Source organism: Pseudoxanthomonas sp., from assembly GCF_035999195.1.
Classification (GTDB): domain Bacteria; phylum Pseudomonadota; class Gammaproteobacteria; order Xanthomonadales; family Xanthomonadaceae; genus Pseudoxanthomonas_A.
On the sequence record NZ_DASYGY010000004.1, the window covers coordinates 56,275 to 168,163 of the forward strand.

Sequence of the window (111,889 nt, forward strand, 5' to 3'; positions counted from 1 at the left end):
CCAGACCACTACCGTGCATGCATCACCTCGCGGCGATAGTATGCGGGCGAGCGGGGCGAAGGTCGCGCGGGCGCGTCAGGTCATTCGCCGCTGGCGGTCACGCGGCACTGCAGGGTGACCGCCACGCTGGCGCGGCCGGCGAGGCGTGGCAGGGAGACGCCGCCAGGCGAGGCGAGCGCCGCCGCGGTCAGCGCCGCCGGCGCGGGGCACTGCGCATCGCCGCTGACCGAGCACACCGGTGCCGGCAGGCCGGCGTCGGTGCAGTCGAGTCCTGCCGACAGCGGGTCGCGCAGGATCGCGCCTTCCACCAACGAGCCGGCGGTCAGGTTGCTGGCGGTCAGGGTGAACGCCACCAGGCCGCCGCTCTCCACGCTCGCGGGCGTGGCCGCCTTGAGGATGGACAGGTCGACATCGCGCGCGTTGGCGAACGTGCAGGTGATGTCCGACTCGAAGCGCATGCGGTCGCCGGGAATCGTCAGCGCGCCTCCGGACAGCGTGCCGAAACTGCCCGTATTGCCGTTGCGGGCGGCGTTGGCGTCGGTGCATTGCGCGCCGGTCAGCCGCCACCCGGTCGGCACCGGTTCGCTCAGCGTCACCGGGCTCGTGCCCACGCCGGCCCCGGTGATGCCTGCCTGGTAATAGAAGCGGGGCGAGGCTTCGGCTGTGCCGATCGCCGTGGTCGTCACGGTGACGGTGCCAGGCGTGGCGCCGGGCCAGGTCGACAAGCCGCCGGTGGTGAAGCCGAAGCTCCCGGTACCGACGGTGGTGACCTTGGCGATGCGTACGCACGAGGGGATCGAGACCAGGCGGATGGCGATGAAGTCGCCACTCAATATGCCCGTGGCCGTCAGCGACACCGAACTGACCAGCGCCGTGCTGTCGCCGCGGAGGAAGACGGACTGCCTGAGCGTGGCGGGCGCGGCGAGGTCGCGCGGGGCCATGCTGACCTGTCCGGTCGCGGGGTTGTAGAGCGCGCGCGTGGCGGTTCCCAACGCATGCCCGACGAAATCCGACGGCGCGGCTCCGCCGGTCGTCTCCAAAGTGATCCGTGGGTCGTACGGAGGCAGTGTCGTGCTGGTGCCGTTACCAAGATCCTCGATCGCCAAGCCCAGCCGATGTGCGGGCATCGGAACGGAGAAGGTGATGACCAAGCGCGTGAGCGTGTTCGAGTTGGTCAACAGCCAGCGCGTCGCCGACGGTGGCGTGGGATAGGCACGCCCACCGTCGTCCACGAACGTCACCGTTCCGCTGGTAGTGGCATCGTAGGTCATGTTCGACAGCGTGGCGCTGGCGGTGACGCCGCCACCGGCCGGACCGAAGTCGAACGTGCCCGCGCCGCCATGCTGTTCCAGCCGGCAGGACGACGCCTGCGCCCACGCGTCGGTGGGTACCAGCAGGCTCGCGAAGGCGATCATGCACGCGGCGATGGCGGCTGCAGATACGTTGCGTGTTCGCATCACACGCTCCCCCCGTGCGGCAGGAAAATTCCGGTGTGCTGCGTTCTTCGCCATCTGTCAGGTTCCGTCCATCCCTTGTCGGGCCGGTGCATGCGCGTCCAGTCGTCTGCGCCGTCGTTATCGTACGGTGGATCGCGTGGTCAACAGAAGCTGTCACGAGCCGAAGATCGTATACGCCGCTGGCGTGAGGATCGATGTGGAAGCGCGATTACAGTAGTTCGCGCGCGGTGCGCACCGCGAGCGTGGCCGCTGCGCCGGCGAACAGGCGCGTCATCCATCGCGCCATGTATTCGTGAGGTCAGTACGAGATGGATCGGCACGTCATCGCATGAAAGCGCCGCATCGTCGTGCGTGTAGTTCTTCTACGAACATCGACGGATGTCGATCATCATGATCTGTCCTTCGCGCACTGCCGAACATCCGCCACCACGCGTGGTGATGATCACCCTTGCGTCATCTCATCCGATGGGAGTCGCGTACGGCCAGCCCAAATCCATCCGGTCCCGGCATCAAGACGCCGCCAATCAGGCGGGCATCGGTCGCACGCCGAGGTGCTGGAGCCACGGCCCGGAGATCGCCGCAGTCAACCGGGGCGCCGGTGGCGTGGCCCGGGCACGCCGTGCAGGCGTCACCGGGTGGGGATAGTATGCGGCGGCCGGCACGCTCCGCACCTGCAGGCACGCAGCGAGGACTGGAAGGGTGTTCCCGCCAGGAACGCCGTCATATCCGACGTACACGACTCAAGGAGAAGGCAATGCGCATGTGGATGGCTCTCGGGTTGCTGCTGGTGTCGACGTGGGTGCAGGCGGGCGGTGTGGGCGCCGTGCGCAAGCAGGTCGAAATGAGCATGCTGGTGAAGGGTGAGATCAGCGTGGACGCGTCGGGAAAGGTCGTCGACCTGCGCATCGACCGGCCGGAACAGCTGCCGGCGGGCGTGGTGTCCTTCGTGCAGGCGCAGGTGCCCACCTGGGCCTTCGAGCCGGTCACCGTCGACGGCAGCGCCGTGGGCGTGCGCAACCGCATGCGCCTGCTGGCGGTCGCCAAGAAGGACGACGCCGGCGGCTACGAACTGCGCCTGCAGGCGGTCAGCTTCCATCCGCTCGAACGGAATGCCGGCTTCGACGTCGTCAAGGACAGCATGCCGCCGCCGCGCTATCCCGTATCGCTCGCACGGGCCGGCGCCTCCGGCAGTGTCTTCCTGCTGTTGCGGGTGGGTCGCGACGGCAAAGTGCAGGAGGCGTTCGCCGAGCAGGTCAACCTGCGTTCGCTGGCCACCGAGAACGTGATGCAGAAGGTGCGCGACGGGTTCGCGCAGTCGGCGGTGAGCGCGGCACGGCGCTGGACGTTCACGCCGCCGACGCAGGGTCCGCTGGCCTCGGCCGACTACTGGACCGTGCGCACGACCGTGGACTATCTGCTCGACCTGGACACCTTCCAGTACGGCAAGTGGGTGGCCTATGTGCCCGGCCCGCGGCAGACCGCCGACTGGGTCGACCAGGAGCTGGCGAAGCAATCGCCCGAGACGCTGGTGGGTGGCGAAACCTACGCGCTGACGGAAGGGGAGCTCCGCCTGCTGACGCCGCTCGGCAGCGGTTCGTGACCGCGCCCGGCATATCCCCGGAAAGCAAAACGCCCCGCGATGCGGGGCGTTCTTTACTGTTCCGCTTGCGGATCAGCGCTTCATCGAGCTGAAGAACTCGTCGTTGGACTTGGTGTTCTTCATCTTGTCCAGCAGGAACTCCATCGCCGCGATCTCGTCCATCGGATGCAGCAGCTTGCGCAGGATCCAGATCTTCTGCAGCAGCTCCGGCTCGATCAGCAGGTCCTCGCGGCGCGTGCCCGAACGGTTGATGTCGATGGCCGGGTAGACGCGCTTCTCGGTGATGCGGCGGTTGAGGTGCACTTCGCTGTTGCCGGTGCCCTTGAACTCTTCGTAGATCACCTCGTCCATCTTGCTGCCGGTCTCGACCAGCGCGGTGGCGATGATGGTCAGCGAGCCGCCTTCCTCGACGTTGCGCGCGGCGCCGAAGAAGCGCTTCGGGCGGTGCAGGGCGTTGGCGTCCACGCCGCCGGTCAGCACCTTGCCGGAGCTGGGCACGACGTTGTTGTAGGCGCGGGCCAGGCGGGTGATCGAGTCCAGCATGATCACCACGTCCTTCTTGTGCTCGACCAGGCGCTTGGCGCGCTCGATCACCATTTCGGCGACCTGCACGTGGCGCGCGGCGGGTTCGTCGAACGTCGAGCTGACCACTTCGCCGCGCACGGTGCGCTGCATTTCGGTCACTTCTTCCGGACGCTCGTCCACCAGCAGCACGATCAGGTGCACGTCCGGGTGGTTGGTCGTGATGGCGGTGGCGATCTGCTGCATCATGATCGTCTTGCCCGCCTTGGGCGGCGACACGATCAGCGCGCGCTGGCCCTTGCCCTGCGGCGCCATCAGGTCGAGGATGCGGCCGGCGATGTCTTCCGACGACCCGTTGCCGCGCTCCAGGGTGAAACGACGGCGCGGGAACAGCGGCGTCAGGTTCTCGAACAGCACCTTGTTCTTCGACGCTTCCAGCGGCTCGCCGTTGATGGTGTCGATGGTCGACAGCGCGAAGTAGCGCTCGCCGTCCTTCGGCCAGCGGATGCGGCCGGCCAGGTGGTCGCCGGTGCGCAGGTTGAAGCGGCGGATCTGGCTGGGGCTGATGTAGACATCGTCCGGACCGGCCAGGTAGCTGGCCTCGGCCGCGCGCAGGAAGCCGAAGCCGTCCGGCAGGATTTCCAGCACGCCGTCGGCGGCGACGCCCTCACCGTGGCGGGTCAGCACCTTCAGCAGCGCGAAGATCACGTCCTGCTTGCGCGCGCGGGCCACGCCTTCCTGGATGTTCAGCTGCTCAGCGATGTCCAGCAGCCTGGGCGCGGGCATGCGCTTGAGGTCGCCCAGCGAATACTGGGGGAAGCCCTCCGGCACGTTCGGCATCGCGCGCGGCACGAACTGCTCCTGGCCGCCGCCGTTGCCGTCCTGCGGCATGCCGTCGTTGCCCTGGCGGTCGCGGTTGCGCTCGCGGCGGTTGCGGAAGCGGTCGCGGCGGTTGTTGTTGAAGCGGTTGCCGTCGCGCTGGTCGTTGCCGCGGTCGCCGCCGTCCTGTTGGCCGCCCTGTCCCTGCGGGGCCGGGGAGGATTCGCCACCGCCCTCGTGGGACGGCGCGGGGGGAGCGGAAGGCGCGGACTGGGCCGGGGCGCGTTCGGCCGAGACGGGCGGCAGCGGGAGCTGCGGCGCCATCTCGGGCGCACGCTCGGCCGGCGCTGCGGCGGTGTCGGCGGTGGGCGTCTTGGGGGCGCGGGGCTTGCGCACGCGCTTCTCGGCGGGAGCGCCGGTTTCGTTGCTGCTGTCGGACAAGTTGCGAATCCTCGCTAGGTGGCGAGCGCCGGCGTTGCGGCGGCGGGGTGAAGTGAAGAGTGGGTATTCAGATGGGTGCGGCGCATCCCCTGCGCCGGATTTCGGAGCCGACACTATCACCGGCTCCGGGGTAGCGGCAAGCTGCCGGCCTGCCGCGGTTCAAGCGGATTCAGGCTGCGCGCCCGCCTCGGCGGCGCGCAGCGGGCGGATCAGGCGGCCTGGGTCCCCAGGGCCTTGTCGATCATCTGGGTCAGCTGGCCCTTGCCGACGGCGCCGATCTGGGTGGCCTGGATCTGGCCGTCCTTGAACAGCAGCAGCATCGGGATGGAACGCACGTGGTACTTGATGGCGGTGGCGCGGTTCTCGTCCACGTTCACCTTGGCGACCTTCAGCTTGCCGCCGTAGGTCTCGGCCAGTTCGTCCAGGACCGGCGAAATCATCTTGCACGGGCCGCACCATTCGGCCCAGAAGTCCACCAGCACCGGCTCGCCGGACTGCAGTACGGCAGCGTCGAAATCGGCATCGCCGACGTGGGTCACTTTGTCGCTCACGGGGATCTCCTGCGGGGTCCGCGGACGGGCGCGGACGGGTTCGGGCCGGGACGGCCACCACGATTGGGGTAAACTGGGGCGTTCCGCGACCTTTATCAAGGGTTTCCAGGTGGTCGCGCAACCCGGCACAGGGGGCGCAGTGTGCGACGCCGGTCAGGCCGTTGCAAGCACACCCACCGCATTCATACGAGACGCGCGCGGAACACAGCGACGCAAAGAAGAAGGCATGAGCGACAAACCGTTAACCGATATCACGTTCTCCTCGTTCGACCTGCATCCGGCGCTGCTCGCCGGCCTGGAAGGCGCAGGTTTCTCCCGTTGCACGCCGATCCAGGCGATGACGCTGCCGGTGGCCCTGAAGGGCGGCGACGTCGCCGGCCAGGCGCAGACCGGCACCGGCAAGACGCTGGCCTTCCTGGTCGCGGTGATGAACCGCCTGTTGACCCGCCCGGCGCTGGCCGACCGCAAGCCGGAGGATCCGCGCGCGCTGATCCTGGCGCCGACCCGCGAACTGGCCATCCAGATCCACAAGGACGCGGTGAAGTTCGGCGCCGACCTCGGCCTGCGCTTCGCGCTGGTGTACGGCGGCGTGGACTACGACAAGCAGCGTGAACTGCTGCAGCAGGGCGTGGACGTCATCATCGCCACGCCGGGCCGCCTGATCGACTACGTCAAGCAGCACAAGGTGGTCAGCCTGCACGCCTGCGAGATGTGCGTGCTGGACGAAGCCGACCGCATGTTCGACCTCGGCTTCATCAAGGACATCCGCTTCCTGCTGCGCCGCATGCCCGAGCGCACCACGCGGCAGACGCTGCTGTTCTCGGCCACGCTGTCGCACCGCGTGCTGGAACTGGCGTACGAACACATGAACGAGCCGGAGAAGCTCGTCGTCGAGACCGAGTTCATCACCGCGGCCAAGGTGCGGCAGAAGCTGTACTACCCGGCCGACGAAGAGAAGATCCCGCTGCTGATCGGCCTGCTGTCGCGCAGCGAAGGCGCGCGCACGATGGTGTTCGTCAACACCAAGGCGTTCGTCGAGCGCGTGGCGCGCGCGCTGGAGCGGGCCGGCTACCGCGTGGGCGTGCTGTCCGGCGATGTGCCGCAGAAGAAGCGCGAGTCCTTGCTGAAGAAGTTCCAGGCCGGCCAGCTGGAACTGCTGGTGGCGACCGACGTGGCCGCGCGTGGCCTGCACATCGACGGCGTGTCGCACGTGTTCAACTTCGACCTGCCGTTCGATGCCGAGGACTACGTGCACCGCATCGGCCGTACCGCGCGCCTGGGCGCCGAGGGCGACGCGATCAGCTTCGCCTGCGAGCGCTATGCGATGTCGCTGCCGGACATCGAGGCCTACATCGAGCAGAAGATCCCGTCCGAGCCGGTCACTGCCGAACTGCTGACGGCGCTGCCGCGTCCTGAGCGTCCCAAGCCGGCCGCCGGCGAGGGCGACGGCGAAGAGGAGAGCGTCAGCCAGATCTTCCGCGAAGCGCGCGAGCAGAAGGCCGCCGACGAGGAGCGTCGTGGCGGTGGTCGCAAGCCGGGTGGCTCCGGCGGCGCGGGTCGCCGCGAGGGTGCTGGCCGCCGCGAGGGCGGTCGTCGCGAAGGCCCGCGTTCGGCCGACGGCAAGCCGCGTCCGCCGCGCGCGCCGCGTCCGGAAGGCGAAGCGGCCAGGCCGCAGGTAACGCGCCCGACGAACGAAGAAGTCCGTGCCGACGCGGTCGCGTTGCCGGAAGGCGAACGCAAGCCGCCGCGCAAGCGTCGTCGCCGTCGCCACGGCAAGCCGATCGAAGGCGCGGAGGCGGCGATCGCGAATGCGGCACCGGCCGCCGCCAAGCCGGCACCCGCGCCGACGCCGGCCGACGACAATACGGGCTTCCTGACCCGACTGGGTCGCAAGATCCGCTCGCTGGTGTCGGGCGGCTGATCCGGGCTGCCATGCCTCCGCGAAGAAGCCGGGCATGTCCCGGCTTTTTCTTTGCGGCGAGCATGACCGCGTCTCGCGCGCTCCGGCATAATCGACGCACATGAGCGTCCTCCGATTCGAAAACGTCAGCAAGCAGTACCCCGGCGGCCACGCGGCGCTGGAGGACGTCAGCTTCGAGGTGGCCGAGGGCGAGATGCTGTTCGTCACCGGGCATTCCGGTGCCGGCAAGAGCACGCTGCTGAAGCTGATCCACCTGAGCGAGCGGCCCAGCCGCGGCGCGGTGGTGTTCGGCGGCAGGAATCTGCTGAAGGTGCGCGGCGGTCGCATCCCGCTGCATCGTCGCGAGGTGGGCGCGGTCTATCAGGACCATCGCCTGCTGACCGACCGCACGGTGATGGAAAACGTCTCGCTGCCGCTGATCCTGCGCGGCGACCGTCGCAACGACATCGGCAAGCGCGTGCGCGAAGTGCTGGCGCGCCTGGGGTTGGGCCATCGCGAGAAGGCGCTGCCCACGCAACTGTCCGCCGGTGAACAGCAGCGCGTCGGCATCGCGCGCGCCATCGTCGCCGAGCCGCGCCTGCTGGTGGCCGACGAGCCCACCGGCAACCTCGATCCCACGCTGGCGGCGGAGATAATGTCGCTGTTCGCGTCCATGCCCGAGCGCGGCACCAGCGTGCTGGTGGTCAGCCACGACCTGTCGCTGCTCAAGCGCATGAAGAAGCGCGTGCTGATCCTCGACCACGGCAGGCTGGTCGACGACATCTCGCCGGCGGACCTGGCCGAATGAGCGACGCGAAGAACAGCCGCGCGCAGGCGCGCTCCGGGTTCGGCATCTGGCTGGACCAGCATCTCTACAGTTTCGTGTCCAGCCTGGGTCGCACCGTGCGCCGCCCCTGGGCCACGCTGCTGACGATCGGCGTGATGGCGGTCGCGTTCGTGCTGCCGCTGGGCCTGTGGCTGGCGCTGCAGAACGTCGGCCATTTCGCCGGCGATGTGCAGCAGTCGCGCGAGATCGACCTGTTCCTCACGCCGGACACCCCGGTAGCGCGTGCGCAGGCGCTGGCCGAGTCGCTGCGCGGCCGCGACGATGTCGCCCGCGTCGAACTGCGCACGCCCGAACAGGGCCTGGCGGAATTCCGCGAGCGCAGTGGCCTGGCCGGGTCGCTGGACCTGCTGGACGGCAATCCGCTGCCCGCATTGCTGGTGGTGGTCCCCGAAGGCGACGATGCACGCCTGGTGGCGGCGCTCGAGGCGCTGCCGGAGACCGACCTGCTGCAGCACGATGCAGCCTGGCGCGAGCGGCTCGCCGGCTGGATGGGCTTCGGCAAGCGCCTGGTCTGGGTGCTCGCCGCGCTGTTCGGACTCGGTGCGCTGCTGGTGGTCGGCAATACCGTGCGGCTGGACATCCAGTCGCGGCGCGAGGAAATCGGCGTGCTGCAGTTGCTCGGCGCCAGCGATGGCTTCATCCGCCGTCCGTTCGTCTATCTGGGTGCGTGGTACGGCCTGGCGGCGGGCGCGCTGGCGCTGGGGCTGCTGACGCTGGCGGCGCTGGCGCTGCAGGAGCCGCTGGCGGCGCTGGCGCGCAGCTATGGCAGTCCGTTCGTGCTGGCCGGGCTGGATCCGGCCGGTGCGACGGTCGTCGTCGTGGCGGCTACGGCGATCGGCTGGCTGGGCGCATGGCTGGTGACCGGCCACTTCTTGCGTCAGACTCGCCCGACCGCCACCTGACCCCCTGCGCATCTTCATGGCCCAAGAGCTCCGGCATCTGATCAGCGACGCGCCCCGCGTGATGGTGGTGGACGGGTCCAAGCTGGTGCGCAAGCTGATCGCCGATGTGCTGCAGCGCGATCTGCCCGGCGTGCAGGTGATCGGCTGCGCCAGCATCGCCGAAGCGCGCGAGGCGCTGGCGGCCGGCGAGGTGCATCTGGTCACCACCGCGCTGGCACTGCCCGACGGCGACGGCATGGAGATCGCGCGCAGCGTGCGCGAGGCGGCGGGCCAGGCCTACGTACCGGTCATCGTGGTGTCCGGCGACGCGCAACAGCACCTGGAAGAGCGCCGCTTCACCGAATACGTCACCGACTATTTCGACAAGGCGCTGGGCCACGAGGCCCTGGCGACCTTCATCCGCGGCTACGTGCAGCCCGAGCCGGTGACCGGCGCCACCATCCTCTATATCGAGGACAGCCGCGTCGTGGCCGAAACCACCAAGCGCATGCTGGAGCGGCAGTCGCTCAACGTGGTGCACGTGCTGCGCGCGGAGGATGCGTTCGCGCTGCTCACCGCCGAATCGCTGGGCCTGTCCACGCACAAGTTCGACCTGGTGCTGACGGACGTGATCCTGAAGGGCGAACTGAGCGGGCGCGACATCGTGCAGCGCATCCGGGTGGATTTCGCCTACGGCAAGCGACGCCTGCCGATCCTGGTGATGACCGGCGACAGCAACCGCGACAACCAGGCCGAACTGCTGCAGGCCGGCGCCAACGACCTGGTGCTCAAGCCGATCGCCGAGCGGCTGCTGGTGACCAAGGTGCTGTTCCAGCTGCGCTTGGCGCGCATGGACGAATCGCGCAGCCTGGTCTGAGCCGCACGCCGCACCCATGACCGACGAGGACCGCATCAAGCTCGAGCCTTCGTGGAAGGCGCATGTCGGCGACTGGCTGCAGCGGCCGGACATGCGCGAGCTGTCGGCGTTCCTGCGCCAGCGCAAGGCGGCCGGTGCGCGCATCTACCCGCCGGGGCCGCAGATCTTCGCCGCGTTCGATGCCACCCCGTTCGACGAGGTGAAAGTCGTGATCCTGGGGCAGGATCCGTACCACGGCCCGGGCCAGGCGCACGGCCTGTGTTTCTCCGTGCTGCCCGGCGTGCCGGTGCCGCCGTCGCTGCTCAACATCTACAAGGAAATCAACGCCGACCTCGGCATCGCGCCGCCGGACCACGGCTGCCTGCTGCCGTGGGCGCGGCAGGGCGTGCTGCTGCTCAATGCCGTGCTGACGGTCGAGGAGGGCCGTGCGGGCGCGCACCAGGGCAAGGGCTGGGAAGGGTTCACCGACCATGCCATCGAAACGCTGGCGCGCGAACGCGAGGATCTGGTGTTCCTGTTGTGGGGCAGCTACGCACAGGCCAAGGGCAAGGTGATCGACACGCGGCGCCACCGTGTGCTGCGTGCGCCGCATCCGTCGCCGCTGTCGGCGCATCGCGGCTTCCTGGGCTGCGGGCATTTCAGTGCGACCAACCAGTACCTCGTCCAGCGCGGCAAGGCGCCCATCGACTGGCGGCTGCCGCCGAGGGAAAAGCTGGTCCTGTAGCGTGCGCCATGCGCACGACCCGGGATCCATCCGTTTGGGGTGTTGTGGGAGCGACGTAAGTCGCGATGAAGCTTTACCGGTAGATCATCGCGACTTGCTTCGCTCCCACAGCCGAGGATCCCGGGTCCGGCGTCAGCGCGTACGGCGACGCTTCTGCGGCGGTGAGACGGGCGGGGGCGGGGTGACCGGGATGTTCCGGATCTCGGCCTGCAGCTCTTCCAGCATCGGCACCATCTTCTGCTGCACGGCGCTCATGATGTTCTGCATCAGGGCCGGATTCTTGTCGAGCATGCGCTGGCCGGCGGCGCTTTCGTAGAACTTGCTGATCGCGCGCACGTCCTCGCGGCTGTAGGTCTTCTTGTAGACCTCCAGGTAGACCGGCCGCATCTGTTCCCACGACAACGCCTTGCGGATGATCTCCTGGGTCTTGGCCTGGATGCGGGCGACTTCGGCCTTCTGTTCCTCGGTCATTTCCTGGCCGGCGAAATGCTTGTCGAACTCCTGCTGCTGCACGGCCTCCATCTGCGGGATCATGCCTGCCAGCAGGCTCTCGGCGCGCGACGCCTTCAGCAGGCGGTCGATGTCGGCATCGGACGGTTCGGCCGCGAAGGCGGTGCCGGCGCAGGCCAGCGCGACGATGACGAGGAGAAGGCGGGAAAGCCGGCGGGCTGCGGTCAGCGAAGAGGCAATCATGCAGTGCGGGTGGCGTGGAGCGGGGGCACAGGGTGCCTGCCGGGGAGTAAATCAGACGTTAACTGGCGCCCATCCTGCAGCGCTACGCTACGAACCGTCGCCCATCCTGACTACAATCCGCGGCATGGGGAGCCCCGCACTCGAGATCACGCCGACGCTGGCGATTCCGGACGACGAACTGGTCGAGCGCTTCGTGCGCGCGAGCGGCGCGGGCGGCCAGAACGTCAACAAGGTGGCCACGGCGGTGGAGCTGCGCTTCGACGTGGCGGGTTCGCCGTCGCTGCCGGAGCCGCTGCGCGAGCGTCTGCTGACCAGGCGCGACCGCCGCCTGACCGACGACGGCGTGCTGGTGATCGACGCGCAGCGCTTCCGTACCCAGGACCGCAACCGCCAGGACGCGCGCGAGCGCCTGGCCGCGCTGATCGCCGCGGCGCTGGTGGTGCCGAAGAAACGCATCGCCACCAAGCCATCGCGCGCGGCCAAGGCGCGCCGGCTGGACGCCAAGCGCGGACGCAGCGAGGTCAAGCGCGGGCGGTCGCAGAAGAACCAATGGGAGTAACCGCTTGAGCCACGACATCGTCCCGCGCATCCCGCCGAACATGCCGCAGGTGCCGCCCAACCGCTTCACCCGCTGGATGGGCCGCACGTTCCTGCGCATGTTCGGCTGGAAGATCGTCGGCACGCTGCCGGACCTGCCCAAGCTGGTGATGATCGTGGCGCCGCATTCGTCCAACTGGGACGGTATCTGGGGCATGGCGGCGAAGATCGCGATGGGCTTTCAGGTGCGCGTGCTGGGCAAGGCGCAGCTGTTCTGGTGGCCGCTGTCGCCGCTGCTGCGCAAGCTGGGCGTGGTGCCGGTGGACCGCAGTTCGCCGCAGGGCACGGTGGAGCAGGCCGTGCGCATGCTGCGGCAGTCCGAGAAGATGTGGTTCGCGCTGACGCCGGAAGGCACGCGCAAGCGCGTGGACAGGTGGAAGGGCGGTTTCCTGAAGATCGCCCACCAGGCGCAGGTGCCCATCCTGATGGCGTACTTCCACTATCCGGAGAAGATCATCGGCATCGGCGACGTGTACTACCCGACCGGCGACATGGACACCGACATGCGCGCGATCCGTGAGTGGTATCAGCCTTGGCAGGGGAAGAATCGCGGGACGGTGTGATGCGTATCGCCCGTTGGCGCATCCTGTGCCTGCTGCCATGTCTGGCGGCTTGCGGTGCGCATACGCCCGGTGCGGATAAGATGGAGCGCGAAGCGCAGGCAAGGCATCCCGGTTGCGTGCTGGTCGATGCGGGGCCGGGTGAGGGCGACTCCGACGCTGTTTACATGATCTTGGACATGCGGTGCGCCGGCGACGCGATGCGGCGGTTCGAGGCGCTCTATAAGCGCAGCGGCGACCGATGGATCTACCGGTCTGAATCGGAGGTCGATCCCGCATTTCCCAACGATGCGCCGTAAACGAGAAGGCCCGCCTTTCGGCGGGCCTTCTTGCGATCAAGTGCGTTGCGGAACTTACAGCTTCTCGCCCCCCAGCTTCCAGGTGACCTGCAGGTAGTAGCTGCGGCCCATGGAGTCGAACCAGGACGTGTCGTAGTACGGATAGTTGGACCACGTCGCGTCGCGCGGCGGCATCTTGTCCAGCAGATTGTTGACGGTCAGCGACAGTCGCAGGTGGTCGGTGACGTCGTAACGCGCGCCGGCATTGAAGCGCCAGGTGGCACCGGTCCATGCGTCGTTGGCGTAGTTGGCGACCTTGCCCAGGTAATTGCCGAACAGGCTGGCGCCCCAGGCATCGCGGTCCCAGCTCATGCCCAGGTTGCCCTTGTGCCGCGGCAGCGTGGTGGCGCTGAAGCTGACGTCCAGCATGTCCTCTTCCGGGTCGCCGGGATACTGCTGCCGCGTGTGCTCGTCGGCCCACGTGTAGCTGCCGGTGAAGCGGAAGTCGCCGGCACGCTCGGTCTGCAGCCGGTAATTGGCGGTCAGGTCGATGCCCGAGGTTTCCTCGTTGGCGATGTTGATCGGGCTGAAGCGCACGCTGGTGATGAAGCCGTCGGCGTCGCGCACCACGCGCGCCAGCGCGTCCACGCAGGTCGGCGAGCCGATGTCGACGCTGGCGCCGCTGTCGGTGACGCCGAGGCGGCAGTCGGCTTCGGCGATGCGCAGCAGTTCGCGGTCCTGGGTCTGGACCTGGTTCATCACCCGGATCCGGTAGTAGTCCACGGCCAGGTCGAGGTGGGGGCTGGGCGACCACACGAAGCCCACGGAGGCCGACCGGCTGGTCTCCACGTCCAGGTCCATGTTGCCGTTGTAGACGTCGAACGTCGCACCGTCCCAGCTGCCGTCGTCGTAGCATTCGTCGTTGCTGAAACCGGGCTCTTCGGTACGGCACTGGTAGTAGTCGGTCGCGAAGCGCGTGCGGTAGTAGTCGTCGCCGGCGAACAGGTAGTGCATGTCCGGGGCGCGGAAGCCGGTGCCGTACGAGCCGCGCACCAGCAGCGTATCGACCGGACGCCATTCCAGGCCCGCGCTGTAGGTGAACTTGCCGGGGTTCTTGTCGCCGTAGCGGTAGCGGTCGTAGCGGCCGGCCAGGCTGGCTTCGAGCGTGGAGGCTACCGGCAGGCGCAGCTCGGCGGCAGCGCCCCAGCGGTTGCGGTCGCCGCTGCCGTTGCCGTAGCGCGGGCCGTAGTACGCGTCCTCGGTCAGCGCCAGCGGATCGGGATTGATGCGGTAGGACTGGCGGCCGTATTCGATCGCGGCGGCGAATCCCGCATCGCCGGCCGGCAGCGAGAACAGGCTGGCGTTGTCCAGGGTGACGCTGACGTTGTCGTTCTTCGCCTCGGGGTGCCAGGTGGACATCGCGCCGATCGAAGCGAACTCGGCGGTCGTCAGTGGACGGAACAGGCGCGCCGGGTCGGCGTCGTAGATGGCGTAGCCGTCGTCGTCGTAGCCGAGCAGCGGGCCGAGGAAAAGTTCGTTGGCCGCTGCCGCACGGATACGGGGCATCTCCACGTCGGCCTTGTACTGGGAATGGTTGTAGGCCGCTTCCCAGTTCCAGCCATCGCCGAAGCCGCCGGTGAAGCCGGTGGTCACCGCCAGCGTCTTCTGGGTGGTGGTGTTCATGCGGTTGCGCAGGCCGCCGGTCTCCTCCGGCGTGAACTGGCGCGACCAGATTTCGTAGCGCTCGGTGGCGGCGTTGTAGAAGACCTTGTTGCGGTAGTTGTTGGTCGACGCCGGGTCGTGGAACTCCCAGCCCATGTGGTCGCTGGCGGCGAGATTGCCGTTGGTGCCGGTGAGCAGCTTGACGGTCTGGTGGCCCGCCTGCACGTCGGCGAACCACGACAGTGTGTCGTTGATGCGGAACTCGAAGGCGCCATACGCCGTGATGCCGCGTCGTTCGTTCTGGATGGTGCGGTAGGCGATGGCGCGATCGCTGCCGCAATAGGTGCCGTAATCGGGGTCCTCCGCCAGCACGGTGGTGCCCTCGTTCAGGCCGGCCATGCCGACGCAGTCGTCGGTCGGCGCGACGTTGAGGTCGTTGTCCCAGTCGTAGAGCTGGGCGGTCATGCGCGGCAGGCGGCGTTCGTCGGTGGGCGCGTCGAACGTGGAGTCCTGGTTGCGGCGCTCGAACCCCCACAGCGGGCGCTTGTCCAGCAGCTCCACGCCGACGATGCCGCTGAAGTCGCCGCGCTCGAAGCCGGTGGTCAGGGTCAGCTTGTGCGATTCGCCGCCGCCGCGCTCGGTGTCGCCGTAGCGGTAGTCGAGGATCGTGCCGTCGGTGGACTTCTTCAGGATGAAGTTGATCACGCCCGCCATCGCGTCCGATCCGTAGACCGCCGAGGCGCTGCCGGTCAGCACTTCGATGCGGTCGATCATGCCGAGCGGAATGTTGCCGATGTCGGTGAAGTTGCTGCGGCCGTTGAGCGGCAGCGGGAAGTCGGCGATGCGGCGGCCGTTGATCAGCACCAGCGTGTGGTTCGGTCCCAGCCCGCGCAGGTCCACCGCCTGCGCACCCGGCGTGGACTGGGCGTTGGTGGTGTTCTGCTGGCCGTAGACGCTGCCGCTGTTCTGGCTCAGCGAGCGCAGCACGTCGGGAACCGAGGTCAGGCCGGCGGCCTGGATCTGCTCCGCCGTCACCACGGTGATCGGTGCCGGGCCCTCGATCTCCGCGCGCTTGATGCGTGAACCGGTGACCTGCAGCGTCTCCATCTGCGTCACGGGCTCTTCGGCCTGCGCGGCACCGCCGCCGGGAGGCGCCTCCTGGGGCGCGGGACGCGGCGCCGGTGCGCGACGGGGAGCGGCGTCGGCCTGCACGATCAGTACGGCGCCGGACGCATCGCGCCGGGCCTGGAAGCCGCTGCCCTGCAGCAGGCGGTCCAGTGCCTGGTCGGTGGACGTTGCGCCCTGCACGCCGCTGGTGCGGCGGCCCTTCAACTGGTCGGCGCGGTAGACCAGCTGCGTGCCGGACTGCTTGGCCAGCGTGTTGAGCGCCGTGGTCAGTTCGCCCGCAGGCAGGTCGATGCGGCCCGGGGCCGCCTGGGCCTGCGCGGCCAGCGCCGCACTACAGGCCATGCTCAACAGCAGGACGCGCACTGGATACCGCATCGACTTCTCCCCGGGGGCGCTCGGAATGGCGCCTGTCGGCTATCAGGACGAACGAACCGCACAAATCCCCCCATGACCTTCGTCGTGGCGTGCGCGGCCTAGCGTGTATGCAGGACGATGCGGTCCGCGTGCCGCTCGGCGCGCACCGGGAATCCCTGTTCCAGCAGGTGGGCGAAGCCCTCGGCGTTGGACCAGCGGAAGTTGCCGCCTACCCGCAGGTCGGCGACGGCGTCGTCGCCCAGCTCCAGCTTGCGGGTGTTGAAGCGGTTGAACTCGGCGGCAGCCGCGGCCAGCGAGGTATCGTCGAAGGTGAGGAAGCCGTCGCGCCATTCCAGGTACCGTTCCGCTTCCGCCACCGGCAGCGAACGCACCAGCACGCCGTTGCGGCCGGCCGTCGCCACGCTGCCGGCGGGCAGCAGCGACACCGGCTGTGCGCGACCATCGGTAGCCGTGCGGCTCTCCAGCCGCACCTTGCCCTCGGTGACCACCACGCGGATCGCGTCCGGATCGCGGCGCACGGAGAAGCGCGTGCCGACCGCCTGCACGCGACGGCCTTCGGTTTCCACCACGAACGGGCGACGCGGGTCGTGGGCGACATCGAAGAAGGCTTCGCCCCGCGTCAGCGCCACATGCCGCTCGCCACGACTGATGCGCACCTCCAGATGGCTGTCGCTGCTCAACGTGGCCGTGGAGCCGTCGGGCAGGGTCACCGTCTGGATCTGGCCGACCGTGCTGGCATACACCGCCTGCTCGCGGCCGGTCAGTTGCCAGCCGCCCCATGCCAGCGAGCCGAGCGCCAGCAGCGCGAGCGTCGCCGCCAGGCCCTGCGGCCAGCGACGGCGGCGGTGGCTGCCGCGCTCGCGCGGCGCGAAGGTGATGCCGCGAAGGTCCGGTCGTACGTCGGCAGGCAGGTCCTCTGTCCCGGCCATCGGCATGCGGCGCGCCGGCAGCGCGCCGGTCGGCACGCCCGCGCCGAGCGCCTGCAACCGGCCGGCTTCCGCCCACGCGGACTGCAGGCGCAGGAAGGCGACCTTGTGCCGCGCGGATTCGGCCAGCCAGGCATCGAGTGCCTGCTGCTCCTGCGCGGTCCAGTCGTCCGCATCGCGGCGGGCCAGCCAGTCGGCGGCCCGTGCTTCAATCTGTCTGCTGTCGGCCATGCGCCTCGTCCTCGTCCATGACGGGCCGGGCACCTCGCCCGTCCAGCGCAGGCACGGCGTCGCCGCCGTACAGGTGGTCGGCGATCAGGCGCATCCCTTTGGCCAAATGCTTTTCCACGGTCTTCTCGCTGATGCCCAGTCGGCAGGCGACGTCCTTCTGCGGCAGTTCCTCCACGCGCCGCAGCCACACCACCTCGCGGCAACGGTCGGGGAGCCGGTCCAGGGCCTCGACCACGCGCTTGAGCGCCTGGCGGGTCCCGGTCCACCGCTCGGGCGACACCTCGTCGATCAGGTAGACGTTCGAGGACTCGAAATCACCCACTGGTTCGATCGACACCACCCGGCTGCGGCGCAGGCGGTCGGTCATCAGGTGGCGCGCGGTGGCGAACAGGAACGCCTTGGGCGTGTCCGGGCGCGTGCGCGACGCCGCTTCGTATACGCGTGCGTAGACCTCCTGGCGCAGGTCGTGCCACTCGTCCCGGTGCGGCCACGCGCGCTGCAGGAACAGCGCCAGCGCGCGTTCGTGGACGAGGACTTCGCGGACGAACCAGTCGTCGAGTTCGGTGGGCATGGCCGCACTCTATCCCAAGCGACGCGCCGATCCGCATGGGGGAAGCGGGCCGCCCCTTCGTCTCCACCATGCATCGGTGCGTGGCATCCTGCCGCGACCCTCGACCCTGGGAGTACGGCATGGTGTCTGTCTTCGGCCTGTTGCGGCGCGGCGCGGTCTGCGTGGTGGCGCTCGCGTTGTCATTGCCGGCGTTCGCCGCCAGACCCGCGCACTACGTACTCGGCGACACGGCGGCGAAGACGCCCGGACCGGTGCAGCCCGGCCTGCTGCTGATGGGCGGGGGCGACCGCAACTTCGACGCGTTGCGCTGGTTCATGAAGAAGGCGGGCAACGGCCACATCGTGGTGCTGCGCGCGTCGCAGGCCGGCGAGATCGGCGAGGAATTCTTCAACGAGGTCGGCGGCATCGTGTCGGTCGAGACCTGGGTGTTCAGCGACCGCGAAAGTGCAAGCGATCCTGCGGTGCTGCGCAGCCTGAAGCGCGCCGACGGCATCTTCCTGGCCGGCGGCGACCAGTCGCGCTACGTGCGCTACTGGCGCGGCACGCCGGTCGGCGCGGCGCTCGATGCGCATGTCGCGGCGGGCAAGCCGCTCGGCGGCACCAGCGCCGGCCTGGCGATGCAGGGCGAATACCTGTACGGCGCGATGGACGGCGGCAGCCAGATCAGCCCGCGCGCGCTGGCCGACCCGCTCGGTCCGGACAACACCATCGAAACGGATTTCCTCAGGCTGCCGCTGCTCAAGGGCGTGATCACCGATACGCACTTCAGCGAACGCAACCGGCTGGGTCGCCTGATCGCCTTCGTCGCCAAGGCGGAGTCGATGGCACGTCGTCCGCTGATCGGCCTGGGGGTGGATGAAGACGCCGCCGTCGCCGTGGAAGCCGATGGCCGCGCGCGTGTCTACGCGACCGCGCCTGGCGCCGGTGCGACGGTGGTGAAGGGCGGCTTCGTGCAGGCGCAGGTGGAAGACGAGCCGATGCACCTCGAGCGCGTGGATACCGTGATCGCCGGCGCCGAATCAGTGCTGCACCTGCCCAGCGGCCGGGTCGAGAAGCCCGCGGCCGAGCGCCGTTATGCGGTGCGAGACGGGGTGCTGGTGGCGCTGGATTCGCCGCTGCTGGTGATCCATGGCGGTGCGGGCGTCGAACGCGCCGACATGACGCCGGCCGAAGAAGACGCGGCGCGCAAGGCGCTGGAAGCCGCGCTGCGTGCCGGCCATGCGCAGCTCGCCGCCGGCAAGCCGGCGCTGGATGCCGTGACCGCCGCGATCACCGTGCTGGAAGACGCGCCGTCGTTCAACGCCGGTCGCGGTGCGGTATTCACCCACGACGGCAGGAACGAACTCGACGCTTCGATCATGGACGGCACGACCGGCAAGGCCGGCGCCGTGGCCGGCGTGCACCGGGTCAGGAACCCGATCACGCTGGCGCGCGCAGTGATGGAGAAGTCGCGCCACGTGATGATGGTCGGCGGCGGCGCGGAGGCGTTCGCGAAGGAACAGGGCGTTGCGCTCGTGGACCCGTCGTACTTCCGCACCGAGAAGCGCTGGCAGCAGCTGCAGAAGGCGCTGCAGGAAGAGAAGCGGGCGCAGGCGAACAACACGCCGCTGGACCTGCCGGGCAAGGCGTACTTCGGCACGGTCGGCGCGCTGGCGCTCGATACGAAGGGGGCGCTGGCCGCGGGCACCTCGACCGGAGGCATGACCAACAAGCGCTACGGCCGCGTCGGCGACGCACCCATCATCGGCGCGGGCACCTGGGCCGACGACCGCTGCGCGGTGTCCGGCACCGGCTGGGGCGAGTACTACATCCGCGCCGCCGCCGCGCACGAGATCTGCGCGCGCGTGCGCCTGTCGGGGCAGGGCATCGCGCGCGCCGCCGACAGCGTGATCAACCGCGACATCCCCAGGGTCGGCGGCGACGGCGGTGCCATCGCCCTCGGCGCCGACGGCAGCATGGCGTTCCCGTTCAATACCGAAGGCATGTACCGCGGCTGGATCGGCGCCGACGGCGTGCCGCACGTGGCGATCTACAAGGACGATCCGCTGCCTGTGAGGTGAGGAAGGATGGCGGTATGCTCCCCCGGTCGACAACGGGGAGCAGGCGGCATGAAGCGACTTGTGGGGATGGGGTTGTTGTCCGTGGCGTTCGGCGCCGTGGCGGGGGACAAGGCGGACGAGCCGATCAGGTTTTACGCCAGTGCGCGGGTGGTGCTGGATGCGCAAGGCGTGCCGCAGCAGGTGCAGGCGAACGAGAGGCTCTCGCCTGCCGTGCGCGCGGCGGTCGAGCAGCGCGTGATGCAGTGGCGCTTCGAGCCGGCGACCGTCGGGGGTGTCGCCAAGCCGGGTGTGACGCACGTGTTCCTGGACGCCTGTGCCATGCCCGCACCCGACGGCGGCATGACGCTGGCGATGGACTATCGCTCCAACGGGCCGGGCCTTGCCGGCGGCGCGACCCTGGTGGCGCCACCGCTATATCCCGTGGGTGCGGCGCGCAACGGACAGGAAGGCAGCTTCAATGTGTTCATGCGCATCGGTCCGGATGGTCGCGCCTCGATCGAGCGCATCGAGCCGACGTCCGGCAAGGTGAAGCCGTTTGAGAAGACGCTGCGCGAGTGGGTAGGCGCGATGCGTTATGTGCCCGAGGTGGTGGATGCCACGCCCATCGCGACGCAGATGTCGATGCTGGTGGACTTCGAGCTGGGTGGCGGCAACCTGCGGCAGGCGGCAAAGGAGCGACTTGAAAAAGACCGGCAGTCGGCGCAGTGCCAGGCGGCGGCCGGCGAGGGTGCCGATCCGAACCGCCCCGTCGTACTCGACTCCCCCTTCAAGCCGATCACGACCGGCTGAGGACGTGCGCCGTGATGCCTGGAGATGCTCGATGAAAGCTTGGACGCTGTGGATTCTGCTGCTGTGCACCGGACCGGTCTGTGCGGCAGACAAGAACGATCCCGTCCTGTTTCCCGCGACCGCGCGGGTCGAACTGGATGCCGAAGGGGTTCCGCGCGGCGTGCAGGCCAGCAGCCGGCTGCCCGTGCCGGTCCGCGAGGCGATCGAGCGGCGCGTGGCGCAATGGCGCTTCGAACCGGCGCGCGTCGACGGGGTGGCCAAGCCCGGCATCACCCACGTCCGGCTGCAGGCCTGCGCGATTCCCAGGCCCGATGGCAGCCTGCACATCGGTATGGACTACCAGGGCAACGGACCGGGCTATGCGAACGATGCCCTGCGATTGCCGCGGCTGCCTTACCCGCCGGCAGCGGCCCGCGCCGGATCGCAGGCCGATATCGACCTCCACCTGCTCATCGGGGAGGATGGTCTGGTCACCCTGCAGTCGATGAAGGCCACGCGCGGCTCCGTGAAGGAGTTCAAGGCCATGCTGGAAGCGTGGGTGGCGGCGATGCGGTATGTGCCGGAAGAGGTCGATGGTCGCCCCATCGCCACCCAGCTGCGCATTCCGGTCGAGTTCTTCATGTCGGAGCGCTCCCGCCGGCGCGAGCACCAGGTTGCTGCGGCCAAGACCCCCGAATGCATCGCGGCCGCCGGTCAGTCGGATGCGCCGGTGGACCCGGTGGTGCTGGATTCCCCCTTCAAACCCCTCCAGACCGGCTGATCGCCGGGGCGCGGCGGGCTGCCGCTGCGGTGATGCGGCCCGCCCCGTTGGGTCGGTCGGCAGTGTGACCCCTGGCGCAAATGTGACTTCTGTAAGTTAAGATACGGCTCACATTTGCGGTCGGCCCCTCCTTGCCTGGAAGGCGTCCTGGGTCGGCTTGCCAACAGGGGGCAAGCGGTATTGGTCCGTTGTCGGGATGGACCTGGGGAGCGCCTCTTCCACAGAAGCGTCAGGGGATCCGTTCGTCGATGTCGTACCGCGCTATCGAGGCCTTGCGTGCGCAGGGCGCACGTTCCACACGTCTGTCGTTTTCCCCGGTTTCCCAGCCCGCCAGTGTCTTCCGTGGCCGGCAACGCCGTGCCGCGCAGGCCGGCCTGCTGCTTGTCGGCGTGCTGGCGGCAGGGTCGGCATGGGCACTGATCACCGGCACGTGGACCACCAGCGGGTCCACGTCGGCCACCACCACGGTCAACGGCATCACGGTCACCTGGACGGGCAACTCCGACCAGAACTACGCCAACGGCGCCTTCAATACGTCGACCACCGGTGGCTGGTGGACCGAGCCCTACGGCGGCACCGTTCCCGGTGGTGCGTCGCTGGTGATGCTGCACGACAGCGGTACGCGCAACTACACCGTGACCTTCAGCAAGCCGGTCGACAACCCGGTGCTGCACATCGACCGCCTGGGTGGCGCCATCGGCAGCGATCCGAACAGTTCGCGCTGGACGTTGGGCGCGACCAGCGCGACCGGCGGCGCGGTCACGCTGACCGAGCTGAGCGGCAACCCGCAGTTCGTACTGAGCGGCAGCACCTTCTTCCGTCAGACCGGCGCCACCTTCTCCGGCGATGCGGATGGCGAGTGCCGGACCGGCACCACGGGTTCGGTCGCGCGCGGCACCGCCTGCGGCTCGGTGCGGTTCAACGGCACCGGCATCACCAGCCTGACCTTCAGCGTGGCCCAGTCCGGCCCCACGGGCGGCGACGAACTGGAGCTGCGCTGGAGCTTCCCGGGCTCCAACGTCATCGTGCGCAAGCAGTCCGCGGGCGGCACCGGCACGTTCGGCATCACCGCCGGCAACGCGCTGTCGCAGAGCTTCAACCTGACCACCACGGCGCAGAACACGCCGGTGTCGTCCGCCACGTACCCGATCACCAATCACGCCGCCGCGATCACGCTGACCGAGACCACGGTGCCGGCGGGCTATGTGCTGACGGCCGGCACCTGTACCGACCAGAGCAATGCCAGCGTGCCCGCGACGATCAGCACGGGCACGCGCCAGCTGACCATCGCCGCCGGCGCGTACCGCGCCAACCAGACCATCACCTGCACCCTGACCAACAGCGCGACCGCGACGCTGGCGCTGGCCAAGCGGTGGGTGGATGCGGCGATCAACGACACCGCGACGCTCTCGGGCACGGGCGGTGCCAACAACGCCTCGCTGTCGTCCACCGCCAACAGTGCGTCGGAAACCGATACCGGCACCGCCGTGCAGGTCGTGCCGGGCAACGTCATCACGCTGTCGGAGACGCTGGGTGCCGGCAATGCACGGAGCTACACCGCCGACGCATGGTCGTGCAGCGGCGGCAGCCTCAGCGGCAACACGCTGACGCTGACCGCCGCCCATGCCGGGCAGGCCATCGTGTGCACGGTCACCAACCGGGCGCGCGTGGCCGACGTGTCGATGGTGAAGTCGACCACCGCGGGCGCTGCGCCCAGCGGACAGGTGCGGAACTTCACCGTGGTCGTCTCGAATGCGGGTCCTGCCGCCGCCGACGGCGCCGTGGTCAGCGACACGCCGGGCGCGGGCCTGACCTGCCCCGTGTCCGGCAGCCCGATCACCTGTGCCGCCAGTGGCGGCGCCACCTGTCCGGGCGCGGCGGCATTGCCGACCCTCGTCGGCGGCGGTGTCGCCGTTCCCACGCTGCCCGTGGGCGGCGCGGTGACGTTCACCGTGCCCTGCCGGGTGACCGCGAGCGGGTTCTGACCCGCCGGCGCGCTTCCCAAGCGCGTCGGGAGTCTCCATGATGCGGCTCCGTTCCACGCCGCCTGCCTGACGCAATGAGTCGTACCGCCTGGCTGTGGGTGGTCGTGGTGCTGACCACCATCGCCCTGGCCGCCACCTTCCTGGTCACGCCGCGCTTTCCCGTTCCCGTGCCCGAGGCCGGTCCGCCCGCCACGGCGTTCGGCTGGAGCGGGCAGCTGTCCCTGGTCGCCGGCGACGGCGTGCGCGGCACGCGGGACGGTGCCGGCCCGCAGGCCCGCTTCGACGATCCCTGGGGCATCGTCGTGATGGAAGACGGTACGCGCTATGTCGCCGACGCCGGCGACAGCAACCGTATCCGCCGCATCACCCGCGATGGCGTGGTGTCGACCCTGGCCGGCGGCCGCGAAGGGTTCATCGAGGGTACGGGCGCGGCAGCGGCGTTCCACACGCCGTCGGCGCTGGCCCGCGACGCCGCGGGCAATCTCTACGTCGCCGACACCGGCAACCACGCGATCCGCAGGATCACCCCGGACGGCGTGGTGACCACGGTGGCCGGCACCGGCGCGCCGGGGTTCCGTGACGGTCCTGCGTTGCAGGCGCAGTTCAACGGCCCGATCGGCGTGGCGGTGGACGGCGGCGGGCGCCTCTACGTGGCCGACACCTACAACGACCGCATCCGCCTGATCGACCGCGATGGCAGCGTCACCACGCTGGCCGGCGGCGATACGCCGGGCTTCGTCGACGGTTCCGGTACCGAGGCCCGCTTCGACACGCCGACCGGCATCGCCGTCGATGCCACCGGCGTGGTCTGGATCGCCGACCTGCGCAACGATGCGATCCGCCGCATCGGCCGGCGGGGCGGGGTCAGCACGCTGCCGATGCAGCCCGACCTGCCGACGCAGGCCGGACCGCGGCGTCCGCTGTCGCTGGCGCTGACGCACGACGGCCATCTCTATGTCGGCGAGCTGTTCAGCGGTCGCGTGATGCAGGTGATGCGCGATGGTCGCTGGCATGCGCTGGCCGGCCACGTGCCGGGACAGCGCCTGTCGCGGACGGCGGGCCTGGCGGTCGATGCGGCCGGGCAGCTGCACGCCACCGACGCGGGCAGCCATCGCGTGCATCGCATCGCGCCGCTGGCCGCCGGCGCCCTGCCGGCACCGGCGATCATCGGTCCGTCGGCGGACGATCCGTTGCCGCAGACCGCAGGCCGGTGGCCGCTGGCACCGCAGGACGGCTGGCACGAAGTCGTCGGCACGCTCGGCGAAGTGCGCGGCGACTACCGCGGCGAGAGTCGGCACCATCTGCATGGCGGTCTGGACATCCGCGGCGATGTCGGCGCCACCGTGCTCGCCATCGCCGACGGCAAGGTCAGCAGTCCGTCCGCCGCCTGGAACTTCGACGGCCTCAGCGAAGGCCTGGGACTGGGTGCGCTGGACTACATCCACATGCGCGTCGGCCGCACGCCGCGCGGCGAGCTGCTGGATCCCGTGCGCTTCCAGCTGCTGCATGATCTCAGCGGCGATCCCGGCCGCATCCGCGTGCGCCGCGGGACGCGCTTCGCCGCCGGCGATGCACTGGGGACGGTCAACCGCATGGCGCACGTACACCTGTCGATCGGACCGGCAGGCTACGAACGCAACGCCATCGCGCTCGGTTTCACCGGCTTCACCGATGCGTATCCTCCGCGCATCGACGAGGTCGCCCTGTACGACACGCTGGACCAGCCCATCGACCAGCGGCAGGACGGCCGCGTGCTGGTACCGCGCGACCTGCAGGGCGTGCGCATCGTGGTGGATGCCTGGGACCAGGTGGACCGCAACCTGCCGCGGCGCCGGCTCGGGCTGCATGCGCTGGGCTACCAGCTGTTGCACGACGACGGCACGCCGGTCGCCGGCTTCGAGACGCCGCGGATGACCCTCGATTTCCAGCGCTTGCCCGCCGACGAGGCCGTGCAGGTCGCCTACGCGCCCGGCAGCGGCATCACCGTGCATGGCAGCGCGGTGACGCGCTTCAAGTACAGCGTGACCAACACGGTCCGCGATGGCCTGTGGGCCGAAGGCAGCTGGCAGGTCGGCGCGATGCCGCCCGGCGACTACACGCTGCGGATCACGGCGCGCGACTACGCCGGCAACGAAGCCCAGGCGCGCCGCGACCTGAAACTGCGCTTGCAGTAGGGCGGGCCACGGCCCGCCATTTCCCTGCGCCGATCCTGTCGATCCGCGACCTGTCCGTTCGTCGTCTTCCCGAAAGCGGCCGGAACGCCCGTCCGCATGACAGGAGACTGCAATGCGCGTCATGGTCATCGTGAAAGCCAATACCGATACGGAGGCGGGGCGGATGCCCAGCACCGAACAGCTGACGGCGATGGGCGAGTTCAACGAAGCGCTGGTGAAGGCCGGCATCCTGCTGGCCGGCGAAGGCCTGCATCCCACATCGCGCGGCGCACGCGTGCGTTTCGAAGGCAGGCAGCGCACCGTCATCGACGGACCCTTCGGCGAGACGAAGGAACTGGTGGCCGGGTTCTGGCTGTGGCAGGTGCGCAATCTCGACGAGGCCATCGAATGGATCAAACGCGCGCCGTTCGACGGAGGGGAAGAAGTCGAACTGCGCCCGGTCTTCGAGGCCGACGACTTCGGCGATGCGCTCACCCCGGAATTGCGCGAGCAGGAAGCGCGTCTGGCCGCACAGATCCCTGCCTCCAGCGAGCGTTGAGGGTCACGCCATGAGTACGCAGATCTTCGTCAACCTGCCCGTGCGCGACCTGCCGGCCTCGCGCGCCTTCTTCGATGCGCTGGGCTACCGCGCCAACCTGAAGTTCACCAACGACGATGCGGCCTGCATCGTCATCAGCGACAGCATCCACGTGATGCTGCTGGTGGAGCCGTTCTTCCAGGGATTCACGCGCAAGACCCTCTGCGATGCGCGCACGCACACCGAGGTGATCCTCTGTCTGTCGGCCGACCGCCGCAGCGCCGTCGACTACATGGTGGACAAGGCGCTGGCCGCCGGCGGCAGCGAGCCGATGGAGGCCAAGGACTACGGTTTCATGTACCAGCGCAGCTTCCAGGACCTCGATGGGCATCTGTGGGAAGTGGTGTACATGGATGAGGGCGGGATGCCGGCGGAGTGAGTGGCCGCCGTGCCTCGCGCCGTGTTTTGCGGTCACCTGCGAGCGTTAGCTCCCGTCCGATCGCGGTCCCTCCTGCCGCGCGCCACCGGACGCCGGCCACCGGGGCCGGCGCGCTGATGCATCGGGAGATCCGCGATGCAGGTCGTGATCGCGTGCGCTTGTCCATCGCCATGCCGCTGCGTTCTAATCCGGGCGGGGATACGCGATGCCAGGGAGGCATCCATGGGGTGGCAAATACGGAGTGCGGGCATCCTGCTGGGATGCCTGCTGGCGCCGCTGGCGCATGCGCAGGTGGACCTGGAGCCGCTCCTCAAGAAGGACGTGCTGCAGACGCTGAAGATCTCGCCCACCGGCGAGTACTACGCGATGACGGTGCCGCTGGAGGACCAGACCATCCTGGCGGTGGTGCGGCGCGCCGACCAGCAGGTGACCTCGAAGATCACCGCCGGCAGCGACAGCGTCGTCAGCAATGTCTGGTGGGTCAGCGACGACCGCGTGGTGGTGTCGGTGGCGAAGAAATTCGGCTCGCGCGACCAGCCCTATCCGACCGGAGAGCTGTACGCCACCAATGCCGACGGTACCCATCGGCGGCAGATCTTCGCGCGCTACGGGCTGGACGCCACGCAGGTGCAGCCGCGCGCGGCCTACCTGATCGACACGCTGCCCGACGACCCGCGCAAGGTGCTGGTGGGCATGTACGCACTGGACACGTCGACGCCCAGCACGCGGGTGGAGCGGCTGGATGTGTTCAACGGCAGCATGGACACGGTGGCCACGGCGCCGGTGCGCCGCGCCAGCTTCACGGTCGACGCCGCCCGCCGCGTGCGCCTCGCGATCGGCGCGGGCGACGACAACGTCCGCAAGCTCTACCACCGCGCCGACGACCGGTCGTCCTGGACGCTGGTCAACGACGAGGCGAAGACCGGCTTCGTGGAGTGGCCGCTGGGCCTGTCGGCCGATGGACGGATCGCCTACCTGCAGGCGGAGCAGGCGGACGGGCCGGACGCCATCGTCGCGCTGGATACCGTGACCGGCACGCGCACTCGGGTGCTGCGCGATCCGGTGGTCGATCCGTACGACATCATCTACGCCGATGACGGACAGACGCCGGTGGGCAGCTTCTTCATGCACGACAAGCTGCGCACCGCATTCTTCGACGACACGTCGCCCACCGCACGCCTGTACCGCAAGCTGGAGCGGTCCTTCCCCGGTTCCTCCATCGCCATCACCTCGGGCACGCGCGACGGTCGGCTGAAAGTGGTGCAGGCCTGGAGCGACACCAGTCCGGGCGATTTCTTCCTGTTCGACACCACCACCAATACCGCCGACCTCATCTTCAGCCGGCGCAGCTGGCTGGATCCGAAGGTGCTGGCGCCGAGCGAGCCGGTCACCCTGCGCGCCCGCGATGGGCTGACGCTGCATGGCTACCTCACGCGGCCACGCGATGGACGCGATGCGCCGCTGCCGCTGGTGGTGATGCCGCACGGCGGGCCGTTCGGCGTGTTCGACCGCTGGGAGGTCGATGACGAGGCGGAGATGCTGGCACGCGCGGGCTATGCCGTGCTTCGCGTGAATTACCGGGGATCGGGCAACTACGGCCGCGCCTTCAAGCAGGCCGGGGCACGGCAGTGGGGCCGGACCATGCAGGACGATCTCACCGACGCCACGCGCTGGGCGATCGAACAGAAGATCGCCGATCCCGCGCGCATCTGCCTGTATGGCGCCAGCTACGGTGCCTATGCGTCGCTGATGGGCGTGGCCAGGGAGCCGGAGCTGTACCGCTGCGCCGCCGGCTACGTGGGCGTGTACGACCTGGCGCTGATGCACAAGCAGGATTCGCGCGAGAGCCGGTCCAGCCGCAACTGGATGGAGGACTGGATCAGCGACGACCGCGCCAGCCTGGCGGACGTGTCGCCCACCGCGCTGGCGCAACGTATCCGTGCGCCCGTGTTCCTGGCCGCGGGCGGCAAGGACGAGATCGCCCCGCAGGCGCACAGCGAGCGCATGGAGAAGGCGTTGAAGGCGGCCGGCGTGCCGGTGGAGACGCTATACGTGCGCACCGAGGGCCACGGTTTCTACAGCGAAGCCAACCGGCGCACGTACTACACCCGCCTGCTGGATTTCCTGTCGCGTCACCTCGGCGGCGCGAAGGCGAAGTAGCTCAGGCGCCGACGCGCCGGCGTACTTCGTCGAAGTCACGCACCGGCCGCACTTCGATGCTGCCGGTGCCGACCCAGGGGAATCCCTGTGCGATCTTCACTGCCTCGTCCAGGCTGTCGGCCTCGATCAGGTTGTAACCGCCCAGGATTTCCTTGGTCTCGGCGAACGGGCCATCGACCACGCGGGTCTTGCCGTCGCGCACGCGCACGGTGCGTGCGGTGCTGCCGTGTTCCAGCTGCTGCGATTCGATCAGCGTGCCCTGCGCCTTCAGTTCGTCGGCATGGGTGATGCAGCCGTGCATCATCCGGTCGAACGCGCCCTCGGGCAGCGCTTCCAGCAACGCGTCATCCGTGTAGATCATCAACAGGAACTTCATGCGCCCTCCCGGCGTGCGGTGCAGGCCGGGATTGTGCCACGCGATGATGTCCAGTCCCCGTGTCGGGGCTTGATCGCGCTCACTCGCCGGCGGGCGAGCGGTACCAGGCTTCGACGGTGCCCTTGATCTTCATCGTCATCGGATTGCCGCGACGGTCCTTCGACTTGCCCACCGGCACGCGCACCCAGCCCTCGCTGATGCAGTACTCCTCCACGTTGTCACGCTCCACGCCGTTGAAGCGGATGCCCACGCCGCGGTCCATCACCTCGGCGTCATGGAACGGGCTGCGCGGATCGGAGGCCAGGCGGTCGGGAGGCGTGTCGGACATGGGAAGACGTCGTGCTGGGATCAGGAACGCAAGGATACCCGAAGCCCGCCGTTCACCAGGCCACGCGGTTGCGGCTGCAGGCGAGGGTGGCCTGCAGGGTCAGCCGGCCGCGTCGCGGATCGGCGCTCAGCGGTGTCGCCTCGGTGATGGCGGGTGCATGGAAGGCATCGCCCTCGTGGATCAGCAGGCGGTTCCATCGCGGCGGCACGGTCAGCACATGGGTGAAGCTGGCGCTGGAGGCCTGCGGATACCCGGCAGCGAGCGCGTAACGCAGGGCGAAGGCTTCGGACGACAGCGTCCCGGCATCGTGTTCCACCTGCTCGACCTGCTGCGGCGAGACGCGCGGCAGGAAAAAATGCGTGCCGCCCAGCGTCGGATCGCGGAACAGGAACAGCTCCGCCACCGCCATGCACTGGCCGGGCGCCGGCGCGCGCAGGCGGCGCGGGAGCCAGTGCGTCGGCGCAAGCTGCGCAGCGGGCGACGTCGGCAACGACAGGCGGCTTGCGCTGCGCAGGACACGTCGCGTGCCCAGCGCGTGGCGTGCGTGATCGCGGATCACGTCGTGCAGCAGCTCGGTGAACTCCTCCGGCATGCGCAGCTGCACGCCGGGAAAGACACTGGGAGGCGCCGGCTGGAAGTCCTCGCGATAGGCGTCGGCGAAGGCCGGTAGCCGCTCCGGTGCCAGCAGCGCGTCGTCGATGACGATGCACGCACGGCCGTGGCCGATCGGCAGCGACTGGACCACGGGACGCGGATTGAACATGGCGCGGCCTCCCCGGCAGGCCGGCTCGCGGGCCGGCGCCGCCACGATAGACCTTGCGTGCGATGGAGACAAAAAAGAACGCCGGGACGGCCCACCACGACCGCCCCGGCGTGTGCTGCCGTCGAGGAATTACGGCATCAGCACCTTGTCGACCACGTGGATCACGCCGTTGCTGCCCTTCAGGTCGGCCGTTGTGACCTTGGCCACGTTGCCCTTGGCGTCGGTCACGGTCACGCCGCCATCGACGACCTGCGCCTTCAGCTCGCCGCCCTGCACGGTCTTCAGCGTGGCGGTGCCGCCGCTGGCCTGGATCTGCTGGGTGAGCGTGGCGGCGTCGACGTTGCCCGGCACCACGTGGTAGGTGAGGACGGACGTCAGGTCCGCCTTGCTTTCCGGCTTCAGCAGCGTGTCCACGGTGCCGGCCGGCAGCGCGTCGAACGCCGCGTTGGTCGGTGCGAACACGGTGAACGGACCGGCGCCCTTCAGCGTGTCCACCAGGCCGGCCGCCTGCACGGCAGCGACCAGCGTGCTGTGGTCGGGCGAACCGATCGCGATATCCACCACATCGCTCTGTTCGGCGGCCGGCATGGCGGCGTCGGCCGGGGCGGGATCGCTGGCTTCGGCGACGGGCGCCGGTGCGGCGCCGGCATCGGCTTCGGCGGTCTTGGGCGAGCAGGCTGCGGCCGTGACGACGGCGAGCAGGGCGACGGAAAGGACGGTGCGGTTCATGGATGTCTCCTGGGTGGGTAGGGATGTCGTTGTTGCGCTTGCGGAGACATCTACGCCCGCGCCCCACCCGCGGATGCATCACGTGGCCTTAATATTCAGCGAACCTTGACATCGGCAACCGCCCCTCCCGCCCCGCCACGCGACCACACCCCATGACGCTGCCCGACCACGAATTCGATCCCGACGACAACTTCCGCCACGCCTTCGACGATGAAGACGACATGGACCTGGACGACACCGAGGCACTGGTCTGGAACCTGCTGGTGCTGATCAATCCCGGCGACGAAGAGACCGCGCTGCGGCAGTTCGCCGCGTACCGCGACGCCGGCGGCGACGAAGGCATCGAGCCGGACCAGGTGCTGTGGACGCTGAAGGACGCCATCGACTGGACCTCCGGTTTCTACGTGGACTGGAAGGACACCGAATCCTTCATCGACTGCATCAACCAGCTGGCCGCGCGCTACGCCATCGAGATCGACTGGGGCGGCGACACCAGCGACGAGGAGTTCCTCGACGGCACCGACGTACCCGCGTTGATGGCCATCGCCTACGACCGCCTGCGCGAGCACGGCTATACCCTGTGGAACTGGAACACCGACGGCGACGCATATGCCGGCTGGATGGCGCTGCGCCGCGATGACGAAGGCATGCAGCAACTGGCCGCCGTGATGGGCGTGGAGATCCGGCCGGGCAGCGACGCCTTCTGATCGCGCTCCTGCGACGGGGCGCGCTAGACTCGCCCGGTCCCCCGCTCGCGAGTCCGCCCGTCATGCGTGTGCTGCTGGCCTGTCTTGCCTGCCTGATGCTGCTGGTCGGTGCCCGCGCCCATGCGCAGGATGTCGCCACGCTGCTGTCGCCCTCCAAGCCGAAGGCGCCGGAGGCCATCGCACTGGCCGACATCCCCGGACGCGCCGATGCCGACGAGCGCTATGCCGAGGAAGTGTCGCTGCGCGCCGCGCGTGCCGATCCGCTGGGCAGGCTGGTGCCACGGCTGGACGCCATCGAGAAGTCGGTGGCGGACAAGAACGGCCTGTTCGCCTACGGCGAGCTGCGCACGTTGCCGGTACTGCGGCTTGAAAGCATGGAGCGGCACTGGAAGTTCGACGCGCGCCAGTACGCGCGCTGGCGTGCCGACATGCAGGGCCTGGTCGCGCCCTATGCGCAGGATGCCGCCGAGCTGGCGCTGCGGCGCGCCGACTGGGAGCTGACGCGGCAGGGCATGTCGCCCGACAGTACGCCCGCCGCCCTGCGGTCGCGCGTGGACGGCGTCGCCGCGCGACTGCAGCAGGCCGAGCAGGCGCTGTCGTCGCCGCTGGCCGAACAGATCGGCCTGGGGCGCCGCGCCAACCTGCTGGCCGCGCGCATCCAGGCCGGCCAGCAGGCGGTAGGCGATGCCATCGCCTACACCGACCGGCGCCTGTTCCGGAGGGATGCGCCGCCGCTGTGGAGCGTCGACGACGCCGGCGCGCTGCGCCAGGACGTGGCCGCCAGCCTGGGCCGCGAAGTGGAGTCGGAAAACCGCTTCGTGGCGCAGTACGCCGCTGCCGACTTGGGCAACCAGCGCCTGCTGTACGGACTGCAGTTGCTGCTGCTGCCCTGCCTGCTGTGGGTGGCATGGCGCCATCGGCGTCGCGGGCTGGACCCCACCTCGCCTTCGGCGACCGATGCCGAGCTGCGCGTCATCCGGCGCCCGTTCTCCACCTGGGTGCTGCTGTCGATGATCGGCGTGCTGGTGTTCGAACCCAACGCGCCGTTGTTCGTGCACCAGCTGGCGATGCTGGTCGCGCTTGTGCCGGTGCTGCGCCTGATGCCGCAGCAGGGACGCCGTCTGCTCGGTCCATGGCCGTATCTGGCCACCGCGTTCTACCTGCTGCAGCGCCTGGCCGTGCTGCTGATGGCCAGCGCCTACCTCTATCGCCTCTACTACCTGACGCTCGCCATGCTAGCGCTGGCGGCGACGGGCTGGCTGCTGTGGCGTTCGCGCGGCGAGCGCTTCGCCGGTGTGGCGGGCCGGGCCGGACGGCTGGTGCACGGGCTGGCCTGGGTCGCCGTGGCGATGCTGTTGGCGTCCATCGCGGCCAACGTGCTGGGCAACGTGTCGCTGGCGGAAATGCTGACGACCGGCATCATCGAGAGCGGCTACTTCGCCCTGGTGCTGTATGCCGCCGTCACCGTGCTGGACACCCTGCTGCGCCGGCTGGGTGCGCGCAGGGAGGTCAGGCGCCTGTGGCTGATGCGCCGCCACGGCGGCAACCTGCTGGACACGCTGTCGACGTGGGCGAGGGTGGCGGCCGTGGTGGGCTGGGTCGTCTACACGATGATCCGCTTCCGCCTTTTCCGTCCGGTCTACGACACCGGCAAGGCGATCGTCACGCACCGGTTCGAGTACGGCGAGCTGTCCATCAGCCTGGGCCACGTGCTGGTGTTCTGCATCGGCGTGGTGGTGGCGGTCTGGATCGCGCGCACCTTGCGCGCACTGCTGCGCGAGGAAGTGTTGCCGCGCCTGTCGCTGCCGCGCGGCGTGGACAACAGCGTCGCCTCGCTCAGCTATTACGTGCTGCTGTTGCTGGGCCTGCTGGCGGCGTTGTCGGCGGCGGGCTTCAAGATCGGGCAGCTGGCCTTCATGTTCGGTGCGCTCGGCGTGGGCATCGGCCTGGGCCTGCAGGATGTGGTGAAGAATTTCGTCTCCGGCCTGATCCTGATGTTCGAGCGCCCGGTCAAGCCCGGCGACGCCGTCGACATCAGCGGCACCGCCGGACGGATACGCGCCATCGGCATGCGTGCGACCACGGTACGCACGTTCGAGGGCGCCGACGTGGTGGTCCCCAACGGCCTGCTGCTGTCGGACAAGGTGACCAACTGGACGCTGGTGGACCAGAACCGCCGCGTCGACGTGGATCTGGGCGTGGCCTACGGATCCGACGTCACCCGAGTGATGCAACTCTTGCAGGAAACCACGCGCAGCACGCCCGGCATCGCCGACGATCCGGCGCCTGCCGTGCTGTTCACCGGCTTCGGGGCCAGCTCGCTGGATTTCGCCATCCGCGCCTGGACCCAGCGTTTCGACGAATGGTCGACGATCCGCAGCGACCTGATGCAGCGGCTGCATGCCGCGCTGGTCGGGTCCGGCATCGAGATCCCGTTCCCGCAGCAGGACCTGCATGTGCGCTCGGTGTCCGAGGATCTGCTGCACTCCCTGCGCCGTCCGCCGGCGGCGGACAGGGAGGCCAGCGAAGATGGCCGCTGATGCCGGCAGCGTGCTGCGCACGCTGGGCACGTTCGACCTGGCGGCCATGCGCGGCCTGCTGCGCATGTTCGGGCGCGCGTTCGACGACATGGCGACCTACACGCAGTCGCCGCCGGACGATGCCTACCTCGCCGGCCTGCTGGCCCGCGATACGTTCATCGCGGTGGCGGCGTTCGACGGCGACACCGTGGTCGGCGGCCTGGCGGCGTACGTGCTGCCGAAGTTCGAGCAGGCGCGCAGCGAGGTGTACCTGTACGACCTGGCGGTAGCGGAAACGCACCGGCGTCGCGGCATCGCTACGGCGCTGATCGCCGAGCTCCGTCGGGTCGCGGCGACGCGCGGGGCGTGGGTCGTGTTCGTGCAGGCGGATTACGGCGACGACCCTGCGGTGGCGCTGTACACGCGCCTGGGCACGCGCGAGGACGTGATGCACTTCGATATCGAGGTGGAGTGAGCCGCGGCGATGTCGAAACCGGGTTCCGCCGATCGTCGAAGGCAGGAACGTCCCGGGAGTATGCAATGAAACCGTTCTTCGATGTCCAGCGTATCGACCATGTCGTGCTGCGCGTGCGCGACCTGGATTGTAGCGTCCGCTTCTATGGCGACGTGCTCGGCTGTCCGGTGGAAAGACGCCGCGAGCATCTCGGACTGGTCCATCTGCGCGCAGGCACCTCGATGATCGACCTGGTCTGCATCGACGGGACGCTCGGCGAGCGCGGTGGCGCGGCGGCCGGGCGCGAAGGGCGCAACCTCGACCATCTCTGCCTGCGCATCGAGCCGTTCGACGAAGCGGCGCTGGTCGCGCATCTGGCCCGCTTCGGCGTCTCGCCTGCCGGTCCTGCCGAGATCAACTTCGGTGCGGAAGGCGATGGCCTGTCGCTGTACTTCAACGACCCCGACGGCAACACGATCGAGCTGAAGGGCGCGTCGCGCCCGGGGTGATTCGCGTGCTGCGACGTGGGGTCAGGGAGAGGCACTGGCCTGCGGTTCGGGCGGCGCGGGCGCCTGCGCAAGGGCGGCCGTGTCCACCGGCGCATCCGGCATCGCGATGTCGGCATCCGGCAGCGGCGCACCCGGCGCCAGCAGCTTGCCTTCTCCCTGCAGCGCCTCCTCGGCCGCCTTCGTCATCACCACGATGCTGATGCGGCGGTTGATCGGATTCTGCGGATTCTGCTTGTCGAACAGCACGGACGAGGACAGGCCGACCACGCGCGACACCTTGTCCTCGTGCATGCCGCCGGCCACCAGCGCGCGGCGCGCGGCATTGGCGCGCTCGGCGCTGAGTTCCCAGTTGGTGTAGCCGCGGTTGGATGCGTACTGGGTGGTGTCGGTGTGGCCGGTGATGCTGATGTGGTTGGGCACCTGGTTCACGAAACCGGCCAGCTCGGCCAGGATCGCCTGCGTGTACGGCTTCAGCACCGTGCCGCCCAGGTCGAACATCGGCCGGTTCTGCTGGTCGACGATCTGGATGCGCAGGCCTTCTGGCGTCAGGTCGAGCAGCAGCTGGTCCTTGAACGGCTCCAGTGCCTGGCTCTTGCCGATCGCTTCCTCCAGTGCCTGCATCAGCGATTCCAGACGCTGCTTCTCCTGCGCCTTCTGCTGCTCCTCCGACGCCTGCTGCGCGTCGCCGGGCGGCTTGGCGAAGGGGTTGTCGCTTTCGCCCTTGGGCATGTCCATGGTGCCGCCGAGCTTGATCATCGACGTGCTGGCGCCACCCGGGCCGGCCGGGCCGGGCGCGGGCGAGAAGCTCTTGCCGCTGAGCGGACTGGGATTGCGGAAGTATTCCGAGATCGCCGCGCGTTCCTTGTTGGTGGTGGCGCCCATCAGCCACATCACCAGGAAGAACGCCATCATCGCGGTGACGAAGTCGGCGTAGGCGACCTTCCACGAGCCGCCGTGATGGCCGCCGCCGGCGACCTTCTTGACCCGGCGGACGATGATGGTGGGGCGCTGCTCGCTCATCGCCGTGGCTTACTTGTTGGCCTTGAGGTGCGCTTCGAACTCGGCGAACGGCGGGCGCACATCGGAGGGCAGCGTCTTGCGGGCGAACTCCAGCGCCACGGCCGGGTTGTAGCCGCGCAGGCAGGCGAGCAGGGCGGTCTTCACCGACTCGTACATGCGGCTGTCCTGTTCCACCTGGGCCTCGATGGCGGCGGCCAGCGGCGAGACGAAGCCATAGGCCAGCAGGATGCCGAGGAACGTGCCGACCAGCGCGGCGGCGACGTGCGCGCCGACCGCGGCGATGTCGCCGCCGATCGAGCCCATCGTCACGATGATGCCGAGCACCGCGGCGACGATGCCGAAGCCGGGCAGGCCGTCGGAGACTTTCTGCAACGCGTGCGCGGGCGCCATCGCTTCGTGGTGGTGCTTCTCCAGTTCGAGTTCGAGCAGCGGTTCCAGTTCGTGCGGCTCGATGTTGCTGCCCACCATCAGGCGCAGGCACTCGGTGAGGAAGTCGAGCAGGTGGTGGTCGGCCAGGATCTTGGGGTACTTCTGGAACAGCGGGCTGTTGGTCGGATTCTCGATGTGCTCTTCCAGCGACATGAAGCCGTCGCGGCGCGCCTTGTTGAGCATCTCGTGGATCAGCGTCAGCACGTCCAGGTAGTCGGACGACTTGTACTTGGCGCCCTTGAACACGGACAGCGTGGCGGCGATCGTGCTCTTCACCACCTTGGTCGGATTGCTGGCCATGAACGCGCCCAGCGCGGCGCCGCCGATGATGACCAGCTCGAACGGCTGCCACAGCGCGCCGAGCTTGCCGTGCGATCCGAGATAGCCGCCGATCACGCTCAGGGTGACGATGATGAAGCCGACGATGATGAGCATGGCGACGCGGCCGCAGGGTGGGGTCACCCAAGGATCGGCCCGCCTCCCGGTTTCTTGAGCCGCGACCGTTCGTCGGTGCCGGATCGGGAATGACCTTCGGCAGGGTTGACTACAGCTGTCGCCACGGGCATTTTGACGACAACTGTAGTCATCAGGTGACGCCATGTCCGGCAAGGCCCGCAAGTCCATCGGCGACCAGGAACTGGCGCTGCTGCAGCATCTGTCCGCCCACGGCGAAGCCAGCGTCGGCGAGGTCGCCGCCGCGTTCGGAGAACCCCGCGGCCTGGCCCGTTCCACCGTGCTGACGATGATGGAGCGGCTGCGCACCAAGGCCTACCTGCGCCGCCGCCAGGTGGACGGCGTGTACCGCTACGCGCCGGTCGCGCAGTCGGACGACGTGATGCGCAGCGCGGTGGGCAGCTTCGTCGAAAAGACGCTGCAGGGCTCGCTGTCGCCGTTCGTGGCGTGGATGTCGCAGCGCACCGAGGTCAGCGACGACGAACTGGCCGAACTGGAGGCGCTGGTCGCCACCCTTCAGTCGAAGCGGAAGGAGGGCTGAGATGGACCTCATCGCACTCGCCGATGCCGCGATCGCCCGACTGCTCGCGGTCGGCCTGCAGTCGCTGATTCTCGCCGCCCTTGTGTGGGCGCTGTGCCGTTACCTGCCGCGCCTGGATGCGCGCACCCGCGCCTGGCTGTGGTGGCTGGTGGCCACGCAGATGGTGGTCGGCCTGGTCTGGCATGCGCCGGTGGCATTGCCGCTGCTGCCGGCCGAACCGGTCGCCGCGCCGGTCGTGCTGGCAGTGGCCGCGGACGCGTCGGCTTCGTCCACGCCGGCGATGTCGGTGGTGCCGGCGGCGACGGCGCAGGCCGAGGGAATCGACACGCGGGTGCTGCTGCTCGCGGCCTGGCTCGCCGGCATCGCGGTGATGCTGGCGAACACGCTGCGCCATGCGTGGCGGCTGCGCGGGCAGATCGCACGCGCGCAGCCTTGTCGCGACCGCCGCGTCCTGGCTGTGTACGGCACCCTGGTACGCCGGCTCGGCATTGCGGCCGCTCCCGCCCTGCGCGTCAGCGACGAGATCGACTCGCCGATGCTGGCGCGGCCATGGCGGCCGGTCCTGCTGCTGCCTGCCGACCGTGTCGGCGCGATGAGCGACGACGACCTGCAGATGGCGCTGCACCACGAACTCGCGCACCTGCAGCGCCGGGACCTGTGGTGGGCCTGGATGCCGGCGCTCGCGCAGCACCTGTTCTTCTTCCATCCGGTCGCGCACCTGGCGGCGCGCGAGTACGCCTTCGCCCGCGAGGTCGCCTGCGACGCTGCGGTACTGCAGGACGAGCAGCACGCCGCCCACGACTACGGACGCCTGCTGGTGAAGCTGGGCGTTTCCACCGCGCCATCGCCTGCACTGGCGGGCGCCTCTCCCACGTTCCGCATCCTCAAGAGGAGACTGCTCATGCTGCAGCACACCGCTTCGCCCCTGCGCACCGGCGCGCTGGCCCTGACCCTCGGCATCGTGCTGCTGGGCGTGGTGCCGTACCGCGTGATCGCCAGCAGCACACCGAAGGCGGCGCCGGCGCCGATGGCCCCGATCGTGGCTGCGCCGGTCGCGGCATCCACCGTCGCGCCGCACGCCGAGCCTGTCGTCGCACCGTCGCCACGCGCCGCACCCCGCCCGATCGTGGTCGCTGATGCGCGCGACATGCCCGCGCCCCCTGCACCGCCGGCACCGCCTCCCGCGCCCACCATCGTCCCGCCGCCTGCACCCGCGCCCCCTGCCGCACCGTCCCCGATGCGCGGCACGTGGAGCATCGGCGGCGCGCACAATGGCGACGCCTATGTGCTGATCGACGACGATCGGGTGACGATGGCGGGGCACAGCGACGACATCCGTATCGCCAGGGCGTTGCAGCAGGGCAAGACGCCGGTGCTCTGGCTGCGCCAGGACGGCAGGGAATACATCGTGCGCGACCCCGCCACCGTCAGGCAGGTGAAGGCGGCGCACGCGCCGGTGGAAGCGCTGGGTGCGGAGCAGGGCAAGCTCGGCGAACGGCAGGGCGCGCTCGGCGAACGCCAGGGCGCGCTGGGCGTGAAGCAGGGCGAGCTGGGCATGAAGATGGCCGCCATCGGCGTCGAACGGGCCAGCGCCTCGCTGCGGCGCGACGACGCCCGGGACGCAGCCAGGGAACGCCGCATGAACGCGCTGCAGGACGAACAGGAAGCCCTGGCCCGGCAGCAGGAAGTGCTCGCCCGCCAGCAGGAACCGCTCGCGCGTCAGCAGGAAGCGTTGGCGCGCAAGCAGGTGGCCGCGACCGACCAGCTGCAGCGCGATGTCGACCGCTTGCTGGACGAAGCGATCCGCAGCGGCAAGGCCCAGCGCCTCTGATCGGTGCCGTAGAGCGGAGCTTGCTCCGCTGCCTTCCGATCCGATCACCGGATCTTCAAAGGCCACGGAGCCGAGCAAGCTCGGCTCTACGCCATCACGGCGCTGTCGTTGCACCGCTCCACTGCGAACGCGCGACGCGGATGATCGCGCGAACCTGTTCGCGGTCGCGATGGCGTGAAATGGCGACGGCGCCCAGCCGCAACGCCTCATCGCGCAAGGCTTCGGTCACGTCGTAGTGCGCGCCGCTGCGCTTGTCCTGGAATGCGCGGCGCGGCATCCCGAGTCGCGCGGCCATCCCATGCAGTTCGTCGAGCGTGTCGGCCATCAGGTGCGCCCAGCGCTGACCGCGCCACAGCGTCACCGGATCGTCCACGTACACGCTCATCGCGGCGTGGTGGGCTTCGGTGGCCGCACCATGCGGTCCATCAGGTGTTCCAGCGTGGCGGGCAGGTCGCCGCAGCGGCCCATGTGCACCGGCGAGGTCTGGATGATGGAACTGCGCTTGGCCGTCAGCCAGTGGAAGCGCGCACGCGGCGGCAGCAGGCCGATCGGCGCGGCGGCGTCGCCGCCGCGGCAGATCGCCGGGATGGTGTCCAGGTGGCGGCGCAGCGAGTCGAGGTCCAGTGTGGGATCGAGCGCGAGCAGGCGCGCCTCGTCCAGTTCGATGCGCGCTTCCAGGAAGCCGGCCCGTTCGCACGACAGGATGATGCCGACATTGACGAATTCCTCGCGCTCCACGCGCGGGACCACGCGGATCACTGCGTAGTCGTAGGTGTCATGCGCGCGCACGGATCGTCTCCTGCACGAACGCGCTGCGCTGCGCTACACGCTGCGTCAGGTAGCTCACGTACGCGGCGCGCTGTGTCCGCGGATCGCCGAAGGCATCGGGCCCCTCCAGCCACGCATCGGGCACCTCGTCGACGATGCCGGCGATCACATCGTCGGACAGGCGCGACGCCAGTTCCGCATCGACGTCGGCAATCCCTGATGCCCAGCGCAGCAATACGTGGTCGCGGATCAGCGGGAACGGCTTGCCCGCACCGGAGGTGTCGCCATCCCAGCCGTGATGGAAGTACAGCGCCGCGCCGTGATCGATCAGGTGCAGGCGGCGGTGCCACATCAGCAGGTTGGTATTGCGCGCCGTGCGATCGACATTGCTGATGAAGGCGTCGAACCAGACGATGCGCGAGGCGAGATCGGCATCGGGCTGTTCGGCGACCGGGTCGAAATTGACCGCGCCCGGCAGGTAGTCCATCGCCAGGTTGAGACCGGCGCTGGCCTTGATCAGGTCCTGGATCTCGGGGTCGCCCTCGGTGCGGGCGAGGTCGGCATCCAGCTCCATCAGCGCCAGGTCGGGCATCGGCAGGTCCAAGGCCCTGGCGAGTCCGCCGCAGATCAGTTCGGCGACCAGCGCCTTCGGTCCCTGGCCGGCGCCGCGGAACTTGAGGACATACAGGCCCTCGTCGTCGGCCTCGACCACAGCAGGCATCGAACCGCCTTCCCGCAGCGGGGTGACGTAACGGGTGGCGGTGCGGAGCGGGAGCGTCATCAGGCCGTCAGGATACCGCGCCCGGGATGCCTGCTCAGGTGGAGCGCGACACGCCCATGCGCCGCAACGCCAGGTAGACCGCGACGCTCGACGCCATGCCCAGCAGCAGGGCGAAGGCCAGGCCATGCGGGCTGTGGGCGAACGGCAGTCCCGGCAGGTTCATGCCGAACACGCCGGCCACCAGACTGGGCGGCAGCAGCAGGGCGGTGACCATCGACAGCACGTAGAGGTGGCGGTTGGTGCGTTCGGCCAGCTTCGCCGCGACCTCGTCCTGCAGCAGGCGCGCGCGTTCCTGCAGCGTGGCGACATCGCCATCCAGATCGTCGAAGCGCTGGGTCAGGCGCGAGACCGCGGGCAGCAGTTCGTGCCCGGTATCGGCCGGATGCCGCTGCTCGAACTGCTTCAGTACGCGCCGCATCGCGGTAAGCGGACGGTGCAGGCGTACGGTCTGGTGGCGCAACTGCGCGAGATCGCGCCGCTCCTCGCCGATGCTGTCGGCCAGCACGCGGTCCTCGATGCGGTCCAGCCGCACCGACAGGCCGTCGCTGCTGCGCTCGACCGTATCGGCGAAACGTCCGGCGATCAGTTCGAGCAGCCGTAGCGGCGAATCCGCGACTGCGTCCTTGCAGACCGAACGGCGCGCCGCTTCCACCGACCGCAATGCGTGACGCCGCGCGGTGACCAGCAGCGTCGGCGTCAGCGCGAAATGCAGCCAGCCGATCCCGTCGTCGCCGCGCAGCTGGCCTTCCGCGGCGAGGTCGACGCCGCGCTGGTGGGTCCAGTCGACGAACACGCCGTGCACGGCTTCGTCTTCGAGCTGCAGATTGACGTGCGAATCCGGCGCCAGCAGCGTGGCGCATGCGTCCTCGGGCAAGGGGAGCTTCGCCGCTACCTGCGCGCTGCGGGCGTCGCTGAGGTCCAGATGCAACCAGTGCCAGCGATCTCCGGCGGCCTGCAGGGTGTCGAGGCCGCACTGTCCGGCCTCCAGTACGCGGGCGCGGCCATCCGCGTCGAACCGGTACAGCCACAGCGCGCCGGGCAGCCCGGAGAACGGCGAGGAGCGCGCTTCGGAAGGGACGGGGGCCATGTTGCAGCCGTGCGACGGTGAAGTGACGGTCAGGCTACCGCCGTCATGTGCCCGTCCCGTGACAGGCGCCGCCGTCGGCTACCCGGCCGGTTGCGCTTCCGCACCGCCGCGCTGCAGCGGATCGGGCAGGGCCTCGCCATTGGGCGTGAACGCCAGCGACACCGAATTCAGGCAGTGGCGTTCGCCGGTCGGCGGCGGGCCGTCGGGGAACACATGGCCCAGGTGCGACTGGCAGCGCGCGCAGACGATCTCGGTGCGGACCATGCCGTAGCTGGTGTCGCGGATGCGGCCGACATGCGCTTCGTCCACCGGCTGGAAGAAGCTCGGCCAGCCGGTGCCCGAATCGAACTTGGCGCTGGAGCGGAACAGCGGCAGCCCGCACAGGCGGCAGGTGTAGACGCCGTCCTGCTTGTTGTCGAGGAAGACGCCACAGAACGGCGCTTCGGTGCCGTGCTGCAGCAGCACGCGGCGCTCTTCCTCGCTCAGTCCCGCGATCAGGGTCTCGCGCTGCGCGTCGGTCGGCGGGGTGAGGTCGAAGGCGGTCATGGCAGGGCTCCGTGGGGGACGCACCGGATATGGTGCCGCGCAACCGGGCATGCAAGGCTGGACTATGATCCGCGCTCACGTCTGCCCGAGACACGGATGCGCCCGATCCTGCCCTTCATCGCCCTGCTGCTGGTCGCGCCCGTGGCCTCGACGCAGTCGCTGCCCGCGCCCGCATCGGCGGCCTGCGTCGATGCGCGCCAGCTCGTCGAACTGAGGCAGGCCTCGTCCCGTCAGCTGGCGGGCCTGGACCGCAGCGGCCAGCGCGTCCGCATCGACCTGGGCGACGACTGTCCGGGCAGCGCAGGCGCCAGCGCGCAGCTGCTCGCCCGCGGCGGGCGCGTCTGCGGTGCCGAGGGCGAGGCGGTGCGCATCGGCACGGCCACCTGCCCGATCGTCGCCGTGACGGCCGTCAGTGCGCGCGACTACGCCGGCCTTGCGCGCGCCGCCGCCGCGCTCGCCGACGACACCGCCACCACGCTGGAGACGGTCGAAGTGCGCGGGGAGCGCCGTCGCGGTTTCGGCGGCTCATCCAGCTACTGCTTCGACACGCGCTACCTCCGCTCATGGTCCGAGGACGGCAGGGGCATGCTGGTGGAGGTTTCGCCTGCGCGGTCCGGCGGCCATCGCTACTACCGCGTCGAGTTGCCGCAGAGTTGTCCCGATCTCGATGCCGCGCCTGCCATCAGCTTCCGTTCCGGCGTGGGCATCAGCCTGATCTGCGGCAATCCGGGCGATCGGGTGGTCGCCGACGGCACCGGCGACAGCGTGTCGTTCGACGCGTCGTCGCCGTACCCGGTCAGCGACGACGTGCGCGCCTCGCGCTTCCGCGCCGGCATGCGCTTCCAGTGCACCGTGTCGGCGGTCTATCCGCACGAATCCGAAGACGGAAACGGACAGGCCCCGCGTTGAGCGGGGCCTGCCTGTCGCGATCCTGCGCGGACATCAGCGCGTCGAGGTGAGCGCCGCGCCGCTGCGGAACTCCTTGCGCAGCCAGTCGTCGATCAGCCGCTTCTCGTAGCGCAGCGCATCGTTGTTGTTGATCTGCGTGCCCATCAGGAAGGCGTGGTCGACCAGTTTGCGCTCGCCTTCGGCCACCACCTGGCCGTCCGCGCCCTTCAGCGTGAAGCTGAGCGTCATGCGCGGCGGGTACAGATCCTTGACCACTCGGATGTCGTTCATGCCGATCCGCACCGTCGGCTCGTAACGGCCGGCACGGTCGATGTCGGTGATGGTCAAGTCCAGGGTCTGCCCTCGCGCGAGGCGCTGGCCGGCCTCGTCGCGCAGGTAGGTCGCCAGTTGGGTGACCCAGGTGCCGCGTTCGGCTTCCCAGCGGTTGCCGCTGTACTTGATCTCGCTGAACTGCGCGGGATCGGTCCAGCTGACGCTGACCGCGCCGCCATCGGCGGGCACGCTGCGCGGCAGGTTCGGATCGGTGACGGTTTTGGGAGCTGCGGTGGCGCCGGCGGCGAACGCCAGCGCGACGACGGCGGAGAACAGCAGGGCAGGCGCCTTCATGACGGAACCTCCGTGGGAGTCACACGAAGTGTGCGCCCGCCGGTGGGGTGAGACAACACGGCGGCGCGCCACGCGCCGCATGGCGTTCAGTCGCGGTTTCCAGGCCATTCAGAGGTTGCGCAGACGCTCCACGTCGCGCACCGGCGGCGCACCGAACATGCGGCTGTATTCGCGGCTGAACTGCGACGGGCTTTCATAGCCCACGCGGTGCCCGGCACTCGCCGCGTCCAGCACTTCGCTGAGCATCAGCCGGCGCGCTTCCTGCAGGCGCAGCTGCTTCTGGTACTGCAGCGGGCTCATCGCGGTGACCGCCTTGAAGTGGTGGTGCAGCGCCGACGTGCTCATGTGCACCTCGCGGGCGATATGGTCGATGCGCAGCGGCTTGGCGTAATGCTGGCGCAGCCAGTGGATCGCCTTGGCCACGCGCTGGCCCTGGCTGTCGGCGATGCCGATGTGGCGCAGCATCGCGCCCTGCGGGCTGCACAGCACGCGGTAGAGGATCTCGCGTTCGATCAGCGGCGCGAGCAGGGGGATGTCGCGCGGTGTGTCGAGCAGTTTCACCAGCCGGATCGCGGCCTCCAGCAGTTCCACACTGCTGGGCGCCAGGCACAGGCCGCGCGAGGGTGGCGGCAGCGGGGCGTCCGCGGATTCGGCCTGGGTGACCAGTTCGGCGATGGTGGACGCCGAGAGTTTCAGGATCAGGCACAGGTACGGCGCATCCGCGGAGGCCTGGGTCACCTGTGCGGTGACCGGCAGGTCGACCGAGGCCACCACGAAGCGGCTCGCGTCGTAGTCGTATACCTCGTCGGCGAGGATCGCGCGCTTGGCGCCCTGCACGATCAGGCACAGGGCCGCCTCCTGCACGCCGCGCATCGGCAATGGCATCGGCGCGCTGAGGCGCGAGAACTGCAGCGACGGGATGGCGGTCGTGTGCAGGCCGTCGCTGCGGGCGGATCGTTCAATCAGGCCGGCCAGTTCGCGGAGGCAGCCGTCGTGGGCGGGCGTGGTGTCTGCCATGGGGAAGCCTTGGGGGACAGGGGGTGGGGATGGGGCGAGTCTACGCACGGTGCCGGCGGATGGAACCGCTCGCCTCGAGCCTGCGCAGGATCAGGCAAGCATCGTGGAGAAACCGGATATCGACGCGGCGGTCGCGGCGCCCAGACTGCGCACCGTCCCGGCGCACCCGCGCCGTGCTTCCCCCAACGAGGTGTCCCATGTCCGGAATCCAAGGAAAAGTCATCGCCATCACCGGTGCCAGCAGCGGCATCGGCGAAGCCACCGCCCGCGAACTCGCCCGCCGTGGCGCAACGGTCGTGCTGGGTGCGCGCCGTACCGACCGGCTGGAGAGGCTGGTCGCCGGGATCGAAGCCGCCGGCGGCACGGCCCGCCAGCGCGCGCTCGACGTCACCCGTGCCGACGACGTGCAGGCTTTCGTCGCGTTCGCGCAGGCCGAATTCGGCCGGCTCGACGTCATCGTCAACAATGCCGGCGTGATGCCGCTGTCGCCGCTGGCCGCGCTGAAGATCGACGAATGGAACCAGATGATCGACGTCAACATCCGCGGCGTCCTGCACGGCATCGCCGCTGCGCTGCCGGTGATGCAGGCGCAGGGCGGCGGCCAGATCATCAACGTCGCGTCCACCGCCGGCCATCGCGTGTGGCCCAGCGCGGCGGTGTACTGCGCCACCAAGCACGCGGTGCTGGCCATCTCCGAAGGCCTGCGCCAGGAGCATGACGATCTCCGCGTCACCGTGGTGTCGCCGGGCGTGACCACCAGCGAACTGGCCGAGACCACCAGCGATGCCGGCATCAAGGCGTGGCTGGAGGATTTCCGCCAGGTCGCGATTCCCGCCGAGGCCATCGCGCGGGCCATCGCCTATGCGGTGGAACAGCCCGACGACGTGGATGTCAGCGAAGTCATCGTGCGCCCGGCCGCAAGCGCGAACTGAGCGTTCCATCGCAAGGGGTTGCCGTTGCGGCGACGGGGGAGTGCAATGGCGCACTCCCCCGTTCCAGCAGGCATTCCCCATGGACTATCGTTATCTCGGTGCATCCGGTTTCCGCGTCCCCGTGCTGTCCTTCGGCACCGGCACCTTCGGCGGCCAGGGCGCGCTGTTCAGCGCCTGGGGCAGCACCGACGTGGCCGAGGCGCGCCGCCTGGTCGACATCTGCCTCGATGCCGGCCTGACCATGTTCGACAGCGCCGACATCTATTCGAAAGGCGCCGCCGAAGAGATCCTCGGGCAGGCCATCAAGGGACGCGCACGCGATTCGCTGCTGATTTCCACCAAGGCCACGTTCCGCTTCGGCGACGGCGAGAACCAGGTCGGCTCGTCGCGCCACCATCTGATCAATGCGGTCGATGGCGCGCTCAAGCGCCTCGGCACCGACTACATCGACCTGTTCCAGCTGCACGGCTTCGATGCGCGCCCGCCGGTGGAGGAAGTGCTGTCCACGCTCGACACGCTGGTGAAGGCGGGCAAGATCCGCTACCTCGGCGTGTCCAACTTTTCCGGCTGGCACCTGATGAAGTCGCTCGCGGCCGCCGACCGCCACGGCTGGACGCGCTACGTCGCGCACCAGGCGTACTACTCGCTGGTCGGTCGCGACTACGAGTGGGAGCTGATGCCGCTAGCCGCCGACCAGGGCGTGGGTGCCGTGGTGTGGAGCCCGCTGGGCTGGGGTCGCCTGACCGGCAAGATCCGTCGCGGGCAGCCGCTGCCCGAGACCAGCCGCCTGCAGTCGCAGGCCGCCAACGACGCCGGACCGCAGGTCGATCTCGACTACCTGTACGACGTGGTCGATGCGCTGGACGAAGTCGCGCAGGAGACCGGCAAGTCGATCCCGCAGGTCGCGCTGAACTGGCTGCTGCTGCGCCCCACCGTCAGTACCGTGGTGATCGGCGCGCGCAACGAGGAACAGCTGAAGCAGAACCTCGGCGCGGTCGGCTGGAACCTCACCCCGGAGCAGGTGGCGAAGCTGGACAAGGCCAGCCAGCGCCCGAAGCCGTATCCCTACTGGCACCAGGCCGGCTTCGCCTACCGCAATCCGACGCCGGTCTGATCGCGCCGCGCAACGGAATCCCTGCAGGAGCGACGTAAGTCGCGACCGCGCCGGTACCCCGTGCAGAAACAAGAACGCAGCAGCGCGCCCGAACAGAAAACCATCGGCTTTCCGTGGGCGGCCAGGTGCGCGGTCGCGACTTACGTCGCTCCTACAGGGTGGGCTTGCTACATTCGCTCTCTCTTCATTCGACTTCCGGATCCCCCATGCGCCTGTGCGTCCTCGCTGCCGTCCTGTCCGTCGCCTGCGCGCCTGCGTTCGCGGCCACCACCTACGTCAAGGCGGGGCGCCTGCTGGATGTCGAATCCGGTCGCCTGCTGACCGATCAGGCCATCGTCATCGAGGATGCGCGCATCACCGCCATCGGTCCGGCCGCGGACACGCCGGTGCCGGCGGGCGCGACGGTGCACGATCTCTCGGGCAAGACCGTGCTGCCCGGCCTGATGGACGCGCACGTACATCTCCATGGCGATGCCGATCTGCAGGGCTATCGCCGCCTGGCGATCTCGCTGCCGGCCGCCGCCATCAAGGGCGCCAAGAACGCGCGCACCACGCTGCTGGCCGGCTTCACCACCGTGCGCGTGCCCGGCTCGCCCGGTTACGCCGACGTGGCGCTGCGCGATGCGATCGCGAACGGTGAGGTCGACGGCCCGCGCATCCTTGCCGGTGGCGTGTCCATCGGCATCACCGGCGGCCACTGCAGCGACAACAACCTGCTGCCGGCCGAGTACAAGGCGGTCGGCGAGGGCGTCGCCGATGGCCCGTGGGCCGCGCGGCAGAAGGTGCGGCAGAACGTCAAGTTCGGCGCCGACTTCATCAAGACCTGTTCCACCGGCGGCGTGCTGTCCAAGGGCACCGAAGTCGGTGCGCCGCAGTACTCGCTGGAGGAACTGAAGGCGCTGGTCGACGAGGCGCACGCGCTGGGGCGCAAGGTCGCCTCGCACGCGCACGGCGCCACCGGCATCCGCAACGCGCTGCTGGCCGGCGTGGATTCCATCGAGCATGCCAGCTTCATCGACGATGAAGGCATCGCGCTGGCGAAGAAGCACGGCACGGTGCTGGTGATGGACATCTACAACACCGAGTACATCCTCGGCGAAGGCGAGAAGGCCGGCTTCCTGCCGGAATCGCTGGAGAAGGAGCGCCGCGTCGGCGCCACCCAACGCGAGAATTTCCGCAAGGCGCACCAGGCCGGCGTCGTCATGGGCTTCGGCACCGACGCTGGCGTGTATCCGCACGGGCTCAATGCGCGCCAGTTCTCGCGCATGGTCCAGTTCGGCATGACGCCGCTGCAGGCGATCCGCTCGGCCACCGTGGTCAATGCGCGGCTGTTCGGCATCGACAAGGAGGTGGGCGTGCTGAAGCCGGGCTACTCAGCCGACCTGATCGCCGTCGACGGCGATCCGCTGCAGGACGTGGCGGTGCTGGAAAACGTCGGCTTCGTGATGAAGCAGGGTCGCGTCTACAAGAACACCGGCAACGACTGAGGCGCCGCGCATGTCCAAGCCCGTGAAGATCGATTTCGTCTCCGACGTCGCCTGCCCTTGGTGTGCCATCGGACTGGCCGCGCTGGAGCGCGCGATGGCGGCTGTCGGTGATGACCTGCAGGTCGAACTGCATTTCCAGCCGTTCGAGCTGAATCCCGACATGGGGCCGGAGGGCGAGTCCATCGCCGACCACCTCGCGAAGAAGTACGGCCTGACCGCCGATCAACTTGCGCAGAACGGCGAAGCGCTCCGCCAGCGCGGCGAAGCCCTCGGCGTGCGCATCGACCTGCAGAAGCGCGACCGCATCTACAACACCTTCGATGCGCACCGCCTGCTGCACTGGGCAGGCGAGCTCGGCGCCGCGCAGCAGCTCGCGCTCAAGCGCGCCCTGCTGCAGGCCTACCACGGCGAAGGCCGCAACGTGTCCGATCGCGACACCCTGGTCGACGTCGCCGCGTCCACCGGCCTGGATGCCGCCGAAGCACGGCGCGTCCTGGAGGCGGACACCTACGCCGCGCAGGTCCGCGAGCGCGAGCATTTCTACCAGCAGCGTGGCATCCGCGCGGTGCCGTCGGTGATCCTCAACGACCGCCACCTGGTGCAGGGCGGGCAGCCGCCCGAGGTGTTCGAGCAGGCCCTGCGGCAGCTGGCCGGCATCAGCGGCTGACGCGGGTGTAGTGCGTTTCCACCGCGCGCATTTCCTCGCCCTGCGGGGTGATGTTGAACATGGTGATGACCAGGGTGTCCGGATCGGGTTGTTCCAGCCTCGTCCGCCAACCCCAGCGCGGGCCGCCCTGTCCGTCGCCGTAGCTGCCGAGCATGTCGGGGTGGGGCGCGCCGCCTCCGCTGCCGGTCGAGAACATGATGCTGGTGCCGGTGCCGAAACTTTCCACCCACGCCGATTCCCAGTTCCCGTCGTCCAGGTGGTAGCCGTAGATCACGACGCCTTCGATGGGGTTGTCGTTGAAGCGGGTTTCGTATTCGTGGATCAGGAAGCGCCCGCCCAGCGCACTGCGGATGCGCCCGCGTTGGGGTGCCTCGCCGGCCAGTGCGTCCGGGGTGAACCACAACCGGAAGCTGCCTTCCCAGTCGCCGGCCATCTGTGCGAGCTGCCGGTGCCGGCCTTCCGCCAGCGATGCCTCGAATGCCTGCTTGCCCATGGCCAGCGCCTCCGCACGTGGAGTGCGCATCATGCCATCGGGGAGACGCGCGGACCGCTCGGCGGCGCCCGCGCGCCGTGCCGGCGCGGCTCAGCCGTGGCGGGCCAGCAGCACCGACTCGTTGCTGGGCATTTCCACGACCACGGCGGTCGGGATGCCATGGTGCTGGTGCAGGGTGGCGGCGAGCAGCTTGGCGCTTTCGCGCGCATCGCCGAGGTTGTCGAACCAGTTGCGGCCGTACTGGCCTTCGTAGAGCTGCCAGCCTTTGTCGTTGGCGGCGATGGTGAACAGCAGGCGGGGCATGACGGACTCCAGTCAACACGCCGGGCAGGGAACCGGCGTGCGCACTGTGCGCGAATGTGCCAGCTATCACATTCGGCGGACACCCCGCGTCCGCGTAGGAAAAATCCTACCGGGCGGCCGGCCGTTGCCGGCGTCAGCGCAGCAGGGGTTCCAGCGAGGTCCAGACATGGTCGCGCAGCTTCGGTTGCACGCCGGCGACGGGGTGCAGGTTGTCGGCCTGGTAGGCCGAGCGGTCCAGTGCGATCGGTTCCAGCAGGAACGGCAGCAGGGCGGTCTTGTACTGGCTGGCCAGCGCGCGGTAGTTCTGCTCGAAGCCGCGCGTGTAGTCGGGTCCGTAGTTCGGCGGCATGCGCATGCCGACCAGCAGCACCTTCGCCCTGGTCGCCTGGGCCGCCTTGATCATCTTCTCTAGGTTGGCACGGGTCTGCGCCAGCGGCAGGCCGCGCAGGCCATCGTTGGCGCCGAGCGCGATGACGACGACGGCGGGCCTGTGCCGTTGCAGCTCCGCCGCCATGCGTGCCGCGCCGCCTGCGGTGGTCTCGCCGCTGATGCTGGCGTTGACGATGCGCCAACCCGGCTTGGTCTTGCCGATGCGGTCCCCGGTCAGCGCCACCCAGCCCTGCGCCGGCGCCAGGCCGTAGGCGGCGGACAGCGAATCGCCCATCACCAGCACCGTGCGCGTGCCCGTTGCCGGTGCAGCCGAGGCCGTCTGCGCTGCGACGGGCCGTGCCGACCATGCGACGAGCAGCAGCACCGACAGGCCCAGAACCCATTGCATGCGGGCGCGCAGGGCCCCATACCTGTTCAAATTAAGAAACATTTAATCCGTGCTCCCGATGATTCACGAAACGACCGACGAGACGATCATGGCCGACGCCAGCAGACTCCCCCCTGAAGCTCCCGCCCCCGTGCGCCATGCCGTGCTCGACGTGCAGGGCCTGGGCAAGCATGTCCCGCTGCCCGACGGCGACCTGACGATACTCGACGACATCGGCTTCCGCATCGAACACGGCGACACCGTGGCCATCGTCGGTGCGTCGGGCTCCGGCAAGAGCACGCTGCTGTCGTTGCTCGCCGGCCTGGACGTGCCCAGCACGGGCACGGTGACGCTGGACGGTGAGCGGCTCTCCGGGATGGACGAGGACGGCCGTGCGCGCGTGCGCGGCGAGAAGGTCGGCTTCGTGTTCCAGAGTTTCCAGCTGCTGCCGTCGCTGACGGCGCTGGAGAACGTCATGCTGCCGCTCGAACTGCGCGGCGACGCCGATGCGGAAGGTCCGGCGCGGCAGATCCTGGAGAAGGTCGGGCTGGGCCAGCGCCTGGGCCACTATCCGCGGCAGCTGTCGGGCGGCGAGCAGCAACGCGTGGCGCTGGCGCGCGCCTTCGTCACGCGGCCATCGCTGCTGTTCGCCGACGAGCCCACCGGCAATCTCGACACGCACACCGGCCAGGCGATCATCGAACTGCTGTTCGCCTTGAATGCGGACGCGGGCACCACGCTGGTCCTGGTCACCCACGACGACCATCTCGCTGCGCGCTGCCGGCGCCTGATCCGGCTGGACGCCGGCCGCCTGCAGGGCGCGACCGCATGAAGACGCTGGCGCTGGCCTGGCGCCAACTGCGGCGCGACCTCGCCGCGGGCGATGTGCGCATCCTGTTCGCCGCGCTGGTGCTGGCGGTCGTCGCGGTCACGGCGGTCGGCTTCGTCACCGACCGCGCCGAACGCGCGCTGGCGATCGAAGCGAACCGTCTGCTCGGCGGCGACGTGGTCGTGCGCGGCGATGCGCCGCCGACCGACGCACTGCGCACGCTGGCGCAAGCCCCCGGCCTGCGCGTGACCGAAACGCAGGAACTGCAGAGCATGATCCGCGCCGGCGACTCACTGTCGCTGGGCGATCTGCGTGCGCTGGGCGAAGGGTTTCCCCTGCGCGGCAGCTTCCGCGTGGTCGACCGGCCAGGCGGCGCCGAGCGCGATGCGGGCGGCATCCCCGCACCGGGCACGCTCTGGATCAGCCAGGCGGGCGCGGAGACGCTGGGCGCCAAGCCCGGCGACGAGATCGGCATCGGCACGCGCACGCTGACACTGGCGGCGCTGGTGACGCAGGAACCGGATGCCGCGCTCGACTACTTCAACGTCGCACCGAAAGTCTTCCTCAACCTCGCCGACCTGCCTTCAACCGGACTGGTGCAGGAAGGCAGTCGCCTGCGCTACCGGCTGGTGGTCGCCGGCGACGCCGCTGCGGTCGAGACGTTCACCGCCGCAGTGAAGCCGCAGCTCGCGCGTGGCCAGCGCATGGAAACGATCCAGGATGCGCGCCCGGAAGTGCGCTCCGCACTGGATCGTGCCAGCCGCTTCCTCGGCCTGGCCGCGCTGGTCTCCGTCGTGCTGGCGGCGGTCGCGGTGGCGATGGCGGCGCGCCGGCACAGCGAACGGCATCTGTCCGGCACCGCGGTGATGCGCTGCCTCGGCGCGCAGCAGCGTACGCTGGTCGGCATCCATGTGGGCGAACTGGTGCTGCTGGGGCTGGCGGCCTGCACGGTCGGCGTGCTGATCGCCTTCGGCCTGCAGTGGGGCATCGGCAGCTGGCTGCAGCAGTCGCTGAAGATCGACATCCCGCCGGCGGGCCTGATGCCTGCATTGCAGGGGTACGGCGTGGGCATGATCGTGCTGCTCGCCTTCGGTGCGCCGCCGGTGCTGGCGCTGCGTCGCGTGCCCGCGCTCCGCGTGCTGCGTCGCGACCTGGACCGCACCGAGCCGAGCGCCTGGCTGGTGGCGTTGACCGGCTTCGTCGGCCTCGGCGCGCTGCTGTGGTGGAAGGCGGGTTCGCCGACGCTGGGCACGGCGATGCTGGTCGGCATCGTCGGCACGCTCGCCGTGCTTGCGCTGCTGGCATGGCTGTTGATCGTGCTGGTGCGCCGTGTCCGCTCGCGCCTGCGCGGCAGCCTGCGTTACGGCCTGGCCAACGTCAGTCGCCGCGCGGGCACGTCGATCGCCCAGGTATCGGCGCTCGGCCTCGGCCTGATGGCGCTGCTGCTGCTGACCTTCGTGCGCACCGACCTGCTCGACCGCTGGCAGCTGGCGCTGTCGGCGAATGCGCCCAACCGCTTCATCATCAACGTGCAGCCGGACCAGGTGGAGCCGGTGAAGGGTTTCATGCAGGCACGCGGCCTGTCGGCAGTCGACCTGTATCCGATGATCCGCGGCCGCCTGGTGGAGCACAACGGCAAGCCCACCAGCGGCGCCGACTACGCGGGTACCGACGAGCGCGCGCAACGGCGTGCCGATCGCGAGTTCAACCTGTCGATGGCGGCGACGCTGCGCGACGACAACAAGGTGACGGCCGGCGCGTTCTGGACCGGGCGTACGCCGGCATCGCCGGAGCTGTCGGTGGAGGAGGAGTTCGCCGAAGACCTGGGCTGGAAGCTCGGCGACGAGGTCGCGTTCGACATCGCCGGCCAGCGCTTCGAGGGCCGCATCACCAGCCTGCGCAGCGTCGACTGGGAGAGTTTCCGGCCGAACTTCTTCGTGGTCGCATCGCCGGGTGCGCTCGATGGCTACTCGGCCAGCTACATCACCGCCGTCAGCGTGCCAGCGGGCGACAGCGCCTTCACCCGCGACCTGGTCAACCAGTATCCCAACCTGTCGGTGATCGATGTGGAAGCGGTGCTCAACCAGGTGCGCAGCACGGCGGAGCAGGTCTCCCAGGTGGTGCAGGTGGTGTTCTGGTTCTCGCTGGCGGCCGGCCTGCTGGTACTGATGGCCGCGGTGAGTGCGAGCCAGGACGAGCGCTTGCTGGAAGGCGGCGTGATGCGCGTGCTCGGCGGCAGCCGTCGCCAGCTGCGCTTGGCGCAGGCGTCCGAGTTCGCGGCCATCGGGCTGCTGTCGGGCCTGGTCGCGGCGATCGCCGCGTCGGTGCTCTCCGGCGTGGTCGCCACGCAGGTATTCGACCTGCCGTGGAAGGCCAACTGGCAGCTGGCGGCCATCGGCGGTGGCCTCGGCATGCTGGCCGCACTCGGTACCGGTCTGTTCGCCACCCGCAAGGTGCTGGACGCGCCGCCGTCGGTGACGCTGCGCGAGCTGCAGGGCTGATGCTTCTTGCTGATGTGGGAGCGACGTAAGTCGCGATGAGGCTTTACCGGTACCCGTTCGCGACTTACGTCGCTCCCACACAAGCAATGGCAGCTTTAAAAAAAAGGGGCGAGCCGAAGCTCACCCCTTGATGCACACCACCTGGCGCAGCGTGTGGACGATCTCCACCAGGTCGGACTGCGCGGCCATGACCGCGTCGATGTCCTTGTAGGCGGCCGGCGACTCGTCGATCACGCCGGCATCCTTGCGGCATTCGACGTGCGCCGTGGCCTCGCGGTGCTGCGACAGCGTGATCTGCTGGCGCGCGGCGGTACGGCTCATCACGCGGCCTGCCCCGTGGCTGCAGCTGTGGAAGCTGTCCGCGTTGCCCTTGCCGCGCACGATGAAGCTCTTCGCGCCCATGCTGCCGGGGATGATCCCCAGTTCGCCTGCGCGCGCGCTCACCGCGCCCTTGCGCGTCACCAGCAGGTCCACGCCGCCGTGCGTTTCCTTCTGCACGTAGTTGTGGTGGCAGTTCACCGCCATCTTCTCCAGCTGGAACTTCGGCAGGCGGTGGCGCATCTCCGCCAGTACGCGCGACATCATCGCTTCGCGGTTCTCGCGGGCGTAGTCCTGAGCCCACGACACCGCTTCCACGTAGTCGTCGAACAGGGGCTCGCCTTCCATGAAGAAGGCCAGGTCCTTGTCCGGCAGGTGGAAGCCCAGCACACGGTGCGCCAGTTGCTCGCGCGCCCGCTCGATGAAGTAGTTGCCGATCAGGTTGCCGGTGCCGCGCGACCCGCTGTGCAGCATCACCCACACGGCATCGCTTTCGTCGAGGCAGAGCTCGATGAAGTGGTTGCCGCCGCCCAGTGTGCCGATCTGGCGATCCAGCTTGTCGGTACGGATCCTGCGGTGCTTCTCCTTGATCACGTCGAGTCGCTCGGCCAGCCCCGACTGCGCGATGCGCGTGCCGATGCTGTCCGGCAGCTTCCAGTGCTCGCCGCCACGGCCGTTGCCGACCGGCACGCTGCGCTCGATGCCCGAGCGCAGTTGCGCCAGGCTGTCGGGCAGGTCCTTCGCGCGCAGCGTGGTGCGCACCGCGGCCATGCCGCAGCCGATGTCCACGCCGACCGCCGCCGGGATGATCGCGCCGCGGGTCGGGATGACCGAACCCACCGTCGCACCCTTGCCCAGGTGCACGTCGGGCATCACCGCGACCCACGGCCCGACGAACGGGATGGAGGCGATGTTTTGCAGCTGCTCGTGGGCCTGCTGTTCCAGCGGCACGCCGCGCACCCAGCCCTTGATCGGCGTGGTGCTGCCCTCGGCGTGCAGCAGTTCGAATCGGGATTGCATGTTCATGTGTTCACTCCATTGAAAGGATGAAGCCCCTTCCCCCGCAAGCGGGGAAGGTCGGGATGGGGGCGAACGGCACCGCAGCGCCGTATCGCGCCAGAGGTTGGGCCGCGTTCCCGCGCTCTCCATGCGCTGACGCGTGCCATGCTCCGGCGTGCCCCCACCCCAGCCCTCCCCCGTGAACGGGGGAGGGGGCAGGTTCCTGCTACTTCAACGTCACCAGCTGCTTCAGCACGCCATCCAGGCCGCCGAACACGGTGAGCTTGTCGATCTTCTCGGTGACCTTCTCCAGGGCCTCGAGCTCCTTCAGGCGCATCAGCACCGGCGACTCGTCGATCAGCTTCGCGGTGTTGAGCAGGGAACGCGTGGCGTTCGCCTCCTCGCGGCGGCGGATCACGTTGGCTTGCGCCGTCTTCTCCGCCTGCACCACCCCGTTGAGGATCTCCTTCATCTCGCCCGGCAGGATCACGTCCTTCACGCCCACGCCCAGCACCTCGACGCCGAAGCCGGTCAACTGGCCGCGCACGTAGGCGAAGATGTCGGCGTCCAGCGAGGCCTTGTCGCCCAGCAGTTCGTCCAGCGTCCTGGCCGCGACCGCCTTGCGCAGGCCGTACTGCAGCTCGCGGTAGACGAAGTCGCCGACCTTCGCGACCTTGGTGCGCGCGGCCACCACGTCGGTGACGCGTGTGCTGGCGGCCAGGTTCACGCGCAGGCTGACCTTGTCGCGGGTCAGCAGCTCCTGGCCCGACACTTCGATCGTCTGCACGCGCAGGTCGACGATGTCCACGACCACGTTCTTCTGGAAATTCCAGAAGGCGTAGGAACCCGCGGACAACGTGCGCTCGAGCTTGCCGTCGATGAACACCAGGCCGGCGAACTCCGCCGGCACATCGGCCACCACGGCCAGCTTCGACAACGTGCCCAACTGGCGCAGGCGACGCGCGACGGCACCCTCGACGTCCAGCGAGGCCAGCGTCACCGCCTGCACCTCGACCTTCACCAGGCCGATCCAGTACAGGCGCCGCGTGCCGGGCGGCAGCACGTCTTCCAGCTTGCCGTTCTTCAGCACCAGGCCGACCTTGTCCACGCCGATGTCGGCATGCACGAAGACCTCGCCCAGGCGTTCGCCCAGGCCCGCGATCAGCGCGTCGACGTCATGGCCGGAATACTCCGGCGATGCGATGTTGAAGGTGCGCACCTCGGTCCGACCCATCGGGTCGAACCAGCGGTACACGCCGGGTGCGAGCACGCGCTCGAACCGAAGGTTGCGATACACCAGGCCGCGCTCGCCGTCACCGATCACGACCCTCTTGGTCCAGAACATGGCGTTGTTCTCCTTGTTGGCTCTGGTGGTTCGATCCGGATCCAACGGATCGCCGCGGTGGATCGAGTCCCGCGACGAACGGTGCCCATCGCGATGCGCGATCGGCGGAAGAAGGTGGAAACGCCCCTGGACGAGGGCGGTGCGGGCGACCGGCGCTGTCGGCGGACGCATCGCAGCGAGGGCGCAGTCCATGGACTGCGTCGAACGCTGCGCGCGTCCGCGTCGAGGGCGCGGTGCCGGCACCATCCCCGCTGCGATGCATCGTCTTCCTGCATTCCTTCGCGGAAAGGCGTTGCGCCGCACGGGGCGTTTCCTGGGGGGACTTTCGTCCCGGTGTCATGACGTGACAGGTCATGTGCCCTTGCAGGCGTTGGAGCGGGAATCGAACCCGCGACAGTCGGATTAACCGTCCGATGCTCTAACCATCTGAGCTATCCAGTGGTGGACGAACCGGATTCGAACCGGTGGCCAACGGCATGCGCCGCTGCTCTCCCACGCTGAGCTATCGTCCGCTCGAGGAACACCGTCTCCCACGCTTCGGCATACGCCACGGCAGCGCCGCGCGCACCGGACGGGATACAAACCCGTGCCGCTGTCGCGTGTTCGATCGATGCTCCGCATTGCCGGCGGTCGCCCACCGGCAATCCGTTCGGGCGCCATGCGCCCTTGTCGGCGTTCTCTCCACGTGCAGCCCGCATCGGGGCATCACGACGCAGCGCACATGCGCCAGTCGCAGCCGCGCCCCTGCATCGGGGCGCGCACGCGCGCTACCCGGATGCCCCAGGGCGGAAAAGGATTTCCGTGGTGGAAAGAGACGAACCTGTTCGATGCATGCGCATCCTCCGCGAACGCTGAAAACAAAACGCCCCCGGGACTTGCGACCCGAGGGCGTTCGCGTTCCTCGGGAGATCGGGGTGGCCGATCTCCCAGGGAGTCAGCCGGATGTCAGAAGTCCAGGTGCCGTGCGCGTTCGGTACCGCGCAGGTCGCTGCCGTTCGCACGCAGCGCCAGGCCGCAGCGTGATGGCTGCAGGGCGGGCTTGCTGTCGAAGGAATAGGCGGGCTTCATGGGAAGAATTCGATTGCTGAAAAAACGGCCATGTGGCCGACGGGCGCGGACGATACGCCGCTTGTTTGCGGAGCGCAACACTTTTTTGATCTTATTTTCGATGGCCGACCGATGGCGTCGGAAAGAAGCACCAGCGGCTGCCGCTAGAATGACGCACCCCGTCCTTCGCGCCTCGCACCGTGGCCTCCATATTCTCCGATCCCGCGCTCGACGCGCTGATGCTGCCCTTTGCGCAGGGCCAACTCGCCTGGCCCGAAGGTCGGGTCCTGTTCCTGCGCGCGCGCGATGGCGCCGCGTTGCGCCAGTTCCCGCTGCCGCAGCTGGTATGCGAACAGAGTTTCCGCCCCGATGCCGAACTGCTGGAACGCGCGGGACTGCGCGTGGTGGCCGACGCGGCCGATGACGGTGCGCGCTATCCGCTGGTGCTGGTGTTGCCGCCGCGCCAGCGCGAAGAAGCGCGCGCGTTGCTCGCGCGCGCCGTGCAACTGGCGGCGCCCGACGGCGTCGTCGTCGCCGCGATGACCAACAACGAGGGCGCCAAATCGGGCGAAGCCGACCTGAAGCAACTCGCGGGCCTGGCCGGCACGCTGACCAAGTTCCATTGCCGCACGTTCTGGACGCGCAGGCGCGCGGACAGCATCGACGACGCGTTGCTCGCGCAATGGTCGGCGCTGGACGCGCCACGCCGGATCGAGAGTGGCCGCTACCTCAGCCGTCCGGGCGTGTTCGCCTGGAACCGGATCGATCCGGCTTCCGCGCTGCTGGTCGAATGCCTGCCGACGGATATCGCCGGACACGGCGCCGACCTGGGCGCGGGATGGGGATTCCTGTCGCTGTCGCTGCTGGCGCGCAATCCCGCCATCGCCGCGCTCGATCTCTACGAAGCCGAGGCACGCGCGTTGTCGCTGGCCAAGGCGAACCTCGCGGATGCCGGTGCGAGCGCAACGCTCGATTTCCACTGGCACGACGTCACCGCGGGATTGCCCCAGCGCTACGACTTCATCGTCAGCAACCCCCCTTTCCACACGCAGAGCCGTGCGGACCGTCCGGACATCGGCCAGCGCTTCATCACGGCCGCAGCCGCCGCGCTCAAGCCGGGCGGGCGCCTGTGGCTGGTGGCCAACCGCCACCTGCCGTACGAGCAGACCTTGAACGACCGCTTCGGCGAGGTGCGCGTGGCCGGCGAACGCGACGGTTTCAAGGTCATCGCGGCAACCAGGGCGAGGCGGTGAGCGCATGAAGATCGTCAAGCACATCGCCAACCTGGGCTATGGCAGCCGCAAGCAGGTGCAGTGGATGTTCCGCGAAGGACGCATCACCGACGCTGCGGGCGAGGTGCTGTATGCCGACGACCCGGTCGATCACGACAACATCCGGGTCGACGGCGAACCGCTCGATCCCGCACCGGGCCTGGCGATCATGCTGCACAAGCCGGTCGGCTATACGTGTTCGACCAAGGACACCGGCCGCATCGTCTACGACCTGTTCCCGCCGCGGTTCCGCGAGCGCTCACCGGTGCTGTCCACGGTCGGACGACTCGACCGCGAGACCAGCGGCCTGCTGCTGCTCACCGACGACGGCGGCCTGCTGCACCGGATCATCTCGCCCAAGGCCAACCTGCCCAAGGTCTACGACGCCACGCTGGCCGAAAACCTGCGCGGCGACGAAGGCGCGCTCTTCGCCAGCGGCACGCTGATGCTGGAATCGGAACAGACGCCGCTGGCACCGGCGCAGCTGCACGTGATCGATCCGCGGCATGCGCAGCTGACGCTCACCGAGGGCCGGTACCACCAGGTACGCCGCATGTTCGCCGCCGTCGGCAATCACGTGCAGGCATTGCACCGCAGCGGCGTAGGCGGGCTGACGCTGGACGGGTTGCCGGAAGGCCAGTGGCGCATCCTCAATGCGGATGACCTGCGCCGGCTGTTCGAGTTCGCCGCATGAGTGCAGGGGGCCTGCCGTTCACCCCTGCGGCGGTGATCTTCGACATGGACGGGCTGATGCTCGACAGCGAGCGCGCCATCATCGCGTGCCTGGCCGATGCGGCGCGCGAGTGCGGCCACGACCTGCCCGAGCTGCTGTGGCTGTCGATGGTCGGCCACAGCGAAGCCGTCTGCCGTCACCTGCTGGACGAGGCCGTGGGCGAAGCCGAGCGGGAACGGATACTGCAACGCTCGCACGCCCTCTACGACGCGGTGGTCGAGGCGGGTATGCCGCACCGGCCGGGCATCGTCGAGATGCTGGATTTTCTGCAGGCGAAGCGCATTCCGCGCGCGGTGGCCACATCGACGCGCCGTCCGCTCGCAATGAGGAAGCTGGAGGCCGCCGGCCTGCTACCCCGCTTCGATGCGGTCTGCACCAGCAGCGACGTCGAGCATCCCAAGCCCGCGCCGGACATCTACCTGCTGGCCGCAGCGTCGCTGGGCGTCGACCCGGCGCAGTGCCTGGTACTGGAGGATTCGCCGACCGGCGTGCGTGCCGCGCTGGCGGCCGGCATGCATCCCATCCAGATCCCGGACCTGCTGGAGCCCGATGACGGCGTCCGCGCGCTCGGCCACATGATCCTGCCGTCGCTGGATGATGCGCGCAGGTTGCTGGAGCGGCGCTTGGCGGGGGAGCTGCTGTAGGAGCGACGTCAGTCGCGACCGCACGGCAAAATCCGACCCGTTTTCCTGCCATCTCCCGATATCGCTCCGGAGATGGAGGACACCATGCTCGCAGGCATGGATCAATTCGCACCTCACCGTCCTGCGCAGGGTCATGCCGGTCTCCGCCGTGGACGCAGGTCGATTGCCGGGCATGTCTACCTGGTGACCTTCGTCACCCGTAATCGACGGCCGTTGTTCTCCGATCCGGTTATGGCTCACGACATGGCGCGCGCGATCACGGACAAGCGGCTTTGGTATCGCTCGCGCCTGATGGCCTGGGTGCTGATGCCGGACCATTGGCATGGACTGATCGAACTGGGAGCGATGGAGACCCTTCCCGTCTGTATCCAGCGGTTGAAAGCCAATACCTCCCGATCTTTCCGGGTCGGTCGCCAGCATGACGGTGTCTGGGCTCCCGGCTTCCATGATCGGGCGATGCGGTGCAGCGACGATCTCAGGGTCGCAGCGCGCTATGTGATTGCCAATCCTCTGCGTGCAGGATTGGTCGATGCGATAGGAAAGTATCCGTACTGGGATGCCGTCTGGCTCGGGAACGAGTGACTTGCGGACCGATCCTGCGCGCTGATGGGGTTCGGTCGCGACTTACGTCGCTCCTACCGAAAGCACAGAGCCTCGTCACTCCGCGAACAGCTTCGCCCAGCCCGCATGCCCCAGTGCATCCAGCGTCTTCACGTTGCGCTCGACGATGATGTCGGGGTCCGGGAAGGCTTCCACCGCACGGTCGATGCTGGCTTCGCGCAGCAGGTGCAGGGTGGGGTAGGGCGAGCGGTTGGTGTAGTTGCCGATGTCGTCCGGCATGGTGCCGGCGAACTGATAGTCCGGATGGAAGCTGGCGACCTGGATGACGCCCTGCAGGTCGAGCGCCTCGACCGCCGCATCGGCGTTGTCCAGGAAGTCGTTGTAGTCCAGGAAATCCGTCAGCACGTCCGGATGCACGATCAGCGTGGTGTCGACCTGCTCGGGGTCGGTATCGCGCAGCAGCACCAGTTCTTCCGCCAGTTCCTCGAGCAGGGCTTCCGGCGTGCTGGCATCGCTCAGCACGAAACGCACCTGCTGCTTCACGTACACCGCCTTGGCGAACGGGCACAGGTTCAGCCCGATCACCGCGCGTTCCACCCAACGTCGGGTGGCGTCGAGGGGATCGGGTGCGTCGCCGGTCGTGGCGGGCGACTCAGTCACGGAAGTTGTCGAACTGCAGCGGCAGCTCGAAGTCCGTCTTCTTCAGCAGCGCGATGACGTCCTGCAGATCGTCGCGTTTCTTGCCGGTGACGCGCAGCTTGTCGCCGTTGATCTGCGCTTCGACCTTCAGCTTGGCGTCCTTGATGGTGCTGACGATCTTCTTCGCCAGCTTCTGCTCGATGCCCTGCTTGACGGTGATCTTCTGGCGCGCGCCGGCCAGGTTGGTTTCCACGTCGCCGAATTCCAGGCAGCGGGCGTCGATCTGACGAGCGATCAGGCGCCCGCGCAGGATGTCGGTCATCTGCTTGAGCTGAAAATCGCTGGGCGCGGACTGGGTGATCATTTTCTCTTCCAACACGAATTTGGCGTCCACGCCCTTGAAGTCAAAACGGGTGGAGAGTTCGCGGTTGGCCTGGTCCACGGCGTTGGTGAGCTCGTGGACGTTGACTTCGGAGACGACGTCGAAGGAGGGCATGGGGGATTCCTGTAGCGGGACGCGGAATTCTAGCGTGCGTCGGCAAACGGTACCGTCCTGGCCGATGAGGTCGCACGCGAATCGCGCCGCCGCCCGGCGAGTCGGCGTACGCCCTCGCAGACCAGCAGCGGGACGATCCAGCTGCACCAGAGCAGTGTCGCGATCAAGGTCGGCGACGGCATCAGCCCGCTCGCGATGGTGGCGGGCAGCGACAGGCGGAAGATGACCGGGGCCAGCGTCACCGCGTAGTTCCGCGTCATCCATCGCTGGTGCCGGTCGACCGCGCCGCGGCGGATCGCGAGCAGGCCGGTCAATGCGGTGCAGAGCCAGGCCAGCGCGGTGGCGGCGAACGCCAGGCGGATCGCGAACGGCGCCGGCGAGGTGGCGATCAGTCCCGTCGCGCCCGTCGCCGCCACCAGCATGCCGACCAGGTAGACGCGGCCAGACAGGCGATGCAGCCGCGGATTGCGCCGGCGCCACCGGGTCAGGAACTGCACGGCCCCGAGCAGGACGGTGGTGAGGCCGCCGGCGAGATGCAGCCACAGCCAGCCGCGCCGGGTCATGAACATGCCATAGGCCGGTGAGTCGAGATGGCGGTACTTGTCGTACGCGGCGAGCAGGAACTCGAGGCTGACGAATCCGAGCAGCAGCCACAGGCCGGCCCAGGCCAGGCGCAGGACGAGACGGGAGCGCGGCGAGGCGTCGGTACGCGGAGCGATCCCTGTCATCGGCCTGCCTGCGAGGGTGGGTGCGTGCAGGGTAGCGCAGGCGCGCGCAACGCGGTCGGCCAAGGCGATAATGGTGCATGTCCGCTTCCCGCCCCTCGCTCGCCTCGGCCGTCCTGTTGATGCTGGCGGCCGTGCTGATGTTCGCCCTGATGGATGCGGGACTGAAGCTGCTGTCGTCGCACTACCCGCCGCTGCAGGTGGCGGCGTTGCGTGGGCTCTCCTCGCTGCCGCTGGTGACGCTGTGGGTGCTGGCGACGGTGCCGGCGCGGTCGCTGCTGCGCGTCTACTGGCCGCTGCATCTGCTGCGCGGCGCGTTGGGCATCGCGATGATGGCGGGGTTCGTCTACGGCCTGCGGACCATGCCGCTGTCGACGGCGTATGCGATCACCTTCGTCGCACCGCTTCTGGTCACGGCGATGGCGGGTCCGCTACTCAAGGAGCGCGTGGGGCCGGCGCGCTGGGTGGCGATCTTCATCGGCCTGGCCGGTGTGCTGGTGATCCTCCGCCCGACCGGCGAGGGCATGTTGACCGGCGGTGGACTGGCGATCCTGATCGCGGCGATCTGCTACGCGATGGGCGCGGTCACCGTGCGCATGCTGGCGCAGCGCGACAGCACGCAGGCGATGGTGTTCTGGTTCGTGGTGCTGCTTTCGCTGGGGGCGTGGCTGCTGGCATTACCGGCGTGGAAACCGCTGCAACCGGCGCATGGGTGGATCATCGCCGGCGTCGGCGTGTCCGGTTCGCTGGCGCAGGTGGCGTTGACCGAAGCCTTCCGTCGCGGCGAGGCGTCGCTGATCGCCCCGCTGGAATACACCGCGCTGGTCTGGGGCGTGCTGCTGGACGTGGCGTTGTGGTCGGTGCTGCCCGATGGCGTCACCTGGATCGGGGCCGGCATCATCGTGGCGAGCGGGTTGTATCTGCTGCGCCGCGAGAAGGTGCATGTGGAAGCCGAGCACCCCTGACACGCGTTGCGGCATGATGCACGCATGCCCATCGTCCTCGTGCTGCTGTTCGTCTTCCTCTTGCTCGCCCTGTGGGTCGTGCTGCTGCCGCTGTCGCTGTGGCAGCGTTACCGCTACGGACGCTCGCGGCGCATGGCGCGCGGCTGGCTGCTGGCCTTCAATGCATGGAGCCTGTTGGTCTCGGTCGCGCTGTTCGGCGTGGTCAGTGCGTTCGGCCTGATCTGGTGGCCGGACAGTCTGGTGGGGGCGGGAGTCGGCCTGCTCGCGGGTGGCGTCCTCGGCCTGATTGGGGTATGGCTGACGCGTTGGGAAGTCGCGCCGCAGGGCGTGTTCTACCAGCCCAATGCGTGGCTGGCGCTGCTGCTGGTGGCCATCGTCGCCGGCCGCATCGTGCTGGGCGGCGTGCAGATGGTGCAGTACTGGCGCACGGACAGCGTGCCGGCGACGCATGCCTTGCTGAGTGGCCACGGCAGCCTGCTGGCGGTGGCGGGGCTGTTGCTGGGCTACTACCTGGTCTACGCGTGGTGCGTGAAGTGGCGCGTGGCGCGGCTGGAGCGGCTGCGCGGCGTGCGTTGACGCCAGGATTGCCGAGGCCGGGTCACGCAGAGGAGCACGCTCCGCTCTGCCAAGAGAAAGGCGGCGGGCCCGGAGGCCCGCCGCCGTATCGACGCGTCGGAGCGATGGATCAGAAGCGCGCGCCGATACCCACACCCACGACCCACGGGTCGATCGTCAGTTCTTCACCGGTGCCCTGGCCGGCCACGCGCACGCCGGCGTCGCCCTTCATGTAGCGCACGTCGGTGCGTGCGAACCAGGTTTCGTTGATGTTGAAGTCCACGCCGGCGGTGGCGATGGCGCCCTTGGCGGTCTCCAGTCCCACGTGCGCACCGTCGCCGCCGATGCTCTCGTTGCTGAAGTTGGACTCGTAGTAGCCCAGGCCCAGGAACGGACGCATCACCTGGTCGGGCGTACCGAAGTGGTACTGGCCGCTCAGCGCGATCGGCTGCTGGTCGACCGTGCCGATCTTGCCGGCGCCATCGGCCTTGACTCGATGGTTGAACTTGTCGGCCGCGCCCCACAGCTCGACCGCGATGTTGGGGGTGGCGTACCAGCTGGCGCTGATCACGGGCGCGACATCACCATCGATTTTCAGGCCGGGCGCCGGATCGCGGTCGGGCTTGAGGATGGCGGCGCCACCGACGACGGCGAAGCGCTTGTCGTACGTCGAGGACGCGCTGTCGGTGGTGGCATCCTGTGCGAACGCCGCCGGGGCAGCGATGAGGGAAGCAAGGGCAATCGTGAGGGTACGAAGCGACTTCATGGGGGTGTCTCCTGTTTTGTTTTCTTATGTCCCCGAAGACGACGCGATGCGTCGTGGCCTTCAGGGCGAGCGCACCGTAACCATCCGTGCATGAACGCCTGCCACGTCGCGACGTGAACCGATCACAAACCGCGCGGAATATCGCGGGTGATGTCCGCGCATTTCACTGCACGTGCATGTCGCTGACTGGACTGGATGCGTGATGCGCGCGATGGCAGGCCAGGCAGCGCCCTGCAGGCGCACGTCGCCCTGGGTGCGAGGGTCCACGACATCGGCCGCGTGGTTGCGCTAATCTCGGCGCGACGAGGAGCGATGCCCATGGCCAGCAGCAAGGCGAAGACGGTCGACGATTACCTGGCGGAGCTGCCCGAAGAACGGCGCGTGGTGATGTCGGCGGTACGCGATCTGGTCAACCGGCACCTGCCTGCCGGCTACGCCGAGACGATGAACTGGGGGATGGTCTGCTGGGAGATCCCGTTGTCCCGGTATCCCACCACCTACAACAAGCAGCCACTGTCCTATGTGGCGCTGGCGGCGCAGAAGCAGTACTACGCGCTGTACCTGACCACGTGCCATGAGAACTCCGCGCAGGACGTGGTGCTGCGCAACGCCTACGCGGACGCCGGCAAGCGGCTGGACATGGGCAAGAGCTGCCTGCGGTTCAAGGCGCTGGACGACCTGCTGCCGGAGGTCATCGGTGGCGTCATCGCATCCACACCGGTGGACGCGTACATCGCACACTACGAAGCCAGCCGCGCAAGGAAATGAGCCGCATGCCCCCTGCCAAGCGCAAGCCGCGGGCGCGCGCCGACCTGCCGACGCCCGGCGGACACCTGACCATGGCGGACCTGGCGAAGGTGGCCGGCGTCTCGGCGATCACCGTGTCGCGCGCGCTGCGCGACAGCCCGCTGGTCAATGCGGAGACGCGCGAACGCGTCCGCCAGGTCGCGCAGCAGTACGGGTATTCGTTCAATGTCAGCGCGCGCAACCTCAAGCTCCGTCGCAGCATGACGGTGGCGGTGGTGGTGGAGATGAAGCCCACGGTGGAACGGCAGATGTCCGGGCCGTACCCGCTCGACCTGCTCGGCGGCATCACCCAGGAACTGACATCCACCGGCTACAGCGTGCTGCTCACGTCGCTGCAGGGCGGTTCGCTGCCCAACGTGCAGGCGGCCGACGGCGTGATCCTGCTCGGCCAGGGCGCGCACGAGGACGCCATGCACGAAGTGCAGCGCTGGGGACGGCCGATGGTCGTCTGGGGTGCGGTGAGCCGTCACGAGTCGCAGGTGGTCGTCGGCAGCGACAATCGGCGTGGCGGCGCGCTGGCGGCGGAGCGCTTCATCGCGCTCGGTCGGCGGCGGCCGGCCTTCCTCGGCGATCCGGCGCATGGCGAGTTCGCGGAGCGGCTGGAAGGCTTCGGCGACGCGCTCGCCCGCCATGGCATCACGCCGTTGACGCCGACCGTCGCGAGTTTCACCGTCGGTGCCGGTGCGGACGCGGTGCATGCGCTGCTGGAAACCCACCCGCAGGTCGATGCGCTGTTCGCCGCCAGCGACCTGCTGGCCATCGGCGCGATCCGCGCGCTGATCGAGCGCGGCCGCCGCGTACCGGAGGACGTGTCGGTGATCGGTTACGACGACACGCCGCTCGGCGCCACCTACGTGCCACCGCTCACGTCGGTGCACCAGAACTTCATCGACGCCGGCGTGCTGCTGGCGCGCAAGGTCCGCGCCCTGATCGAGGGCGATGCGGCGGCGTCCGAGACCCTGCCGACCCACCTGGTCGTCCGCACCACCTGAGCGCAGCGCACTGCTGCATTGCAGCGGCTACCCGGTAGACATCCGGGCGCGCCGACGCGGGCCTTTTCTCGCCTAACGCATTGAATAAAAAGAGTTCTGTCCACCGCGCTGCCCGCGCCAAGGCCGCGGTGCAGGACGTCGGAGACCGCTTTGACATCGATAACTTGACATCGATAACAACGGCTTTTAGCGTGCCCCCGCCCGTGGTGCCACCACGGGCGGCAAGAGATGAGCACGAGGATGTCGGTGGAACAGCAGCAAGCGCAGACAACGGAGCAGGACACGGCGCGGGGCGAGGGCCGGTCCGATCCCTGGCGGCTCACCCAGCGGGCCTTCGATGCCGGACGTGCGGCGCGCGACGAGACCCTGTTCGCGCTGGCCAACGGCACCCTCGGCGTGCGCGGCGCGCTGGAGGAAGACGACAGCGCCAGCGACGGCACCTTCCTGTCCAGCGTGTTCGAGCAGAACCCGATCCACTACCACGAGCGTTTCCCCGGCTTCACCCGCAGCACCGACACGCGCGTGCCGGTGGCCGAGGGCAAGCACCTCCGCCTGCAGCTGGGCGACGTTCCGCTGCGGTTGGCGGAGGCGGAATGGCTGGACTTCGAACGCACCCTGGATCTGGAAGCCGGCATGCTGCACCGGCGCCTGCGGCTGAAGACGCCGCAGGGCCACACGCTGCAGATCACCGCGCAGCGTGTGGTGCCGCTGGCCGAGCGCGCGCTGCTGGCGATCCGCTTCGAGGTGGCCTCCGTCGATTACGCGGGGCCGCTGACGGTGGTGTCGTCCATCGAGACCGGCCGGCAGGCGGTCGAGCAGGGCGATGATCCGCGCATCGGCGTGCATGGCGGCAAGGATCTGCTGGTCGCGGACGAGCACGCCGATGCCGACCACGCGCGGCTGACCCAGCGCACCCATCACAGCGGCGTGGCGCTGGTCTGCGCACAGGGGCACCTCATGTCGCCGGCGTTGGCCTTCGACGGTGCGGCGGTGGAACCGGGACGCGTCGAGCAGCGCTTCGTCGCGACGCTGGCACCCGGCGCGTCGGTGACGATCGAGAAGTTCGTCGCCTACGACGATGGCAACGGCGCGGCGGCCGACCGCGTGGATGCCGTGCTCGCGCGCGCGTCGCGCGACGGTTTCGACGGCATCGCCACCGCGCAGGCCGCCTCGATGCAGGCGTTCTGGCAGCGCGCCGGCCTGTCGGTGGACGGCGATCCGACGGCGGCACTGGCGCTGCGCTTCAATCTGTTCCACCTGCTGCAGTCGGCGGGCCGCGACGGCATCACCGGCACGGCCGCCAAGGGCATCACCGGCGAGGGCTACGAAGGCCACTGCTTCTGGGACACGGAAGCCTTCGTGCTGCCGGTGATGGCGTTCACCGCGCCGGACGTGGCGCGCGCCATGCTGATGTACCGCTACCGCACCCTGGATGGCGCACGCGACACCGCGCGCGCGATGAACCACCCGTGCGGCGCGCTGTATCCGTGGCGCACCATCGCCGGCCGCGAATGTTCCGCGCACTATCCCAGCGGCTCGGCGGCGTACCACATCAACGCCGCCATCGCGTACGGGATCGGGCTTTATCTCGACGCCAGCGATGATCTCGACTTCCTCAGCGAGGCTGGCGCCGAGATTCTTTTCGAGACCGCGCGCATCTGGCCGCAGGCAGGCCACTTCAATCCGCGCCTCGGCGGCGCGTTCTGCATCCACGAAGTGACCGGTCCGGACGAATACACCACGCTGGTCAACAACAACTGGTACACCAACCGCATGGCGCAGCGGCACCTGCAGCGCGCGGTGGACGCGTGGCACCGGCTGTCGGCCGATCGTCCCGACGCCCTGCGGGCGCTGGCCGCGCGCATCGGGCTGGACGCCGCAGAAGTCGCCCTGTGGCAGCGCGCCGCCGATGCCATGCACCTGCCGGTCGACGAGGCGCTGGGCATCCATCCTCAGGACGACGACTTCCTCGGCAAGCCGCGCTGGCCGTTCCCGAAACGCGAGGGCGCGCACCGCCCGCTGCTGCTCGACTACCACCCGCTCACGCTGTACCGCCACCAGGTCTGCAAGCAGGCTGACGTGGTGATGGCGATGGTGCTGGCCGGCGACGGAATCGACCCGGGAACGAAACGGCGCGATTTCGATTACTACGAAGCGGTCACCACCCACGACTCCACGCTGTCTGCGCCGGTGTTCGGCATCCTCGCCAGCGAAGTGGGGCAGGACGAGAAGGCGTGGCAGTACTTCGACGCCAGCCTGCGCGTGGACCTGGACGACCTGCACGGCAACACCGACCACGGCGTGCACATGGCAGCGATGGCGGGCAGCTGGCTGGGCCTGGTACAGGGCTTCGGCGGCCTGCGCGTGGTGCGCGGCCGGCTGCAGTTCGCGCCGACGCTGCCGCGGGCGTGGAAGGGATACGGGTTCAACCTGCGCTGGCGCGGCTGCGTGTTGCGGGTGGACGTGGAGGCGCGCGGCGTGCGCTACCGGCTGGATGAGGGCGATGCGCTGGCGTTCGGCCACGCCGGCAGCGACGTGCACCTGACGCGGGGCCGCGAGGCCGTGCTGCCGCTGGCCGTGCCGGCGCCGCCCAAGGCGATGTTCCCGCGTGCGTGCGACGCACTGATCTTCGACCTGGACGGTGTGCTGACCGACACCGCGCATACGCACTACCGCGCGTGGAAGCGGCTGGCCGACGACATCGGCGTGCCGTTCGACCTGCAGGTCAACGAGCGGTTGAAGGGCGTGGACCGGATGGCGTCGCTGGAGATCATCCTGGAGCGCGCGTCGCGCACGTATTCCGCCGACGAGAAGCGCGCGCTGGCCGACACCAAGAACGGCTACTACGTGCAGGAGATCGCCAGCGTCGGTCCGCAGGACCTGTTCGATGGCGTGCGTGAGGTGCTGGAGGCCGCGCGTGCGGCCGGGCTGAAGCTGGGCCTGGCCTCGGCCAGCCGCAATGCGCCGGCGCTGCTGGACAAGCTGGGCATCGCAGACCGTTTCGACTACATCGCTAACGCCGGCCGGATCGTGCGCGCCAAGCCCGACCCGGCCATCTTCCTGGATGTCGCGGCAGCACTCGGCGTGCCCGCACACCGCTGCATCGGCGTGGAAGACGCCGCCGCCGGCATCGAAGCCATCCATGCCGCCGGCATGGCCGCCGTGGGCATCGGCGATGCGCGCGCGTTGCGCCATGCCGACGCCGTGATACCCCGCATCGCCGAGTTCGACCTGAGGACGTTCGTTTCGCCTTGACCGCACGCGGCCACAGAAGCCGCGGCGGCAGCCTGTCACTACAACAACAACGCATTACGTGGAGGGAGAGACCATGCAACACACCAAGCACCCGATGCGCTACGCCCTGTCGGCCGCCATTGCGCTGGCCCTGGCGCCGACGCTGGCATCCGCACAGGAGGCGGCGCCGGCCGCCGCCAACGATGATGCGACCACGCTGGACGCGGTGGTCGTCAGCGGCACGGCCAAGTTCAAGGGCCTGCGCAAGCGCGACGCCAGCTTCTCGATCAGCACGGCCACGCCGGAGCAGATCCAGGAAACCGCGCCCACCAGCACCGCCGACCTGCTGAAGATCGTGCCGGGCGTGTGGGCGGAGGCCAGCGGCGGCGGTACCGGCGCCAACGTCTTCGTCCGCGGCATGCCCTCCGAGGGCGATGCGCCGTTCTTCACCCTGCAGCTGGACGGCTCGCCGATCTTCCCGCCGCCGACGCTGTCGTTCCTCGAGAACACCACGCTGTTCCGCATCGATGACACCATCGCGCGCGTCGAAGGCCTGCGCGGTGGTCCCAGTCCGATCTATTCCAACGGCCAGCCCGGCGTCACCGTCAACTTCATCCAGAAGAAGGGCGAGGACACGCCCGAAGGCCTGGTGCGCATGACGCTGGGCACCGACAGCCTGCGCCGGGTCGACTTCTACAGCGGCGGCCCGCTGAGCGCGGACAGCGGCTGGTACTACAGCGTGGGTGGCTTCTACCGCGAGACCGACGGCGTGCGCCAGACCGGCTTCCCGGTGGAGAAGGGTGGGCAGCTGAGCGCCACGCTGACCAAGCGCTGGGCCGAAGGCGAGTTCAACCTCTACGCGCGCCACACCGACGACAAGAACACCTTCTATACGGCGGTGCCGCTGGTCTCGCGCAACAACGGCCAGGACATCTCCAGCTTCCCCGGCCTGGACGCCACCACCGGCACGCTGGTCGGCGACGACTTCCGCCGGGTGACGCTGCCGACCGGCGTGGGCAACCAGACGATGACGCGCGACCTGGCCGATGGCCGCGGCGTGGACATCGACGTGTTCGGTGGTTCGCTGGACTGGTACGTCGGCAACTGGACGATCAGCGACAAGTTCAACTACCTCAAGGGCGATGCGCCGACCTATGCGCTGTTCACCGGCGCCAACCCGCAGACGCTGTCCTCGTTCATCACCGATACCTACGGTGCGGGCGTGACCGGCACCGGCAGTTTCGTCAACGGCGGCGGTACGGTCGATCCCAACCAGCAGGTGCTGACCGCGGGCTTCTGGGTGGTGGACAAGGAAATCAGTTCGTTCACCAACGACCTGCGCTTCAGCGTCGACCTGACCGAGCGCAATTCGCTGACGTTCGGCGTGTACTACGCCGACTACTCGTCGAAGGACCGCTGGTGGCTGGGCAACAACATGCTGCTGACGGCGCAGGACAACGCACGCCGGGTGAACCTGGCGCTGTCCGATGGCCGCGTTGCCACGCGCGACGGCTTCGTCGGCACCGCGTTCTACAACATCCGCGGCGACTACGATGGACAGAACACCGCCTTCTTCATCGCCGACGAATGGACCGTCAACGACCGCGTCCGCCTGGATGCCGGCGTGCGCTACGAGCGGCAGGAGATCAACGGCACGGTGTGGGATCCGGTGACGCGCGACCTGGATGGCGACCCGAACACCCTGTACGACAACACCACCTCGGTCTCCACCACGCCTCGCAGCATCGACCAGAACGACAGCGACGTGTCGTGGACGGCGGGCCTGAACTACACGCTCAATGACAGCGTCAGCCTGTTCGGCCGGGTCAACTCGGGCTTCACCTTCCCGCAGTTCGACAACCTGCGCGATGGCGCCAACAACAAGACCGAGATCGACCAGTACGAGCTGGGCCTGAAGGCCGGCGGCGAGACGTACGAGATGTACCTGACCGCGTTCTACAACGATTTCACCGGCCTGCGCTACCAGGCGTTCGACAACAACGGCAACAACGTCGTGATCATCGGCGATTCGAAGGCGCGTGGCCTGGAGTTCGAGGGCGCGTGGCGACCGGTGGGCGGTTTCGAGCTGGCGTGGAATGCGACCTGGCTGCGCGCCAAGTACGGCGACTTCTCCACGTTCGACGGCAACCAGGTGGTGCGCCAGCCGAAGTTCCGCGCGCGACTGACGCCGAGCTACTACTGGTCGATGCCGTGGGGCGACCTGAAGGTGTTCACCACCTACACGCACGTGGGCGATCGCTATTCCGATCCCGCCAACGGCCAGGTGCTGCCCGAGTACGACACTTGGGACATCGGCGCCAGCGCGCACGTGGGCGACCACTGGGAGTTCACCTTCTCGGGCCGCAACGTGACCGACGAGATCGCGTTGACCGAAGGCAATGCGCGCGTGCTGGGCAATGCGACCAGTGGCGGCGTGTTCATGGGACGGCCGCTGGAAGGCACGTCGTACCAGGCCTCCGTCGCCTACCGCTGGTGACGTACCGCGGCCCGCGTTCGCGCGGGCCGCCTTCCGCCGCCGCATGGTCTCTCCAGGTGCGGTGGCGGATATCCTCTTAGCACCGGGCGTTGCGCGGCGGGGCCGCGCCGACGCCGCGCACGACCCGACCGGTACCGCCCATGACGCGCACCCGCATGATCCTGGCGATGATCCTGACCTACATGATCTTCGCCATGCTGTTGAACTCCGTGGGCACGGTGATCCTGCAGTCCATCCAGGGCTTCGGCATCAGCAAGGCCGATGCCAGCCTGCTGGAAGCGTTCAAGGACCTGCCCATCGCCATCACGTCGTTCCTGGTGGCGTCGTTCCTGCCGCGGCTGGGCTACCGCCGGGCGATGATGCTCGGCCTGCTGCTGGTCGCCGCCGCCTGCGTCGCCATGCCGCTGCTGCAGGCGTTCTGGGCGACCAAGCTGCTGTTCGCCACGGTCGGCGTGGCGTTCGCACTGGTGAAGGTGTCGGTGTATTCCAGCATCGGCCTGCTGACCGGGGACGCGAAGGCGCATGCGGCGCTGACCAGCACGGTGGAGGGCTGGTTCATGGTCGGCATCCTGGGCAGCGCCTGGCTGTTCGCCGCCTTCATCAATGCCGACGTGCCGGGCGATCCGGTCTGGCTGGACGTCTACTGGGTGCTGGCGGCGCTGTGCGTCGCGGTGATCGTGCTGCTGGCGACCTGCACGCTGGACGAGCGCGCGGCGCAGGATGGCCATGCGGCAGGCGAATCCTTCATCGACATGTTCCGCCTGCTGGCGCTGACGCTGGTGGTGGTGTTCCTCGTGTCGGCGTTCCTCTACGTGCTGATGGAACAGGCCATCAACACCTGGCTGCCCACGTTCAACCGCGAGATCCTGCACCTGCCCACCACCCTCAGCGTGCAGGCGGCCAGCATCTTCGCCGGTTCGCTGGCGCTGGGACGACTGGGCGGTGGCGTGCTGCTGCGACGGATTCCCTGGTTCTGGCTGCTCTCGGCCTGCGTACTGGCGATGGCGGTGCTGGTGCTGCTGGCGTTGCCGCTGGCCGCCGACGTGCAGGCGCGCGACGGCATGACCTGGTGGAACGCGCCGGCGGCCGCCTATGTCTTCCCGATGATCGGCCTGCTGATGGCGCCGATCTATCCGGCGATCAACTCCGTGGTGCTCAGCGCGCTGCCGAAGTCGCGGCATGCGGCGATGACGGGATTGATCGTGGTGTTCTCCGCACTGGGCGGCACCACCGGTTCGTACGTGACCGGCCAACTGTTCGCGCACTTCGACGGATCGCGGGCCTTCTACCTGCTGCTGGTGCCGATGGCGATGCTGCTGGTGTCGATGGCGCTGCTGCAGCGCGCGGTGTCGAAGCGGCAGGGCGGTCCGCAACCGGCATGACGCGCCGGCGTTGACGCCTCGCGACGCGGGCGTGGCGTATCGTGCCGCCTCCCGACCTGCACGAGACGATCCATGAACGCGACCGGCGTGGCCCTGGCCCTCTTCATCGGCATGCTGTTGCCGCTGCAGGCGTTGATCAATGCATCGCTGGGTCGGCAGAGCTTCGGGCCGCTGTTCGCCTCGCTGTCCTCCTTCCTGGTGGGCACGGGCGTGCTGCTGGCGTGGTGGCTGCTGACGAAGCCGGTGTTCGTTCCCGCCGCGTTGGCCAAGGTGCCGTGGTGGGCATGGACCGGTGGCGTGATCGGCGCGGTGTTCGTCGCGTCCGCCACGCTGCTGGTGCCGCGGCTCGGCGCGGCGTCGCTGATCTGCCTGGTGGTGGCCGGGCAGCTGGTGGGCTCGGTGGTGCTGGACCACTTCGGCGTGCTGCACGCGCGGCAGCCGGTGGACGCGCTGCGCGTGGTCGGCCTGCTGATGGTCGTGGCAGGTGCGCTGCTGGTGGTGAAGCCCTGGCAGCCGGCGGCAGGCGCGTGAGCGGAGGCGACGTACTGACCGGGCTGCCACCGGTGGTGGCCCCCGACTGTCGCGTGCTGGTGCTGGGATCGATGCCCGGCGTTGCGTCACTGCAAGCCGCGCGCTACTACGCCCATCCGCGCAACCGGTTCTGGCCGGTGATGGCGGAGTTGGCGCACCTGGTGCCCGATGCGTCCTATGCCGACCGCCTGGCGGCACTGCAGCGGGCGGGCATCGGGCTGTGGGACGTGATCGGCCAATGCCGCCGCAGCGGCAGCCTGGACAGCGCCATCGTCCGCGGCAGCGAACGGGCGAATCCCATCGCCGACCTCGCGCGGGGGCTGGACGGCCTGTGCGGCATCGCACTCAACGGCGGGACCGCGGCGACGATGTTCAAGCGGCATGTGGCGCCGCAGCTGGACGAGGGCCTGCGGCATCGCGTGCGCATCATCGCGCTGCCCTCGACCAGCCCGGCGCACGCGGCGATGGATCTGGCGCGGCTGCGCGAGGCCTGGGGCGTGCTGCGGCCGCTGCTGCCGGCGTCAGCCGTGCGCGGTTCGCGCGGACGGACGCAGCCGTAGCCAGAGGGTCTGCGCCGCCAGCACTACCGCCACCGCCACGGCGACCAGCGCGGCGGTGTCGCTGCCGGACAGCGTCGAGTCGCTCTGCTTGAGGTAGACCGCCGCCAGCGCCCACAGCGCCGCCGCCACGAACGGCAGGTTGCCGCGCATGCGCCGGTTCGCCCACAGCAGCAGGGCGGCGGCCGCGGCGAACAGCACCAGCGTCCACGGCAGCATCGCGTCGGTCGGGAGCAGCCGGTAGGCGACGATGACCTGTGCGGTGTTGAGGAACGCCGCCAGCGACAGCCAGCCGGCGTGCAGCGACAGCGGCGCCCACGCCCATACGGTGAGACCGGGGGTGCCGTCGCGCGCGGCCGACAGTGTCAGCGCACAGGCCAGCAGGCACGCCAGCGCTGCCCAGATGATCAGCAGCGCCAGCCAGAACAGCTGCATCGAGAAGACCGGCATCCACACCGCGGTCAGCGCGAACCCGGCCGCCGCCCAGGGACGCACGCGCGCCACGACCGGCGCCGCCGCGTGCCGCGAGAACGCCTGCCAGGCACCGAATGCCACGTCCCACAGGAAGATCAGGCCCCAGATGGCGAACGCGTAGCCCGCCGCCACGATCAGCGTGGGGTACTGGTCGGAAATGGCGCCGTTGGTGGGGCCGAAGGCGCCCCGCTGCGAAAACCAGGAAACGAGCGGCATGGCGAGGGACAGCAGCAAAACGAGCCAACGCATGGGAATCTCCTTGACCGGATGGGGCGGGATGCTGCCGGCAGGGCCGTGAACACCGCATCCACATACGCGGCCGGACGCGTGGCGGATGAAACATGCGGTCCCGTATCGCAGGCGTCCGCTCACGTCGGGGCCGACCAAAGCGATACCAATGCGTCGCACGACGCCTGCAATGTCCCGTCGTGGACATCAATTGGCGACAACGAACGGTTGGCGCATCGCGCCGCTGCGGACACAATAGGGGTTCCCTCTTCACGCACGCACCGGAGTAACGCCATGTCCGACATCAAGGAAGCCAAAGTCCCCGATATCGGCGACTACGACGGCGTGCCGGTGATCGAGATCCTGGTGGCCGTGGGCGACACGGTGAAGAAGGACCAGGGCCTGGTGACGCTGGAATCGGACAAGGCCACGATGGAAGTGCCGTCGCCGTTCGCCGGCGTGGTGAAGGAGATCAAGGTCAAGCTGGGCGACGAGATCGCCAAAGGCGCGGTCGTCGCGCTGATCGAAACCAGCGAAGGCGCCGCCGAGGCGAAGCCCGCCGCCGCACCCGCACCGACCGCCACGGCCGAAACCGGCGCGAAGGTCGAACCCGTCGCCGTTTCGCCGACCCCCGACAAGATCGCCCAGCGCGAGATCGCGCAGGAGCGCGCCGCACCCGCCGTGGCGCCCGCCGCCTCGCGCGTGCTGGACGACAAGCCGGGCATCGATCCGGAAGCCTCGCCGCCGCGCACCCCGCCGGTCGAATTCAACGCCGACCGCGTGCTGCCCGAGAAGGTCGCCTACGCCAGCCCGGCCGTGCGCCTGTTCGCGCGCGAACTCGGTGTCGATCTCAACCAGGTGAAGGGCAGCGAGCGCGGCGGCCGCATCAGCAAGGAAGACGTGCAGAAGTACGTCAAGGGCGCGCTGGCCGGTGGCGTCCCGGCGCCGGCTGCGGCGGGCGCACCGGCTGCGGCGGATGGCGGCCTCAACCTGCTGCCCTGGCCGAAGGTGGACTTCAGCAAGTTCGGCGAGACCGAGGTCGTCCAGCTGTCGCGCATCAAGAAGATTTCCGGCGCCAACCTGGCGCGCAACTGGGCGATGATCCCGCACGTCACCCAGCACGACCACGCCGACATCACCGACCTGGAAGCGCTGCGCGTGGCGCTGAACAAGGAAAACGAGAAGGCCGGCATCAAGCTGACCATGCTCGCCTTCCTGATGAAGGCCAGCGTGTCGGCGCTGAAGAAGTTCCCCGACTTCAACGCCTCGCTCGACGCCAGCGGCGAGAACCTCACGCTGAAGAAGTACTTCCACATCGGCTTCGCCGCCGACACGCCGAACGGCCTGGTCGTGCCGGTGATCCGCGACGTCGACAAGAAGGGCGTCAACGAGATCGCGCAGGAAAGCGGCGAGCTGGCGAAGAAGGCGCGCGAGGGCAAGCTCGGCCCGGCCGAGATGTCGGGCGGCTGCTTCTCGATCTCCTCGCTGGGCGGCATCGGCGGCGTGGCGTTCACGCCGATCGTCAATGCGCCGGAAGTCGCCATCCTCGGCGTGTCCAAGTCGTCGATCCAGCCGGTGTGGGACGGCAAGCAGTTCCAGCCGCGCCTGATGCTGCCGCTGTCGCTGAGTTACGACCACCGCGTGATCGACGGCGCCGCCGCCGCGCGCTTCACCGCCTATCTCGCCCAGCTGCTCGGCGACATGCGCCGCGTGCTGCTGTGAATCCGTAGGGTGGGCCCCGGCCCACCGACCCGAACCAACCACGGTGGGCCCAGGCCCACCCTACGAAAGAGAGTGGTATGGCAAACACGATCGAAGTCAAAGTCCCCGATATCGGCGATTACAGCGATGTGCCGGTCATCGAAATCCTGGTTGCCGTCGGCGATACGGTGAAGAAGGACCAGGGCCTGGTGACGCTGGAATCGGACAAGGCCACGCTGGAAGTGCCGTCCTCGGCGGCCGGCGTGGTGAAGGAACTCAAGGTCAAGCTGGGTGACACGCTGTCCGAGGGCAGCGTCGTGGCGGTGCTGGAAGCGGAGGGCGCCGCTGCGTCCGCGCCCGCACCGGCGGCAGCGGCCGCTTCGCCCCCATCCCCGCCTTCCCCCGCGAGCGGGGGAAGGGGCGCGTCTGCGTCGCCTTCGGCATCGGCGCCTGCCGCGCCGGCCGCCGCTGCACCCGCACCGTCCGGCGGTGGTGGCCTGATCGAGGCCAAGGTGCCCGACATCGGCGACTACGACGGCGTGCCGGTCATCGAAATCCTGGTCGCCGTGGGCGATACGGTGAAGAAGGATCAGGGCCTTGTGACGCTGGAATCGGACAAGGCGACGATGGAAGTGCCGTCGCCGGCCGCCGGCGTCATCAGGGAGATCAAGGTCAAGCTCGGCGACGAACTGGCCGAGGGCAGCCTGGTGGCGATCATCGAAGGCGAGGGCGCCGCAGCCTCGGCGCCGGCCAAGGCCGCCCCGGTGGCGCCGTCGCCGGCCGCGCCCGCCGCACCCGCGACCTCGGCGCCGAAGCCGGCGCTGGGCACCGGCAAGCCGGCCGACATCGAATGCCGCATCGTGGTGATCGGTTCCGGTCCGGGCGGTTACACGGCGGCGTTCCGCGCGGCCGACCTGGGTCTGGATACGGTGCTGATCGAGCGCTACGACGCGCTGGGCGGCGTCTGCCTCAACGTCGGCTGCATCCCGTCCAAGGCGCTGCTGCATGCGGCCGCCCTGATCGATGAAGCCTCGCACTCCGACGACATCGGCATCAGCTTCGGCAAGCCGAAGATCGACCTCGACAAGCTGCGCGGCTTCAAGCAGGACAAGGTGGTCGGCCAGTTCACCAAGGGCCTGGCCGGCATGGCCAAGCAGCGCAAGGTGCGCACGGTGACCGGCGTGGCGAAGTTCGTCTCGCCGAACGAACTCGAGATCGTTGGCAGCGACGGCAAGACGCAGCTGCTGCGCTTCGAGCAGTGCATCATCGCCGCCGGTTCGCAGGCGGTGAAGCTGCCGAACTTCCCGTGGGACGACCTGCGCGTGATGGATTCCACCGACGCGCTGCAGCTGGCCGAGGTGCCGAAGAAGCTGCTCGTCGTCGGCGGCGGCATCATCGGCCTGGAAATGGCGACGGTGTATCGCGCGCTGGGCGCCGAAGTGACCGTGGTCGAGTTCATGGACCAGCTGATGCCGGGCGCCGACAAGGACCTGGTGAAGCCGCTGGCCGACCGCCTGAAGAAGCAGGGCGTGATCATCCAGCTGAAGACCAAGGCCGCCAGGGTCGAAGCGTCGAAGAAGGGCATCACCGTGCACTTCGAGAGCGCCACCGAAGGCCAGAAGCCGGAGCTGGAGTCGGGCACCTGGGACCGCGTGCTGGTCGCCGTGGGCCGTTCGCCGAACGGCGGCAAGCTCGATGCCGACAAGGCCGGTGTCACCGTCACCGACCGCGGCTTCATTCCGGTGGATGCGCAGATGCGCACCAACGTGCCGCACATCTTCGCCATCGGCGACCTGGTCGGGCAGCCGATGCTGGCGCACAAGGCCACGCACGAGGGCAAGCTGGCGGCGGAAGTGGCGGCCGGCGAGAAGAAGGAGTGGGTGGCGCGGGTGATCCCGTCGGTGGCCTATACCGATCCGGAGATCGCGTGGGTCGGCGTGACCGAGACCGAAGCCAGGGCCAAGGGCCTGAAGATCGGCGTGGGCAAGTTCCCGTGGGTGGCGTCGGCGCGCGCGGTCGGCATCGGTCGCGGCGAAGGCTTCACCAAGCTCATCTTCGACGAACACACCCACCGCATCATCGGCGCCGGCATCGCCGGCGTGCACGCGGGCGACCTGATCAGCGAGCTGGCGCTGGCCATCGAGATGGGCGCGGAAGCCGGCGACATCGGTGCCACCATCCATCCGCACCCGACGCTTGGCGAGACGGTGGCGATGGCGGCCGAAGTCTACGAAGGCACCATCACCGACCTGTACATCCCGAAGAAGAAGTAAGCCGTTCGGGACGTTCAAAAAGAAAAAGGCCACGCGGATGCGTGGCCTTTTTCGTTGGTGCGCCGATCAGGCCGGCAACGGGGCGGCCCGCAGGGCCCGCCGCGCCTCGATTCGCTTCCACACCTTTTCATGGAAGTGGAAGACGACCGTGTTGCAGGCCGGCTCGATCAGGGCCAGCGCGCCACCCACCAGCAGGCTGCCGGTGAACAGGTAGCCCAGGGTGAAGGCGACCGCGAAATGCAGCATCGCGAAGCTCAGGGTCTTGTTCACGGCGGGGCTCCAGATGAGAACTGATCTCAAGTATGGGCGCCCCGCGCGTGCCGTCCAATGAAAGGTTCTGCTTGAAGCGATAAGCAGGACCTATTGTCCAGGGCAATCAGAAGCGGAACGTGACGCCCGCCATCGGGCCGTGGACCTTGAACTGGCCGGTGAGCCTGCCGGCGACGTCCACGGTGCCGACACCGGACTCAGGCGGCGCGTCGAAGGAGCCCGTGTAGTCGTTGCCCAGCTTCAGGCGGAACCAGTCATAGCCCACGTGAATGCCCAGGCGCTCGGTGACCAGGTACTCGACCAGCAGGCCGCCCCGTTCGAAATGACCGCGTTCGTCGATGAAGTCGCCCCAGCGGGTATCGAGGTACTGCGCCTGGGCCTCCACGCGCAGGCGGGGCGTGGCGGCCCAGCTGACCCGGGTATGCAGGTTGGGCGAGGTGCCGTCCTTCTTCCAGCGGAACGACTCCCACTGCGGATCCACCTCGTCGGTACCGGTACTGGTGCCCGTGCCCCGGGCTTCCAGGATGGCATGGGTGACCCCCAGCCCGAGTCCCCACTGGAACCGCGGGGTGTCGACCACGGCGAACTCGTAGTTCAGGCTGGCCAGCTCGAAGCTCAGGCGGCCATCGACGTCGATGGCGGGAATCTCGACCGGTTCGCCGGGGATCTCGACCTCTTCGAAGATGTTGCCCGGGTCGATCCAGTCGCCGTCGAAGTTCCACGACTGGTTGCGGCGATAGTCGTAGTAGTTCATGCGCAGCGACTGGCGCGGCGTCATGTGGAAGGCGATCTCGCCGCGCGGGCGCCAGCGGCCGTCGGAGTCGATGCTGCCGGCGGCGGCCAGGTCTTCCGAGCGCTCACCGTCGGTGGCGGTGCCGGTGCCGTCGAAACGGATGTTGGCTTCGGGGTTGAACGCCGACAGGCGGATGTCGAAACGGGCGTCGTCGGTGAAGTCCTGCGCCTGGCCGGTGAAGGCGAAGCCGGCCAGGGGCAGTGAAGCGATGAGGGCGGAAGCGATAAGGGACGTGCGGGGCCGTGTCACGGCGTGCTCCATGCAGGGGTGGGGGTCTTTCAACCCTCGCCCGTCGCAGGTCGACAACGGGTGAATTGCATGAACGGCGCCGTCACGGCGATTCGAGCGCGCGAGGCGCGGGCTCCGGAAAAAGTGAAGCCCCGGGGGCAGCCGGGGCTTCGTGGAAGGCCTGTGGCGGAGCATCGGACGAGGAAGTTGAGCAGCAGGCCTTGCACACCACTGACAGGGAGTGTCCATCAAAGTTCCGGAAAATTCCCGGGAAAATTCTGAACAGGGGAAACGGTTACACGCAGGCAGGGCAAGGGATGCGGCCGGATCGCGGGCGTACGCCCGGTTTTCGACCTTTGGCGGTTGTCCCGGAAATTGTCCCGCTGCTATACTTTTGCGGCTCGGCGAGGCGCTTTACTGCCTCTTACCCGCCAATTCCGTAGGGCTTTCGTGTGCAGAATTCCGTCGCTACGGGCCGGCGGCTAGTGTTGCGCGCCGCTGTCTGGCAGACGGGGGCGGTACTGCTGGTCGCGCTGCTGTTCCTGCTCCGGGGCGTGCCCCAGGCGGTCGCGGCGGCGGTCGGAGGGCTGGCGATCGTGGCCGGTGCGCTGCTGGCGGCCTGGATGGCCTTCGGCGGTGGCGTACTCGGGGCCGTTTCGGCGGTGCTGAGGCTGGTCGCGGGGATGGTGGTGAAGTGGGTCGTGGTGATCGGTGTGCTGGTCGTTGGCGCGGGGCTGTACAAGCTGCCTCCGCTGCCTCTGCTGGCGGGCGTGATCACCGGACTGGTGGCACAGGTGCTGGTCGCGACCGGCAAGCAGCGATAACCCAACTAGAAAGGTTTCCGACTCATGGCGGGCGAAGCTCTGACTCCCACCAGCTACATCCAGCACCACCTGAAGAACCTCACGGCCCAGGTGGGCGGTGAGGGTCCGTTCTGGACGATCAACGTCGACACCTTCGTGACCGCCGTGCTGATGGGCCTGGTCATCGTGTTCGCCTTCTGGCTGGCCACCCGCAAGGCGACCGCCGGCGTGCCGGGCAAGTGGCAGGCCTTCGTCGAGATCATGCTCGAGTTCGTCGACAAGCAGGCCCGCGACACCTACCACGGGACCAGCAAGCTGGTGACGCCCATCGCGATCACCATCTTCTTCTGGATCCTGATGATGAACCTGCTGAAGATGATCCCGGCCGACTTCATCGCCAAGCCGCTCGAACTGATGGGCGTGCACTACTGGAAGCCGGTCCCGACCGCCGACGTCAACGCCACCCTCGGCATGTCGATCAGCGTGTTCTTCCTGATGCTGGTGTTCGCCTTCCGCTCGAAGGGCCTGGGCGGCTTCGCGCACGAATTCCTGACGGCGCCGTTCGGCAAGTGGATGATGCCGTTCAACCTGATCCTCAACATCGTCGAATGGGTCAGCAAGCCCATCTCGCTGGCGATGCGACTGTTCGGCAACATGTTCGGCGGCGAGATCGTCTTCCTGCTGATCTGGGTGCTGGGCGGCGCGGGCATCCTCGGCATGCTCGGCGGCGCAACGTTCGGCCTCGGCTGGATGCTGTTCCACCTGCTGGTCATTCCGCTGCAGGCCTTCATCTTCATGATGCTGTCGATCGTCTACCTCAGCTTGTCGGAAGACAGCCACTAACGTTTCCGCTTCACCGTTCCCTTCGTACCATCCACCTTTCAAGCACTTAGTTCCGGAGATCACCATGGAAAGCATCCTCACCAACCTCGCCCAGGTCCAGGCTTCGACCGCCCTCGCCATCGGCATCATGATCGGCCTGGCCGCGCTGGGCGCCGGTCTGGGTCTGGCCATCATGGCCGGCAAGTTCCTGGAATCGGCTGCCCGCCAGCCGGAACTGATCCCGGTCCTGCAGGTGCGCATGTTCATCACCGCCGGCCTGATCGACGCCGCGTTCATCATCTCGGTCGCCGTCGGCCTGCTGTTTGCCTTCGCCAGCCCGTTCATCACGATCTTCACCGAGCAGCTGGCCAAGCTGGCGGGCTGATCCGTCGCGTGCACGCCTGACCGCGCGCTCCGGCCCGCGGTCAGTCACCAGGCGTAGCTGGGCCGGCGCGACGTGCGCGGGCCCTTCATCACCGGCAGGTTTACGATGAATATCAATCTCACTCTGTTCGCCCAGGCGCTGGCCTTCGCCGGCCTGATCTGGATCATTGCGACCAAAATCTGGCCGCCGCTGCTGGCTGCCATCGAAGAACGCCAGCAGAAGATCGCCGAAGGTCTCGCTGCGGCCGACCGCAGCCAGAAGGACCTGGCCCAGGCCCAGGAAAAGGTCAACGAGGCGTTGAAGGAAGCCCGCGTCAAGGCCAACGAGATCATCGACCAGGCCCACGCGCGCGCCAACCAGATCGTCGATGCGGCCAAGAACGAAGCGATCGCCGAAGCCAACCGCCAGAAGGAACTGGCGCAGGCCGAGATCGACGCCGCCGCCACGCGTGCCCGCGAGGACCTGCGCAAGCAGGTGTCCGCGCTGGCCGTCAGCGGTGCCGAGAAGCTGTTGAAGCGCGAGATCGACGCCAACGCCCACAAGGCGCTGCTCGACGAACTCGCCGCCGAAATCTGATCCGGACGATCCGATCGATGAGCCAGGCCCTGACTGTCGCCCGCCCCTACGCCCGCGCCGCCTTTGCGACGGCGCGCGACGAAGGCCACCTCGCCGCCTGGTCGCAGGCGCTGGATTTCGCCGCGCATGTCGCGGCGGATCCGCGCGTGGCCGCGCTGCTGCCCAACCCGCAGCTGCTGCCGGCCGAGGCGGTCGCGCTACTGGCGCCGGAAGGCGCGAGCGAGGCGTTCACCCGCTTCCTGGGCATCCTCGCCGATGCGCGCCGCCTGCCGCAGCTGCCGGAAATCGCCGGACTGTTCGAGGAGCTGCGCGCCGAGGCCGAGCATGTCGTGAAGGCGAAAGTCACCTCCGCCACGGACCTGCCCGCCGGCGAACTCGACGTGATCAAGGCCGCGCTGAAGAAGCGCTTCGGCCGCGAGGTCGAGGTCGAGACGGCGGTCGACGCCTCGCTGATCGGCGGCGCCGTGATCGATGCCGGCAGCGTGGTGATCGACGGCTCGCTGAAAGGCAAGCTGGCGCGCCTGCAGTCCGCGTTGACGCACTGAATTCCCATTGAACCGCCGCGCGCGAGCCGGCACACAGGACTTACCCATGGCTACCACGCTCAACCCCTCTGAAATCAGCGACCTGATCAAGACCCGTATCGAGAAGGTCAAGCTGGCCGCGGAGTCGCGCAACGAAGGCACGGTCACCAGCGTGTCCGACGGCATCGTGCGCATCTTCGGCCTGGCCGACGTGATGCAGGGCGAAATGATCGAGCTGCCGAACAACACCTACGCGCTGGCGCTGAACCTGGAGCGCGATTCGGTCGGCGCCGTGGTCCTGGGCGACTACGAGCACCTGCGCGAAGGCGACGTGGCCAAGACCACCGGCCGCATCCTGGAAGTGCCGGTCGGTCCGGAAATGCTCGGCCGCGTGGTGAACGCGCTGGGCGAGCCGATCGACGGCAAGGGCCCGCTGGGCACCTCGCTGACCGCGCCGGTGGAGCGCGTGGCCCCGGGCGTGATCTGGCGCAAGTCGGTCGACCAGCCGGTGCAGACCGGTTACAAGTCGGTCGACGCGATGATCCCGATCGGCCGCGGCCAGCGCGAGCTGATCATCGGCGACCGCCAGACCGGCAAGACCGCGATGGCCATCGACGCCGTGATCAACCAGAAGGGCACCGGCATCAAGTGCGTGTACGTCGCGATCGGCCAGAAGGCCTCGACCGTGGCCAACATCGTGCGCAAGCTGGAAGAGAACGGCGCGCTGGCCCACACCGTGGTCGTCGCCGCCACCGCCTCCGAGTCGGCCGCGATGCAGTACATCAGCGCCTACTCCGGCTGCACCATGGGCGAGTACTTCATGGACCGCGGCCAGGACGCCCTGATCGTGTACGACGACCTGTCCAAGCAGGCCGTGGCCTACCGCCAGATCTCGCTGCTGCTGAAGCGTCCGCCGGGCCGCGAAGCCTACCCGGGCGACGTGTTCTACCTGCACTCCCGCCTGCTCGAGCGCGCCGCGCGCGTGTCCGAGGAGTACGTCGAGAAGTTCACCGAAGGCAAGGTCACCGGCAAGACAGGTTCGCTGACCGCCCTGCCGATCATCGAAACGCAGGCCGGCGACGTGTCCGCGTTCGTGCCGACCAACGTCATTTCGATCACCGACGGCCAGATCTTCCTGGAAACCGACCTGTTCAACGCCGGCATCCGCCCGGCCGTGAACGCCGGCATCTCGGTGTCGCGCGTCGGTGGCGCCGCCCAGACCAAGATCATCAAGAAGCTGTCGGGCGGCATCCGCATCTCGCTCGCCCAGTACCGTGAGCTGGCCGCGTTCGCGCAGTTCGCCTCGGACCTGGACGAAGCCACCCGCAAGCAGCTGGAGCGCGGCCAGCGCGTCACCGAGCTGATGAAGCAGAAGCAGTACGCGCCGATGTCCATCGCCCTGCAGGCGCTGTCCATCTACGCCGTCAACGAGGGTTACCTGGACGACGTGCCGGTCAACAAGATCCTGGCGTTCGAAGACGCGCTGCACGCGCACTTCACCAACACCCAGGGCGCGCTGGTCGACACGATCAACAGCACCGGCAACTGGAACGACGAGATCGAAGGCGCCTTCAAGAAGGGCATCGCCGAGTTCAAGCAGACCGGCACCTGGTAATGAAGCCGTGATATGTGATTCGTGATTCGTGATTCGCAGGAGCAACGGCGGATCGCGGGACCCACGAATCACCCATCACGAATCACGAATCACCGCGAGCGAAGCGAGTAGACATGGCAGGCGGACGCGAAATCAAAACCAAGATCAAGAGCGTGCAGAACACCCGCAAGGTGACGCGCGCGCTCGAGATGGTCTCGGCCTCCAAGATCCGCAAGGCGCAGGACCGCATGAAGACCTCGCGCCCGTACGCGCGCGCGATGAAGCAGGTGATCGGCCACCTGGCCCAGGCCAACACCGATTACCAGCATCCCTTCATGGTGGAACGGCAGGACGTCAAGCGCGTCGGCTTCATCATCGTGTCGTCCGACCGCGGCCTGGCCGGCGGCCTGAACAACAACCTGTTCCGCAAGATGCTCGGCGAGATCCGCCAGTGGAACGAGAAGGGCGTCGAGGTCGACGTGGTCACCATCGGCCAGAAGGCCTCGGTGTACTTCCGCCGGGTCAAGGTCAACATGCTGGCCAGCGTGTCCCACCTGGGCGACGCGCCCAAGCTGGACCAGCTGATCGGCGTGATCAAGGTGATGCTGGACGCCTACACCGAAGGCAAGCTGGACCGCGTGTTCGTCGTCTACAACGACTTCGTCAACACCATGACCCAGCGCGCCGCGTTCGACCAGTTGCTGCCGCTGCCCGCGTCGGAGACGCAGGTCGCGCACCACGACTGGGACTACATCTACGAACCCGATGCCGAGACCGTGCTCGACCACGTGATCACGCGCTACATCGAGTCGCTGGTGTACCAGGCCGTGCTGGAGAACATCGCGTCCGAGCATGCGGCGCGCATGGTGGCCATGAAGGCAGCCAGCGACAACGCCAGCAAGCTCATCGGTACCCTGCAGCTGGTCTACAACAAGGCCCGTCAGGCGGCGATCACCCAGGAAATTTCCGAAATCGTCGGCGGCGCGGCGGCGGTGTAAGAGCCGTGATTGGTGATTGGTGAATCGTGATTCGTAAGAGCTGCGCAGCGCGCTTCGACGAGTCACCCATCACGAATCACGAATCACCACGTAATCCAACGGGCGGCCCAGCCGCACAACCGAACAAGTTAAATCGGAGCAGCAAACATGAGTCAGGGCAAGATCGTTCAGATCATCGGCGCGGTGGTTGACGTCGAATTCGCGCGCAACGAAGTGCCGAAGGTGTACGACGCGCTGAAGGTGGAGAACACCGCCATCACGCTGGAAGTGCAGCAGCAGCTCGGCGACGGCGTCGTGCGCACCATCGCCCTCGGTTCCACCGACGGCCTGAAGCGCAACCTGGTGGCCGTGAACACCGACAAGGCCATCTCGGTGCCGGTCGGCGCGGGCACGCTGGGCCGCATCATGGACGTGCTGGGCAACCCGATCGACGAAGCCGGTCCGGTGCAGGCCTCCGACCATTGGGAAATCCACCGGTCGGCCCCGTCGTACGAAGACCAGTCCTCGGCCACCGACCTGCTGGAGACCGGCATCAAGGTCATCGACCTGATGTGCCCGTTCGCCAAGGGCGGCAAGGTCGGCCTGTTCGGCGGCGCCGGCGTGGGCAAGACCGTCAACATGATGGAACTGATCAACAACATCGCCAAGGCGCACTCGGGTCTGTCCGTGTTCGCCGGCGTGGGCGAGCGTACCCGCGAGGGCAACGACTTCTACCACGAGATGAAGGACTCCAACGTCCTCGACAAGGTGGCGATGGTGTACGGGCAGATGAACGAGCCGCCGGGCAACCGCCTGCGCGTCGCGCTGACCGGCCTGACCATGGCCGAGTACTTCCGCGACGAGAAGGACGCGTCCGGCAAGGGCAAGGACGTGCTGCTGTTCGTCGACAACATCTACCGCTATACGCTGGCCGGTACCGAAGTGTCGGCGCTGCTCGGCCGCATGCCGTCGGCCGTGGGTTACCAGCCGACGCTGGCCGAGGAAATGGGCGTGCTGCAGGAGCGCATCACCTCGACCAAGACCGGTTCGATCACCTCGATCCAGGCCGTGTACGTGCCCGCGGACGACCTGACCGATCCGTCGCCGGCCACCACGTTCGCCCACCTGGACGCGACCGTCGTGCTGAGCCGCAACATCGCGTCGCTGGGTATCTACCCGGCCGTGGACCCGCTGGACTCGACCAGCCGCCAGCTGGACCCGAACGTCATCGGCCACGAGCACTACGACACCGCGCGCCGCGTGCAGGCCACGCTGCAGAAGTACAAGGAACTGAAGGACATCATCGCCATCCTCGGCATGGACGAGCTGTCCGAAGAAGACAAGCAGGCCGTGTCGCGCGCCCGCAAGATCGAGCGCTTCTTCAGCCAGCCGTTCCACGTGGCGGAAGTGTTCACCGGCTCGCCGGGCAAGTACGTCTCGCTGAAGGACACGATCCGCGGCTTCAAGGCGATCGTCGACGGCGAGTACGACCACCTGCCGGAGCAGGCGTTCTACATGGTCGGCGGCATCGAAGAAGCGGTCGAGAAGGCCAAGAAGCTCGCCGAGAAGGCGTAAGCGCAGGGATTGGTGATTAGTGATTCGTGATTCGTAGGGGCGGCGATTGAGGGTTGGCGGGGTTCGATGCTCTTGCCGCCCACGAATCACCCATCACGAATCACCTTCCGAACGCAGTGAGGAATACATGAGCACCATCCGTTGCGACATCGTCAGTGCCGAACAGGAGATCTTCCACGGTGAAGCCACCCTGGTCGTCGCCACCGGCGAGCTGGGCGAACTCGGCATCGCGCCGAAGCACGCGCCGCTGATCACCCGCCTGAAGCCGGGCAAGGTGGTGGTGACGCTGGCCAGTGGCGAGCAGCTGGACTTCGCCATCTCCGGCGGCATCCTCGAGGTGCAGCCGCAGGTCGTCACTGTGCTGGCGGACACCGCCGTGCGCGCGACCGACATCGACGAAGCGCAGGTCCGCAAGGCCAAGGAAGAAGCCGAGCGCGTGCTGTCCCACAAGGACCCGAAGATGAGCGTGGAAGAAGCCCAGGCCCAGCTGGCCATGAGCATCGCCCAGCTCAGCGCGCTGGAGCGCCTGCGCAAGAACCTCAAGCACTGAGGTTCAACGTTCTCGCGTTGTCGGAACGCCGGCCCCGTGCCGGCGTTTTCGTTTGTCGTGTGCGTTTCATGAAAAACCATCCATGCCGGATCGCCGATCCGTAGCGTGCGCCATGCGCACGACCTCGTGACGCCGGCATTGCCTCACATCTCCAACGCGCCACTTTCTGGGCAACGCATCGTGCGCATGGCGCGCGCTGCGCCGGCGTCAGCGATAGACCACGTGCCGCCAGAGGAAGAACGCCGCCACGGCCAGCACGCCTTCCACCAGCGGCTTGGCCAGCCAGGCATGCGCCAGCCCCAGCGACACCGCCATCCATGCGACCGCCATCGTGCTGACCATCGTCAGGGGCACCCAGACCAGCAGAAACTTGGCGAAGCGCCACCAGCCCAGGCGCGGGGCGCCATCGCGCGCGAACGTCACGCGTCCGTTTAACCAGAAGCCCAGCAGCGCACCGCTGACGCGACCAGCGACGTTGCCCGGCGCGACCGGCACGCCGAGCGCGGTGAGGGCGACAAACACCAGCCAGTCGAGCACCAGTTGCGCCAGGCCGACGGCGATGAAGCGCACGCCTTCGCGCAGCAGGACCCTGCGAGGGTGATCGAAGGAGCGCATGGTACGAATGAAGGAGGCTCGGAGGCGATGGGCGCCGTGTAATATTCGCATCGCCCGAACGGTCACGGTATCCCCCTTGCGCATCGCGGTCCTGATTCCCTGCCACAACGAGGCACCGACCGTGCAGAAGGTCGTCGCGGACTTCCGCCACGCGCTGCCGGAGGCAGAGGTGTGGGTCTTCGACAATGCGAGCGTGGACGACACGGCCGATCTGGCCGCGCAGGCGGGCGCACGCGTGCGCCGGGTGTCGGCGAAGGGCAAAGGCAATGTGGTGCGCGCGATGTTCCGCGACGTCGATGCCGACATCTACGTGATGGCGGATGGCGACGACACCTATCCGGCAGCGTCCGCGCGGGTGCTGATCCAGGATGTGGCCGATGGACGCGCCGACATGGTGGTGGGTACGCGGTTGGAGTCGCACGACCATGCATCGTTCCGCCGCTTCCATGGATTCGGCAACCGCCTCGTGCGCGGCTGCATCGGCGCCTTGTTCGGGCATCCCGTGCGCGACGTGCTGTCGGGCTATCGGGTGTTCTCGCGGCGCTTCGTGAAATCGATGCCGGTGTTGTCCCGCGGCTTCGAGATCGAGACGGAGATGACGGTCTTCGCACTGTCCAATGGCTTCGTCCTGTCCGAGCGCACCATCGAGTACGGCACGCGGCCCGACGGCAGCGAGTCCAAGCTCAACACGTACCGTGATGGCATGCGGGTGTTGAAGACCATCCTGTTCCTGTTCAAGGACATGCGTCCGCTGCTGTTCTTCGGCGTGCTGTCGCTGCTCTGCGTGCTGGCGGGATTGGGATTCGGCGCCTTCGTCATCCACGAATTCACCCAGACCGGCCTGGTGACGCATCCGTCCACCGCCGTGCTGGCGGTGGCCTTCACCCTGGTGGGCGTCGTGGCCTTGGCCACGGGGCTGATCCTGGATACCGTCAACCGCCGCTCGAACGAGATCCTGCGCTTGATCACCGACCAGGTGCTGGCGCGGGACAGATCGTCGGAGTAGCCGAGCGACGCACCAGCGGACAGAGTTCGAGCCGGCTCAGGTTGGTCGGCACGTTGCGGCACGCGCCGCCAAGCGCCAGCCCGTAGGCGTGGTAGTGCTCGGCGGGCGGTGCGGAGTCCGGTACTTCACGGAGCAGGAACAGTGGCCCGGTGTGCTGCCGCACGCGTTGCTCGGCGCGTGCCTGCAGTCGGGTGCAGCGTTCCGGCGTCATGAAATTGTTGTGGATCGAGATCGCCGGCACGTCACCGGGCAGATGCGCCACGGCGTAACCCAGGGGTTTGTCCTCCGCCAGCACCACCAGGCTGTCGCGTGGGAAGGCGGGCAGGCGGACCTCCACCATCGGCGTGCTGAAGGACTCGCGGCCCCAGCCGGGCCGATTGGTGACACCTACGATCAACAAGGCCGACAGCACCAGCACCGTGCGGGGAAAGCGTCGGGGCAGCCACTGCGACAGCATGCCGATGATCGTGATCGAGCAGACCAGTTCCAGCGCGAACAGGTACCGATAGATCCCGTACAGCGTCACCCACACCGCGAAGCTGAGCAGCACGAACACCAGCAGCGCATGGACCATGCCCATGTCGCGCGCGTGCTGGGCACGCGCACGCCATGCGGTCACCCACCAGGCTGCAAGCGCGGAAAAACCGAGCAGCAGGCGCGGATCGGCCAGTCTGCTTTCGGAAAAGCGGGTGCTTTCAATCAGCAGGTGGAAAGGCGCCCGCAGTGCGTCCAGGTCGTGCGGCACGAAGCGCACGTCCTTGTGGCCATGCGGCAGCGCATCCGGCGAAGCGAACCACTCATTGAAGTAGGGAAACAGCGGATTGCCATGCGTCTGCCACAGATGCAGCGCCCAAGGGCCCGCCGTCAGCAGCCCACCCACAATGCCGCCCACCGCCAGCGCCAGCAGGCGCGCAGGCGCTCCACGCAGCGGACCGGCGACCAGCGCGGCGCCGATGAAGCCGATGCAGTACATCGCACCCGTGAGCTTGAGGCCGGCGGCCAGCCCGGCGAACAGTCCCACCGGCATCCAGGTGGCCCAGTCGCCGCGCCGGCCCTGCGAATCCACGGCCCACCACAGTCCCGCCATCACGCCGGCCGCCACGAAGGCATCGTTGAACGTGGTGCCGATGCTGGGCATCACGGCCGCGCCACCCACGGCGGCCAGCCCGGCCATGGCCGTTCGCAGCGTGCCGCGCTGTTGCGGCCACAGCTGGTCCAGCAGCCGCAGGGCGAACAGCACCGCGATGAACGCATGCAGCCCCAGCCACAGCGAAACCAGCCAGCCAGGCAAGCCCGCGCGCACCATCCACGCGAACGGAACGTCCAGCGTCGGGTTGTGCCAGGTCTGCAGCTGCGCGGCCGCGATGTCCTGGCCATAGCGGCCGTCCAGCAACGCGGATGGCGTATAGAGGTGGTAGTTGCGCAGGTCCCAGTTGCCGTCCTGTCCCTGGATCGCCATCGCCAGCAGCACCAGGACCAGCGCGGTGATCGCGGGCGCCTTCCAGGGATTGGACTGCGGCGTGGCGGACGGAGAAGAAGGCAAGGGAGCATCCTTGTGCATGGGGCTGAATTGGTACCATCGCAGCACGGCGCGAGGCCGGCATCATCGTAATGGGAAACCACATGAAGCAACTACACGTCGTCATCCTGGCCGCCGGCGAAGGCAAGCGCATGAAGTCCGTGCTGCCCAAGGTGCTGCAGCCGATCGCCGGTCGGCCGATGCTGGCGCACGTGATCGACGCGGCGCGCGCGCTGTCGCCGGCCGGCGTGCACGTGGTCTACGGCCACGGCGGCGACCAGGTGCAGGCGGCCTTCGCCGACCAGCCGGACCTGCACTGGGCGCACCAGGCGCAGCAGCTGGGAACCGGCCATGCCGTCGCGCAGGCGATGCCGGAGATCCCCGACGGCGCGCGCGTGCTGGTGCTGTACGGCGACGTGCCGCTGTCCCGCAGCGAAACGCTGCAACGGCTGCTGGACGCGCCGGGTCGGCTGGCCGTACTGGTCGCCGAGCCGGCGGATCCCACCGGTTACGGCCGCATCGTGCGCGACGAAGCGGGCCGCGTGGCCGCGATCGTCGAGCACAAGGATGCGGACGAGGAGCAGCGCCGCATCCGCACGATCAACACCGGCATCATCGCCGCCGACAGCAGCGCACTGAAGGGCTGGCTGGCGCGGCTGTCCAACGACAACGCGCAGGGCGAGTACTACCTGACCGACGTGTTCGCGATGGCCGCGGAAGAATTCACGCCGGCGGAGATGGTGCTGGTCGGCGAGCCGATCGAGGCCGAAGGCGCCAACGATCCCTGGCAGCTGTCGCAGCTCGAGCGCGCCTACCAGCTGCGCGCGGCACGGGCCTTGTGCACGCAGGGCGCACGCCTGATCGATCCGGCGCGATTCGACCAGCGCGGCACGGTCAAGGTGGGTCGCGACGTGCAGATCGACGTCGACGTGGTGCTGGAAGGCGAGGTGGAACTCGGCGACGGCGTGGTCGTCGGTCCGTTCACGCGCCTCAAGGACGTCAAGCTCGGTGCCGGCACGCAGGTGCGCGCGCACTGCGATCTGGAAGGCGTGGTCAGCGAAGGCGCCGCGCTGATCGGTCCGTACGCGCGCCTGCGTCCGGGCACGCAACTCGCGGACGGCGTGCACGTCGGCAACTTCGTCGAGACCAAGAACGCGCGCATCGGCGTGGGCAGCAAGGCCAACCACCTGACCTATCTGGGCGATACGGTGATCGGGACCGGGACCAACATCGGCGCCGGCACCATCACCTGCAACTACGACGGCGTGAACAAGTCCACGACCACGATCGGCGACCGTGTGTTCGTCGGCTCCAACTCCTCGCTGGTCGCACCGGTCACGCTGGCCGACGGCGCCACCATCGGTGCGGGTTCGGTGATCTCGAAGAACGCACCGGCCGACCAGCTGACGGTCGCGCGTGCACGCCAGGTCACCATCGAAGGCTGGCAGCGGCCGGTGAAGAAGCCGAAGTAGTGTAGGGCGGGCCTTGGCCCGCCGCGTTCGCCGGATGTAACGGACGGCGGGACAAGGCCCGCCCTACGCGGTCTCGGGTAACGGGAGCTTGCGCGTGGCGTGAGCGCCAAGAGCGCCGCGTGCCACGTAGCGTGCGCCATGCGCACGACCGCATCGATCGTTGCTCCATGCACCCTACTGGCCCCACGACTGATGCACGCCTGGATGGCGCGATGACGGCGGGTCCGCACGACAGCTGAAGTGCGGATCGCGGCTGCCAGCCCTCACCCCTTGCCCTCTCCCGGAGGGAGAACGCAGCCGATGCCGTGTCGTTCCCGCGTCGCGTGTAGGGCGGGCCTCGGCCCGCCGCTTTCGCCGGATATCACGGACGGCGGGCCAAGGCCCGCCCTACGTGGTTTCAGGCAGCTGTATGGACACGCACAGTCCGCCGCCTTCGCGGTTGTGCAGCGATAGCCGACCACCGTGGGCCTCGATGATCTCGCGGGTCAGTGCCAGGCCCAGGCCGGTGCCGTTGCGCTTGGTGGAATAGAACGGCACCAGCGCGTTCTGCAGCACCGCGTCGTTCATGCCGGTGCCGCGGTCCATCACCTCGATGCGCAGCCAGTCGGGCAGCCGCGTCAGTTTCACCGACACGCCGTCGGCGCTGCCGCCGGCTTCATGGGCGTTCTTGAGCAGATTGAGGATGGCCTGCTCGAGTTGTGCGACATCGATGCGACCATCGATCTCGCCCTCCGGCATCACCAGCTCGAAGCCGATCTGCCGCTGCAGTCCCTCGAAGAACGCACGCCAATGCACGGTCTGCAGTTGCGGCGACGGCAGTTTGGCGAAGCGCGCATAGCCGCGGATGAAGCCTTCCAGGTGGCGTGCGCGGTCCTCGATGGTGCCGAAGACTTCCTCCAGCCGATCATGCCGCCCACGGCGCACGAGCTCGGCGCCCGAATGCGCGAGCGAGGCGACGGGGGCCAGCGAATTGTTGAGCTCGTGGCTGATCACCCGGATCACCTTCTTCCAGGTCATCACTTCCTGCCGCCGCAGTTCGCTGGTCAGCAGGCGCAGCAGCAGCAGTTCATGCGGTCGTCCGTTGAGGCGGAAGGTGCGACGGGCCAGGTGGTAGACCTGTTCCTCGCCATCCTCTTCCTCGCTGCCGATGGCGAACAGGCTGTCGCCACCGCGCGCCAGCGCCTCGCGCATCTCGACCGGCGAGGATCCGATCAGGGCGTCGTAGTCCTGGCCTTCCAGCTTCCACCCGCTGTGCAGCAGCTTGCGCGCGGCCACGTTGGCGAAGATCACGCGCCGCACGCCGTCGCCGCCCGGCGCGATCAGCAGCATCGCCACCGGCGTGTTCTGCACCATGGTATCGAGCAGCAGCTCGCGCTGGACCAGGCTCAGCCGCTGTTCGCGCAGCACCTCGCCCAGCGAGGCGTGCGCGCGCACCAGTTCGGCGAGTTCGTCGTTGCCGCGCCAGTGGATGCCGAAGTTGTACTCGCCGTCGCGGTAGCTGTTGACGCTGCCGGCCAGCGCGCGGAACAGCGAGTACGTGCTGCGCAGGCCGCGGCGGATCGCCCACATCGCCAGCGGCAGCACCACGATGGCCGAGACCAGCACGGCGACCACGTCGTCGCCGATCCAGTGCGACAGCAGCACCGGCAGCGCCATCGCCAGCGCGAGCAGCGGCAGCAGCCAGGACAGCACGCGGCCGGCGAGCGAGCGGCGGATCATGGCGCCTTGATGCCGAAGCGTTCCATGCGCCGGTACAGCGCCTGCCGGCTCATGCCCAGATCGGCGGCAGCCTGGGCGATCACGCCGCCGGCGCGGGCGATGGCGGCTTCGATGTCGGCGCGCTCCGGCTCGGCGACGATCGCGGTGCGCACCGGCGCCGGACGCGGCAGGTTGAGATCGCCCGCTTCGATGCGATCGCCCATCGCCAGCAGGCCGGCACGCTGGATGACGTTGCGCAACTCGCGCACGTTGCCCGGCCATGCATGGCGCAGCAGCGCCGCGCGCGCACTTTCGGCCAGCGGCTTGTCGGCGGGGCGGAAGCGTTCGGCCAGCGGCAGGATGTCGCCGGGCCGTTCGGCCAGCGGGGGAAGCGCCAGCTCGATCGCGTTGAGCCGATAGTAGAGGTCTTCGCGGAACATGCCGTCGCGGATCATCGCCGGCAGGTCGGCATTGGTCGCACTGATGACGCGCACGGTGACGTGGCGTTCGCGATTGGAGCCCAGGCGCTCGAAACGGCCGGTCTCCAGCACGCGCAGCAGTTTCATCTGGCCGGTCAACGGCAGGTTGCCGATCTCGTCGAGGAACAGCGTGCCGCCGTCGGCCGCCTCGAACTTGCCCTCGCGCGCCTTGTTGGCGCCGGTGTAGGCGCCGGCGTCGGCACCGAACAGTTCGGCTTCGATCAGCTCCGACGGCAGCGCGCCGCAGTTGAGGGTGACGAAGGCGCCGGCCTTGACGCTGGAGTTGGCCTGGATGATCTCGGCGATCTTTTCCTTGCCCGCGCCATTCGGACCGGTGATCAGCACCGGCAGGTCGGAACGCGCGACCTGGCAGGCCAGCGCGACCACGCGTTCGCTCGCCGGGTCCTCGAACACGAGGTTGCGCAGGTCGTACTTGCTGGACAGCTGGTCGCGGCCGCGACGCTCGCGGCTGCGGCGGCGTTCCAGTTCGCTGCGGGCTTCGGCCAGTTCCAGCAGCGTGTTGACCGTGGCCAGCAGCTTGCGGTCGTCCCAGGGCTTGGCGAGGTAGTCGGCCGCGCCGGCCTTCACCAGGTTCACCGCCACTTCCAGGTGTGTCCATGCGGTCAGCAGGATCACCGGCATGTCCGGCCACTGCATGCGGATGTCGGCGAACAGCTGCTCGCCTTCGGTGCCTGCAGTGGTGTCCTCGGTGAAGTTCATGTCCTGGATGACCAGGTCGACATGCTGGTCGCGCAGCAGCGCCAGTCCGGCCTCCGGAGACTCGGCATGCAGCGTGTCGATGTCGTGCAGCGAGAACAGGACTTCCAGCGCCGTGCTGACGGCTCGGTTGTCGTCGATGACGAGGATGGTGGGCATGCGCTATAGCCTAACCGAAGGACTGCGACTGACGAGGTGCGGCGGAATGCGGAAGGCCCGCATCGCAAGCCATGTCGCCACCAGGGCAAGCGCCGCCGCGCAGGCCGTCGCCAGCAAGACGGTGTGCAGCGGGGACAGGAGGGGCAAACCGCCGGAAAGCCGGGAGGCGATCGGCGAACCCGCTATCAGCCCGCCGAACATCGCGCCCAGTCCGGCCAACGCGCCGAGTTCCAGACCCCATTCGCGCACGATCTGGTGGCGAGTCGCACCGAACGCCTGCCGCAGACTGAGTTCCAGTCGTTGATGTCGGGCCATCCACTCGGTCGCGAACAGCAGCGTCGCCAACAGGACCAGCGCAGCAAGGCCAGCGGCTGCCGAAAGCGCTCTTGGCAGCAGGGGACGAAGCGATGCCATCGCGATGCGGTCGGCGGAGAGCGGGCGCGACGCAGCCGGGAGTCCGCGCGGGTACGCCTTCTTCAACATGCGCTCCACGGCCGTCGATACGCGCACCCGTTCTCCGCTCGCGCTGCGCACGAGCAGCGGACCCACCCGCGCGTCGGCAGGTGCGGTAGGCAACAGGATGGCAAAACCTTCGGGATTCTGGCGGAACCCGTTCCCCGCGGCCGGAAGCGCGGCGACGACGCCGATGACGGTCAGCGGAGCGTCGTGATGGATGTGCAGGCGTCCGCCGATGGCGGACGTGCCGGGGAACAGGCGTTCAGCCAGGCTGGCGCTGATGATCGCCGGCGCGCCGCGGGCGTGCAGGCGGGTCTGGTCGCCGCTGTAGACGCTGAGGTCGGCGGGAGCGAAATCGCGCCCTTCGATCAGCTGCAGTCCGAGCGTCTGCACCATTCCGTCGGTTCCGAAGTAGATGGCAACCACCGCGTTGTCGCTCTGCGCATCGTCCTTCCATACACGGGCCGCCCACGACACGTCGAACGAGTACGGCGACTGGTTGGCGACAGCGGCATGGCGTACGCCCGGCACGGACCGGATCAGCTCAAGGACATCCGCCGAGGGCAGCGGCACATTGTCGACCGTGTCCAGACGGGGGAACACGGTGATCTCGTCTTCCGGCAGTACGGGCGGTGGCGTTGGCATGGCCCGCCATGCGGACCATGCCAACGATGCCAGCATGATGAAGGCCACGACTTCCGCCACCAGCAGGCTGGTCCACCAGGGGTGCCGCCCGAGCAACAACAGGCGTGAGCGGACCATGGCGACGTCGCGAGGCGATGCAATCAGGCCGTACGCGTCGCCACTGCCGGCGGTACCGACGCGGCCCGGCGTGCCGGTCCGTACACCGCGACCTGGCCGAGCAGCCACAGCAACACCGCGCCGACCGGCAGGTACAGCAGCGGCAGGCGCGGCAGTTCGTACTTGCCCATCAGCAGCTGGTTGATGCCGTAGGCCAGGACCATGCCGATGACGATGCCGATGGTGGCCAGCAGGAAGTTCTCGGTCTGGAAGTAGCGCAGGATCTGGCCCTTCGTCGCGCCCAGCGCGCGGCGGATGCCGATCTGCTTGGTGCGCTGCTGCACCCAGAAACTGGCCAGGCCGACGATGCCCAGCGCGGTGACGACGAGCAGCGAGACGATCACGGTCAGCAGCAGCCAGGCCATCGCGCGGTCGCCGCGGTAGTAGTTGTCCATGATCTCGGTGAACGTGCCCTCGCGCAGGATCAGGCGACGCGAGCTGTTCTTCTCCAGTGTGGCGACCGCGGCCTTCTGTACCTCGGCGCGGCGCGCGGGATCCGTGCGCAGCACGAACGTGCCCAGGGTCATGTCCTTGGCCGGGAAGATCATCGTGTAACCCGCTTCCGCCGGGCCGCCGTTGTCGTTGGTGCGGATCAGGCGCTCCACCACGCCGACCACGCGGTGTGGCGTGTTGTCCGCGTTCCACGAGTACAGGTTCTTGCCGATGGCGCTTTCGCCGGGGAACAGCTTGTTCGCCAGTTCGCGGCTGATGATCACCGCAGGCAGGTTCACCCGGGCGTTCTGCTTGTTCATCTCGGTCCAGTTGGCATATTCGTCCGCATTGAAGTCGCGGCCCTCGGCCAGTCGCAGGCCCAGCGTGTCGATGACGTTCTCGCCGAGGTAGACATTGGCCTGCGCGCTGGGGCGTTCCTGCTCCGGCGCCAGCTGGATGGAGCTGTTCCACGAGGAGTTGTCGAACGGCACGTGGTTGATGCTGCTGGCGGCCTTGACGCCGGGCAGGGTGCGCAGGCTGGCGACGTCCTGCTTCACCAGCGCGTCGGCCTCGGGGTTGTCGCCGATGTTGCCCATGCTGATGCGCACGATCTCTTCGTTCGCCAGGCCGGTGGGGCGATCGATGCGCTCCAGTCGCTGGGTGATGAGGAAGACCGCGTTGCAGATGATGGCGCACGACAGCGCCACTTCCAGCACGATCAGCGCGGCGGCCGTCTTGTGGCGGGCCAGGGTGGAGAGGATGGGGCGGATGTCCATGGTGGGCCTCTGGGGTTTCAGCCCCTTCCCCCGCGTGCGGAGGAAGGTCGGAATGGGATCAGGTCGTCGGGTGTCGCGAGGTGGGGGGCGTCATCGTCCTGCCCTCGCCCCCACCCCGACCCTCCCCCGCCAGCGGGGGAGGGAGCGGATCATTGCGATTTCAACTGGATGGCGGGCGTCACCTGCATCGCGCGCCACGCCGGCAGCATGCCGGCGAGCAGGCTGGCGACGATCGCCAGCGCGAACGTGGCCAGCAGCATCTTCAGGTCCATGTGCGCGAGATCGGCGTAACCCGCCGGCTGCTGGCGGACCGCCAGCAGGCCCAGCCACGCCAGCACCAGGCCGAGCGCGCCACCGACCAGGCCGACGGTGCCGGCTTCCACCAGGCACTGCGCGAAGATCGCCTTGCGCGTGGCGCCCAGCGCCCGGCGCACGCCGATCTGCGATGCACGGCCGAGGAACTTGGCCAGCAGCAGGCCGACGGTGTTGAGCAGGCAGACGGCCAGGAAGCCGAACGCCAGCCACACCTGCAGGCGCACGTCGCCCGGTACCGCACCCTGCTTGTCCAGCCACTGCATCACGTTGTGCAGGTCCACATTGGTCGGCCGTTCGAACCGGCCCGCCGCGCGCTGCTGGTCCGAGTAGTTGGCCAGATACTGCTTGTACGCCGCGACCTTGGCCGGCGTGTCCAGTTCCACCCAGTACTGCAGCCACGAACATGGGGCATTGGGGCCGCGCGAGCCTTCTTCATCGCCACTGGAGTCGCCCCAGCAGTTCATGTTGCCCTGCGTGCCCATCTTCAGGCTGAGGGCGGTCCAGAACGGCACGAACAGCTGTTCCACTTCGGTGAAGCGGTCCTGCGTCATGTCGTAGAACTTCGGCGCGGGGCGCCATTCGTCCAGCACGCCGACGATGCGGAACGTGCTGCCCGAGGCCGTAAGCTCACGGCCGACGCTGTTGGCGCCGCCGAAGAGCTTGTCGTTGAGCGCCTTGGAGATCACCGCCACGCGGGTGCGCGACTCGTCGTCCGCCGCGGCCCATCCGTTGCCGTAGCGGAACGGCACGTCGAACATCGGGAAGAAGTCCGCGGTGGTGTAGCGCGCTTCGACCCGGAAGGGCTCGATCCTGCCGTCCTGCGATTCCACCGACGACGCGCCGCCGGTCATCAGCGCCTGGCGGTCGGCCTTCCTGTCCTTCAGCAGGCGCTCCGCGTCGTAGCGGGTGAACTGGTCTTCCGGCTCGTCGCCGGGCGTGAAGCCGTTCGCCGATCGCGGCTCGATGCGGGGATAGAACAGCTTGTCGCTCTTCTGCGGGATCGGGTCGCCGGACAGCACGTAGAACACCGTCAGCGTGGTCATGCTGGCGCCGATGCCCAGCGCGATGGCCAGCACCATCAGGAAGGTCAGCGCCTTGTTGCGCTTGAAGCTGCGCAGCGCGAGGGAAAAGTAGTAGCCGAACATGCGTGGCTCCGTAGGGTGGGCCTTGGCCCACCATGGGGTTGTCTTGGGTCTGTGTGCGGTGGGCCGAGGCCCACCCTACGCGGATGCGTTGGCTTCGGCGGCGTGCGCCGCACGCATCAGCGCCGGCTCCACCGACAGGTCGGTGGCCATGCCGTCCACGATGTGCACGTTGCGCTGCGCGCGTGCCGCCAGTTCGGGGTCGTGCGTGACCATGATGATGGTGGTGCCCTGACGGTTGATCTCTTCCAGCAGCTCCATCACGCCGCGCGCCATCTGCGAGTCGAGGTTGCCGGTCGGTTCGTCGGCCAGCAGCAGGCGCGGGCTGCCCGCCAGCGCGCGCGCGATCGCGGTGCGCTGCTGCTGTCCGCCCGACAGTTCGGCCGGGAAGTGCTTCATGCGCGAGCCCAGGCCCACGCGCGCCAGCGCGTCCTCGATGCGCTGCCTGCGCTCGGCCGCCGGCATGCCGCGGTAGCGCAGCGGCACGTCGACGTTGTCGAACAGGTTGAGGTCCGGGATCAGGTTGAAGCCCTGGAAGATGAAGCCGATCTTCTGGTTGCGCAGACGCGAGCGCGCGTCGTCGCCCAGATGGCTGACGTCCTGCCCATCGAGCAGGAACTGCCCGCCGGTGAAGGTTTCCAGCAGGCCGGCGATGTTGAGGAAGGTGGTCTTGCCGGATCCCGACGGTCCGGTGACCGCGACGAACTCCCCCTCGCGGACATGCAGGTCCAGGGAACGCAGCGCATGCGTTTCCACCTGTTCGGTGCGGTAGACCTTGGCGACTTGGCGCATCTCAAGCATGGCTGAATTCCTTCGGACGGGATTGGGGATTCGTGATTGGGGATTCGGGAGAGGGAGTCGAGACATCCGGGATCGGGCGAATCCCGATTCCCCAATCCCGAATCCCGGCTTTCAATTGACCGACACCCGCTCGGCATCGCCGAACAGGTCGCTGCCGGAGACGACGACCTTGTCGCCGGCCTGCAGGCCGCCCAGCACTTCGATGTTGCTCAGGCTGCTGACGCCCAGCTGCACCGGGCGGCGTACGGCGGAGCTGCCGTCCATGACATAGGCGTAGCGACCGCCGCCCTGTTCCAGGAACGGGCCCCGTTCGACCATCAGCACGTTGCGGCGCGTGTCCATCAGGATGCGGGCGGCCAGGCGCTGGTTCTGGCGCAGGCCGGGCGGCTGCTTGTCGGAGAAGCGCAGGCGGGTGACGACTTCGCCGCCCACCACTTCCGGCGACACTGCGGAGATCTCGCCCGGGTACGGCTGGCCGGCGCTGGTCAGCGTGGCCGGCATGCCGATGGCGAGGTCGCGGGCGAAGCTCTCCGGCACCTTGATCTCGACTTCGAACACCGACAGGTCCACCACGCTCAGCACCGGCGCGTTGATGGCCACGTTGGAGCGCTGCACGGCCTGGATCTGGCCGACCTGGCCATCGAACGGGGCGCGCAGCGTCAGCGCGTCGACCTGGCGCTGCACCTCGGTCACCACGGCACGCTGGCGCTGGGCCAGCAGCTGCTTGTTGCGCGCATCCAGGCCGGCGCCCTGGCCCTGCAGGCCGGCGTCCTTGCGGGCATGGGCCAGCGCGATCTCGGCCTTGCGCAGGTTGTCCTGCGCTTCCAGCACGTCGACCTGCGGCACCGCGCCGCCTTCGAAGCCGCGCTGGTAGCGCTGCAGCGTGCGCTCGGCGGCCTGGCGCTCGATCTCGGCCTGGTCCAGCGCCTTCTGCGCGTTGGCGCGGGTGACGCTGGCGTCGAGGGTGGCGCGGCTGGATTCGGCTTCCAGCCCGGCCAGCGTGGTCTGCTCCTGCGCCAGCTTGCTGCGCAGTTCGGGACTGTCGATCTCGGCCAGCGGCTGGCCCTTGGTGACCTTGTCGCCGGCCACGACCTTCAGCGTGACCACGCCGCCGGCGACGGCGTACAGGGTCGGACTGTTGGCGGCGATGACGCGGCCGTCGGCGGCGATGTCGCGGACCAGGTCGCCGCGGGTCACCTCGGCGATGCGCAGGCGTGCGCCGTCCACCGATGCGGTGCCCGCCAGCCAGCCGCGCGCGGCGAAGACGATGCCGACCAGCAGCAGGGCGCCGCCGGCGGCGGGCCACACCCAGCGGCGCCAGGCCGGTCGGGTCTGCGAGGCACTGAGTACACGGTCTTGGGCGGAGGTGTCCCGAATCATCGGCGGCATGCGTTCTTGGGAATGACCTGCCTCTCTCAGCAGGATGCGTGCCAAACGCAAGCGATTGATTCCAAAGGGGGTTGTCCGGTCCGGACGACTGTCCGGGTGTCCGCGGACACCGTGCGGACAGGGCCTGTCCAGTGCCGGACACGTAGAATGTCCGCTCGTTTCACTCAGATGGAAGACACAAGCCTATGTGCGGAATTGTGGGCGCGATCGCCGATCGCGATGTGGTGCCGGTACTGATCGAAGGACTGAAGCGGCTGGAATACCGGGGCTACGATTCCGCGGGCATCGCGGTGGTCGACCGGCAGGACGTGCGCCGCGTGCGCCGCACCGGCCGCGTGGCCGAGATGGAAGGCGCCGCCGCCGCCGAGGGCTTCAACGCGAATCTCGGCATCGGCCACACGCGCTGGGCCACCCACGGTGGCGTGACCGAGGCCAATGCGCATCCGCACATCAGCCACGGTGTGGCGCTGGTGCACAACGGCATCATCGAGAACCACGAGGAGCAGCGCGAGAAGCTGCGCGCGCTCGGCTACGTGTTCGAGTCGCAGACCGATACCGAAGTCATCGCCCACCTGATGCACCATCACCTGCAGGGTGGCGACGACCTGCTCGGCGCATTGCAGTGGACGGTGAAGGAACTGACCGGCGCCTACGCGCTGGCCGTGGTCAGCCGCAAGGAGCCGGACCGCATGGTCTGCGCGCGCATGGGCTGCCCGTTGCTGATCGGCGTGGGCGAGGGCGAGAACTTCATCGCCTCGGATGTGTCGGCGATCATCCAGGCCACGCGTCGCGTGATCTTCCTGGAAGAGGGCGACACCGCCGAAGTCACGCGCGAAAGCGTCAAGGTCTTCGACGGCAAGGACCAGCCGATCCAGCGCGACGTGCACGTCTCCGACGTGTCGCTGGCCTCGCTGGAACTGGGCCCGTACCGCCATTTCATGCAGAAGGAAATCCACGAGCAGCCGCGCGCGATCGCCGACACCATCGAGGCCGTGGTCGATGGCGGCTTCTCCCCGACGCTGTTCGGCGCCAATGCCGAGGTGGCGCTGAAGGACATCGAGGGCGTGCAGATCCTCGCCTGCGGCACCAGCTACTACGCCGGCATGACGGCGCGCTACTGGCTGGAAGCCATCGCCGGCGTGCCGTGCAACGTCGAGATCGCCAGCGAATACCGCTACCGCGCCGCCTACGCGAACCCCAAGCACCTCATCGTCACCATTTCCCAGTCCGGCGAAACGCTGGACACGATGGAGGCGCTGAAGTACGCCAAGTCGCTGGGCCACGAGCACACGCTGTCGATCTGCAACGTGCCCGAGAGCGCCATCCCGCGCGCCAGCGAGCTGGTCTGCTACACGCGTGCCGGCGCCGAGATCGGCGTGGCCTCGACCAAGGCCTTCACCACCCAGCTGGCCGCGCTGTTCCAGCTGACCGTCGTGCTGGGCAAGCTGCGGGGCAAGGTCACGCCGGAACAGGAAGCCGACTACCTGGAGCAGTTGCGCCACCTGCCGGGCAGCGTGCAGCACGCCCTCAACCTGGAGCCGCAGATCGCGGCGTGGGCGGAACGCTTCGCGCCCAAGTCGGACGCGCTGTTCCTCGGCCGTGGCCTGCACTACCCGATCGCGCTGGAAGGCGCGCTCAAGCTGAAGGAAATCTCCTACATCCACGCCGAGGCCTATCCGGCAGGCGAGCTGAAGCACGGTCCGCTGGCGCTGGTCGACGCCGACATGCCGGTGGTGGTGATCGCGCCCAACGACGTGCTGCTGGAGAAGGTGAAGTCCAACATGCAGGAAGTGCGCGCGCGCGGCGGCGAGCTGTTCGTGTTCACCGACCAGGACAGCCACTTCAGCGAATCCGAAGGCGTGCACGTCATCCGCACCCCGCGCCACGTCGGCGTGCTCAGCCCCATCGTGCACACCATCCCCGTGCAGCTGCTGGCCTACCACACCGCGCTCGCGCGCGGCACCGACGTGGACAAGCCGCGCAACCTGGCGAAATCGGTGACGGTGGAGTAGTCGTCCATCCGGATGCCGGAGACAGAACGGGCCGCGCAATGCGGCCCGTTTCTGTTTGGTAAGACGCGAACTTGCGATCAGGAAGCTGCGGTGCCCGTCGTCGGCAGCGCCAATCGCTTTTCCAGATCTTCGCGCATATCCACCAGTTCGGTGGACAGCTGCTTGCGCTTGGCCATGCCTTCGCGGTGGATCTCGCGCACTTCCTCGACCGTGCGGATCAGCGTCTCGTTGACGGTGCGCAGGGTCTCGATGTCGATCACCGAGCGCTGGTTGGCGCGCGCGGTGCCGACGGCCGTGGCGTGCACCAGCTCGGCGTTCTTGCGCATCAGTTCGTTGCTGGCGTCGTCGATGGCGTTGGCCAGTTCCACCGCGTTGCGCTGGTCGGCGAGCGACAGCTGGATGGCGAACTGGTTGCGCCACATCGGGATGGTGATGTCGCGTACCGCGCTGAACTTCTCGATCAGCTGGATCGCGTTGGCCTGGATCAGGCGGATCATCGGCAGCGTCTGCGTCGCCGCGTGCTGCAGTACCTGCAGGTCGGACACACGCTTGTCGATCAGGCGCAGCGCGGTGTCCAGCGCGGCACGGCGGGTGCGGGATTCCGGATCCTCCAGGCCGGACAGCGACGCCAGTTCCGCTTCCAGTTCGGCGATGCGGACGCGGCCGGCGGCCACGTGCACGCCGAGTTCGCGGCGCTCGTCCAGCACCATGTCGTGCATCTGGTCGTACTCGCGCACGCGCTGCTGCTGGATCTGCTGGGTCTTGCCGACGTCGGCCATCAGCTGGTCGATCTGGCGGTTGGTCGAGCTGTAGCGCTGCACCAGGTCGTCCTTGGTGGCGCGCAGCCTGTCGATCAGCGGGCCGAGGATCGGCAGCTTGGAACGGCCGTGGAAGGACTCCAGGTTCAGCGAACGCGCGATGCGCACCACCTCGCCCAGCTTCTCGCCGCTGCTGTCCAGATCGGCGTTGCGGACCTTGTCCAGCAGTTGCGTGCTGAAGGCGCTGGTCTTGGTGGTCGCTTCGCGGCCGTAGGTGTGAAGGTTGCCGGGCGCGATGTCCTGCAGCGCCTTCGTGGCCTCCTGGATGCGCGGAATGTCGGCGCTTTCCAGGCCCAGGTCGGTCAGCAGCTGCGGCGACAGCGCGGCGGGGAGCAGCATCTGTTCGGGATTCGTCGTCGTCATGGGGCCTCCTGGGTGTGGGTGGTACGCGCTGCCGCTGCGGATGCAGGCGGTGGCGCGGGCAGGTGTTCGATATGGGCTTCCAGCTCGTCTATCGCCCGCGCTGCCGAGGATAGCTGCATTCCATGGCCGGCACCGGCGGTGACGCCGAGCTGCTGGTCCAGCAGCACCGTCAGTCGCGGCAGTTGCTGCGCGTGCCGTTCGGCGATGGCGAGCGCATTGGCGGCGACGATGTCGAGCTGCTGGAGGGTGATGTCGTAAGCGCTGCGCAGCGTGATGAGGTGGGCCAGACGCGAGGCGCCCGCCTGCGGATCCGCCGTGGCCTGCTGGCGGGCCAGGTCGTCGATCTCCTGCTGCAGGCGCACACCCGCCGCGCGCAGTCGCTGCGCATGTTCCGACAGGGTGGCGTGCTGGCGGCGAAGGTGTTCGGCCTGGATGCCGGCCTGCCGCAGCAGGAGGCCGCTGCGCTTGCGCAGGGCGCGCGCCTCGGCGGCGACGCGGATGTCGCGGCCGATCAGCCGGCCCCAGAAGCCGACGCTGCGGCGCAGTGCGCGCGGGTCGGCCGACAGCAACACGGTGCGCAGGTCGCGCAGCGTAGCCTGCAGATCGCCCGCGCCGGCCTGCGCCAGCGCGCGGATCGCGGCAGCGTGCTCGGCCAGGCCGGCAGTGTCGGCGTCCGCAGCGGGAAACCGGCTCACCTCGGCGGGTCTCCGTCGCGGTCGTGATCGTCGGCCAGCGGCGATGGCGACACATCCAGCGTCGGCGTCGGGCGCTCTTCCTTGAAGGCGAGGCTGGCGATCACCTGGTCGAACTCCGTCTCGCGCGGCGAACGCGGCCTCGCCTTGCGCGTGCCCACCGGCGGAGGCGTACCGGCGCCGCTCCGCAATGCCTGTGCCAAGGCCACGAGTGCACCGTTGAGCTGGTCCTGCCGCGCCATCGTCTGTTGCAGGGCCTCCAGTACCGGTGCGGTATCGATCACCGGTGCGGGCGTTGGCGTGGCGGCAGCGACCGGTTCCGGCATGCGCAGTGCGTGCAGGGCGGAGAGCAGTCGCTCCCATGGGGCGGGTGGCGGCGTTTCGATGGGCACGGGTTCACCCAGCCGCTGCAGGCCGACGGCGATGTCGGCCAGCTGCGCGACGACGCGGCCGCCGACGTCGGCATCCTCCGCACCCATCGCCTTGTTGCGCAGGAAGTCGGCCTTGATCTGCTGCCAGCGCGCCTGTTCCTCGGCGGTCAGCGTGCCGCGCAGTTCGCCGAGCTTGAGCAGGTTCTCCTCGGCGCCGGTGGTCAGCAGCTGCGCTTCGCCCAGGTAGTGGTCGGAGATCAACTGCTGCAGCTCGGCAGCATTCATCACCGGCGAGATCTTCTCCGCCAGCTTGTTCATGTTGCGGTAGCTGCCCTGCAGGCGGAACGGCGGTTCCACCCGGTACCTGTCGGCCTGCGCGGCGCTGGCGATGTACTGCTGGTTGACCCGGTAGACCACGTCGCGCACGGTCAGCAGGCGCTGCAGCACCGCGACGATCTCGCCGATCTCCGCGCCGCTGTACGCATGCGACAGCTGGTTGGTGCTGACGTCCTTGCCGCGCGCCTTGTCGACCAGCAGGTAGAGATCGGCCATGTCGCGCGTGGCGAGCGGCGCGAGCACCGGGTTCGACGTCAGGCAGTTCTCCACGTAGCTCAGCAGGAAGGCGTCTTCCATGCCGCCCAGCACGTCGCCCAGGTTGTAGATGTCGGCGCGGTTGGCCAGCATGTCGGGAATCTTGAAGACCTCGCCGGACTCCGTGTACGGGTTGCCCGCCATCACCACCGCGAACTTGCGCCCGCGCATGTCGTAGGTCTTGGTCTTGCCTCGCCACACGCCCTCGATGCGGCGCGTGCCGTCGCACAGCGAGATGAACTTCTGCAGGAACTCCGGATGCGTGTGCTGGATGTCGTCCAGGTACAGCATCACGTTGTTGCCCATCTCCAACGCCAGGTTGAGCTTCTCCAGTTCCTGCCGCGAGGTCGCGTCCGGTGCCTGCGCGGGATCGAGCGAGCGCACCTCGTGGCCGAGCGCCGGACCATTGACCTTCATGAAGACCAGGCCGAGCCGATGCGCCACGTATTCCATCAGCGTGGTCTTGCCGTAGCCCGGCGGCGAAATCATCATCAGCAGACCCATCAGGTCGCTGCGCTTGCTTTCGCCGACGGTGCCCATCTGCTTGGCGAGGTTGTCGCCGATCACGGGCAGATAGACGTCGTTGATCAACCGGTTGCGAACGAACGAGCTGAGGGGGCGGGCCTTGAACTCGGACAACCTCATGGCGGCGCGCTCGCGCTGCGCGACTTCGCTGCGCAGCGCCTGGTAGCGTTGCCAGGCCGGCACGAATTGCCCGCTGTGCGCGGCGAAGCGGGCCGGCAGGTCGTCCACCGCCAGCGTCAGCCGTCCTTCGCGGATGCGCGGATGTTCACCGAGCAGGCCATCGACCTGGCCCATCAGCGTCACATGTTCCACCACGTGCGTCAGCTGCGCGCCATGGCGGAACAGGGCGATGGCTTCCGGCACGTAGGCCGCGAGGTGGGCGTGTTCCGGCAGCGCAGCCAGCGCTTCCAGCGCCTGCCGCAGCAGCGACCACGCTGCGGCGGGGTGGTCGTCCAGTCGTTGCAGCGCACTGGTGAGCACACTGCCGCCGTCGCCATCGGACAGGCGTGCGCGCAATGCGGTCACCAACGCATCGGCGTAGTGGGTGAAGCGGAACGTCGGCGTCGCGCTGGTGACCGTGTCCAGCAGGAAGGCGGCGGCCGCCGATGCGTCGGTGGCGGGGAAGGGCAGCGCGTCGTGGTTGATCCATTCGGCGATCGCCGCAGCCAGTTCGTCGTGCATGGCCTGCAGGGCGCGGCCCGCCGGTGACATGGCGTCGATCGTGCGGGCTGCGCGGATCCGGTCCACCGTCGCCTGCGGCGCGGCGTCGTTGCGGCACCACCATGCCACGGCCAGGGCGCGCGCCGGCGGCGGATGCCGAAGCGTGCCGGCGGCGTTGCGCAGCGGCAGGAAAGCCCGCAGGATCGCCGCGGCGTCGTGGTCGTGGATGCCTTTTTCGTAGCCTTCGCGGTAGCGGGGCGCGGCGTAGTCGCGCACCATCCTGTCCAGCGCTTCCGGATCGGCCAGCGCGTGCTCCAGCTGGTCCACGGCCAGGCCGGCTTCCCCGGCCAGCGCATCCCCCAGCAGGCGGCAGGCCAGATACTCACCTCGATACAGCGACGGCGACTCCGAGGCGAGGCTGACGTCCCAGTAGTCGCGCAGCGCGTCCAGCGCGGGCTCCTGCAGCGGCTCCAGGTAATCGGTGCCGGTCAGGTGCACGGCCAGCGTGTCGCCGCGCGGGATCAGGGTCAGGTCCAGCGGCTGCGTGTTGACGCTGAAGCGATGGCGCGGTCCCAGCTTGATGACGTTGCCGGCGTCCTCGAACAGATCGCTGCGGTCGCGCAACCCGCGCACGGCCTGGTCGCGGGCGCCCTTGATGCGCGCCTCGATGTCGTCGGCCTTCACCGAGTCCTTCAGTTCGCGCAGGCGGCCGGCCAGTTCGCGCAGTTTCAGGATCAGCGCATCGCCGGCGAAGAACGCGTTGAGCTCGTCCAGCGTGGTGAAACGCTCCGTGCGCCGGGCCAGGCTCTCCAGGATGCGGCTGGCCGCTTCCTGCACCGACTGCGCCTTGCGCTGGCGTTCGTCCAGCAGCGCCTGCTTGTGCGCCTCAAAGGCCACCAGCATCTCCTCGCGTTTGGACAGGATGTCGCCGAGGAACTGTTCGTGTTCGCCGAACTGGCTCTCCAGTTCCTCCAGTTGCACCATCAGGCGCGACAGCTGTTCGTCGGCGCGCTCGGGTGTGGTCGCCATCGCCAGCGCGTTGCTGACCGCCTGGCCGAACAGGGTGAACTGCGCGCCGAACTGCGCCACCGCTTCGGCCGAGCCCAGCTCGCGACGGCGCTGGGTGGCGCGTGCGCGGCTCTGGTTGAGCCTGGCGTAGATGGACGACAGCGCGTCTACCACGCGGGTGCGCTGGGTGGCGTCGTCGACCCGCAGCGTGGCCATCAGTTCGGACAGCATGTCGAGCTCGCCGGCCATGCCCTGCATGGCCTCGATGGCCTCGGCCAGTTCGCGTGCGCTGGCGGCCTTCTGCGCGCGTGCGTCGAGCTCGGTCAGGCGCTGCTGGAACGGCGCCAGCGCCTTGTCGTCGGCGAGGAAGCTGCCGGTCGCCGTGCCGACGCGCTCGTGCGCCTCCTGCAAGGCCGTCGTCATCGCGTCGATGGCGGCGGTATCGATATAGCGGTAATCGCGCAGCGTCAGCAGGTGGCCGCGCAGGCGCGACACCGCACCCAGCGCGTCGACGAACTCGCCGATGCCGTTCCATCCCTCCGGTTGCAGGCGGCCGATCAGGGCGCGATGGTCGCGCTGCGCCTGTGCCATCGCCGTCTCGGACTGGCGCCGGATCTCCTGCACCTTCTCGTACTCGTCCAGCACCGACTCGCCGGTGCCGGCGATCTCGTGCAGCAGCGTGGCCAGGCCCTCGCACTGCGCGTCGTCGATCCAGTGGTGCAGGTCGAACAGCCGGCGGGTCGCATGCGTCAGCAACTGGTAGCGTTGCGCCGACACGTCCGGGCGTTCGATCTCGCGGGCGAGGTCGAACAGGTTGGACACCGCGCGGACCAGCTCGGCATTGCCCAGCTTCGCCATGAACGAGGTGCCGGCCGGTCGCGTGGCGGCGAACTCGTCCGAACTGAACGGCGTCTGCCACAGCTGCATCGGATGGACGCGGGTCGGGTCGTCGTTCTCGGCGCGGAACAGCACCATCCGCCCATCGTGCAGGCGCGCATAGCCGTGCGTCAGCACGGGCGGCTGCAGGCGGCGCTGCACCAGGTTGTAGACCAGCAGGGCGGCCTGGCCGGTCTCGCGCTCGTAGAACACGTACATCACGTCTTCGCCGTTCGGCGAGCGGATCGTGCGCTTGTACTGCATGTCCTGCACGGCGGCGTCGAACGCCTTGTGCTCGCCGTTCTGCAGGTAGTAGCCGCCGGGGAAGATGATGCCGTGGTCTTCGGGCAGCTGGATGCAGGCCTGCACGATGGCGTCCAGCCGGGTCACCTTGCCGGTCTGGGTGTTGTAGACCAGGCCACGCCAGGCGCTCTCGCGGTACGGCAGTACTTTCAGCAGGATCAGCGAGCCGACGCGCGCGAACTCGATCTGCGCATCGTCCAGCGACTGCGTGCGATCCTCGACCGGCTCGCTGTAGACGCCGGAACCGCTCTCGGTGTTGTTCTCCACCTTCAGCGTCAGGTCGCCGCCGATGGTCTCGACGAACAGCGTGTCGAGGATGTTCAGGTGCGGGTGGCGGCCGCTGACTTCCATGTCCTTGGTCGCGCGCGTCCATTCGAAATCGAACGGCGGCGGCAGCACGATGTCGCGCTCGCCGCGCGCGTCCAGGTAGTTCACCTCGCCGTCGGCGGTGAGCGTCCAGCGGAACACGCGCACGTCGGTGTTCTTCAGGCCGATCTGGAACGCCATCAGCAGGCGGCCGTCGCGGACGATCAGCTGCAGCAGCCGTGCGTCCTTGTAGTAGCTGTACAGCTCGGCGAAGTCGCGCTGGAACGCGCCGTCGCCCAGGAAGCTGGCGGCGATATCCACCGGGGCCACGTCGTAGCCCTCGCCGGTCTCCACCAGACGGTACAGGCCGAACACGTCGGCGACGGACGTGGTGGCCTTCAGGCCCATGTAGACGTTGAAGCCGAACAGCAGCAGGTCGCCGACCTGCACGATGTCGCGCCCGACGGAGTTGTGTTCCGTGCGGATGCGCAGGCGGCCGATGGCTTCCATCCGGCTGTCGCCGAACTCCTGCAGGCGGCGCGTGTTGAGCGTTTCGACAACGCTGCGCAGCCGCGCGCCCTGTTCGTCGAGGCGACGGCGCAGCACATCGTAGGCGCCGCCCTGCGCGACGGCCTGGTCGACCTGCGGGTCGGTGGAAGGGACTTCGGTGTTCGGCGTATCGGACATCGGACCTCATCCTCGCCCGTCCTGGGCGGTCGATGCGGAAATCGGGGCCGGCGGACGGCGCCGCCGGCCCGGCTCAGGCGCGC

General features: G+C 68.6%; 101 protein-coding genes, 2 tRNA genes and 3 pseudogenes (1 of these 106 cut by a window edge). 58 read left to right on the plus strand and 48 right to left on the minus strand.

From position 1 onward, the window contains the following. Window positions 1–19: the start of a monovalent cation:proton antiporter-2 (CPA2) family protein gene (locus VGN58_RS00900; RefSeq protein WP_327480719.1), read on the minus strand. 1,778 nt of this gene lie to the left of the window's left edge; only the first 19 of its 1,797 coding nucleotides appear in the window; its start codon is at window positions 17–19; its stop codon lies beyond the left edge, outside the window. A 61-nt stretch (window positions 20–80) separates the two neighbouring features. Then, entirely contained in the window at window positions 81–1,457 is a 1,377-nt protein-coding gene (locus VGN58_RS00905) for a prealbumin-like fold domain-containing protein (protein ID WP_327480721.1), read from the minus strand. Between the two features lie 754 nt (window positions 1,458–2,211). On the opposite strand from VGN58_RS00905, the gene VGN58_RS00910 reads away from it, so the two are divergent. Continuing rightward, window positions 2,212–3,057, plus strand: coding sequence for a protein tonB (locus VGN58_RS00910; protein ID WP_327480723.1), 846 nt, complete (start codon window positions 2,212–2,214; stop codon window positions 3,055–3,057). Window positions 3,058–3,129: 72 nt separating this feature from the next. Here the strand turns inward: VGN58_RS00910 and rho are convergent. Together rho and trxA are read right to left on the minus strand one after the other, a co-directional pair. Further along, window positions 3,130–4,536, minus strand: a pseudogene (gene rho, locus VGN58_RS00915) (transcription termination factor Rho); the annotation flags it as partial. A 512-nt stretch (window positions 4,537–5,048) separates the two neighbouring features. Further along, window positions 5,049–5,390 (minus strand): thioredoxin TrxA, encoded by a 342-nt coding sequence (trxA, locus tag VGN58_RS00920; RefSeq protein ID WP_055939299.1) that lies wholly within the window; start codon window positions 5,388–5,390, stop codon window positions 5,049–5,051. A 226-nt stretch (window positions 5,391–5,616) separates the two neighbouring features. On the opposite strand from trxA, the gene rhlB reads away from it, so the two are divergent. The 5 genes from rhlB (at window position 5,617) to ung (ending at window position 10,619) form a co-directional block, all read left to right on the plus strand. Next, a complete protein-coding gene (rhlB, locus tag VGN58_RS00925) occupies window positions 5,617–7,311 on the plus strand; it encodes an ATP-dependent RNA helicase RhlB (protein WP_327480728.1) in 1,695 nt (564 codons plus the stop codon). Between the two features lie 100 nt (window positions 7,312–7,411). After that, on the plus strand, window positions 7,412–8,098 hold the full coding sequence (ftsE, locus tag VGN58_RS00930) for a cell division ATP-binding protein FtsE (protein WP_327480730.1): 687 nt from the start codon (window positions 7,412–7,414) through the stop codon (window positions 8,096–8,098). After that, a complete protein-coding gene (gene ftsX, locus VGN58_RS00935) occupies window positions 8,095–9,039 on the plus strand; it encodes a permease-like cell division protein FtsX (protein ID WP_327480732.1) in 945 nt (314 codons plus the stop codon). The genes ftsE and ftsX overlap by 4 nt, the downstream gene beginning before the upstream one ends. Before the next feature lie 16 nt (window positions 9,040–9,055). Then, window positions 9,056–9,895: a response regulator gene (locus tag VGN58_RS00940; protein WP_327480734.1), complete on the plus strand. Its 840-nt coding sequence runs from the start codon at window positions 9,056–9,058 to the stop codon at window positions 9,893–9,895. A 16-nt stretch (window positions 9,896–9,911) separates the two neighbouring features. Then, window positions 9,912–10,619 (plus strand): uracil-DNA glycosylase, encoded by a 708-nt coding sequence (gene ung, locus VGN58_RS00945; RefSeq protein WP_327480736.1) that lies wholly within the window; start codon window positions 9,912–9,914, stop codon window positions 10,617–10,619. A 132-nt stretch (window positions 10,620–10,751) separates the two neighbouring features. Here ung and VGN58_RS00950 read toward each other — a convergent pair whose 3' ends face one another. Further along, a complete protein-coding gene (locus VGN58_RS00950; RefSeq protein WP_327480738.1) occupies window positions 10,752–11,312 on the minus strand; it encodes a DUF2059 domain-containing protein in 561 nt (186 codons plus the stop codon). A 124-nt stretch (window positions 11,313–11,436) separates the two neighbouring features. Between VGN58_RS00950 and arfB the strand changes: the two genes are divergently transcribed. From arfB to VGN58_RS00965, 3 genes are read left to right on the plus strand one after another with little or no spacing between them, the layout of a single operon-like run. Then, a complete protein-coding gene (gene arfB / locus VGN58_RS00955) occupies window positions 11,437–11,871 on the plus strand; it encodes an alternative ribosome rescue aminoacyl-tRNA hydrolase ArfB (RefSeq protein WP_327480740.1) in 435 nt (144 codons plus the stop codon). A 40-nt stretch (window positions 11,872–11,911) separates the two neighbouring features. Then, window positions 11,912–12,472: a lysophospholipid acyltransferase family protein gene (locus VGN58_RS00960; RefSeq protein ID WP_327481997.1), complete on the plus strand. Its 561-nt coding sequence runs from the start codon at window positions 11,912–11,914 to the stop codon at window positions 12,470–12,472. Beyond that, a complete protein-coding gene (locus VGN58_RS00965) occupies window positions 12,472–12,768 on the plus strand; it encodes a hypothetical protein (protein ID WP_327480742.1) in 297 nt (98 codons plus the stop codon). Before VGN58_RS00960 ends, VGN58_RS00965 begins: the two co-directional genes overlap by 1 nt. Before the next feature lie 54 nt (window positions 12,769–12,822). On the opposite strand, the gene VGN58_RS00970 is transcribed toward VGN58_RS00965, so the two are convergent. The 3 genes from VGN58_RS00970 to VGN58_RS00980 form a co-directional block, all read right to left on the minus strand. Beyond that, window positions 12,823–15,912 carry a TonB-dependent receptor gene (locus VGN58_RS00970; RefSeq protein ID WP_327480744.1) on the minus strand — a complete coding sequence of 1,030 codons (3,090 nt, stop codon included), beginning with the start codon at window positions 15,910–15,912 and terminating at the stop codon, window positions 12,823–12,825. 98 nt (window positions 15,913–16,010) lie between these two features. Beyond that, the gene (locus tag VGN58_RS00975; RefSeq protein ID WP_327480746.1) at window positions 16,011–17,069 is read right to left on the minus strand and encodes a FecR family protein; all 1,059 of its coding nucleotides are present in this window, start codon (window positions 17,067–17,069) and stop codon (window positions 16,011–16,013) included. After that, on the minus strand, window positions 17,047–17,640 hold the full coding sequence (locus VGN58_RS00980; RefSeq protein WP_327480748.1) for a sigma-70 family RNA polymerase sigma factor: 594 nt from the start codon (window positions 17,638–17,640) through the stop codon (window positions 17,047–17,049). Before VGN58_RS00980 ends, VGN58_RS00975 begins: the two co-directional genes overlap by 23 nt. Before the next feature lie 314 nt (window positions 17,641–17,954). Here VGN58_RS00980 and VGN58_RS00985 point away from each other — a divergent pair. From VGN58_RS00985 to VGN58_RS01025, 9 genes and pseudogenes are all read left to right on the plus strand, one after another. Next, a pseudogene (locus VGN58_RS00985) lies at window positions 17,955–18,515 on the plus strand (cyanophycinase); the annotation flags it as partial. 204 nt (window positions 18,516–18,719) lie between these two features. Continuing rightward, the gene (locus tag VGN58_RS00990; protein WP_327481999.1) at window positions 18,720–19,700 is read left to right on the plus strand and encodes an isoaspartyl peptidase/L-asparaginase; all 981 of its coding nucleotides are present in this window, start codon (window positions 18,720–18,722) and stop codon (window positions 19,698–19,700) included. 48 nt (window positions 19,701–19,748) lie between these two features. Continuing rightward, window positions 19,749–20,489, plus strand: coding sequence for a hypothetical protein (locus VGN58_RS00995; RefSeq protein WP_327480750.1), 741 nt, complete (start codon window positions 19,749–19,751; stop codon window positions 20,487–20,489). A gap of 31 nt (window positions 20,490–20,520) precedes the next feature. Next, entirely contained in the window at window positions 20,521–21,249 is a 729-nt protein-coding gene (locus VGN58_RS01000; RefSeq protein ID WP_327480752.1) for an energy transducer TonB, read from the plus strand. A 248-nt stretch (window positions 21,250–21,497) separates the two neighbouring features. Next, a complete protein-coding gene (locus tag VGN58_RS01005) occupies window positions 21,498–23,234 on the plus strand; it encodes a prealbumin-like fold domain-containing protein (protein ID WP_327480754.1) in 1,737 nt (578 codons plus the stop codon). 74 nt (window positions 23,235–23,308) lie between these two features. Continuing rightward, window positions 23,309–25,408 (plus strand): gluconolaconase, encoded by a 2,100-nt coding sequence (locus VGN58_RS01010; protein ID WP_327480756.1) that lies wholly within the window; start codon window positions 23,309–23,311, stop codon window positions 25,406–25,408. Window positions 25,409–25,520: 112 nt separating this feature from the next. Next, complete coding sequence (locus VGN58_RS01015; protein ID WP_327480758.1) at window positions 25,521–25,946, plus strand: YciI family protein; 426 nt, start codon at window positions 25,521–25,523, stop codon at window positions 25,944–25,946. A gap of 10 nt (window positions 25,947–25,956) precedes the next feature. After that, entirely contained in the window at window positions 25,957–26,364 is a 408-nt protein-coding gene (locus VGN58_RS01020) for a glyoxalase/bleomycin resistance/extradiol dioxygenase family protein (protein ID WP_327480760.1), read from the plus strand. A gap of 222 nt (window positions 26,365–26,586) precedes the next feature. After that, window positions 26,587–28,524, plus strand: coding sequence for a S9 family peptidase (locus VGN58_RS01025; protein WP_327480762.1), 1,938 nt, complete (start codon window positions 26,587–26,589; stop codon window positions 28,522–28,524). A 1-nt stretch (window position 28,525) separates the two neighbouring features. On the opposite strand, the gene VGN58_RS01030 is transcribed toward VGN58_RS01025, so the two are convergent. The 4 genes from VGN58_RS01030 to VGN58_RS01045 all read right to left on the minus strand — a co-directional run bounded on the left by VGN58_RS01030 (window position 28,526) and on the right by VGN58_RS01045 (window position 30,720). Further along, entirely contained in the window at window positions 28,526–28,900 is a 375-nt protein-coding gene (locus VGN58_RS01030) for a YciI family protein (RefSeq protein WP_327480764.1), read from the minus strand. A gap of 79 nt (window positions 28,901–28,979) precedes the next feature. Then, entirely contained in the window at window positions 28,980–29,228 is a 249-nt protein-coding gene (locus tag VGN58_RS01035) for a DUF3297 family protein (protein ID WP_327480766.1), read from the minus strand. 52 nt (window positions 29,229–29,280) lie between these two features. After that, window positions 29,281–29,991, minus strand: coding sequence for a DUF6445 family protein (locus VGN58_RS01040; protein WP_327480768.1), 711 nt, complete (start codon window positions 29,989–29,991; stop codon window positions 29,281–29,283). 129 nt (window positions 29,992–30,120) lie between these two features. Beyond that, window positions 30,121–30,720 carry a fasciclin domain-containing protein gene (locus VGN58_RS01045; protein ID WP_414710724.1) on the minus strand — a complete coding sequence of 200 codons (600 nt, stop codon included), beginning with the start codon at window positions 30,718–30,720 and terminating at the stop codon, window positions 30,121–30,123. Window positions 30,721–30,878: 158 nt separating this feature from the next. On the opposite strand from VGN58_RS01045, the gene VGN58_RS01050 reads away from it, so the two are divergent. The 4 genes from VGN58_RS01050 to VGN58_RS01065 all read left to right on the plus strand — a co-directional run bounded on the left by VGN58_RS01050 (window position 30,879) and on the right by VGN58_RS01065 (window position 34,909). Then, window positions 30,879–31,427, plus strand: a complete 549-nt coding sequence (locus VGN58_RS01050; RefSeq protein WP_414710739.1) for a DUF6630 family protein — start codon at window positions 30,879–30,881, stop codon at window positions 31,425–31,427. A 62-nt stretch (window positions 31,428–31,489) separates the two neighbouring features. Next, on the plus strand, window positions 31,490–33,967 hold the full coding sequence (locus VGN58_RS01055) for a mechanosensitive ion channel family protein (protein ID WP_327480772.1): 2,478 nt from the start codon (window positions 31,490–31,492) through the stop codon (window positions 33,965–33,967). After that, complete coding sequence (locus VGN58_RS01060; RefSeq protein WP_327480774.1) at window positions 33,957–34,421, plus strand: AAC(3)-I family aminoglycoside N-acetyltransferase; 465 nt, start codon at window positions 33,957–33,959, stop codon at window positions 34,419–34,421. Before VGN58_RS01055 ends, VGN58_RS01060 begins: the two co-directional genes overlap by 11 nt. A gap of 65 nt (window positions 34,422–34,486) precedes the next feature. After that, the gene (locus VGN58_RS01065; protein ID WP_327480776.1) at window positions 34,487–34,909 is read left to right on the plus strand and encodes a VOC family protein; all 423 of its coding nucleotides are present in this window, start codon (window positions 34,487–34,489) and stop codon (window positions 34,907–34,909) included. 27 nt (window positions 34,910–34,936) lie between these two features. Here the strand turns inward: VGN58_RS01065 and motB are convergent. Together motB and motA are read right to left on the minus strand one after the other, a co-directional pair. Continuing rightward, window positions 34,937–35,929: pseudogene (motB, locus tag VGN58_RS01070) on the minus strand (flagellar motor protein MotB); the annotation flags it as partial. Window positions 35,930–35,938: 9 nt separating this feature from the next. Beyond that, a complete protein-coding gene (motA, locus tag VGN58_RS01075) occupies window positions 35,939–36,793 on the minus strand; it encodes a flagellar motor stator protein MotA (RefSeq protein WP_327482004.1) in 855 nt (284 codons plus the stop codon). Window positions 36,794–36,956: 163 nt separating this feature from the next. On the opposite strand from motA, the gene VGN58_RS01080 reads away from it, so the two are divergent. Together VGN58_RS01080 and VGN58_RS01085 are read left to right on the plus strand one after the other, a co-directional pair. Then, window positions 36,957–37,352 carry a BlaI/MecI/CopY family transcriptional regulator gene (locus tag VGN58_RS01080; protein ID WP_327480778.1) on the plus strand — a complete coding sequence of 132 codons (396 nt, stop codon included), beginning with the start codon at window positions 36,957–36,959 and terminating at the stop codon, window positions 37,350–37,352. 1 nt (window position 37,353) lies between these two features. Then, entirely contained in the window at window positions 37,354–39,183 is a 1,830-nt protein-coding gene (locus VGN58_RS01085; protein ID WP_327480780.1) for a M56 family metallopeptidase, read from the plus strand. Between the two features lie 94 nt (window positions 39,184–39,277). Here the strand turns inward: VGN58_RS01085 and VGN58_RS01090 are convergent, their stop codons facing one another. From VGN58_RS01090 to msrB, 5 genes are all read right to left on the minus strand, one after another. Then, window positions 39,278–39,568 carry a DUF4031 domain-containing protein gene (locus tag VGN58_RS01090; RefSeq protein ID WP_327480783.1) on the minus strand — a complete coding sequence of 97 codons (291 nt, stop codon included), beginning with the start codon at window positions 39,566–39,568 and terminating at the stop codon, window positions 39,278–39,280. Continuing rightward, window positions 39,565–39,972: a DUF3037 domain-containing protein gene (locus VGN58_RS01095; protein ID WP_327480785.1), complete on the minus strand. Its 408-nt coding sequence runs from the start codon at window positions 39,970–39,972 to the stop codon at window positions 39,565–39,567. Before VGN58_RS01095 ends, VGN58_RS01090 begins: the two co-directional genes overlap by 4 nt. Continuing rightward, on the minus strand, window positions 39,959–40,732 hold the full coding sequence (locus VGN58_RS01100) for a HipA family kinase (RefSeq protein ID WP_327480787.1): 774 nt from the start codon (window positions 40,730–40,732) through the stop codon (window positions 39,959–39,961). Before VGN58_RS01100 ends, VGN58_RS01095 begins: the two co-directional genes overlap by 14 nt. A 34-nt stretch (window positions 40,733–40,766) precedes the next feature. After that, entirely contained in the window at window positions 40,767–41,819 is a 1,053-nt protein-coding gene (locus VGN58_RS01105) for a CorA family divalent cation transporter (protein ID WP_327480789.1), read from the minus strand. A gap of 78 nt (window positions 41,820–41,897) precedes the next feature. Beyond that, window positions 41,898–42,365 carry a peptide-methionine (R)-S-oxide reductase MsrB gene (msrB, locus tag VGN58_RS01110; RefSeq protein ID WP_327480791.1) on the minus strand — a complete coding sequence of 156 codons (468 nt, stop codon included), beginning with the start codon at window positions 42,363–42,365 and terminating at the stop codon, window positions 41,898–41,900. A gap of 96 nt (window positions 42,366–42,461) precedes the next feature. Between msrB and VGN58_RS01115 the strand changes: the two genes are divergently transcribed. Continuing rightward, entirely contained in the window at window positions 42,462–43,274 is an 813-nt protein-coding gene (locus VGN58_RS01115; RefSeq protein ID WP_327480793.1) for a hypothetical protein, read from the plus strand. 33 nt (window positions 43,275–43,307) lie between these two features. Here VGN58_RS01115 and VGN58_RS01120 read toward each other — a convergent pair whose 3' ends face one another. Next, window positions 43,308–43,880: a DUF3016 domain-containing protein gene (locus tag VGN58_RS01120; RefSeq protein WP_327480795.1), complete on the minus strand. Its 573-nt coding sequence runs from the start codon at window positions 43,878–43,880 to the stop codon at window positions 43,308–43,310. Window positions 43,881–43,988: 108 nt separating this feature from the next. After that, window positions 43,989–44,897 carry an AraC family transcriptional regulator gene (locus VGN58_RS01125; RefSeq protein WP_327480797.1) on the minus strand — a complete coding sequence of 303 codons (909 nt, stop codon included), beginning with the start codon at window positions 44,895–44,897 and terminating at the stop codon, window positions 43,989–43,991. A gap of 197 nt (window positions 44,898–45,094) precedes the next feature. Here VGN58_RS01125 and VGN58_RS01130 point away from each other — a divergent pair, with 197 nt between their 5' ends. The 4 genes from VGN58_RS01130 to VGN58_RS01145 all read left to right on the plus strand — a co-directional run bounded on the left by VGN58_RS01130 (window position 45,095) and on the right by VGN58_RS01145 (window position 49,097). After that, a complete protein-coding gene (locus VGN58_RS01130; protein WP_327480799.1) occupies window positions 45,095–45,829 on the plus strand; it encodes an SDR family oxidoreductase in 735 nt (244 codons plus the stop codon). 79 nt (window positions 45,830–45,908) lie between these two features. Beyond that, a complete protein-coding gene (locus VGN58_RS01135) occupies window positions 45,909–46,943 on the plus strand; it encodes an aldo/keto reductase (RefSeq protein WP_327480801.1) in 1,035 nt (344 codons plus the stop codon). A gap of 206 nt (window positions 46,944–47,149) precedes the next feature. Next, complete coding sequence (locus tag VGN58_RS01140; protein ID WP_327480803.1) at window positions 47,150–48,430, plus strand: metal-dependent hydrolase family protein; 1,281 nt, start codon at window positions 47,150–47,152, stop codon at window positions 48,428–48,430. Window positions 48,431–48,440: 10 nt separating this feature from the next. Beyond that, window positions 48,441–49,097, plus strand: coding sequence for a DsbA family oxidoreductase (locus VGN58_RS01145; protein WP_327480805.1), 657 nt, complete (start codon window positions 48,441–48,443; stop codon window positions 49,095–49,097). Here the strand turns inward: VGN58_RS01145 and VGN58_RS01150 are convergent. The 3 genes from VGN58_RS01150 to VGN58_RS01160 all read right to left on the minus strand — a co-directional run bounded on the left by VGN58_RS01150 (window position 49,087) and on the right by VGN58_RS01160 (window position 50,671). Beyond that, window positions 49,087–49,620, minus strand: a complete 534-nt coding sequence (locus VGN58_RS01150) for a DUF1579 domain-containing protein (protein WP_327480807.1) — start codon at window positions 49,618–49,620, stop codon at window positions 49,087–49,089. The two genes, VGN58_RS01145 and VGN58_RS01150, sit on opposite strands and share 11 nt — an antisense overlap. 60 nt (window positions 49,621–49,680) lie before the next feature. Further along, window positions 49,681–49,893, minus strand: a complete 213-nt coding sequence (locus tag VGN58_RS01155) for a hypothetical protein (protein WP_162108305.1) — start codon at window positions 49,891–49,893, stop codon at window positions 49,681–49,683. A gap of 133 nt (window positions 49,894–50,026) precedes the next feature. Further along, on the minus strand, window positions 50,027–50,671 hold the full coding sequence (locus tag VGN58_RS01160) for an arylesterase (protein ID WP_327480812.1): 645 nt from the start codon (window positions 50,669–50,671) through the stop codon (window positions 50,027–50,029). Window positions 50,672–50,801: 130 nt separating this feature from the next. Here VGN58_RS01160 and VGN58_RS01165 point away from each other — a divergent pair, with 130 nt between their 5' ends. After that, complete coding sequence (locus tag VGN58_RS01165; protein ID WP_327482006.1) at window positions 50,802–51,482, plus strand: ABC transporter ATP-binding protein; 681 nt, start codon at window positions 50,802–50,804, stop codon at window positions 51,480–51,482. After that, complete coding sequence (locus VGN58_RS01170; RefSeq protein WP_327480814.1) at window positions 51,479–53,980, plus strand: ABC transporter permease; 2,502 nt, start codon at window positions 51,479–51,481, stop codon at window positions 53,978–53,980. Before VGN58_RS01165 ends, VGN58_RS01170 begins: the two co-directional genes overlap by 4 nt. Window positions 53,981–54,100: 120 nt before the next feature. Here the strand turns inward: VGN58_RS01170 and VGN58_RS01175 are convergent, their stop codons facing one another. The 5 genes from VGN58_RS01175 to VGN58_RS01195 form a co-directional block, all read right to left on the minus strand. Continuing rightward, window positions 54,101–55,324: an RtcB family protein gene (locus tag VGN58_RS01175; protein WP_327480816.1), complete on the minus strand. Its 1,224-nt coding sequence runs from the start codon at window positions 55,322–55,324 to the stop codon at window positions 54,101–54,103. Window positions 55,325–55,523: 199 nt separating this feature from the next. Further along, window positions 55,524–56,642 (minus strand): slipin family protein, encoded by a 1,119-nt coding sequence (locus VGN58_RS01180; RefSeq protein ID WP_327480818.1) that lies wholly within the window; start codon window positions 56,640–56,642, stop codon window positions 55,524–55,526. 371 nt (window positions 56,643–57,013) lie between these two features. Continuing rightward, window positions 57,014–57,079: transfer RNA gene (locus VGN58_RS01185), tRNA-Asn, on the minus strand. 2 nt (window positions 57,080–57,081) lie between these two features. After that, window positions 57,082–57,153 (minus strand) — tRNA-OTHER (locus VGN58_RS01190). 434 nt (window positions 57,154–57,587) lie between these two features. Continuing rightward, a complete protein-coding gene (locus tag VGN58_RS01195; RefSeq protein ID WP_260618834.1) occupies window positions 57,588–57,710 on the minus strand; it encodes a hypothetical protein in 123 nt (40 codons plus the stop codon). A 218-nt stretch (window positions 57,711–57,928) separates the two neighbouring features. Between VGN58_RS01195 and VGN58_RS01200 the strand changes: the two genes are divergently transcribed. From VGN58_RS01200 to VGN58_RS01215, 4 genes are all read left to right on the plus strand, one after another. Then, on the plus strand, window positions 57,929–58,942 hold the full coding sequence (locus VGN58_RS01200; protein WP_327482008.1) for a class I SAM-dependent methyltransferase: 1,014 nt from the start codon (window positions 57,929–57,931) through the stop codon (window positions 58,940–58,942). A gap of 4 nt (window positions 58,943–58,946) precedes the next feature. Then, complete coding sequence (locus tag VGN58_RS01205; RefSeq protein ID WP_327480822.1) at window positions 58,947–59,654, plus strand: pseudouridine synthase; 708 nt, start codon at window positions 58,947–58,949, stop codon at window positions 59,652–59,654. Further along, window positions 59,651–60,337, plus strand: a complete 687-nt coding sequence (locus VGN58_RS01210) for an HAD family phosphatase (RefSeq protein ID WP_327480824.1) — start codon at window positions 59,651–59,653, stop codon at window positions 60,335–60,337. Before VGN58_RS01205 ends, VGN58_RS01210 begins: the two co-directional genes overlap by 4 nt. Window positions 60,338–60,421: 84 nt before the next feature. Beyond that, window positions 60,422–60,919, plus strand: a complete 498-nt coding sequence (locus VGN58_RS01215; RefSeq protein WP_327480826.1) for an REP-associated tyrosine transposase — start codon at window positions 60,422–60,424, stop codon at window positions 60,917–60,919. 75 nt (window positions 60,920–60,994) lie between these two features. On the opposite strand, the gene VGN58_RS01220 is transcribed toward VGN58_RS01215, so the two are convergent. Genes VGN58_RS01220 through VGN58_RS01230 form a run of 3 tightly spaced genes read right to left on the minus strand, consistent with a single transcriptional unit; the run spans window position 60,995 to window position 62,761 of the window. Then, window positions 60,995–61,558: a DUF1415 domain-containing protein gene (locus VGN58_RS01220; protein WP_327480828.1), complete on the minus strand. Its 564-nt coding sequence runs from the start codon at window positions 61,556–61,558 to the stop codon at window positions 60,995–60,997. Continuing rightward, on the minus strand, window positions 61,551–62,033 hold the full coding sequence (locus VGN58_RS01225; protein ID WP_327480830.1) for a YajQ family cyclic di-GMP-binding protein: 483 nt from the start codon (window positions 62,031–62,033) through the stop codon (window positions 61,551–61,553). The genes VGN58_RS01220 and VGN58_RS01225 overlap by 8 nt, the downstream gene beginning before the upstream one ends. Window positions 62,034–62,062: 29 nt before the next feature. Beyond that, window positions 62,063–62,761 carry a DUF2306 domain-containing protein gene (locus VGN58_RS01230; protein ID WP_327480832.1) on the minus strand — a complete coding sequence of 233 codons (699 nt, stop codon included), beginning with the start codon at window positions 62,759–62,761 and terminating at the stop codon, window positions 62,063–62,065. A gap of 77 nt (window positions 62,762–62,838) precedes the next feature. On the opposite strand from VGN58_RS01230, the gene VGN58_RS01235 reads away from it, so the two are divergent. Both VGN58_RS01235 and VGN58_RS01240 read left to right on the plus strand, forming a co-directional pair. Next, a complete protein-coding gene (locus VGN58_RS01235) occupies window positions 62,839–63,723 on the plus strand; it encodes a DMT family transporter (RefSeq protein ID WP_327480834.1) in 885 nt (294 codons plus the stop codon). 24 nt (window positions 63,724–63,747) lie between these two features. Beyond that, entirely contained in the window at window positions 63,748–64,299 is a 552-nt protein-coding gene (locus VGN58_RS01240; protein WP_327480836.1) for a DUF1453 domain-containing protein, read from the plus strand. A gap of 109 nt (window positions 64,300–64,408) precedes the next feature. Here the strand turns inward: VGN58_RS01240 and VGN58_RS01245 are convergent, their stop codons facing one another. After that, entirely contained in the window at window positions 64,409–65,044 is a 636-nt protein-coding gene (locus tag VGN58_RS01245) for an OmpW/AlkL family protein (protein ID WP_327480838.1), read from the minus strand. Window positions 65,045–65,362: 318 nt separating this feature from the next. Between VGN58_RS01245 and VGN58_RS01250 the strand changes: the two genes are divergently transcribed. From VGN58_RS01250 to VGN58_RS01280, 7 genes are all read left to right on the plus strand, one after another. Next, complete coding sequence (locus VGN58_RS01250) at window positions 65,363–65,812, plus strand: DUF1801 domain-containing protein (RefSeq protein ID WP_327480840.1); 450 nt, start codon at window positions 65,363–65,365, stop codon at window positions 65,810–65,812. Window positions 65,813–65,817: 5 nt separating this feature from the next. Beyond that, window positions 65,818–66,843 carry a LacI family DNA-binding transcriptional regulator gene (locus tag VGN58_RS01255; RefSeq protein WP_327480842.1) on the plus strand — a complete coding sequence of 342 codons (1,026 nt, stop codon included), beginning with the start codon at window positions 65,818–65,820 and terminating at the stop codon, window positions 66,841–66,843. Window positions 66,844–67,071: 228 nt separating this feature from the next. Further along, the gene (pgmB, locus tag VGN58_RS01260) at window positions 67,072–70,098 is read left to right on the plus strand and encodes a beta-phosphoglucomutase (protein WP_327480844.1); all 3,027 of its coding nucleotides are present in this window, start codon (window positions 67,072–67,074) and stop codon (window positions 70,096–70,098) included. Between the two features lie 73 nt (window positions 70,099–70,171). After that, window positions 70,172–72,574: a TonB-dependent receptor gene (locus VGN58_RS01265; RefSeq protein ID WP_327480846.1), complete on the plus strand. Its 2,403-nt coding sequence runs from the start codon at window positions 70,172–70,174 to the stop codon at window positions 72,572–72,574. A gap of 140 nt (window positions 72,575–72,714) precedes the next feature. After that, window positions 72,715–73,956 (plus strand): MFS transporter, encoded by a 1,242-nt coding sequence (locus tag VGN58_RS01270; RefSeq protein ID WP_327480848.1) that lies wholly within the window; start codon window positions 72,715–72,717, stop codon window positions 73,954–73,956. Window positions 73,957–74,028: 72 nt separating this feature from the next. After that, complete coding sequence (locus VGN58_RS01275; RefSeq protein ID WP_327480850.1) at window positions 74,029–74,487, plus strand: DMT family transporter; 459 nt, start codon at window positions 74,029–74,031, stop codon at window positions 74,485–74,487. Further along, window positions 74,484–75,047, plus strand: a complete 564-nt coding sequence (locus VGN58_RS01280; protein ID WP_327480852.1) for a DNA-deoxyinosine glycosylase — start codon at window positions 74,484–74,486, stop codon at window positions 75,045–75,047. The genes VGN58_RS01275 and VGN58_RS01280 overlap by 4 nt, the downstream gene beginning before the upstream one ends. Here the strand turns inward: VGN58_RS01280 and VGN58_RS01285 are convergent. After that, window positions 75,009–75,767: a hypothetical protein gene (locus VGN58_RS01285; protein WP_327480854.1), complete on the minus strand. Its 759-nt coding sequence runs from the start codon at window positions 75,765–75,767 to the stop codon at window positions 75,009–75,011. The two genes, VGN58_RS01280 and VGN58_RS01285, sit on opposite strands and share 39 nt — an antisense overlap. A 273-nt stretch (window positions 75,768–76,040) precedes the next feature. Between VGN58_RS01285 and VGN58_RS01290 the strand changes: the two genes are divergently transcribed. After that, complete coding sequence (locus VGN58_RS01290; RefSeq protein WP_327480856.1) at window positions 76,041–77,468, plus strand: dihydrolipoyllysine-residue acetyltransferase; 1,428 nt, start codon at window positions 76,041–76,043, stop codon at window positions 77,466–77,468. 77 nt (window positions 77,469–77,545) lie between these two features. Continuing rightward, a complete protein-coding gene (gene lpdA / locus VGN58_RS01295) occupies window positions 77,546–79,720 on the plus strand; it encodes a dihydrolipoyl dehydrogenase (protein WP_327480858.1) in 2,175 nt (724 codons plus the stop codon). Window positions 79,721–79,786: 66 nt separating this feature from the next. On the opposite strand, the gene VGN58_RS01300 is transcribed toward lpdA, so the two are convergent. Then, window positions 79,787–79,990 carry a DUF2061 domain-containing protein gene (locus VGN58_RS01300; protein ID WP_327480860.1) on the minus strand — a complete coding sequence of 68 codons (204 nt, stop codon included), beginning with the start codon at window positions 79,988–79,990 and terminating at the stop codon, window positions 79,787–79,789. 106 nt (window positions 79,991–80,096) lie between these two features. Continuing rightward, the gene (locus VGN58_RS01305) at window positions 80,097–81,032 is read right to left on the minus strand and encodes a hypothetical protein (protein ID WP_327480861.1); all 936 of its coding nucleotides are present in this window, start codon (window positions 81,030–81,032) and stop codon (window positions 80,097–80,099) included. Between the two features lie 464 nt (window positions 81,033–81,496). Between VGN58_RS01305 and VGN58_RS01310 the strand changes: the two genes are divergently transcribed. The 9 genes from VGN58_RS01310 to VGN58_RS01350 all read left to right on the plus strand — a co-directional run bounded on the left by VGN58_RS01310 (window position 81,497) and on the right by VGN58_RS01350 (window position 88,817). Further along, the gene (locus VGN58_RS01310; RefSeq protein ID WP_414710740.1) at window positions 81,497–81,835 is read left to right on the plus strand and encodes a hypothetical protein; all 339 of its coding nucleotides are present in this window, start codon (window positions 81,497–81,499) and stop codon (window positions 81,833–81,835) included. A gap of 24 nt (window positions 81,836–81,859) precedes the next feature. Further along, on the plus strand, window positions 81,860–82,657 hold the full coding sequence (gene atpB, locus VGN58_RS01315) for a F0F1 ATP synthase subunit A (RefSeq protein ID WP_327480865.1): 798 nt from the start codon (window positions 81,860–81,862) through the stop codon (window positions 82,655–82,657). Window positions 82,658–82,721: 64 nt separating this feature from the next. Next, a complete protein-coding gene (atpE, locus tag VGN58_RS01320; RefSeq protein ID WP_055939490.1) occupies window positions 82,722–83,021 on the plus strand; it encodes a F0F1 ATP synthase subunit C in 300 nt (99 codons plus the stop codon). A gap of 105 nt (window positions 83,022–83,126) precedes the next feature. Then, complete coding sequence (locus VGN58_RS01325; protein WP_327480867.1) at window positions 83,127–83,597, plus strand: F0F1 ATP synthase subunit B; 471 nt, start codon at window positions 83,127–83,129, stop codon at window positions 83,595–83,597. A 17-nt stretch (window positions 83,598–83,614) separates the two neighbouring features. Next, window positions 83,615–84,142 (plus strand): F0F1 ATP synthase subunit delta, encoded by a 528-nt coding sequence (locus VGN58_RS01330; protein WP_327480869.1) that lies wholly within the window; start codon window positions 83,615–83,617, stop codon window positions 84,140–84,142. 46 nt (window positions 84,143–84,188) lie between these two features. Beyond that, window positions 84,189–85,736, plus strand: a complete 1,548-nt coding sequence (atpA, locus tag VGN58_RS01335; RefSeq protein ID WP_327480871.1) for a F0F1 ATP synthase subunit alpha — start codon at window positions 84,189–84,191, stop codon at window positions 85,734–85,736. A 113-nt stretch (window positions 85,737–85,849) separates the two neighbouring features. After that, window positions 85,850–86,713: a F0F1 ATP synthase subunit gamma gene (gene atpG / locus VGN58_RS01340; RefSeq protein WP_327480873.1), complete on the plus strand. Its 864-nt coding sequence runs from the start codon at window positions 85,850–85,852 to the stop codon at window positions 86,711–86,713. Between the two features lie 147 nt (window positions 86,714–86,860). Next, complete coding sequence (atpD, locus tag VGN58_RS01345; RefSeq protein WP_327480875.1) at window positions 86,861–88,267, plus strand: F0F1 ATP synthase subunit beta; 1,407 nt, start codon at window positions 86,861–86,863, stop codon at window positions 88,265–88,267. Window positions 88,268–88,394: 127 nt separating this feature from the next. Then, on the plus strand, window positions 88,395–88,817 hold the full coding sequence (locus tag VGN58_RS01350) for a F0F1 ATP synthase subunit epsilon (RefSeq protein WP_093489858.1): 423 nt from the start codon (window positions 88,395–88,397) through the stop codon (window positions 88,815–88,817). Between the two features lie 207 nt (window positions 88,818–89,024). Here VGN58_RS01350 and VGN58_RS01355 read toward each other — a convergent pair whose 3' ends face one another. Further along, complete coding sequence (locus VGN58_RS01355) at window positions 89,025–89,432, minus strand: GtrA family protein (protein ID WP_327480879.1); 408 nt, start codon at window positions 89,430–89,432, stop codon at window positions 89,025–89,027. Window positions 89,433–89,508: 76 nt separating this feature from the next. On the opposite strand from VGN58_RS01355, the gene VGN58_RS01360 reads away from it, so the two are divergent. Next, window positions 89,509–90,438, plus strand: coding sequence for a glycosyltransferase family 2 protein (locus VGN58_RS01360; protein ID WP_327480880.1), 930 nt, complete (start codon window positions 89,509–89,511; stop codon window positions 90,436–90,438). On the opposite strand, the gene VGN58_RS01365 is transcribed toward VGN58_RS01360, so the two are convergent. Further along, window positions 90,398–91,981: a glycosyltransferase family 87 protein gene (locus VGN58_RS01365; protein WP_327480882.1), complete on the minus strand. Its 1,584-nt coding sequence runs from the start codon at window positions 91,979–91,981 to the stop codon at window positions 90,398–90,400. The genes VGN58_RS01360 and VGN58_RS01365 overlap by 41 nt on opposite strands. A gap of 80 nt (window positions 91,982–92,061) precedes the next feature. Between VGN58_RS01365 and glmU the strand changes: the two genes are divergently transcribed. Next, the gene (gene glmU / locus VGN58_RS01370) at window positions 92,062–93,429 is read left to right on the plus strand and encodes a bifunctional UDP-N-acetylglucosamine diphosphorylase/glucosamine-1-phosphate N-acetyltransferase GlmU (protein ID WP_327480884.1); all 1,368 of its coding nucleotides are present in this window, start codon (window positions 92,062–92,064) and stop codon (window positions 93,427–93,429) included. A 387-nt stretch (window positions 93,430–93,816) separates the two neighbouring features. On the opposite strand, the gene VGN58_RS01375 is transcribed toward glmU, so the two are convergent. The 7 genes from VGN58_RS01375 to VGN58_RS01405 all read right to left on the minus strand — a co-directional run bounded on the left by VGN58_RS01375 (window position 93,817) and on the right by VGN58_RS01405 (window position 102,585). Then, entirely contained in the window at window positions 93,817–95,148 is a 1,332-nt protein-coding gene (locus VGN58_RS01375) for a HAMP domain-containing sensor histidine kinase (protein WP_327480886.1), read from the minus strand. After that, window positions 95,145–96,482, minus strand: coding sequence for a sigma-54 dependent transcriptional regulator (locus tag VGN58_RS01380; protein ID WP_327480888.1), 1,338 nt, complete (start codon window positions 96,480–96,482; stop codon window positions 95,145–95,147). The genes VGN58_RS01375 and VGN58_RS01380 overlap by 4 nt, the downstream gene beginning before the upstream one ends. Window positions 96,483–96,485: 3 nt before the next feature. Continuing rightward, complete coding sequence (locus VGN58_RS01385; protein WP_327480890.1) at window positions 96,486–97,700, minus strand: ABC transporter permease; 1,215 nt, start codon at window positions 97,698–97,700, stop codon at window positions 96,486–96,488. 23 nt (window positions 97,701–97,723) lie between these two features. Continuing rightward, window positions 97,724–98,947 carry an ABC transporter permease gene (locus tag VGN58_RS01390; RefSeq protein WP_327480892.1) on the minus strand — a complete coding sequence of 408 codons (1,224 nt, stop codon included), beginning with the start codon at window positions 98,945–98,947 and terminating at the stop codon, window positions 97,724–97,726. Window positions 98,948–99,096: 149 nt separating this feature from the next. After that, window positions 99,097–100,407 carry an ABC transporter permease gene (locus VGN58_RS01395; protein WP_327480894.1) on the minus strand — a complete coding sequence of 437 codons (1,311 nt, stop codon included), beginning with the start codon at window positions 100,405–100,407 and terminating at the stop codon, window positions 99,097–99,099. A gap of 75 nt (window positions 100,408–100,482) precedes the next feature. After that, window positions 100,483–101,205, minus strand: coding sequence for an ABC transporter ATP-binding protein (locus VGN58_RS01400; protein ID WP_327480896.1), 723 nt, complete (start codon window positions 101,203–101,205; stop codon window positions 100,483–100,485). 111 nt (window positions 101,206–101,316) lie between these two features. Further along, window positions 101,317–102,585: an efflux RND transporter periplasmic adaptor subunit gene (locus VGN58_RS01405; RefSeq protein WP_327482010.1), complete on the minus strand. Its 1,269-nt coding sequence runs from the start codon at window positions 102,583–102,585 to the stop codon at window positions 101,317–101,319. 194 nt (window positions 102,586–102,779) lie between these two features. Here VGN58_RS01405 and glmS point away from each other — a divergent pair, with 194 nt between their 5' ends. Further along, complete coding sequence (gene glmS, locus VGN58_RS01410) at window positions 102,780–104,606, plus strand: glutamine--fructose-6-phosphate transaminase (isomerizing) (RefSeq protein ID WP_327480898.1); 1,827 nt, start codon at window positions 102,780–102,782, stop codon at window positions 104,604–104,606. 77 nt (window positions 104,607–104,683) lie between these two features. Here glmS and VGN58_RS01415 read toward each other — a convergent pair whose 3' ends face one another. The 3 genes from VGN58_RS01415 to VGN58_RS01425 are packed head-to-tail and all read right to left on the minus strand — an operon-like array spanning window position 104,684 to window position 111,806. Beyond that, window positions 104,684–105,787, minus strand: coding sequence for a toxic anion resistance protein (locus VGN58_RS01415; RefSeq protein ID WP_327480900.1), 1,104 nt, complete (start codon window positions 105,785–105,787; stop codon window positions 104,684–104,686). After that, window positions 105,784–106,482: a hypothetical protein gene (locus VGN58_RS01420; RefSeq protein WP_327480902.1), complete on the minus strand. Its 699-nt coding sequence runs from the start codon at window positions 106,480–106,482 to the stop codon at window positions 105,784–105,786. The genes VGN58_RS01415 and VGN58_RS01420 overlap by 4 nt, the downstream gene beginning before the upstream one ends. Beyond that, window positions 106,479–111,806 carry a DNA repair ATPase gene (locus tag VGN58_RS01425; protein WP_327480904.1) on the minus strand — a complete coding sequence of 1,776 codons (5,328 nt, stop codon included), beginning with the start codon at window positions 111,804–111,806 and terminating at the stop codon, window positions 106,479–106,481. Before VGN58_RS01425 ends, VGN58_RS01420 begins: the two co-directional genes overlap by 4 nt. Window positions 111,807–111,889 lie beyond the last annotated feature (83 nt).

What these genes read in the sequence shown, in the direction of transcription:
- VGN58_RS01265 (WP_327480846.1), top strand. Translation starts at nt 70,172, where the DNA reads ATGCAACACACCAAGCACCCGATGCGCTACGCCCTGTCGGCCGCCATT.
- VGN58_RS01025 (WP_327480762.1), top strand. Translation starts at nt 26,587, where the DNA reads ATGGGGTGGCAAATACGGAGTGCGGGCATCCTGCTGGGATGCCTGCTG.
- VGN58_RS01180 (WP_327480818.1), bottom strand. Translation starts at nt 56,642, where the DNA reads ATGTTCTGGACCAAGAGGGTCGTGATCGGTGACGGCGAGCGCGGCCTG.
- glmU (WP_327480884.1), top strand. Translation starts at nt 92,062, where the DNA reads ATGAAGCAACTACACGTCGTCATCCTGGCCGCCGGCGAAGGCAAGCGC.
- VGN58_RS01255 (WP_327480842.1), top strand. Translation starts at nt 65,818, where the DNA reads ATGCCCCCTGCCAAGCGCAAGCCGCGGGCGCGCGCCGACCTGCCGACG.
- VGN58_RS00995 (WP_327480750.1), top strand. Translation starts at nt 19,749, where the DNA reads ATGAAGCGACTTGTGGGGATGGGGTTGTTGTCCGTGGCGTTCGGCGCC.
- VGN58_RS01040 (WP_327480768.1), bottom strand. Translation starts at nt 29,991, where the DNA reads ATGTTCAATCCGCGTCCCGTGGTCCAGTCGCTGCCGATCGGCCACGGC.
- VGN58_RS01155 (WP_162108305.1), bottom strand. Translation starts at nt 49,893, where the DNA reads ATGCCCCGCCTGCTGTTCACCATCGCCGCCAACGACAAAGGCTGGCAG.
- atpG (WP_327480873.1), top strand. Translation starts at nt 85,850, where the DNA reads ATGGCAGGCGGACGCGAAATCAAAACCAAGATCAAGAGCGTGCAGAAC.
- VGN58_RS01400 (WP_327480896.1), bottom strand. Translation starts at nt 101,205, where the DNA reads ATGCTTGAGATGCGCCAAGTCGCCAAGGTCTACCGCACCGAACAGGTG.
- VGN58_RS01210 (WP_327480824.1), top strand. Translation starts at nt 59,651, where the DNA reads ATGAGTGCAGGGGGCCTGCCGTTCACCCCTGCGGCGGTGATCTTCGAC.
- VGN58_RS01045 (WP_414710724.1), bottom strand. Translation starts at nt 30,720, where the DNA reads ATGAACCGCACCGTCCTTTCCGTCGCCCTGCTCGCCGTCGTCACGGCC.
- VGN58_RS01245 (WP_327480838.1), bottom strand. Translation starts at nt 65,044, where the DNA reads ATGAAGTCGCTTCGTACCCTCACGATTGCCCTTGCTTCCCTCATCGCT.
- VGN58_RS00970 (WP_327480744.1), bottom strand. Translation starts at nt 15,912, where the DNA reads ATGCGGTATCCAGTGCGCGTCCTGCTGTTGAGCATGGCCTGTAGTGCG.
- VGN58_RS01200 (WP_327482008.1), top strand. Translation starts at nt 57,929, where the DNA reads ATGCTGCCCTTTGCGCAGGGCCAACTCGCCTGGCCCGAAGGTCGGGTC.
- VGN58_RS00905 (WP_327480721.1), bottom strand. Translation starts at nt 1,457, where the DNA reads ATGCGAACACGCAACGTATCTGCAGCCGCCATCGCCGCGTGCATGATC.
- ung (WP_327480736.1), top strand. Translation starts at nt 9,912, where the DNA reads ATGACCGACGAGGACCGCATCAAGCTCGAGCCTTCGTGGAAGGCGCAT.
- VGN58_RS01275 (WP_327480850.1), top strand. Translation starts at nt 74,029, where the DNA reads ATGAACGCGACCGGCGTGGCCCTGGCCCTCTTCATCGGCATGCTGTTG.
- VGN58_RS01235 (WP_327480834.1), top strand. Translation starts at nt 62,839, where the DNA reads ATGTCCGCTTCCCGCCCCTCGCTCGCCTCGGCCGTCCTGTTGATGCTG.
- VGN58_RS01085 (WP_327480780.1), top strand. Translation starts at nt 37,354, where the DNA reads ATGGACCTCATCGCACTCGCCGATGCCGCGATCGCCCGACTGCTCGCG.
- VGN58_RS01270 (WP_327480848.1), top strand. Translation starts at nt 72,715, where the DNA reads ATGACGCGCACCCGCATGATCCTGGCGATGATCCTGACCTACATGATC.
- lpdA (WP_327480858.1), top strand. Translation starts at nt 77,546, where the DNA reads ATGGCAAACACGATCGAAGTCAAAGTCCCCGATATCGGCGATTACAGC.
- VGN58_RS00980 (WP_327480748.1), bottom strand. Translation starts at nt 17,640, where the DNA reads ATGCCCACCGAACTCGACGACTGGTTCGTCCGCGAAGTCCTCGTCCAC.
- atpD (WP_327480875.1), top strand. Translation starts at nt 86,861, where the DNA reads ATGAGTCAGGGCAAGATCGTTCAGATCATCGGCGCGGTGGTTGACGTC.
- atpB (WP_327480865.1), top strand. Translation starts at nt 81,860, where the DNA reads ATGGCGGGCGAAGCTCTGACTCCCACCAGCTACATCCAGCACCACCTG.
- VGN58_RS00965 (WP_327480742.1), top strand. Translation starts at nt 12,472, where the DNA reads ATGCGTATCGCCCGTTGGCGCATCCTGTGCCTGCTGCCATGTCTGGCG.
- VGN58_RS01115 (WP_327480793.1), top strand. Translation starts at nt 42,462, where the DNA reads ATGCGCCCGATCCTGCCCTTCATCGCCCTGCTGCTGGTCGCGCCCGTG.
- VGN58_RS01130 (WP_327480799.1), top strand. Translation starts at nt 45,095, where the DNA reads ATGTCCGGAATCCAAGGAAAAGTCATCGCCATCACCGGTGCCAGCAGC.
- VGN58_RS01020 (WP_327480760.1), top strand. Translation starts at nt 25,957, where the DNA reads ATGAGTACGCAGATCTTCGTCAACCTGCCCGTGCGCGACCTGCCGGCC.
- VGN58_RS01415 (WP_327480900.1), bottom strand. Translation starts at nt 105,787, where the DNA reads ATGACGACGACGAATCCCGAACAGATGCTGCTCCCCGCCGCGCTGTCG.
- arfB (WP_327480740.1), top strand. Translation starts at nt 11,437, where the DNA reads ATGGGGAGCCCCGCACTCGAGATCACGCCGACGCTGGCGATTCCGGAC.
- VGN58_RS01060 (WP_327480774.1), top strand. Translation starts at nt 33,957, where the DNA reads ATGGCCGCTGATGCCGGCAGCGTGCTGCGCACGCTGGGCACGTTCGAC.
- VGN58_RS01030 (WP_327480764.1), bottom strand. Translation starts at nt 28,900, where the DNA reads ATGAAGTTCCTGTTGATGATCTACACGGATGACGCGTTGCTGGAAGCG.
- VGN58_RS01125 (WP_327480797.1), bottom strand. Translation starts at nt 44,897, where the DNA reads ATGGCAGACACCACGCCCGCCCACGACGGCTGCCTCCGCGAACTGGCC.
- VGN58_RS01140 (WP_327480803.1), top strand. Translation starts at nt 47,150, where the DNA reads ATGCGCCTGTGCGTCCTCGCTGCCGTCCTGTCCGTCGCCTGCGCGCCT.
- VGN58_RS01100 (WP_327480787.1), bottom strand. Translation starts at nt 40,732, where the DNA reads ATGACGCTCCCGCTCCGCACCGCCACCCGTTACGTCACCCCGCTGCGG.
- VGN58_RS01215 (WP_327480826.1), top strand. Translation starts at nt 60,422, where the DNA reads ATGCTCGCAGGCATGGATCAATTCGCACCTCACCGTCCTGCGCAGGGT.
- ftsE (WP_327480730.1), top strand. Translation starts at nt 7,412, where the DNA reads ATGAGCGTCCTCCGATTCGAAAACGTCAGCAAGCAGTACCCCGGCGGC.
- VGN58_RS01035 (WP_327480766.1), bottom strand. Translation starts at nt 29,228, where the DNA reads ATGTCCGACACGCCTCCCGACCGCCTGGCCTCCGATCCGCGCAGCCCG.
- VGN58_RS01285 (WP_327480854.1), bottom strand. Translation starts at nt 75,767, where the DNA reads ATGCGTTGGCTCGTTTTGCTGCTGTCCCTCGCCATGCCGCTCGTTTCC.
- VGN58_RS01160 (WP_327480812.1), bottom strand. Translation starts at nt 50,671, where the DNA reads ATGCAATGGGTTCTGGGCCTGTCGGTGCTGCTGCTCGTCGCATGGTCG.
- VGN58_RS01380 (WP_327480888.1), bottom strand. Translation starts at nt 96,482, where the DNA reads ATGCCCACCATCCTCGTCATCGACGACAACCGAGCCGTCAGCACGGCG.
- VGN58_RS01175 (WP_327480816.1), bottom strand. Translation starts at nt 55,324, where the DNA reads ATGAACATGCAATCCCGATTCGAACTGCTGCACGCCGAGGGCAGCACC.
- VGN58_RS01385 (WP_327480890.1), bottom strand. Translation starts at nt 97,700, where the DNA reads ATGGTCCGCTCACGCCTGTTGTTGCTCGGGCGGCACCCCTGGTGGACC.
- VGN58_RS00975 (WP_327480746.1), bottom strand. Translation starts at nt 17,069, where the DNA reads ATGGCCGACAGCAGACAGATTGAAGCACGGGCCGCCGACTGGCTGGCC.
- VGN58_RS01105 (WP_327480789.1), bottom strand. Translation starts at nt 41,819, where the DNA reads ATGGCCCCCGTCCCTTCCGAAGCGCGCTCCTCGCCGTTCTCCGGGCTG.
- rhlB (WP_327480728.1), top strand. Translation starts at nt 5,617, where the DNA reads ATGAGCGACAAACCGTTAACCGATATCACGTTCTCCTCGTTCGACCTG.
- VGN58_RS01290 (WP_327480856.1), top strand. Translation starts at nt 76,041, where the DNA reads ATGTCCGACATCAAGGAAGCCAAAGTCCCCGATATCGGCGACTACGAC.
- VGN58_RS01325 (WP_327480867.1), top strand. Translation starts at nt 83,127, where the DNA reads ATGAATATCAATCTCACTCTGTTCGCCCAGGCGCTGGCCTTCGCCGGC.
- VGN58_RS01330 (WP_327480869.1), top strand. Translation starts at nt 83,615, where the DNA reads ATGAGCCAGGCCCTGACTGTCGCCCGCCCCTACGCCCGCGCCGCCTTT.
- VGN58_RS01405 (WP_327482010.1), bottom strand. Translation starts at nt 102,585, where the DNA reads ATGATTCGGGACACCTCCGCCCAAGACCGTGTACTCAGTGCCTCGCAG.
- VGN58_RS01005 (WP_327480754.1), top strand. Translation starts at nt 21,498, where the DNA reads ATGTCGTACCGCGCTATCGAGGCCTTGCGTGCGCAGGGCGCACGTTCC.
- VGN58_RS00960 (WP_327481997.1), top strand. Translation starts at nt 11,912, where the DNA reads ATGCCGCAGGTGCCGCCCAACCGCTTCACCCGCTGGATGGGCCGCACG.
- pgmB (WP_327480844.1), top strand. Translation starts at nt 67,072, where the DNA reads ATGAGCACGAGGATGTCGGTGGAACAGCAGCAAGCGCAGACAACGGAG.
- VGN58_RS01395 (WP_327480894.1), bottom strand. Translation starts at nt 100,407, where the DNA reads ATGTTCGGCTACTACTTTTCCCTCGCGCTGCGCAGCTTCAAGCGCAAC.
- ftsX (WP_327480732.1), top strand. Translation starts at nt 8,095, where the DNA reads ATGAGCGACGCGAAGAACAGCCGCGCGCAGGCGCGCTCCGGGTTCGGC.
- VGN58_RS01355 (WP_327480879.1), bottom strand. Translation starts at nt 89,432, where the DNA reads ATGCGCTCCTTCGATCACCCTCGCAGGGTCCTGCTGCGCGAAGGCGTG.
- atpA (WP_327480871.1), top strand. Translation starts at nt 84,189, where the DNA reads ATGGCTACCACGCTCAACCCCTCTGAAATCAGCGACCTGATCAAGACC.
- VGN58_RS01055 (WP_327480772.1), top strand. Translation starts at nt 31,490, where the DNA reads ATGCGTGTGCTGCTGGCCTGTCTTGCCTGCCTGATGCTGCTGGTCGGT.
- VGN58_RS00940 (WP_327480734.1), top strand. Translation starts at nt 9,056, where the DNA reads ATGGCCCAAGAGCTCCGGCATCTGATCAGCGACGCGCCCCGCGTGATG.
- VGN58_RS00950 (WP_327480738.1), bottom strand. Translation starts at nt 11,312, where the DNA reads ATGATTGCCTCTTCGCTGACCGCAGCCCGCCGGCTTTCCCGCCTTCTC.
- glmS (WP_327480898.1), top strand. Translation starts at nt 102,780, where the DNA reads ATGTGCGGAATTGTGGGCGCGATCGCCGATCGCGATGTGGTGCCGGTA.
- VGN58_RS01120 (WP_327480795.1), bottom strand. Translation starts at nt 43,880, where the DNA reads ATGAAGGCGCCTGCCCTGCTGTTCTCCGCCGTCGTCGCGCTGGCGTTC.
- VGN58_RS01015 (WP_327480758.1), top strand. Translation starts at nt 25,521, where the DNA reads ATGCGCGTCATGGTCATCGTGAAAGCCAATACCGATACGGAGGCGGGG.
- VGN58_RS01350 (WP_093489858.1), top strand. Translation starts at nt 88,395, where the DNA reads ATGAGCACCATCCGTTGCGACATCGTCAGTGCCGAACAGGAGATCTTC.
- VGN58_RS01135 (WP_327480801.1), top strand. Translation starts at nt 45,909, where the DNA reads ATGGACTATCGTTATCTCGGTGCATCCGGTTTCCGCGTCCCCGTGCTG.
- VGN58_RS01225 (WP_327480830.1), bottom strand. Translation starts at nt 62,033, where the DNA reads ATGCCCTCCTTCGACGTCGTCTCCGAAGTCAACGTCCACGAGCTCACC.
- motA (WP_327482004.1), bottom strand. Translation starts at nt 36,793, where the DNA reads ATGCTCATCATCGTCGGCTTCATCATCGTCACCCTGAGCGTGATCGGC.
- VGN58_RS01170 (WP_327480814.1), top strand. Translation starts at nt 51,479, where the DNA reads ATGAAGACGCTGGCGCTGGCCTGGCGCCAACTGCGGCGCGACCTCGCC.
- VGN58_RS00910 (WP_327480723.1), top strand. Translation starts at nt 2,212, where the DNA reads ATGCGCATGTGGATGGCTCTCGGGTTGCTGCTGGTGTCGACGTGGGTG.
- msrB (WP_327480791.1), bottom strand. Translation starts at nt 42,365, where the DNA reads ATGACCGCCTTCGACCTCACCCCGCCGACCGACGCGCAGCGCGAGACC.
- VGN58_RS01090 (WP_327480783.1), bottom strand. Translation starts at nt 39,568, where the DNA reads ATGAGCGTGTACGTGGACGATCCGGTGACGCTGTGGCGCGGTCAGCGC.
- VGN58_RS01000 (WP_327480752.1), top strand. Translation starts at nt 20,521, where the DNA reads ATGAAAGCTTGGACGCTGTGGATTCTGCTGCTGTGCACCGGACCGGTC.
- VGN58_RS01375 (WP_327480886.1), bottom strand. Translation starts at nt 95,148, where the DNA reads ATGATCCGCCGCTCGCTCGCCGGCCGCGTGCTGTCCTGGCTGCTGCCG.
- VGN58_RS01010 (WP_327480756.1), top strand. Translation starts at nt 23,309, where the DNA reads ATGAGTCGTACCGCCTGGCTGTGGGTGGTCGTGGTGCTGACCACCATC.
- VGN58_RS01080 (WP_327480778.1), top strand. Translation starts at nt 36,957, where the DNA reads ATGTCCGGCAAGGCCCGCAAGTCCATCGGCGACCAGGAACTGGCGCTG.
- atpE (WP_055939490.1), top strand. Translation starts at nt 82,722, where the DNA reads ATGGAAAGCATCCTCACCAACCTCGCCCAGGTCCAGGCTTCGACCGCC.
- VGN58_RS01250 (WP_327480840.1), top strand. Translation starts at nt 65,363, where the DNA reads ATGGCCAGCAGCAAGGCGAAGACGGTCGACGATTACCTGGCGGAGCTG.
- VGN58_RS01390 (WP_327480892.1), bottom strand. Translation starts at nt 98,947, where the DNA reads ATGGACATCCGCCCCATCCTCTCCACCCTGGCCCGCCACAAGACGGCC.
- VGN58_RS01205 (WP_327480822.1), top strand. Translation starts at nt 58,947, where the DNA reads ATGAAGATCGTCAAGCACATCGCCAACCTGGGCTATGGCAGCCGCAAG.
- VGN58_RS01230 (WP_327480832.1), bottom strand. Translation starts at nt 62,761, where the DNA reads ATGACAGGGATCGCTCCGCGTACCGACGCCTCGCCGCGCTCCCGTCTC.
- VGN58_RS01150 (WP_327480807.1), bottom strand. Translation starts at nt 49,620, where the DNA reads ATGCGCACTCCACGTGCGGAGGCGCTGGCCATGGGCAAGCAGGCATTC.
- VGN58_RS01195 (WP_260618834.1), bottom strand. Translation starts at nt 57,710, where the DNA reads ATGAAGCCCGCCTATTCCTTCGACAGCAAGCCCGCCCTGCAGCCATCA.
- VGN58_RS01145 (WP_327480805.1), top strand. Translation starts at nt 48,441, where the DNA reads ATGTCCAAGCCCGTGAAGATCGATTTCGTCTCCGACGTCGCCTGCCCT.
- VGN58_RS01240 (WP_327480836.1), top strand. Translation starts at nt 63,748, where the DNA reads ATGCCCATCGTCCTCGTGCTGCTGTTCGTCTTCCTCTTGCTCGCCCTG.
- VGN58_RS01425 (WP_327480904.1), bottom strand. Translation starts at nt 111,806, where the DNA reads ATGTCCGATACGCCGAACACCGAAGTCCCTTCCACCGACCCGCAGGTC.
- VGN58_RS01065 (WP_327480776.1), top strand. Translation starts at nt 34,487, where the DNA reads ATGAAACCGTTCTTCGATGTCCAGCGTATCGACCATGTCGTGCTGCGC.